Origin of the sequence: Streptomyces violaceus (assembly GCF_036014075.1) — a bacterium.
Lineage (GTDB): Bacteria > Actinomycetota > Actinomycetes > Streptomycetales > Streptomycetaceae > Streptomyces > Streptomyces violaceus.
On sequence record NZ_CP107911.1, the window covers coordinates 904090 to 1019432 of the forward strand.

The 115343-nt window shown below is 71.1% G+C and carries 96 protein-coding genes, 4 pseudogenes and 1 riboswitch (2 of these 101 only partly in view); of the genes and pseudogenes, 42 read left to right on the forward strand and 58 right to left on the reverse strand.

All coding sequences use genetic code 11. The annotated features are described in order from the left end of the window. The 3 genes from OG542_RS04205 to OG542_RS04215 all read right to left on the reverse strand — a co-directional run. On the reverse strand, positions 1 to 125 hold the 5' portion of the coding sequence (locus OG542_RS04205; protein WP_328408310.1) for an inositol monophosphatase family protein. Its footprint begins 673 nt before the window's first position; the window shows 125 of its 798 coding nt (coding positions 1-125); it begins with the start codon at positions 123 to 125; its stop codon lies off the left edge, out of view. 144 nt (positions 126 to 269) lie between these two features. Continuing rightward, positions 270 to 800 (reverse strand): hypothetical protein, encoded by a 531-nt coding sequence (locus OG542_RS04210; protein ID WP_328408312.1) that lies wholly within the window; start codon positions 798 to 800, stop codon positions 270 to 272. A 201-nt stretch (positions 801 to 1001) separates the two neighbouring features. After that, entirely contained in the window at positions 1002 to 2390 is a 1389-nt protein-coding gene (locus OG542_RS04215) for a glycoside hydrolase family 43 protein (RefSeq protein WP_328408314.1), read from the reverse strand. Between the two features lie 215 nt (positions 2391 to 2605). Between OG542_RS04215 and OG542_RS04220 the strand changes: the two genes are divergently transcribed. From OG542_RS04220 to OG542_RS04230, 3 genes are read left to right on the forward strand one after another with little or no spacing between them, the layout of a single operon-like run. Continuing rightward, positions 2606 to 4030 (forward strand): amidase, encoded by a 1425-nt coding sequence (locus tag OG542_RS04220; RefSeq protein ID WP_328408316.1) that lies wholly within the window; start codon positions 2606 to 2608, stop codon positions 4028 to 4030. Between the two features lie 20 nt (positions 4031 to 4050). Next, positions 4051 to 4206, forward strand: coding sequence for a hypothetical protein (locus tag OG542_RS04225; RefSeq protein ID WP_328408318.1), 156 nt, complete (start codon positions 4051 to 4053; stop codon positions 4204 to 4206). A gap of 42 nt (positions 4207 to 4248) precedes the next feature. After that, on the forward strand, positions 4249 to 4695 hold the full coding sequence (locus OG542_RS04230) for a type II toxin-antitoxin system PemK/MazF family toxin (protein WP_328408320.1): 447 nt from the start codon (positions 4249 to 4251) through the stop codon (positions 4693 to 4695). Here OG542_RS04230 and OG542_RS04235 read toward each other — a convergent pair. Then, positions 4680 to 5525: a TIGR02452 family protein gene (locus tag OG542_RS04235; protein WP_328408322.1), complete on the reverse strand. Its 846-nt coding sequence runs from the start codon at positions 5523 to 5525 to the stop codon at positions 4680 to 4682. The two genes, OG542_RS04230 and OG542_RS04235, sit on opposite strands and share 16 nt — an antisense overlap. Positions 5526 to 5816: 291 nt before the next feature. On the opposite strand from OG542_RS04235, the gene egtA reads away from it, so the two are divergent. The 5 genes from egtA (at position 5817) to OG542_RS04260 (ending at position 10546) form a co-directional block, all read left to right on the forward strand. Further along, on the forward strand, positions 5817 to 7118 hold the full coding sequence (egtA, locus tag OG542_RS04240; RefSeq protein ID WP_328408324.1) for an ergothioneine biosynthesis glutamate--cysteine ligase EgtA: 1302 nt from the start codon (positions 5817 to 5819) through the stop codon (positions 7116 to 7118). Continuing rightward, the gene (gene egtB, locus OG542_RS04245; protein ID WP_328408326.1) at positions 7115 to 8452 is read left to right on the forward strand and encodes an ergothioneine biosynthesis protein EgtB; all 1338 of its coding nucleotides are present in this window, start codon (positions 7115 to 7117) and stop codon (positions 8450 to 8452) included. Before egtA ends, egtB begins: the two co-directional genes overlap by 4 nt. Further along, entirely contained in the window at positions 8452 to 9243 is a 792-nt protein-coding gene (gene egtC, locus OG542_RS04250; RefSeq protein WP_328408328.1) for an ergothioneine biosynthesis protein EgtC, read from the forward strand. The genes egtB and egtC overlap by 1 nt, the downstream gene beginning before the upstream one ends. Further along, positions 9240 to 10202, forward strand: coding sequence for an L-histidine N(alpha)-methyltransferase (egtD, locus tag OG542_RS04255; protein ID WP_193477461.1), 963 nt, complete (start codon positions 9240 to 9242; stop codon positions 10200 to 10202). Before egtC ends, egtD begins: the two co-directional genes overlap by 4 nt. A 128-nt stretch (positions 10203 to 10330) precedes the next feature. Then, positions 10331 to 10546 carry a dodecin gene (locus OG542_RS04260; RefSeq protein WP_193477460.1) on the forward strand — a complete coding sequence of 72 codons (216 nt, stop codon included), beginning with the start codon at positions 10331 to 10333 and terminating at the stop codon, positions 10544 to 10546. Between the two features lie 41 nt (positions 10547 to 10587). Here the strand turns inward: OG542_RS04260 and OG542_RS04265 are convergent, their stop codons facing one another. After that, positions 10588 to 11082 carry a phosphatase domain-containing protein gene (locus OG542_RS04265; RefSeq protein WP_328408334.1) on the reverse strand — a complete coding sequence of 165 codons (495 nt, stop codon included), beginning with the start codon at positions 11080 to 11082 and terminating at the stop codon, positions 10588 to 10590. Positions 11083 to 11193: 111 nt separating this feature from the next. Between OG542_RS04265 and OG542_RS04270 the strand changes: the two genes are divergently transcribed. The 7 genes from OG542_RS04270 (at position 11194) to OG542_RS04300 (ending at position 19729) form a co-directional block, all read left to right on the forward strand. Next, positions 11194 to 12402 (forward strand): right-handed parallel beta-helix repeat-containing protein, encoded by a 1209-nt coding sequence (locus tag OG542_RS04270; protein ID WP_328408336.1) that lies wholly within the window; start codon positions 11194 to 11196, stop codon positions 12400 to 12402. Between the two features lie 431 nt (positions 12403 to 12833). Next, on the forward strand, positions 12834 to 13280 hold the full coding sequence (locus OG542_RS04275; protein ID WP_328408338.1) for a DUF485 domain-containing protein: 447 nt from the start codon (positions 12834 to 12836) through the stop codon (positions 13278 to 13280). Further along, entirely contained in the window at positions 13277 to 14872 is a 1596-nt protein-coding gene (locus tag OG542_RS04280; RefSeq protein ID WP_328417756.1) for a sodium/solute symporter, read from the forward strand. Before OG542_RS04275 ends, OG542_RS04280 begins: the two co-directional genes overlap by 4 nt. A 103-nt stretch (positions 14873 to 14975) precedes the next feature. Then, a complete protein-coding gene (rpmF, locus tag OG542_RS04285; protein WP_328408340.1) occupies positions 14976 to 15146 on the forward strand; it encodes a 50S ribosomal protein L32 in 171 nt (56 codons plus the stop codon). A 4-nt stretch (positions 15147 to 15150) separates the two neighbouring features. Further along, positions 15151 to 16308 carry a GTP-binding protein gene (locus tag OG542_RS04290; RefSeq protein WP_328408342.1) on the forward strand — a complete coding sequence of 386 codons (1158 nt, stop codon included), beginning with the start codon at positions 15151 to 15153 and terminating at the stop codon, positions 16306 to 16308. Between the two features lie 51 nt (positions 16309 to 16359). Then, positions 16360 to 17358 (forward strand): LLM class flavin-dependent oxidoreductase, encoded by a 999-nt coding sequence (locus OG542_RS04295; protein ID WP_328408344.1) that lies wholly within the window; start codon positions 16360 to 16362, stop codon positions 17356 to 17358. A gap of 10 nt (positions 17359 to 17368) precedes the next feature. Continuing rightward, a complete protein-coding gene (locus OG542_RS04300; RefSeq protein ID WP_328408345.1) occupies positions 17369 to 19729 on the forward strand; it encodes an excinuclease ABC subunit UvrA in 2361 nt (786 codons plus the stop codon). Positions 19730 to 19733: 4 nt separating this feature from the next. Here OG542_RS04300 and OG542_RS04305 read toward each other — a convergent pair whose 3' ends face one another. The 6 genes from OG542_RS04305 to OG542_RS04330 all read right to left on the reverse strand — a co-directional run bounded on the left by OG542_RS04305 (position 19734) and on the right by OG542_RS04330 (position 26200). Continuing rightward, entirely contained in the window at positions 19734 to 20909 is a 1176-nt protein-coding gene (locus tag OG542_RS04305) for an alanine--tRNA ligase-related protein (RefSeq protein WP_328408347.1), read from the reverse strand. Between the two features lie 106 nt (positions 20910 to 21015). Next, positions 21016 to 21948, reverse strand: coding sequence for a lysophospholipid acyltransferase family protein (locus OG542_RS04310; protein WP_328417758.1), 933 nt, complete (start codon positions 21946 to 21948; stop codon positions 21016 to 21018). Then, on the reverse strand, positions 21948 to 22715 hold the full coding sequence (locus tag OG542_RS04315) for a GNAT family N-acetyltransferase (RefSeq protein WP_311129043.1): 768 nt from the start codon (positions 22713 to 22715) through the stop codon (positions 21948 to 21950). The genes OG542_RS04310 and OG542_RS04315 overlap by 1 nt, the downstream gene beginning before the upstream one ends. Positions 22716 to 22830: 115 nt before the next feature. Beyond that, the gene (locus OG542_RS04320; protein ID WP_328408349.1) at positions 22831 to 23580 is read right to left on the reverse strand and encodes a succinate dehydrogenase/fumarate reductase iron-sulfur subunit; all 750 of its coding nucleotides are present in this window, start codon (positions 23578 to 23580) and stop codon (positions 22831 to 22833) included. Continuing rightward, a complete protein-coding gene (locus tag OG542_RS04325) occupies positions 23577 to 25526 on the reverse strand; it encodes a fumarate reductase/succinate dehydrogenase flavoprotein subunit (RefSeq protein ID WP_328408351.1) in 1950 nt (649 codons plus the stop codon). Before OG542_RS04325 ends, OG542_RS04320 begins: the two co-directional genes overlap by 4 nt. 2 nt (positions 25527 to 25528) lie before the next feature. After that, positions 25529 to 26200, reverse strand: a complete 672-nt coding sequence (locus tag OG542_RS04330; RefSeq protein ID WP_328417760.1) for a succinate dehydrogenase — start codon at positions 26198 to 26200, stop codon at positions 25529 to 25531. A 118-nt stretch (positions 26201 to 26318) separates the two neighbouring features. On the opposite strand from OG542_RS04330, the gene OG542_RS04335 reads away from it, so the two are divergent. Then, the gene (locus OG542_RS04335; protein ID WP_328408353.1) at positions 26319 to 27203 is read left to right on the forward strand and encodes a LysR family transcriptional regulator; all 885 of its coding nucleotides are present in this window, start codon (positions 26319 to 26321) and stop codon (positions 27201 to 27203) included. Between the two features lie 104 nt (positions 27204 to 27307). On the opposite strand, the gene OG542_RS04340 is transcribed toward OG542_RS04335, so the two are convergent. The 3 genes from OG542_RS04340 to OG542_RS04350 form a co-directional block, all read right to left on the reverse strand. Beyond that, entirely contained in the window at positions 27308 to 29452 is a 2145-nt protein-coding gene (locus tag OG542_RS04340; protein ID WP_328408355.1) for a putative bifunctional diguanylate cyclase/phosphodiesterase, read from the reverse strand. Further along, entirely contained in the window at positions 29449 to 30261 is an 813-nt protein-coding gene (locus OG542_RS04345) for an SAM-dependent methyltransferase (protein ID WP_328408357.1), read from the reverse strand. Before OG542_RS04345 ends, OG542_RS04340 begins: the two co-directional genes overlap by 4 nt. A 333-nt stretch (positions 30262 to 30594) precedes the next feature. Then, positions 30595 to 31578, reverse strand: coding sequence for an SCO0930 family lipoprotein (locus OG542_RS04350; protein WP_328408359.1), 984 nt, complete (start codon positions 31576 to 31578; stop codon positions 30595 to 30597). Positions 31579 to 32339: 761 nt separating this feature from the next. On the opposite strand from OG542_RS04350, the gene OG542_RS04355 reads away from it, so the two are divergent. The 3 genes from OG542_RS04355 to OG542_RS04365 all read left to right on the forward strand — a co-directional run bounded on the left by OG542_RS04355 (position 32340) and on the right by OG542_RS04365 (position 34040). Then, positions 32340 to 32471 (forward strand): hypothetical protein, encoded by a 132-nt coding sequence (locus OG542_RS04355; protein WP_267913587.1) that lies wholly within the window; start codon positions 32340 to 32342, stop codon positions 32469 to 32471. Between the two features lie 24 nt (positions 32472 to 32495). After that, a complete protein-coding gene (locus OG542_RS04360) occupies positions 32496 to 33260 on the forward strand; it encodes a bestrophin-like domain (protein WP_328408361.1) in 765 nt (254 codons plus the stop codon). Between the two features lie 222 nt (positions 33261 to 33482). Continuing rightward, entirely contained in the window at positions 33483 to 34040 is a 558-nt protein-coding gene (locus OG542_RS04365) for a hypothetical protein (protein WP_328417762.1), read from the forward strand. Positions 34041 to 34156: 116 nt separating this feature from the next. Here OG542_RS04365 and OG542_RS04370 read toward each other — a convergent pair whose 3' ends face one another. Then, a complete protein-coding gene (locus OG542_RS04370) occupies positions 34157 to 34645 on the reverse strand; it encodes a hypothetical protein (RefSeq protein WP_328408363.1) in 489 nt (162 codons plus the stop codon). Between the two features lie 351 nt (positions 34646 to 34996). On the opposite strand from OG542_RS04370, the gene OG542_RS04375 reads away from it, so the two are divergent. Then, positions 34997 to 35665 (forward strand): class F sortase, encoded by a 669-nt coding sequence (locus OG542_RS04375; RefSeq protein ID WP_328408364.1) that lies wholly within the window; start codon positions 34997 to 34999, stop codon positions 35663 to 35665. A gap of 39 nt (positions 35666 to 35704) precedes the next feature. On the opposite strand, the gene OG542_RS04380 is transcribed toward OG542_RS04375, so the two are convergent. Together OG542_RS04380 and OG542_RS04385 are read right to left on the reverse strand one after the other, a co-directional pair. Then, a complete protein-coding gene (locus OG542_RS04380; RefSeq protein ID WP_328408365.1) occupies positions 35705 to 36541 on the reverse strand; it encodes a polysaccharide deacetylase family protein in 837 nt (278 codons plus the stop codon). A 102-nt stretch (positions 36542 to 36643) separates the two neighbouring features. Further along, positions 36644 to 37356: pseudogene (locus OG542_RS04385) on the reverse strand (phosphatidylglycerol lysyltransferase domain-containing protein); the annotation flags it as partial. 29 nt (positions 37357 to 37385) lie between these two features. Between OG542_RS04385 and OG542_RS04390 the strand changes: the two are divergent. Both OG542_RS04390 and OG542_RS04395 read left to right on the forward strand, forming a co-directional pair. Continuing rightward, entirely contained in the window at positions 37386 to 37847 is a 462-nt protein-coding gene (locus OG542_RS04390) for a universal stress protein (protein ID WP_328408366.1), read from the forward strand. 80 nt (positions 37848 to 37927) lie between these two features. Continuing rightward, positions 37928 to 38365 carry a pyridoxamine 5'-phosphate oxidase family protein gene (locus tag OG542_RS04395; RefSeq protein ID WP_328408367.1) on the forward strand — a complete coding sequence of 146 codons (438 nt, stop codon included), beginning with the start codon at positions 37928 to 37930 and terminating at the stop codon, positions 38363 to 38365. 37 nt (positions 38366 to 38402) lie between these two features. Here the strand turns inward: OG542_RS04395 and OG542_RS04400 are convergent, their stop codons facing one another. Then, positions 38403 to 39560: a CapA family protein gene (locus OG542_RS04400; RefSeq protein ID WP_311129033.1), complete on the reverse strand. Its 1158-nt coding sequence runs from the start codon at positions 39558 to 39560 to the stop codon at positions 38403 to 38405. Between the two features lie 223 nt (positions 39561 to 39783). Between OG542_RS04400 and OG542_RS04405 the strand changes: the two genes are divergently transcribed. From OG542_RS04405 to OG542_RS04420, 4 genes are all read left to right on the forward strand, one after another. Further along, positions 39784 to 40329 (forward strand): sigma-70 family RNA polymerase sigma factor, encoded by a 546-nt coding sequence (locus tag OG542_RS04405; RefSeq protein ID WP_274821317.1) that lies wholly within the window; start codon positions 39784 to 39786, stop codon positions 40327 to 40329. A gap of 152 nt (positions 40330 to 40481) precedes the next feature. Continuing rightward, positions 40482 to 40994 (forward strand): hypothetical protein, encoded by a 513-nt coding sequence (locus OG542_RS04410; protein WP_328408372.1) that lies wholly within the window; start codon positions 40482 to 40484, stop codon positions 40992 to 40994. Between the two features lie 151 nt (positions 40995 to 41145). Beyond that, on the forward strand, positions 41146 to 41805 hold the full coding sequence (locus OG542_RS04415) for a zf-HC2 domain-containing protein (protein WP_328408373.1): 660 nt from the start codon (positions 41146 to 41148) through the stop codon (positions 41803 to 41805). Positions 41806 to 41943: 138 nt separating this feature from the next. After that, positions 41944 to 43125, forward strand: coding sequence for a PP2C family protein-serine/threonine phosphatase (locus tag OG542_RS04420; RefSeq protein WP_328408374.1), 1182 nt, complete (start codon positions 41944 to 41946; stop codon positions 43123 to 43125). A 7-nt stretch (positions 43126 to 43132) separates the two neighbouring features. Here OG542_RS04420 and OG542_RS04425 read toward each other — a convergent pair whose 3' ends face one another. The 3 genes from OG542_RS04425 to OG542_RS04435 form a co-directional block, all read right to left on the reverse strand. Then, complete coding sequence (locus OG542_RS04425) at positions 43133 to 43996, reverse strand: Fpg/Nei family DNA glycosylase (RefSeq protein WP_328408375.1); 864 nt, start codon at positions 43994 to 43996, stop codon at positions 43133 to 43135. Positions 43997 to 44018: 22 nt separating this feature from the next. Then, entirely contained in the window at positions 44019 to 46106 is a 2088-nt protein-coding gene (locus tag OG542_RS04430; protein WP_328408376.1) for a SpoIIE family protein phosphatase, read from the reverse strand. 76 nt (positions 46107 to 46182) lie between these two features. Then, a complete protein-coding gene (locus OG542_RS04435; protein WP_328408378.1) occupies positions 46183 to 47286 on the reverse strand; it encodes a DUF6777 domain-containing protein in 1104 nt (367 codons plus the stop codon). A gap of 132 nt (positions 47287 to 47418) precedes the next feature. Between OG542_RS04435 and OG542_RS04440 the strand changes: the two genes are divergently transcribed. Further along, positions 47419 to 48840, forward strand: a complete 1422-nt coding sequence (locus OG542_RS04440) for a lipase maturation factor family protein (RefSeq protein ID WP_328408380.1) — start codon at positions 47419 to 47421, stop codon at positions 48838 to 48840. Here the strand turns inward: OG542_RS04440 and OG542_RS04445 are convergent. Genes OG542_RS04445 through OG542_RS04480 form a run of 8 tightly spaced genes read right to left on the reverse strand, consistent with a single transcriptional unit; the run spans position 48828 to position 56664 of the window. Continuing rightward, positions 48828 to 49661 carry an amidohydrolase family protein gene (locus tag OG542_RS04445; RefSeq protein WP_328408382.1) on the reverse strand — a complete coding sequence of 278 codons (834 nt, stop codon included), beginning with the start codon at positions 49659 to 49661 and terminating at the stop codon, positions 48828 to 48830. The genes OG542_RS04440 and OG542_RS04445 overlap by 13 nt on opposite strands. Beyond that, a complete protein-coding gene (locus OG542_RS04450; RefSeq protein ID WP_193477428.1) occupies positions 49658 to 49975 on the reverse strand; it encodes an L-rhamnose mutarotase in 318 nt (105 codons plus the stop codon). Before OG542_RS04450 ends, OG542_RS04445 begins: the two co-directional genes overlap by 4 nt. Beyond that, positions 49972 to 50958, reverse strand: coding sequence for an aldo/keto reductase (locus OG542_RS04455; RefSeq protein ID WP_328408384.1), 987 nt, complete (start codon positions 50956 to 50958; stop codon positions 49972 to 49974). The genes OG542_RS04450 and OG542_RS04455 overlap by 4 nt, the downstream gene beginning before the upstream one ends. Then, positions 50955 to 51710, reverse strand: coding sequence for an SDR family NAD(P)-dependent oxidoreductase (locus OG542_RS04460; RefSeq protein ID WP_328408386.1), 756 nt, complete (start codon positions 51708 to 51710; stop codon positions 50955 to 50957). Before OG542_RS04460 ends, OG542_RS04455 begins: the two co-directional genes overlap by 4 nt. Further along, a complete protein-coding gene (locus tag OG542_RS04465; RefSeq protein WP_328408388.1) occupies positions 51707 to 53050 on the reverse strand; it encodes an L-fuconate dehydratase in 1344 nt (447 codons plus the stop codon). Before OG542_RS04465 ends, OG542_RS04460 begins: the two co-directional genes overlap by 4 nt. 32 nt (positions 53051 to 53082) lie before the next feature. Next, positions 53083 to 54111, reverse strand: a complete 1029-nt coding sequence (locus tag OG542_RS04470; protein ID WP_328408390.1) for an ABC transporter permease — start codon at positions 54109 to 54111, stop codon at positions 53083 to 53085. Then, the gene (locus OG542_RS04475; protein ID WP_328408392.1) at positions 54104 to 55594 is read right to left on the reverse strand and encodes a sugar ABC transporter ATP-binding protein; all 1491 of its coding nucleotides are present in this window, start codon (positions 55592 to 55594) and stop codon (positions 54104 to 54106) included. Before OG542_RS04475 ends, OG542_RS04470 begins: the two co-directional genes overlap by 8 nt. Then, complete coding sequence (locus OG542_RS04480; protein ID WP_328408394.1) at positions 55591 to 56664, reverse strand: sugar ABC transporter substrate-binding protein; 1074 nt, start codon at positions 56662 to 56664, stop codon at positions 55591 to 55593. The genes OG542_RS04475 and OG542_RS04480 overlap by 4 nt, the downstream gene beginning before the upstream one ends. 166 nt (positions 56665 to 56830) lie before the next feature. Here OG542_RS04480 and OG542_RS04485 point away from each other — a divergent pair, with 166 nt between their 5' ends. Next, the gene (locus OG542_RS04485) at positions 56831 to 57571 is read left to right on the forward strand and encodes a FadR/GntR family transcriptional regulator (RefSeq protein ID WP_328408396.1); all 741 of its coding nucleotides are present in this window, start codon (positions 56831 to 56833) and stop codon (positions 57569 to 57571) included. On the opposite strand, the gene OG542_RS04490 is transcribed toward OG542_RS04485, so the two are convergent. The 3 genes from OG542_RS04490 to OG542_RS04500 all read right to left on the reverse strand — a co-directional run bounded on the left by OG542_RS04490 (position 57559) and on the right by OG542_RS04500 (position 61552). Next, positions 57559 to 58032 carry a carboxymuconolactone decarboxylase family protein gene (locus OG542_RS04490; RefSeq protein WP_311129018.1) on the reverse strand — a complete coding sequence of 158 codons (474 nt, stop codon included), beginning with the start codon at positions 58030 to 58032 and terminating at the stop codon, positions 57559 to 57561. The two genes, OG542_RS04485 and OG542_RS04490, sit on opposite strands and share 13 nt — an antisense overlap. A 115-nt stretch (positions 58033 to 58147) precedes the next feature. Continuing rightward, the gene (locus OG542_RS04495; RefSeq protein WP_328408399.1) at positions 58148 to 59686 is read right to left on the reverse strand and encodes an alpha-L-fucosidase; all 1539 of its coding nucleotides are present in this window, start codon (positions 59684 to 59686) and stop codon (positions 58148 to 58150) included. 12 nt (positions 59687 to 59698) lie between these two features. After that, on the reverse strand, positions 59699 to 61552 hold the full coding sequence (locus OG542_RS04500) for a family 20 glycosylhydrolase (RefSeq protein ID WP_328408401.1): 1854 nt from the start codon (positions 61550 to 61552) through the stop codon (positions 59699 to 59701). Positions 61553 to 61797: 245 nt separating this feature from the next. Between OG542_RS04500 and OG542_RS04505 the strand changes: the two genes are divergently transcribed. Both OG542_RS04505 and OG542_RS04510 read left to right on the forward strand, forming a co-directional pair. After that, entirely contained in the window at positions 61798 to 63141 is a 1344-nt protein-coding gene (locus OG542_RS04505) for an amidase (protein WP_328408403.1), read from the forward strand. A 205-nt stretch (positions 63142 to 63346) separates the two neighbouring features. After that, positions 63347 to 63766, forward strand: coding sequence for a VOC family protein (locus OG542_RS04510; RefSeq protein WP_328408405.1), 420 nt, complete (start codon positions 63347 to 63349; stop codon positions 63764 to 63766). Between the two features lie 36 nt (positions 63767 to 63802). On the opposite strand, the gene OG542_RS04515 is transcribed toward OG542_RS04510, so the two are convergent. Together OG542_RS04515 and OG542_RS04520 are read right to left on the reverse strand one after the other, a co-directional pair. Then, a complete protein-coding gene (locus OG542_RS04515; protein WP_328408407.1) occupies positions 63803 to 64285 on the reverse strand; it encodes a GNAT family N-acetyltransferase in 483 nt (160 codons plus the stop codon). Between the two features lie 57 nt (positions 64286 to 64342). Then, a complete protein-coding gene (locus OG542_RS04520; protein ID WP_184587767.1) occupies positions 64343 to 64516 on the reverse strand; it encodes a hypothetical protein in 174 nt (57 codons plus the stop codon). 456 nt (positions 64517 to 64972) lie between these two features. On the opposite strand from OG542_RS04520, the gene OG542_RS04525 reads away from it, so the two are divergent. Beyond that, positions 64973 to 65422: a hypothetical protein gene (locus tag OG542_RS04525; protein ID WP_328408409.1), complete on the forward strand. Its 450-nt coding sequence runs from the start codon at positions 64973 to 64975 to the stop codon at positions 65420 to 65422. 28 nt (positions 65423 to 65450) lie between these two features. Beyond that, entirely contained in the window at positions 65451 to 66251 is an 801-nt protein-coding gene (locus OG542_RS04530; protein WP_328417764.1) for an SDR family oxidoreductase, read from the forward strand. Positions 66252 to 66310: 59 nt separating this feature from the next. Here the strand turns inward: OG542_RS04530 and OG542_RS04535 are convergent, their stop codons facing one another. From OG542_RS04535 to OG542_RS04560, 6 genes are all read right to left on the reverse strand, one after another. Then, positions 66311 to 67813, reverse strand: coding sequence for an SDR family NAD(P)-dependent oxidoreductase (locus OG542_RS04535; RefSeq protein WP_193477413.1), 1503 nt, complete (start codon positions 67811 to 67813; stop codon positions 66311 to 66313). Positions 67814 to 67915: 102 nt separating this feature from the next. Continuing rightward, entirely contained in the window at positions 67916 to 69259 is a 1344-nt protein-coding gene (locus tag OG542_RS04540; RefSeq protein WP_328408412.1) for a wax ester/triacylglycerol synthase family O-acyltransferase, read from the reverse strand. Positions 69260 to 69403: 144 nt separating this feature from the next. Continuing rightward, positions 69404 to 72022, reverse strand: coding sequence for a PA14 domain-containing protein (locus OG542_RS04545; protein WP_328408414.1), 2619 nt, complete (start codon positions 72020 to 72022; stop codon positions 69404 to 69406). A gap of 102 nt (positions 72023 to 72124) precedes the next feature. Continuing rightward, positions 72125 to 73345 carry a glucose-1-phosphate adenylyltransferase gene (glgC, locus tag OG542_RS04550; RefSeq protein WP_311129009.1) on the reverse strand — a complete coding sequence of 407 codons (1221 nt, stop codon included), beginning with the start codon at positions 73343 to 73345 and terminating at the stop codon, positions 72125 to 72127. A gap of 51 nt (positions 73346 to 73396) precedes the next feature. Further along, positions 73397 to 74548 carry a glycogen synthase gene (gene glgA, locus OG542_RS04555; RefSeq protein WP_328408417.1) on the reverse strand — a complete coding sequence of 384 codons (1152 nt, stop codon included), beginning with the start codon at positions 74546 to 74548 and terminating at the stop codon, positions 73397 to 73399. Between the two features lie 39 nt (positions 74549 to 74587). Next, positions 74588 to 75343, reverse strand: coding sequence for a (2Fe-2S)-binding protein (locus OG542_RS04560; RefSeq protein ID WP_328408419.1), 756 nt, complete (start codon positions 75341 to 75343; stop codon positions 74588 to 74590). 209 nt (positions 75344 to 75552) lie between these two features. On the opposite strand from OG542_RS04560, the pseudogene OG542_RS04565 reads away from it, so the two are divergent. Then, positions 75553 to 76393 (forward strand): annotated as a pseudogene (locus OG542_RS04565) (DMT family transporter); the annotation flags it as partial. A gap of 966 nt (positions 76394 to 77359) precedes the next feature. Here OG542_RS04565 and OG542_RS04570 read toward each other — a convergent pair. Then, a complete protein-coding gene (locus OG542_RS04570) occupies positions 77360 to 78607 on the reverse strand; it encodes a transglycosylase family protein (protein ID WP_328408421.1) in 1248 nt (415 codons plus the stop codon). A 347-nt stretch (positions 78608 to 78954) separates the two neighbouring features. Between OG542_RS04570 and gndA the strand changes: the two genes are divergently transcribed. Beyond that, on the forward strand, positions 78955 to 80394 hold the full coding sequence (gene gndA, locus OG542_RS04575) for an NADP-dependent phosphogluconate dehydrogenase (protein ID WP_328408423.1): 1440 nt from the start codon (positions 78955 to 78957) through the stop codon (positions 80392 to 80394). 450 nt (positions 80395 to 80844) lie between these two features. Here gndA and OG542_RS04580 read toward each other — a convergent pair whose 3' ends face one another. Together OG542_RS04580 and panD are read right to left on the reverse strand one after the other, a co-directional pair. After that, positions 80845 to 81189 (reverse strand): GNAT family N-acetyltransferase, encoded by a 345-nt coding sequence (locus OG542_RS04580; protein ID WP_328346460.1) that lies wholly within the window; start codon positions 81187 to 81189, stop codon positions 80845 to 80847. Between the two features lie 31 nt (positions 81190 to 81220). After that, positions 81221 to 81640 (reverse strand): aspartate 1-decarboxylase, encoded by a 420-nt coding sequence (gene panD, locus OG542_RS04585; protein WP_328408425.1) that lies wholly within the window; start codon positions 81638 to 81640, stop codon positions 81221 to 81223. 550 nt (positions 81641 to 82190) lie between these two features. Here panD and OG542_RS04590 point away from each other — a divergent pair. The 3 genes and pseudogenes from OG542_RS04590 to OG542_RS04600 all read left to right on the forward strand — a co-directional run bounded on the left by OG542_RS04590 (position 82191) and on the right by OG542_RS04600 (position 85462). Continuing rightward, positions 82191 to 84647, forward strand: a complete 2457-nt coding sequence (locus OG542_RS04590) for a SpoIIE family protein phosphatase (protein ID WP_328408427.1) — start codon at positions 82191 to 82193, stop codon at positions 84645 to 84647. 125 nt (positions 84648 to 84772) lie between these two features. Further along, a pseudogene (locus OG542_RS04595) lies at positions 84773 to 85090 on the forward strand (SDR family oxidoreductase); the annotation flags it as partial. 33 nt (positions 85091 to 85123) lie between these two features. After that, positions 85124 to 85462 carry a hypothetical protein gene (locus tag OG542_RS04600; RefSeq protein WP_328408429.1) on the forward strand — a complete coding sequence of 113 codons (339 nt, stop codon included), beginning with the start codon at positions 85124 to 85126 and terminating at the stop codon, positions 85460 to 85462. Positions 85463 to 85609: 147 nt separating this feature from the next. Here the strand turns inward: OG542_RS04600 and OG542_RS04605 are convergent, their stop codons facing one another. Both OG542_RS04605 and OG542_RS04610 read right to left on the reverse strand, forming a co-directional pair. After that, positions 85610 to 85804 carry a hypothetical protein gene (locus tag OG542_RS04605; protein ID WP_328408431.1) on the reverse strand — a complete coding sequence of 65 codons (195 nt, stop codon included), beginning with the start codon at positions 85802 to 85804 and terminating at the stop codon, positions 85610 to 85612. 461 nt (positions 85805 to 86265) lie between these two features. Then, positions 86266 to 88164: a CASTOR/POLLUX-related putative ion channel gene (locus OG542_RS04610; RefSeq protein ID WP_328417766.1), complete on the reverse strand. Its 1899-nt coding sequence runs from the start codon at positions 88162 to 88164 to the stop codon at positions 86266 to 86268. 288 nt (positions 88165 to 88452) lie between these two features. On the opposite strand from OG542_RS04610, the gene OG542_RS04615 reads away from it, so the two are divergent. Beyond that, positions 88453 to 90447: a flavin monoamine oxidase family protein gene (locus OG542_RS04615; protein WP_328408433.1), complete on the forward strand. Its 1995-nt coding sequence runs from the start codon at positions 88453 to 88455 to the stop codon at positions 90445 to 90447. A gap of 1915 nt (positions 90448 to 92362) precedes the next feature. On the opposite strand, the gene OG542_RS04620 is transcribed toward OG542_RS04615, so the two are convergent. From OG542_RS04620 to kdpF, 8 genes are all read right to left on the reverse strand, one after another. Beyond that, a complete protein-coding gene (locus tag OG542_RS04620) occupies positions 92363 to 92524 on the reverse strand; it encodes a hypothetical protein (RefSeq protein WP_328408435.1) in 162 nt (53 codons plus the stop codon). A 593-nt stretch (positions 92525 to 93117) separates the two neighbouring features. Next, positions 93118 to 96678 (reverse strand): SpoIIE family protein phosphatase, encoded by a 3561-nt coding sequence (locus tag OG542_RS04625; protein WP_328408437.1) that lies wholly within the window; start codon positions 96676 to 96678, stop codon positions 93118 to 93120. Positions 96679 to 97334: 656 nt separating this feature from the next. Continuing rightward, positions 97335 to 99878 carry a sensor histidine kinase KdpD gene (locus OG542_RS04630; protein WP_328408439.1) on the reverse strand — a complete coding sequence of 848 codons (2544 nt, stop codon included), beginning with the start codon at positions 99876 to 99878 and terminating at the stop codon, positions 97335 to 97337. Between the two features lie 12 nt (positions 99879 to 99890). After that, positions 99891 to 100574 carry a response regulator transcription factor gene (locus tag OG542_RS04635; protein WP_328408441.1) on the reverse strand — a complete coding sequence of 228 codons (684 nt, stop codon included), beginning with the start codon at positions 100572 to 100574 and terminating at the stop codon, positions 99891 to 99893. 134 nt (positions 100575 to 100708) lie between these two features. Next, positions 100709 to 101374, reverse strand: a complete 666-nt coding sequence (locus tag OG542_RS04640) for a potassium-transporting ATPase subunit C (protein ID WP_328408443.1) — start codon at positions 101372 to 101374, stop codon at positions 100709 to 100711. Positions 101375 to 101379: 5 nt separating this feature from the next. Beyond that, entirely contained in the window at positions 101380 to 103497 is a 2118-nt protein-coding gene (gene kdpB, locus OG542_RS04645; protein ID WP_328408445.1) for a potassium-transporting ATPase subunit KdpB, read from the reverse strand. After that, positions 103497 to 105158, reverse strand: coding sequence for a potassium-transporting ATPase subunit KdpA (gene kdpA, locus OG542_RS04650; RefSeq protein WP_328408447.1), 1662 nt, complete (start codon positions 105156 to 105158; stop codon positions 103497 to 103499). The genes kdpB and kdpA overlap by 1 nt, the downstream gene beginning before the upstream one ends. Before the next feature lie 8 nt (positions 105159 to 105166). After that, positions 105167 to 105256, reverse strand: coding sequence for a K(+)-transporting ATPase subunit F (gene kdpF, locus OG542_RS04655; RefSeq protein ID WP_037672136.1), 90 nt, complete (start codon positions 105254 to 105256; stop codon positions 105167 to 105169). 449 nt (positions 105257 to 105705) lie between these two features. Next, positions 105706 to 105880, forward strand: a riboswitch (cobalamin riboswitch). Positions 105881 to 105943: 63 nt separating this feature from the next. Between kdpF and OG542_RS04660 the strand changes: the two genes are divergently transcribed. Continuing rightward, positions 105944 to 106399, forward strand: a complete 456-nt coding sequence (locus tag OG542_RS04660) for an acyl-CoA thioesterase (RefSeq protein WP_328408453.1) — start codon at positions 105944 to 105946, stop codon at positions 106397 to 106399. 9 nt (positions 106400 to 106408) lie between these two features. Here the strand turns inward: OG542_RS04660 and OG542_RS04665 are convergent. Then, positions 106409 to 107214, reverse strand: a pseudogene (locus tag OG542_RS04665) (short-chain fatty acyl-CoA regulator family protein); the annotation flags it as partial. A 345-nt stretch (positions 107215 to 107559) separates the two neighbouring features. Continuing rightward, a complete protein-coding gene (locus OG542_RS04670) occupies positions 107560 to 108402 on the reverse strand; it encodes a class II fructose-bisphosphate aldolase (RefSeq protein ID WP_328408455.1) in 843 nt (280 codons plus the stop codon). A 200-nt stretch (positions 108403 to 108602) separates the two neighbouring features. On the opposite strand from OG542_RS04670, the gene OG542_RS04675 reads away from it, so the two are divergent. After that, positions 108603 to 109391: a DeoR/GlpR family DNA-binding transcription regulator gene (locus tag OG542_RS04675; RefSeq protein ID WP_328408457.1), complete on the forward strand. Its 789-nt coding sequence runs from the start codon at positions 108603 to 108605 to the stop codon at positions 109389 to 109391. A gap of 62 nt (positions 109392 to 109453) precedes the next feature. Here the strand turns inward: OG542_RS04675 and OG542_RS04680 are convergent, their stop codons facing one another. Genes OG542_RS04680 through OG542_RS04690 form a run of 3 tightly spaced genes read right to left on the reverse strand, consistent with a single transcriptional unit; the run spans position 109454 to position 112622 of the window. Continuing rightward, positions 109454 to 110371, reverse strand: a complete 918-nt coding sequence (locus OG542_RS04680; RefSeq protein ID WP_328408459.1) for a carbohydrate ABC transporter permease — start codon at positions 110369 to 110371, stop codon at positions 109454 to 109456. Further along, a complete protein-coding gene (locus tag OG542_RS04685; protein ID WP_328408461.1) occupies positions 110368 to 111315 on the reverse strand; it encodes a carbohydrate ABC transporter permease in 948 nt (315 codons plus the stop codon). The genes OG542_RS04680 and OG542_RS04685 overlap by 4 nt, the downstream gene beginning before the upstream one ends. Positions 111316 to 111341: 26 nt before the next feature. After that, the gene (locus tag OG542_RS04690) at positions 111342 to 112622 is read right to left on the reverse strand and encodes an extracellular solute-binding protein (protein WP_328408463.1); all 1281 of its coding nucleotides are present in this window, start codon (positions 112620 to 112622) and stop codon (positions 111342 to 111344) included. A 171-nt stretch (positions 112623 to 112793) separates the two neighbouring features. Here OG542_RS04690 and OG542_RS04695 point away from each other — a divergent pair, with 171 nt between their 5' ends. After that, positions 112794 to 113690 (forward strand): SIS domain-containing protein, encoded by an 897-nt coding sequence (locus OG542_RS04695; protein ID WP_328408465.1) that lies wholly within the window; start codon positions 112794 to 112796, stop codon positions 113688 to 113690. A gap of 354 nt (positions 113691 to 114044) precedes the next feature. After that, positions 114045 to 115343 carry the start of a TIM-barrel domain-containing protein gene (locus tag OG542_RS04700; protein WP_328408467.1) on the forward strand. The gene runs 1722 nt beyond the window's last position, so 1299 of the gene's 3021 nt are visible here — the first part of the coding sequence; it begins with the start codon at positions 114045 to 114047; its stop codon lies beyond the right edge, outside the window.

Here is a 115343-nt window from a genome sequence, read left to right on the forward strand (position 1 = left end):
AAATCCCCGGCAGCTTTGTCGATGCGGGGGAGCCACTGGCCGTACATGTCGCGGACCACGTCCGCGCCGGCACGCGCTGCGGCTATCGCGACTTCAGCATCGGAACTCAGGTATGAGTTGATCACGTCGTGCAGACTATCGAGGCGTAGCTACCGTCCCCGGCGAACCTTCCCTCGGCCCGGGCCAGGGCCTGCGCCCGCTGCGTGACCCGGACGCCCCCCGAGGACGTTGGTGACGAAGCCTGACGGCCGGCGCGTCGGCGTTACCGGTTACGCGACGACTTCGGCCTCACTGGCCGCAGGCATCGACGGGAACACCGCGCCCGCGGCGCTGAGGGCGGCATCTAGGGCCGAGCCCTGCCCGGTGTCGGTGCCGAAATCAACCCGGTACGCGCAGGCATCGGGCGCATGGATGATCAGGGCCGGGGTGCTGAAACGGTTGGCGGTCAGGCAGAGGATCTCCTCGCCCTCGCAGGGAAGCATCGACTCGGCCTTGCCTTGGTAGCCGGTCGCCCAGGTTGCCATGCCCCAGTCCTCCAGCACGTACGTCCACTCACCGCACGTGCCGTACATGGCGCGGTTGAGGTGAGGGGAGGGCCGGCCCGGCTGCCCGGCCGGCGCGCGCAGCTCCCTGCACGGGGTGCGCGCGGCCAGCTCGTCGAGGTCGGCGCCCAGGTTGATGAGGAACTCGTCCGTCTCCACGCCTCGGGCCAGGGTCAGCGAGATGCCACCGAGCATGCCGGCCACGGCCGATGAAGGGGTGGGGTGGTGTGCGCCTATCCACGCGATGCCGTCACTCATGCTGGTCAGGCTATCGGCCGGTACTGGCGGCGGTCTTGGTGGTGGCCATGGGCCCGGATGGCGCGCCCGCGCACGCCTTCATGGCCAGCAGGAACGTCCTCGCGCGCCCGGTCGGCCCTTGATGACGCTCGCGCTGACCAGATGCGGACGGAGGTATTCCGTTACCCCCAGGACAACCGCCCAGGTCATCCGTGATGCAGCTCAGGCCCAAGCAGCCACCGGCACGAACGAACTGTCCTGCCGGAACAGGTCCGTTCCGTTCGAGCGTTCCACGCGGAGCTGGTAGGCGTAGTGGCGCAGGTAGTGCCCCGGGTAGTTGTACGACTCGAAGCGGACGGAGCCCGACGCCGTGCCGGTCCGGAGGACGAACGTGGCGTCCTTGGCGAACGTGCTCGTGCCGTCGTTCGGGTCGAAGCGGGCGCGGAAGTCCCAGTGGCGCAGGTAGTTGCCGGCCGCGTCGCGGAAGGAGCAGCCGTTCGCGTCGGCGAGGCCCGCGACGACCGTGAAGGTGGCGGCCTGCTTCTCGGCGGTGGTGCTGGAGCCGCTGACCACGGGCAGGTTGAGGAGCGCGGACTGCTGCTGCCAGTAGCGGGTCGAGTAGTTGGCCGACCGGAAGGAGCGGGTGGTGTTCCGGGGCAGACTCGGGCCGCCTGAGACCGTTTCCCTGACGACCGTGAAGTGCCGGGCCGTGCCGGAGATCGCGGGCAGTGCGGCCGGTGCCGACCAGGTGGCGAAGGTGTCGTGGCTGTCGCTGTAGTAGTAGTTCCCGTCGCCGTAGCCGTCGAAGAAGATCCGCCAGCCGCCGTTGTCGAGCTGCACCAGCGCGGGTCCCTCGCGGTAGCTGCCCCAGCCCGCCCAGTCGCCGGTCCTGCGGATCGTGTACGGGCCGGTGAGGTTCGAGGCGGTGGCGTACTCGATGTACTTCGTCGTCTCGTTCTTCGGGAAGGCGTGGTACGTCGAACCGATCCTCACGATGAACGTGTCGATGTGGTTGGCGCCGATGCCGGAGAGCGCCACCGGTGAACTCCACGCTGTGAGAGCCGAGTTCGTGGCTCTCAGCCGGTACGGCGTGAAGATCCACTCGGCGTTCGTGGTGGAGCAGGACACGATGACGTTGACGCTGCCGTCGCTGTCGACGAACCATTCGGGCGCCCAGGCGCGGGAGAGGTTCGCTAGGGGGACGGTGTAGTCGTACAGGAACGTCCAGTTGACGCGGTCTGAGCTGCGGGCGAAGCCGATGGTCCTGCTGGTGTCCTGCCACGTGCGCGTGGTGTAGGTGACGTAGTAGAAGCCGTCGGTGTGTCTGAGGACGCTCGCGTCGCGGATCCGGTTCGCCGGTGGCGTGTACGCGGAGGAGCGCAGCAGCCGGAAGTCGGTGGCGTCGTCCGACTGGTAGACGTTGACCGTGCCGTCGTCGCTGTTGAGGAACGGCACGATCGTGTAGCGGGTGGCCGAGCCGTTCGGGGGTGCGGCGGCCATGGCGCTGCCGAGCAGTCCGGGTGCTTCGCCGAGCAGCAGCGCCGAGGCGGGCAGGGCCGCCAGGGCGCGCAGCAGGGTACGGCGGGAGGGGGCGACGGGTCGGGGGATCATGTGCGGCTCGCTCTCGACTCAGAGGGTCGAAATACCGAACAAGGTTCGGAAAGTCGGTCAGAAGGTAGAGCTGAGGCAGAAGTGCGTCAATGGTTTTGTACGAGAGCCGCAGAGCCCAGAAGGGATCGGTGAACATCCACCCCGTCGCCGCCGTTCCGCCACCGGGCCACCGGACGTTACCGTTCGGTAGACCACACGCTTCCGGAGGTGTCCGCATGACGCTCGACCGCGCCGCAGGCCTGTCGGAGACCGCCCGTGCGCTGGCCGCCGGGGAGGTGACGTCCCGCGCCCTGGTAGAGCTCACGCTGGCGCGGATCGAGGCGACGCAGGGCAGCCTCAACGCCTTCCGGATCGTCCGGGCCGAGGCCGCGCTCGCCGAGGCCGAAGCGGCTGACCGGGAGCTGGCCACGGGCGTGCGCAAGCCGCTGCTCGGCGTCCCCGTAGCGGTGAAGGACGACATGGACGTGGCCGGCGAGCCGACCGCCTTCGGCTGCTGCGGGGAGTTCCCGCCGGTCACCGAGGACGGCGAGGCGGTGCGGCGGCTGCGCGCGGCCGGGGCCGTGATCGTCGGCAAGACCAACACCTGCGAGTTCGGGCAGTGGCCCTTCACCGAGGGGCCCGCCTTCGGCGCGACCCGCAATCCGTGGAGCACGGACCACACGCCCGGTGGCTCGTCCGGCGGCTCGGCCGCCGCGGTCGCCGCCGGACTCGTACCCGCAGCGCTCGGCTCGGACGGCGCCGGTTCGGTGCGGATCCCGGCCGCGTGGACCCATCTGGTCGGCATCAAACCGCAGCGCGGCCGGGTCTCCACCTGGCCGCGCGGCGAGTCCTTCCAGGGCATCACCGTCAACGGCACCCTCGCCCGTACGGTCGCCGACGCGGCCCTGCTGCTGGACGCGGCGAGCGGCAACCACGCGCAGGACCCGCACCGGCCCCCGGCCGTCGACGCTTCGGCGGCGGTCGGCCGCGATCCCGGGCGCCTGCGGATCGCGCTCTCCCTCAAGCCGCCGTTCACGGCGGTGCCCGCCCGTCTGCGTCCCGAAGTCCGGACCCGGATCGTCGAACTCGCCGAGCGGCTCGCCGCGTTGGGGCACACGGTCGAGGAGGCGGACCCGCCGTACGGGCAGATCGGGCTGACCTTCGTGCCGCGCGCGACGGCCGGGATCGCCGAGCGGGTGGGCGAGGCGCCCTTCCCGGCGCTGCTGGACCGGCGCACCAGGGACGCGGCCCGGCTGGGCCGGCTGCTCGGCGGGGCCCCGCTGCGGGCGGCCCGGCGCGCGGAGGCCGTCCTGCACCGCCGTATCGGAGGGTTCTTCACCTCGTACGACGTCGTCCTCGCGCCCACGACCGCCGCTCCCCCGCCCCGCATCGGCGCCCTGCTCGAACTCAGCGGTTTCGCCACCGACCGCGCGATGATCGCCGCCTGTCCGTACGCCTGGCCGTGGAACGTGCTGGGCTGGCCGGGGGTCAACGTGCCCGCCGGGTTCACGGCGGACGGCCTGCCCGTCGGGGCGCAGTTGCTGGGGCCGGCCGACAGCGAGCCGCTTCTGGTGCAGGTGGCGGCCCAACTGGAGGCGGAGCTGCGCTGGTTCGAGAAGTGGCCGTCGCCGCCGGTCACGGCACCTTCCGCCGCCGTCTGAGCGACCGTACGCCGTCTGTCATGGCGGACATGTTCGCCAAGGCGCTCACCATGGGCGGCACCGGGCTGGGCCTGGCCCGCCGGTTGCTCGCGTCGATGAACCAGAGCTGGGAGGTACCGAAGGAGACCTCGCCGCTCAACGGGCCGGCCCGGAAGGTGCCGATGGACGACGAGTGACCCGTCGGGCGCGGTCACGGGGGCAGCCTCTAGGGTGCCCCCGTGAGCACGTTTACCGACCGGAACGCCCCGGGCCGCAACGGCCCCACCGCCACCACCGAAGCCGACCCTCGCGCGGTCGGCAGGGTACGCACGGAGTACTCACCCGCATACGACGGCGACCCCGACCCCGGCGAGATCGTCTGGACCTGGGTGCCCTTCGAGGAGAACGACGGGCGCGGCAAGGACCGCCCGCTGCTCGTGGTCGCCCGCGAGCCCTCGGGGACGTTCCTCGCTGTGCAGTTGTCCAGCAAGCCGCATGTCGGCGATCGGGAGTGGGTGCCGATCGGCAGCGGGCCGTGGGACCGGTCCGGCCGGGAGTCGTGGGTCGGCGTGGACCGGGTGCTGCGCCTGCACGAGGACGGCATGCGCCGGGAGGCCTGCGCGCTGGACCGTATGCGGTTCAACCTGGTCAGACGCCGGTTGCAGGAACGCTACGGCTGGACCTGAAAGGTCTTCTCGAAGGCACCCCGCACCGCTTGGTCCCGCGTCCGGTCCAGGATCCCGAACACCACGTGCTCGAAGGTCTCCGCGAACCGGCCGCCCGGCTCCAGCAGCGCCCGGAACGCCCCCGCCACCTGGGCCGGGTCGTTGCGGAACACCCCGCAGCCCCAGGCGCCCAGTACGAGCCTGCGGTAGCCGTGGGCGGCGGCCGTCTCCAGGACCCGTTCGGCCCGGACGGCCAGGGCCCTCGGCAGCTCGGGAACCCGTTCGGGTGCCGTGCGCAGCACCACGCCCGCGTTGGGCGCGGGCGAGGTCAGGAAGCCGGCGGTGTACGGCTCGTCCAGCAGCCCGCCGCGGTCGTCGCGGAAGACGGGGACGGCGGGTGAGTGGATGACACGGTCCGTGTAGAACGGGTCGCGGTGGGCGCGGTGGTGGTCGTAGTACGCGCGGGCCTGGAGCAGGCAGGTGTACAGCGCGGAGGCCCGGCACAGGGCCTCCTCCTGGGCCTGGGCGCCGTTCAGGTAGCCGCCGCCGGGATTGCGGGCCGAGGCGAAGTTCAGCACGGCCACGTCCCCGCCGAGCCGGCGGGCGGCCTCCAGGCTGCTCTCGCCCGTGACTTCGATCCGCGTCTGTGCGTGTGCCTGTGCCTGTGCCTGTGCCTGTGTCACCCGAACGGAGGGCACCGGTACCGGTTCCGGCCCGTACAGGCGCGTGCCCTCGCGCGCCGCCCGGAGTTCCCCGGCGATGGAGACCTCGCGGCCGTTCGGCGCCCGGTAGGTCCCCGCCGCCACGATCTGCTCGGTCTGCCGCGCGATATCGCGCAGGCGCGCGCTCACGGCGCCACCCCCGTACGCGCCGTGACCGCGCGCCCCGCGGTCTTGCTTGTCGTGCTCACGCAGGCATCGTGGGTGATGCCGGATCCGCGGCGCAACGGAGTTTTCGCCGTCGGAGAACGCCGGGGAAAGCGCCGGGAAACTCCCGGGCGGCCCGGATGACCGGCCCGGAACGCCCTGGTTCGCCCCCTTGTGCCGAGCGGCGCGAGGGTCTTGGGTGGAACGAATGATCCCGGCCCGGGCAGCCGAAGTGCCCGGACCGGTGGCATGGTGGAATCTCAGGAGGATCCCGACATGTCCGATACGGTAAGTGGCTGTACCGAGCCACACACCGCTCTGTCCGCAGCAGACGTCGAGGCCCTGGTCCGCGGCATCTGCTTCAAGACCGGCCCGCCACGCCGCCTCGGGGTCGAGGTGGAATGGCTCGTCCACGAGCTGCGCGCACCGCAGCTCCCCGTCACACCCGAACGACTCGAAGCGGCCTACGCCGCAGTGCGGAACCTGCCTCTGAGGTCGGCGCTCACCGTGGAGCCCGGCGGCCAGCTGGAGCTGAGTTCGCCCCCCGCCGCCTCGCTGACGGAAGTCATCGGTACCGTCTCCGCCGACCTGGACGCCGTCCGCGCGGTCCTGCGCGAGGACGGCCTCGCGCTGGTGGGCCTCGGCCAGGATCCCTGGCACGAACCCCGCCGGTTCCTGCGCGAACCGCGCTACGACGCCATGGAGCGCTGCCTGGACCGCACAGGCCCCTCCGGCCGCGCCATGATGTGCTCCTCCGCCTCCGTGCAGGTGTGCCTGGACGCCGGCCACGAGGAGCCCGGGCCCCTCGGCCTGGTACGGCGCTGGTGGCTGGCCCATCATCTGGGCCCGGTCCTGGTGGCCGCGTTCGCCAGCTCCCCGCTCGCCGGTCACCGGCCGACCGGCTGGATGTCCAGCCGGCAGCTGCTGTGGACGCGTATCGGCGCGGGCCGGGCGGGCGGTCCAGCGCTGGACACCGACCCGCGCGGCGCCTGGGCGCGGCACGTGCTGGACTCCCCCGTGATGTGCGTACGGCGGGACGGCGGGCCCTGGGACGTCCCGGAGGGGCTTACCTTCCGGGAGTGGATCCGGACGGGGGTGCCGAGGCCGCCCACGCGGGAGGACCTCGACTACCACGTCACTACGCTGTTCCCGCCGGTCAGGCCGCGCGGCCACCTGGAACTGCGCATGATCGACGCGCAGCCCGGCGACGACGGCTGGATCGTGCCGCTGGCCGTGACGGCGGCGCTGTTCGACGACCCGGAGGCCGCCGAAACCGCGTACCGGGCCGTGAAGCGGCTGGCCGAGCGGACGCTGGGGCTGCCCGCGCCGCACAACCCGCTGTGGCTCGACGCGGCACGCAGCGGCCTGGCCGACGCCGAACTGCGCGAGGTGGCCGTCACGTGCTTCACGACCGCGCTGGACGCCCTGCCCCGGCTCGGCGCCGCGCCCGAGGTCATGGAAGCCGTCGCGGCCCATCTGGACCGCTATGTCGTCCGGGGCCGCTGCCCCGCCGACGACCTGCTCGACCGACAGCGCGGCACGGACGGCCGCGCCCACGGGAAGGACATCCGCCCATGACCGACACCGATCCCGCCGTCGACACCGATACCGTCGACCCCGAGATTCTGCGCGAGCGCGCCGTCGCCTCGCTGGTCGTCGCCCGCGACCGCACCACCCTGCTGACGAGCTGTGTCGAGGAACCCGACCTGACCGCGCAGCACTCGCCGCTGATGTCGCCGCTGGTGTGGGACCTGGCGCACATCGGCAACCAGGAGGAGCAGTGGCTGCTGCGGGCCGTCGCCGGGCACGAGGCGATACGGCCCGAGATCGACAGCCTCTACGACGCCTTCGAGCACCCGCGGGCCGAGCGGCCGAAGCTGCCCCTGCTGTCGCCCGAGGAGGCACGCACCTACGCGGCCGACGTCCGCGGCCGGGCACTGGACGTGCTGGAGCGGACCGCGTTCCACGGGACGCGGCTGACGGAGGCCGGGTTCGCCTTCGGGATGATCGCGCAGCACGAACAGCAGCACGACGAGACCATGCTGATCACGCATCAGCTGCGCAGGGGCCCGCAGGCCCTGACCGCGCCCGACCCGGAGCCGGCGCCGCTGTTCACCGGCCCCTCCGAAGTCCTGGTCCCGGGCGGCCCGTTCACGATGGGCACCTCCGGCGAGCCGTGGGCCCTGGACAACGAGCGTCCCGCGCACCGGCGCGAGGTCGCGCCGTTCCACATCGACACCACGCCGGTGACGAACGGCGCGTACCAGGCGTTCATCGAGGACGGCGGCTACGACGACCCGCGCTGGTGGGCCGCGGACGGCTGGGCCCACATCCGCCGGAACTCCATCGCGCACCCGCTGTACTGGCGGCGGGACGGCAGGCAGTGGCTGCGCCGGCGCTTCGGCCTCACCGAGGTCGTACCGCCCGACGAGCCGGTGCTGCACGTGTGCTGGTACGAGGCCGACGCCTACGCCCGCTGGGCCGAACGCCGGCTGCCCACCGAGGCGGAGTGGGAGAAGGCGGCCCGGTACGACCCGGCCGGTGACCGTTCCATGCGCTACCCGTGGGGCGACGCCGACCCGGGGCCCGAGCACGCCAACCTCGGCCAGCGGCACCTGCGTCCGGCACCGGCCGGGAGCTATCCGGCCGGCGAGTCCCCGCTCGGTGTACGGCAGTTGATCGGCGACGTGTGGGAGTGGACCGCGAGCGACTTCCTGCCGTACCCCGGGTTCCGCGCGTTCCCGTACAAGGAGTACTCGGAGGTCTTCTTCGGGCCCGACTACAAGGTGCTGCGCGGCGGTGCCTTCGCCGTGGACGCGGTGGCGTGCCGGGGCACGTTCCGCAACTGGGACCATCCGATCCGGCGGCAGATCTTCTCCGGGTTCCGCACGGCCCGCTCGGAGGATGTCTGATGTGCCGTCATGTGGCGTACGTGGGGCCGGAGGAGTCGCTCGGGCGGCTCCTGGTGGAACCCCCGCACGGCCTGTACCGGCAGTCGTGGGCGCCCCGGCGGCAGCGGTACGGGACGGTCAACGCCGACGGTTTCGGCGTCGGCTGGTACGCCGAGGGCGACCCGGTGCCGGCCCGCTACCGCCGGGCCGGGCCGATCTGGGCGGACCTGTCGTTCGCCGATCTCGCCCGGGTCGTACGGACGAACGCGCTGCTCGCGGCGGTGCGGGACGCGACCCTGTCGGGCGCGGACGCGGAGGCCGCGGCGGCGCCGTTCGCCGCTGGGACCTGGCTGTTCAGCCACAACGGCGCGGTCAAGGGCTGGCCCGGCTCGCTCGCACCGGTGTCCCGGAGCCTGCCGGCGGAGGACCTGCTGTCGCTGGAGGCCCGCAACGACTCGGCGCTGGTGTGGGCGCTGGTGCTGGCCCGGCTGCGCGGCGGTGACGAGGAGGGCCAGGCCATGGCCGACACCGTTCTGGAGGTCGCCGCCGCGGCCCCCGGCTCCCGGCTCAACCTCCTGCTCACCAACGGCGACACCATCACCGCGACCGCCTGGGGCGACACCCTCTGGTACCTCACCCGACCGGGCGGCGGCACGGTCGTGGCCTCCGAGCCCTACGACGACGATCCGCACTGGCAGGAGGTCCCGGACCGCACCCTCCTCGCGGCGAGCCGCACCGACGTGCTGCTCACACCGCTGAAGGAACCGGCCGGCCCCCTCGTCCCCGCATCGCTGAAGGAGCCCCGTACGTGAGCCCGTTCCGCCTCACCCGCAATCTGCCCGAGGACGCCACGGACGCCGCGCTGCGCGCCGATGTCCACCGGGGTCTCACCGGCACCCCCAAGACGCTGCCGCCGAAGTGGTTCTACGACGCGCACGGCAGCGACCTGTTCGAGAAGATCACCGAACTGCCCGAGTACTACCCGACGCGCGCCGAACGGGAGATCCTGCTCGCGCGCTCCGGCGACATCGCGGCGGCGACCCGGGCCCGCACCCTGGTCGAACTCGGTTCCGGTTCCTCCGAGAAGACACGGCACCTGCTCGACGCCCTCACGGACCTGCACACCTACGTCCCCGTCGACGTCAGCGAGAGCGCCCTCACCCAGGCCGGGCAGGCGCTCGCCGCCGAGCGGCCGGGGCTCGACGTGCACGCGCTGATCGCCGACTTCACCGCGGAACTGACGCTGCCGGACACACCGGGGCCCCGGCTGGTGGCGTTCCTCGGCGGCACGATCGGCAATCTGCTGCCCGCCGAGCGCGCAGCGTTCCTGGCGTCCGTGCGGGGCATGCTCGCCCCGGGCGACGCCCTGCTGATGGGCACGGACCTGGTCAAGGACGAGGAGGTGCTGGTCCGGGCGTACGACGACGCGGCCGGGGTGACGGCCGCGTTCAACAAGAACGTGCTCACCGTGATCAACCGTGAGCTCGGCGCCGATTTCGAGCCCGCCGCGTTCGACCACGTGGCGCGGTGGGACGCCGAGCACGAGTGGATCGAGATGCGGCTGCGGTCCCGTACGGCGCAGACGGTCAAGGTGCCGGCGCTCGGCTTCGGCGTCGACTTCGTGGCGGGCGAGGAACTGCGCACCGAGGTGTCGGCGAAGTTCCGGCAGGAGGGTGTGCGCACCGAGCTGTCGGCCGCGGGGCTGGACCTGGCCCACTGGTGGACGGACGGCGCGGGCCGGTTCGCGCTGTCGCTGAGCATGGCGCGCTGACACCCGGCGAGCCCTTGGACGGCGGCGGAGCGGGAGGCGACGTCTCGCGCTTCGCCGCCGTGTGGGGCACGGTGGAGTGACGCGTGGCAGATCCGTCAATGGAACGTCACTGGAAGAGGAGCAGCGGCATGTCGAACCACACCTACCGGGTCACGGAGATCGTCGGGACCTCGCCCGAGGGCGTCGACGCGGCCATCCGCAACGGCATCGGCCGGGCCTCGCAGACCCTGCGCAACCTGGACTGGTTCGAGGTGACCCAGGTGCGCGGCCAGCTCGAGGACGGGCAGATCGCGCACTGGCAGGTGGGGCTCAAGGTGGGCTTCCGGCTGGAAGAGGGCGAGTAGGCCGTTCCCGGCGGAGGTGAACGCTCCGCCCACGCCTGCCCTCAGGTCCGGCCTTCCCGCTCCTGCGCCACCTTCAGTTCGGCGGACCGGGCGGCCCAGTCCGCCCGGACGACGGTGAAGCCCGCGCGCCGGGCGTCCTCGCAGACCAGTTCGTCGTCGTCCACGAGGACGCGGACCTCACGCGTGCGGGCGAGGCGTCGCAGGATCTCCAGCTTGGTGAGCCGTGCGGGCCTGCGGTCGGCGTCCCGCCGCATGTACACCCGCCCTTCGGGCAACTCCTGGGCGGCCAGCCAGTCGAGCGTGTCGCGCCGGCAGCGCTCGGGCCGCCCGGTGAGGTAGATGATCTCGCACTCCTGCGCGCTCTGCCGGACCATCGCGATGCCCTCGGAGAGCGGCGGGTCCTGCGGCGCCGCCGCGAAGAACCCGTCCCAGTCCCGCGGCCTGCGCTCCAGGAACCGCTGCCGGTGCGCGGTGTCGGCAAGGGTGTTGTCCAGGTCGAACACGGCCAGCGGGGTCTTGCTGCGATCGTCACTCACACAGCCCAGCCTAGGCCGTGTCCGCCCGGCACTTCCCGTCGTCGCCCGGCAACCTTCACCCCCCGGGCGGCCACTGCTCTGCGACATCAGCAGGCAGAGGCGGGAGGCCGTATGCGCAACACAAGGATCTGGTCGGTGGCGGTGACGGGGGCGGCGCTGGTCATGGCGCTGGGCGGTCCGGCGAGGCCGGCGGTCGCCGCGGGCACGACCCTGGTCGTGGCGCCGAACGGGGACGACTCCGCCCCCGGTACGCTCACCCGGCCGCTGAACACCATTCAGCGGGCGGTGGACCTGGCGAAGCCCGGCGACACCATCAGCGTGCGCGGCGGGACGTACGCCCTCACGGACAACATCACCATCACCACCTCGGGGGCCGCGTCCCAGCCCATCACCCTCGCCGCGCACCCGGGCGAGCGTGTGGTCGTCGACGGCGAGAGACTGCCCGCGAGCCACACCCCGGTCGGCGGCAGCATCCCGCGTGCCGAACGCGGGGCGATCCACATGGAGGCGTCGCACTGGCGGATCTCGGATCTGGAGATCGTCAACGGCCCGTACGGGGTCTACTGCGACGGCTGCAACGGCAACGTCTTCTCGCGCCTGAGCACGCACGGCAACTACGAGTCCGGCTTCCAGCTCCAGGGCGCCTCCAGCGGCAACCAGATCCTGAACCTGGACAGTTACGGCAACCGCGACCCGCGCAAGAACGGGGAGAGCGCCGACGGCCTGGCCGTCAAGGAGGGCACCGGCACGGGCAACGTGGTGCGCGGCGCCCGGCTGTGGAACAACGTCGACGACGGCTTCGACGCCTGGGAGTTCGCCTCCCCGGTGACGATCGAGAACACGGTGGCGTACGGCAACGGATTCAACCGCTGGAACTTCCCCGACTTCGCGGGCGACGGCAACGGTTTCAAGCTCGGCGGCGGCAGCCCGGCCCCGGCGACGGCCCACACCGTGCGCAACAGCGTCTCGTTCAAGAACGCCAAACACGGCTTCACCGACAACGGCAACCCCGGCTCCCTCAACCTGAGCCGCAACTCCACGTACGGCAACGCCGGTACGGGTTTCGACGCCGACGTCTCGGGCGGGACCGCCCGGCTCACCGGCAACCTCTCCATCGCGGACCAGCGGGCGGCGGCCGTCGGGTCCAAGACGGTCGCCAGCGGCAACTCCTGGAATCTCGGCGGCACATGGAACGCCTCTTCGGTGCTGAGCACCGACCCGGGTCCGCTCACCGGCCCCCGGGCGGCGGACGGTTCGCTGCCGAAGGCGCCGGCGTTCCTCGTCCCGCGGTCCGGCACCGCCGTCGGCGCCCGTTTCTGATCCGGCCGGCCGGGCTGTCCGAAGGTACGGCATGTTTTGAGACAGCCTGGCCGGAGAAATGGTCCGGACTATTCGCCGGCGGATCCTTTCACGCAGGTCGTCGCAGTACCGTCACCCCCTCAACGGGGACGTGAACGAGCCATGGACACACGTCAATTGACCATCACAGTTGATGGCTCAAGCACAGCACTGCCATACTCCGCATTCAGCCTCGCCACCACCCGCGGCCGGGGCTGGTCGGGGATCTCCACACAGAACCCCGAGGCCGTCCGCGTGATTCCGAACAGCGAGTTTTTCGATTTCACGAGCCCCCCACAGAGCCCGCACCCCCTCACCATGTCCGGCATCCCTCCACCCTGCTCGAAAGCCGGACGCGGCACTTCCCCGACGGGGTCGAGTGCGGGGCACAAAGCAGCGAAGAAGGTGCGCCTGTGCCCGAATTCCCACCCCGGCGGGAAGACACTCCCACATTCCCGCTTCCGCACATCGAACACACACCGCCGTCTCGTATATCCGACCATCCCGAATTCCACTCCCTGCGTCGCGCGCAGCGCCGGTTCGGCACCCGGGCGACGCTCCTGTCCGCCGGCGGATTCCTGCTGTATGTACTCCTGTCGAGTTTCGTTCCCGCTGTGATGAATCAGCCGCTGTTCGGCCACCTCACGATCGGACTCACCCTCGGCCTCGGGCAGTTCGTCATCATGGGTGTGACCGCCTGGTGCTATGTCCGGCACATGCGCAACCGGGTCGATCCGCTCGCCCGCGGCCTCAGGACCCGCCGGCACGAGAACGACAACCGCCACGCCCGTTCGGCCACGGCGCCCCAGAGCGCCGGGCAGCCCCTCCAGCACGGCGCGAGGGGGTTCCGCACGTGGTGACGACCGCCGCCGCCATCGACGACAGCAGCCTGCAGCTGACGTTCGTCCTGTTCCTGACCGTGGTCGTGATCACCCTGTTCACGGCACTGCTGACGGCCCCTCAGCGCGACGAGATCAGCGAGTTCTACCTCGGCAACCGCACCATGTCGCCGTTGCGCAACGGCCTGGCCATGTGCGGCGACTACCTGTCCGCGGCCACCCTGCTGGGCAGCACCGGACTGGTCGCCCTGACCGGGTACGACGGACTGATGTACCTCGGCGGCACCACCGTCGCCTGGATGATGGTGCTGCTGCTGATCGCCGAACCCCTGCACCGCACGGGGAAGTTCACGCTGGGCGACACGGTGGCGCTGCGCCTGCCCCGGCAGCAGCGGCCGGTCCGGGTCGCCCTCGCGGTCTGCATCCTGGCCATCGCGACGCTCTATCTGGTGGCCCAACTCGTCGGCAGTGTGGCGCTGTTGACGCAGTTCACCGGAGCGCCGAGCGCCACCACCCGCACCCTGTGCGTGGCCGTGATCGGTACGTTCGTGATTCTGTACGCCTCCCTCGGCGGTATGCCCGGTGCCACGGTCATCCAGATCATCAAGGCCGTGATGCTGGTGGTGGGCGTGCTGTTCACCGCGGGCTGGGTGCTGTACCACTTCGACTGGAACCCCAACGCGCTGCTCGAGAGGGCCGCCGAACGCAGCGGCACCGGACTGCAGTTCCTCGAACCCGGGCAGCGCTACGGCGGGACCGTCAGCAACAAGCTGGACTTCTTCAGCCTCGAACTGGCCATCGTCCTCGGCCTCGCCGCACTCCCGCACGTGCTGATGCGGCTGCTCGCCCCGCGCAAGAGCGGCGTGCTGCGCTCCTCCGTCCTGTGGGCCGTCGGTCTGGTGGGCGCGGTCTGCTTCGGGGCCGGCATCCTCGGCCTCGGCGCCACCGCGCTCCTCGGCCGGGACACCATCGAGAACACGGACCGCACGGGCAACGCCTCCGTCCTGCTGCTCGCCCACGAGCTGGGCGGCAGTGTGCTCACCGCGCTGCTGACCTGCCTGGCCTATCTGACCCTGCTCGCCGTGGCGGTGGGCCTCACCCTGGCCGCGGCCTCGTCCCTCGCGCACGACCTGTACAGCGAGGTGATCCGCAAGGGCCAGGCCAGTGAGACGGAGGAACTGACCGTGGCCCGGCTGTCCGGAGCGGTCATCGGCATCCTCGGCATCCTGCTGGCCCTCGTCGCCTGGGGGGCGAACACCGCGACGCTCGCCTTCCTCGCCTTCGCCATCGCGGCGTCCGCGATCCTGCCGACGATCATCTACACCCTCTTCTGGCGGCGCTTCACGGCGAAGGGGGCGCTGCTCAGCCTCTACGGCGGCCTGGCCTGCTCCGTCCTGCTCGCCGTGTTCTCCCCCGTCGTCTCCTCCGCCCCGGCCTCCTTCTACCCCGACGTCGACTTCGCCTGGTTCCCGCTCCAGAACCCGGGCATCGTCTCCATCCCCGCGGGCTTCCTGCTGGGCTGGCTCGGGACGGTGCTGGACAAGGGCCCGGCCGAGGAGAGCACCGCGCACGAGGAGTTCGAGGTGCGGATGCTCGTGGGCGCCGACGACTGACGCACACCAGGGACAGCGGCGGCCGGGCACCGGGGACGCACATTGTTAATGGGATCCATTTTCATGTAGCGTCCTCGGTGCCCGTCCACCGAGGAGGAGTCCCATGGCTGTCCCGAAGCGGAAGATGTCCCGCAGCAACACCCGTCACCGCCGCGCCCAGTGGAAGGCGGCCACCCCGACGCTGGCCCCGGTCACCGTCGACGGCGTCCGCCATCTCGTACCGCAGAACCTGGTCAAGGCCTACGAGCGCGGGCTGCTGCGCCCCGAGGACTAGTGCCATGCCGTACGAACGGCTGCCCGTCACCGTGCTCTCCGGGTTTCTCGGGGCGGGCAAGACCACCCTGCTCAACCATGTCCTGGCGAACCGCGAAGGGCTGCGCGTCGCCGTCATCGTCAACGACATGAGCGCGGTCAACATCGACGCGGCCCTGGTGCGCGGCGGCGAGGCCGCCCTGTCACGGACCGAGGAACGCCTGGTCGAGATGACCAACGGCTGCATCTGCTGCACCCTGCGGGACGACCTGCTGGAGGAGGTGGACCGGCTGGCCCGCGAGGGCCGGTTCGACCATCTCCTCATCGAAAGCTCCGGCATCTCGGAACCAATGCCCGTCGCGGCCACCTTCTCCTTCGCCCGCGACGACGGCGCCACCCTCGACGACCTGGCCCTGCTGGACACCATGGTCACGGTCGTCGACGCGGCCCACTTCCTCACGGAACTGGAGAACGGCGACGACCTGGCCGAGCGGGGTCTCGCCCCGTACGAGGACGACGAACGCACGGTCAGCGATCTGCTCGTCGACCAGGTCGAGTTCGCCGACGTACTGGTGCTCAACAAGATCGACCTGGTCGACGCGGAGACGGCGGCCCGGCTGCGCGCGGCCCTGACCCGCCTGAACCCGGTCGCCCGCCTCGTCCCCGCGACCCACGGCCGGGTGAACCTCCACCAGGTGCTCGGCACCGGCCTGTTCGACCTGGAGCGCGCCCAGCAGGCGCCGGGCTGGGTCCGCGAGCTCAACGGCGACCACGTGCCCGAGACCGAGGAGTACGGCATCTCCTCCACCGTGTTCCGCTCCGAACTGCCTTTTCACGCCGAGCGGTTGTGGACGTTCGTGACGGAGGACCTGGACGGGGGAACGTGCGGGCGGATCCTGCGCTCCAAGGGTTTCTTCACCCTGGCGAGCCGCCCGCACATCACGGGTCTGTGGTCGCAGGCCGGTTCCGTCGCCCGCTTCGAACCCTCCGCGGCCCGTGACACCGATTCCCCGCACGCTCAGGAGCTGGTGTTCATCGGGACAGGACTGGACACGAAGGCCCTGCACGCCGCACTGACCGACTGCCTGGCGGGGCCGGGCGAGAGCCGCCCAGGCGACGACCCCTTCCCCGCCTGGGACACGTTCGGCATCGACGAGGCGTGCGACCACGAGCACGCGGCGTAGCGGCCGGGCGCGGGCCGGGAATGCCGCGGCTTCTCAGGCGTTGAACCCCGTGTGAGTTCCCTGATCGCGTCCACCCGCTTCTCCGTCCTCGACCGCTCCCGCACCCGCGAGGGGCACACCCACCCCGAGGCGCTGCGGGACACCGTGCGGCTGGCGGGGGAGCTGGAGCGGCTCGGTTACCACCGGCTCTGGGTCTCGGAGCATCACGGCGTCCCCGGGGTCGCCGGGTCCGCGCCGACCGTGCTGGCCGCCGCCGTCGCCGCCGCGACCCGGACGATCCGGGTCGGCACCGGCGGGGTGATGCTGCCCAACCACCGGCCGCTGGTCGTGGCCGAGCAGTTCGGGGTGCTGGAATCGCTGTTCCCCGGGCGGATCGACATGGGTCTGGGCCGGTCCGTCGGCTTCACGGACGGGGTGCGCAGAGCCCTGGGCCGTGACAAGGACGACGCCGAGGACTTCGAGGCCCAGCTGCGGGAGCTGCTCGGCTGGTTCCGGGGCACCTCCCCCACCGGGGTCCACGCCCGCCCCGCCGAGGGGCTGACCGTGCCGCCGTTCGTCCTGGCCATGGGCGAGGGTGCCGAGATCGCGGCCCGTGCGGGCCTGCCCATGGTCATCGGCGACCTCAGGAACCGGGAGAAGATGCGGCGCGGCATCGACCACTACCGCGACCACTTCCGCCCCTCCGCCTGGGCGCCGGAGCCGTACGTCGTCATCTCGGGCACCATCGCCGTGGCCGCCACCCCCGAGGAGGCCCGGCGGCTGCTCGTCCCGGAAGCCTGGGCGATGGCGTACTCCCGCACCCACGGCACCTTCCCTCCCCTGCCGCCCGCCGAGCGCGTCGAGGCGCTCACCATGACGGCCAAGGAGCAGGGCTTCTGCGCGTCCGGGCTCAGCGGCCAGCTCGCCGGCACCGAGGAGCAGGTCGCCGACGAGCTGGAGACGGTACTGAAGGAGACCGGGGCGCAGGAGGTCCTGGTCACCACCAGCACGTACGACCGCGAGGCCCTGCTGGACTCCTACCGGCGGCTGGCCGCGATCACCTCCGGTTAGAGTCCTGCTCATGCACGACCCCCACACCCCCCACGACCCTTACGTCCGCGTCCGCGGCGCCCGCGAGCACAATCTCCAGGGCATCGACGTCGACATCCCCCGGGACGTGCTGGCCGTGTTCACCGGCGTGTCCGGCTCGGGCAAGTCGTCACTGGCGTTCGGCACGATCTACGCGGAGGCCCAGCGGCGCTACTTCGAGTCGGTGGCGCCGTACGCCCGCCGGCTGATCCACCAGGTCGGCGCGCCGAAGGTCGGGGAGATCACCGGTCTGCCGCCGGCCGTCTCGCTCCAGCAGCGCCGCGCCGCCCCCACCTCGCGCTCCTCCGTCGGCACCGTCACCAACCTCTCGAACTCCCTGCGCATGCTGTTCTCCCGGGCCGGCACCTACCCACCCGGCGCCGAGCGTCTCGACTCCGACGCCTTCTCGCCCAACACCGCGGCCGGGGCCTGCCCGGAGTGCCACGGGCTCGGGCAGGTGCACCGTACGAGCGAGGAGTTGCTGGTCCCCGACCCGTCGCTGTCGATCCGCGAAGGCGCCATCGCCGCGTGGCCGGGCGCCTGGCAGGGCAAGAACCTGCGGGACATCCTGGGCGCGCTCGGCCACGACGTGGACCGGCCGTGGCGGGAGCTGCCCGCCGCGGCCCGGGAGTGGATCCTGTTCACGGACGAGCAGCCGGTGGTCACCGTGCACCCGGTGCGGGACGCGGACCGCATCCAACGGCCGTACCAGGGCACGTACATGAGCGCGCGGCGGTACGTGATGAAGACCTTCTCGGACTCCAAGAGCCCGACCCTGCGGACGAAGGCCGAACGGTTCCTGACCAGTGCGCCCTGCCCGGCGTGCGGCGGGAGCCGGCTGCGCCCCGAGGCACTCGCCGTGACGTTCGGCGGCCGGACCATCGCCGAGCTGGCCGCGGTGCCGCTGGTGGAGCTGGCCGCCGGTCTCGACGCGACCTCGGAGACCGCCCGGGTCCTCACCGCCGACCTCACGTCCCGGATCGCACCGGTCCTCGAGCTGGGCCTCGGCTACCTCAGCCTCGACCGACCCACCCCCACCCTCTCCGCCGGCGAACTGCAACGCCTGCGCCTCGCCACCCAACTGCGCTCCGGCCTGTTCGGTGTCGTCTACGTCCTCGACGAGCCGTCGGCCGGGCTGCACCCGGCGGACACCGAGGCGCTGCTCACGGTGCTGGAGCGGCTGAAGACGGCCGGGAACTCGGTGTTCGTGGTGGAACACCACCTCGACGTCGTACGCGGCGCCGACTGGCTGGTGGACGTGGGCCCGCACGCGGGTGAGCACGGCGGGCGGGTGCTGCACAGCGGCCCCGTGGCGGAGCTGGCCGCCGTCGAGGAGTCGGCGACGGCCCGCTACCTGTTCGACCGCTCCCCCGCCCCGGCCCGGCAGGTCCGCGAACCGAGCGGATGGCTGAGGACCGGCCCGGTCACCCGGCACAACCTGCGCGGCGTGACCGCCGACTTCCCGCTCGGCGTGTTCACCGCGGTCACGGGGGTGTCCGGCTCGGGCAAGTCCACGCTCATCGGCGAAATCACCGAGGACAGGGCGGAGACGGCGGGGGTGGGCCGGCTGGTCTCGGTCGACCAGAAGCCGATCGGGCGCACCCCGCGCTCGAACCTCGCGACCTACACCGGCCTCTTCGACGTGGTGCGCAAGGTGTTCGCCGCCACCGACGGGGCGCGCGAACGGGGCTTCGGTGTCGGCCGGTTCTCCTTCAACGTGGCGGGAGGGCGCTGTGAGACCTGCCAGGGCGAGGGGTTCGTCAGCGTGGAGCTGCTGTTCCTGCCGAGCACGTACGCGCCCTGCCCGGACTGCGGCGGGGCCCGGTACAACCCGGAGACGCTGGAAGTGACGTACCGGGGGCGGAACGTCGCGCAGGTGCTGGACCTGACGGTTCAGAGCGCGGCGGAGTTCTTCGCGGACACCCCGGCCGTGGCCCGCAGCCTCGGCACTCTGCTCGACGTCGGCCTGGGCTACCTCCGCCTCGGTCAGCCCGCGACCGAGCTGTCCGGCGGCGAGGCGCAGCGCATCAAGCTGGCGAGCGAGTTGCAGCGCGGCAGGCGCGGCCACACGCTCTACCTCCTCGACGAGCCGACGACCGGCCTCCACCCGGCCGACGTCGACGTCCTGATGCGCCAGTTACACGGCCTGGTCGACGCCGGGCACACCGTGATCGTCGTCGAGCACGACATGTCCGTCGTGGCACGCGCCGACTGGGTGATCGACCTCGGCCCGGGCGGCGGCGACGCGGGCGGCCGGATCGTGGCGGCGGGGCCGCCCGCGGAGGTTGCCCGGGCGGAACCGAGCGCCACGGCACGGTATCTGGGCCGGGCGCTCGGCCGGGAGCGGCCGTAGCCCGTCAGCGGGTGGCGAGCAGGCCGGCGACGAGGTCCCGGGGCAGGCCGTGGGTGTCGTGGAGGTAGGCGTAGTCCTCCTCGCTGAGCGGTCCCTGGTACTCGGGCCGGGACAGCAGACGGCTTCCCCGTTCGAGGAGCTTGCCGAACCGCTGTTCCTCGTCGAGGAGGACCTCCCGGACGAGGTCCCGGCCGACGGACTGGCGGAAGTGGTCGAGGGTGTGCTCGATCAGCTCCGGGGGCAGGTCGGCGAGGGTGCGGGAGGAGTCGCCGCGCCCGAGCGTGGTGAGGAGACGGCGGATCAGCCGGCGCAGGACGTAGCCGCGGCCGGTGTTCGACGGCCGTACGCCGTCACCGAGTACGACGACGCCGGCGCGCAGGTGGTCGCTGACCAGGCGGGTCGACGGGCCGTCGAGGCCCCACAGCGAGGGCACGGTCCGCATCCACGGTTCGAAGACGTCCGTGTCGTAGACCGACCGGCGCCCCTGCAGGACGGCGACCAGGCGTTCCAGCCCCATGCCCGTGTCTACGCCGGGCTGCCGCAGGGGGACGAGAGTGCCGTCGGCCCGGCGCTCGTAGCGCATGTGGACGTGGTTCCAGAGTTCCGTCCAGCGAGGGTCGGTGCCTGGGCTGCCCTGGGGCGGGGTGCCGGTCTCGCCGGTCCAGACGAAGATCTCCGAGTCGGGGCCGCACGGGCCGTCCGGGCCGTTGAACCACCAGTTCTCGTCCCCGGCCTTCTCCACCGGCAGCCCCAGCTCCTCCCAGACGCGCAGTGATTCCGTGTCGGGGCCGACCTCGTCCGATCCGCCGAAGACCGTGACGTGCAGCCGTTCTTGCGGGATGCCGAAGCCGTCGCGCAGCAGTTCGTACCCCCAGCGGAGGGACTGGGCGTGGTCGTAGTCGCCCAGTGACCAGGAACCGAGCATCTCGAACACCGTCAGGTGCGTGGTGTCGCCGATCTCGTCCAGGTCGGTGGTGCGCAGGCAGCGCTGGAGGTTGACCAGCCGCCGCCCCTGCGGATGCGGGCGGCCCAGCAGATACGGCGTGAGGGGCTGCATGCCGGCCGTGGTGAACAGCACCGGGTCCGAGGGCGGGGGCAGCAGCGTGCTGCCGGTGACGAGCCGGTGCCCGCGCTCACGGAAGAAGTCGTTGAACGTCCGTACGGTCCGGGCGGTGTCCATGGCGGTCTCCTTGAGGTCGGGGGACCGGAACGAACCGCGTCGGGGAAGCCGGAGAGTACGGGGGTCCTGGCGGTCCGTTTCCGGCCGCCGGGAAGTGGTGACGAGGTCAGGCGTCGGCAGCCGGTGAGCTGGTCGCTCGCGCGGCTGCGGCGTCGGTGCGCTTGATGACCTCCATGGATGCGACGGTAACAGCGGGCGCGGGGACCGTCGCGGGAATTTTCGTGCCGCCCTGCGGCCGGGTCACCGGCGCGGCGTGTGTCCAGGCCGGCTGTGCGGGCCGCGCCGGCTGTGCGGCCCGGGCGAGCGAACGCCGGTCGGTGTGGGCGCCCGGGGGTATGACGTCCTGTACGTCCACCTCAGCGACCAGTCCGCGTGCCGACACCACACGCCAGACCGAGGCAGGCAGTGTGTCTTCGCCGACGAAGGCGGGCGCGGTGCTCGGGGGCCCGCCGGCGAGCCGGTACCGCAGGTGCACCGGCTGGACGGCGGCCCCCGCGTCCAGCGCGGCTTGGAAGACGGCCCGGCGGAAGACTCCCTGGGAGCGCCCGCACCAGGTGCTGCCCTCGGGGAAGACCCCGACGGCCCGGCCCTCGCGCAGCACCTCGGCGATCCGGGCGACGGTGCCCGGCAGGGCCCGCAGCCGGTCCCGGTCGATGAACAGGACGCCGCCGCGCGCGGCCAGCGGCCCGGCGACGGGCCACCGCCGCACCTCGGTCTTGGCCAGCATCCGGGCGGGACGTACGGCGGCGAGCAGTGGGATGTCCAGCCAGGAGATGTGGTTGGCGACCAGCAGCAGTGGGCCGGTGGGGGCGGCGGCGCCGGTGATGCGGACCTGGACCCCTGCGGCCCGCACGATCCACCGGCACCACCGCCGGACCAGGGACGCCGGTATCTGTGCGCCGAACAGCGACAGCACGATCCCGGCAAAGAGGAGCAGGACGACCGCGGTGAGCCGCAGCACGGCCCACGGCACGGCCCTCGCCACCGGCTCGACACAGGCCCTGGGCGTACAGGGCGCGGTGGGCAGCCAGGCGCTCATCACGCCGGCACGAGGGAGAGGAAGTGCCGCAGGTAGCGGGAGTTGACCCGGCTCATCGGCAGCAGCACGTACAGGTCGGCGACGCCGAAGTCCGGGTCGTGGGCCGGCTCGCCGCACACCCAGGCACCGAGGCGCAGGTAGCCGCGGAGCAGGGCGGGCAGTTCGACGCGGGCGGCGGGTGCGGGGCCCGGGACCCACGGCAGCAGCGGCTGGACGCGGTACTCCTGCGGCGACAGGTGCTTGGCGCTCACCCGGTCCCAGGTGGCGGAGGCGAGAGCGCCACCGTCGGCCAGCGGGATGGAGCAGCAGCCGGCGAGCCACTCGTGGCCGCGGTCGACCATGTAGCGGGCGATACCGGCCCAGATGAGGCTGATGACCGCGCCGTCGCGGTGGTCGGGGTGCACGCAGGAGCGGCCGACCTCGACGAGTTCCGGCCGGATCCCGCCGAGGGAGGTCAGATCGAACTCGCTCTCGGAGTACAGCCGCCCGGCGACCGCCGCGCGCTCCGGCGGCAGCAGCCGGTAGGTGCCGACGACCTGGCCGGTCGTCTCCTCACGGACGAGCAGGTGGTCGCAGTACGCGTCGAACGAGTCGACGTCGAGGCCCGGCTGCGGGCCGGCCAGCAGGGCGCCCAGCTCCCCGGCGAAGACGTCGTGCCGCAGCCGCTGCGCGGCACGCACGTCCTCCTCGTTCCGGGCGAGGGCGACGGTGTAGCGGGTGGGGGCCGTGGGCTGCGCGGGGCGGTCGACGGTCAGTACGCCGGTCATGGCATCTCCTGGTCACGGGCCGGAGGCGGCGAACGGTGCCGCCGCCCACTGTTGTGCCCATGCCGCCTGTCCTGCGCGTGACGAGTGCCAGGAGTGCGGGTGTGCGCCTGCTGAACTACTGCTTGGCGACCCTTCGCGTGGCCCGCAGCCACTCCTTGTTCATGCTGGTGATGGACATGAGGGGAATTCCCTTGGGACAGGCGGTGGCGCACTCCCCGGTGAGGGTGCAGCCGCCGAAGCCCTCCTCGTCCATCTGCTCCACCATGTCCAGCACCCGCGTCTCCCGTTCGGGCGCCCCCTGCGGCAGCACGTTCAGGTGGTTGATCTTGGCGGAGGTGAACAGCATCGCCGCCCCGTTGGGACAAGCCGCCACACAGGCCCCGCATCCGATGCACTCCGCGTGCTCGAACGCGAAGTCCGCATCCGGCTTCGGCACCGGCGTCGCGTGGGCCTCCGGCGCGGCCCCCGTGGGCGCCGTGATGTAACCACCGGCCTGGATGATCCGGTCGAACGCAGACCGATCGACGACCAGATCCTTGATCACCGGGAAGGCCGACGCCCGCCACGGCTCCACGTCGATCGTGTCGCCGTCCTTGAAGGACCGCATGTGCAGCTGACAGGTGGTCGTCCGTTCAGGCCCGTGCGCATCCCCGTTGATCACGAGCGAACACGCACCGCAGATGCCCTCGCGGCAGTCGTGGTCGAAGGCCACCGGGTCCTCACCCCGCAGGGTGAGCTCCTCGTTGAGCGTGTCGAGCATCTCCAGGAAGGACATGTCGGGCGAGATCCCGTCCACGTCGTACGTGGACATCGTGCCGTCGGCGTCGGCGTTCTTCTGCCGCCAGACGCGCAGGGTGAGCTTCATGCGTAGCTCCGCTGAGTGGGGTGGACGTACTCGAAGGCCAGGTTTTCCCTGTGCAGGGTCGGAGCCTCGCCGGTGCCGGTGAACTCCCAGGCGGCCGCGTACCCGAACTCCTCGTCCTTGCGAGCGGCCTCGCCGTCGGGGGTCTGGGACTCCTCGCGGAAGTGGCCGCCGCAGGACTCGTCGCGGTGCAGCGCGTCGAGGCACATCAGCTCGGCCAGCTCCAGGTAGTCGACGACGCGGTTGGCCTTCTCCAGCGACTGGTTGAACTCCTCGCCGGTGCCGGGCACCTTGATGCGCCTCCAGAACTCCTCGCGGATCTGCGGGATGCGCTCCAGTGCCTTGCGCAGCCCCGATTCGGTGCGGGCCATGCCGCAGAACTCCCACATGAGTTCGCCGACCTCGCGGTGGAAGGAGTCCGGGGTGCGGTCGCCGTCGACGGAGAGCAGCAGGTTGAGCCGGTCCTGCGTCTCGGCCAGCACATCCTGGACGACGGGGTGTTCGCCGGTGACCGCGTCGTGGTGCGGGTTGCGGGCCAGGTAGTCGTTGATGGTCGCCGGGAGCACGAAGTAGCCGTCGGCCAGGCCCTGCATCAGCGCGGACGCGCCGAGCCGGTTGGCGCCGTGGTCTGAGAAGTTGGCCTCGCCGATCGCGAACAGCCCGGGGACGGTGGTCTGGAGGTCGTAGTCGACCCACAGGCCGCCCATCGTGTAGTGCACGGCGGGGTAGATCCGCATCGGCACGCGGTACGGATCCTCGTCGGTGATCCGCTGGTACATGTCGAAGAGGTTGCCGTACTTGGCCTCGACGGCCTTCACGCCCATCCGCTCGATCGCGTCGGCGAAGTCCAGGTACACGCCCTGACCGCCGGGACCGACGCCCCTCCCCTCGTCGCACACGTTCTTCGCGGCACGGGAGGCGATGTCACGCGGCACGAGGTTGCCGAAGGACGGATAGATGCGCTCCAGGTAGTAGTCGCGCTCGTCCTCGGGGATCTCGTTGGGCGGCCGCCGGTCACCCTTCGCCTTGGGCACCCAGATACGCCCGTCGTTGCGCAGCGACTCGCTCATCAGCGTCAGTTTGGACTGGTGGTCGCCGGTGCGCGGGATGCAGGTGGGGTGGATCTGGGTGAAGCAGGGGTTGGCGAACAGGGCGCCGCGCCGGTGGGCCCGCCAGATGGCGGTGGCGTTGGAGTTCATGGCGTTCGTCGACAGGTAGAAGACGTTGCCGTAGCCGCCGGAGGCGAGCACGACGGCGTCCGCGAAGTACGTGTCGATACGGCCGGTGACGAGATCCCGGGCCACGATGCCGCGCGCCCTCCCGTCCACGACGATCAGGTCGAGCATCTCGGTGCGCGGATGCATCTCGATGTTCCCGGCCGCGATCTGCCTGCTGAGGGCCTGGTAGGCGCCGAGGAGGAGCTGCTGGCCCGTCTGGCCGCGGGCGTAGAACGTGCGCGACACCTGCACCCCGCCGAACGACCGGGTGTCGAGCAGCCCGCCGTACTCGCGGGCGAACGGCACGCCCTGCGCCACGCACTGGTCGATGATCTCGACGGAGATCTGCGCGAGCCGGTGGACGTTGGACTCGCGGGCCCGGAAGTCGCCGCCCTTGACGGTGTCGTAGAACAGCCGGTGGATGGAGTCGCCGTCGTTGCGGTAGTTCTTCGCGGCGTTGATTCCGCCCTGTGCGGCGATGGAGTGGGCGCGGCGTGGGGAGTCCTGGTAGCAGAACTGGACGACGTGGTAGCCCTGTTCGGCGAGGGTGGCCCCGGCGGAGCCGCCGGCGAGGCCGGTGCCGACGACGATGACGGTGTGCTTGCGCCGGTTGGCGGGGTTGACCAGTTTGGCCTCGAAGCGGCGCTTGTCCCAGCGCTCGTTGACCGGCCCGGACGGGGCCTTGGTGTCGACGACCGGCTCACCGGTCGCGTAGTCGGCGTAGGAAGTCATCTTCAGCTCACCACTCCGGTCATGACGCCCACGGGTACGGCGATGAAACCGGCCGTGAGCAGCAGCGCGAGAACGTTGGCGACGGTCTTCAGGGCGCGGTCGCGGCTGCGGCTGCCGACGCCGAGGGTCTGGGCGGCGCTCCAGAGGCCGTGCCTGATGTGCAGGCCGAGCGCGAGCATCGCGACGATGTAGACGACGTTGCCGTACCAGGTGGAGAACGTGTCCACGACGTTCTGGTACGGACGGCCCTCCTGGAAGCCGCCGGGGTGCGCGGTGCCGGTCGTCAGGTCCAGGATGTGCCAGACGATGAACAGCCCGAGGATGATGCCGCCCCAGCGCATGGTGCGCGTGGCGTAGGAGGCCCGCGGCTTCTTGTGCACGTACTTGCTGGGGCGCGCCTTGATGTCGCGGCGGCTGAGCTGGTACGCCGAGGTCGCGTGGGCGACGACGGCGACGACCAGCACGATCCGGACGAGCCAGAGCGTCCACTCGTAGTGCATGAACGGCTCGCCGACGACCCGCAGCCAGTGTGCGTAGTCGTTGAACTCGCCGGCCCCGAAGAAGATCTTCAGGTTTCCGATCATGTGGACGACCAGGTACAGCAGCATGATCAGCCCGCTGACCGCCATCACGGTCTTCTTGCCGAGGGTGGAGTCCCACACGGTGCGTGCCATGGACGGCCGTCGGTCCGTCCGCGTTGCCAGAGCCATGGCCAGCACGCTACGGACGCGCGGCCGATCGGTCCAAGACATGGTCCGGCTTGATTCCATAGGCTGGGACTATCGTACGAGTATGCAGTTCCAGCAGCTCCAGTACTTCGTGGCCGTCGCCGAGACCCGGCACTTCACCCGGGCCGCCGATCTGGTCCATGTCGCGCAGCCGTCGCTGTCGCAGCAGATCAAGGCGCTGGAGCGGGAACTGGGCGCGGACCTGTTCCTGCGCGCCCGCGGCAACATCACGCTCACGGACGCCGGGGAGGCGCTCCTGCCCCTGGCCCGGCGGATCCTGGCCGACGCGGACACGGCCCGGCACGAGGTACAGGAACTGGCGCAGCTGCGGCGAGGGCGGGTGCGGCTGGGCGCGACGCCGAGTGTGTGCACGGGTCTGCTGCCGGATGTGCTGCGCGCCTTCCATGATCGGTACCCGGGGATCCGGCTGCTGATCGAAGAGGGCGGCTCTCATGACCTGGTGCGGGGGCTGGCGCGTGGCGCGCTGGATCTGGCGCTGGTCGTGCTGCCCCTGCCGACACCGTCGCCGGCGCTGACCACGGTGGAGCTGCTGCGGGAGGATCTCGTGGTGGTCTCCTCACCCGACGCGCCGAGACCCGGCGAGGGCCGGCGTACCGTGCGCGTCGCCGATCTGGAGGGCGAGCGGCTGGTGATGTTCCGGCACGGCTATGACCTGCGGGAGCTGACCGTGGCGGCGTGCCGTGCCGAGGGGTTCGAGCCGGACTTCGCTGTGGAGGGTGGGGAGATGGATGCGGTGCTGGGGTTTGTGCGGGCGGGGCTCGGTGTCGCTGTCGTGCCTCGGATGGTGGCGGCCAGGGCCGGGCGCGGGCTGCGGGTGACTCCGCTGGCCCGGCCCGGACTTCATCGGACGATTGCGCTGGCGCATCGCAGCGATGTGGCTCCGCCTCGGGCCGCTCGGGAGTTGCAGCGGATGTTGCTTGAGCGGTGAGGCGGTTTGTGTCCGGGAGCGCCGTTGGGGGTGAGCATCGTTCGGGGGCGCGGGTGCGTTGTGGTTGTTCGCGCAGTTCCCCGCGCCCCTGAGGGCGTTACCCCCTAGCCCGTTGCGTCGACCAGGGCCAGTTCGTGCAGGCGCTCCGGGGGGCCCGGCCTTGCGTAGTACCAGCCCTGGGCCGTGTCGCAGCCCAGTATGCGCAACTGTTCGGCCTGGGCGCCGGTTTCCACGCCCTCGACCGTGACCGCGAGGTCCAGGCTGTGGGCCAGGGAGACGATTCCCTCGACGATCTTGAGGTCGACGGGGTCGGCCGGGAACTGTTGCATGCTCTGGGTGAAGGAGCGGTCCAGTTTCAGGATGCTGACCGGCAGCCGGCGCAGGTTGGCGAGGTTGGAGTAGCCCGTGCCGAAGTCGTCCAGGGCGATGTCGACGCCCATCTCCGCCAGCCGGCGCAACGGCTTCAGCAGGTCGTCGTCCGCGCCGATCAGCGCCGACTCGGTGACCTCCAGGCAGAGCGCGTCCGGTTCGATGCCGGTGCGTTCCAGGATGTCGACGGTGTCCTGGACCAGGCCGGGGTGGGTCAGCTGGCAGGGCGAGAGGTTGACGTTGATCCGCAGCGGGCCCACGGCCTCCGCGCCGCCGTGCAGTTCCCGCCACTCGCGGGCCTGCCGTACGGACTGTTCCAGGACCCAGCGGCCCAGCGGCACGATCAGCCCGGTGTGCTCGGCGAGCGGGATGAAGCGGTCCGGGCCGAGCACGCCGTGCTGCGGGTGCAGCCAGCGCACCAGGGCCTCGGCTCCGCGGACGCTGCCGTCGCCGAGGTGGACCAGCGGCTGGTACTCGATGAAGAACTCCCCCCGCTCCAGCGCGGTGGGCAGGGCCGTGGTCAGTCCGTGCCGGGTGATGGCGCGGGCGTCGGCCTCGGGGTCGGCGAGTTCGAAGCGGTTGCCGCCCGCCGACTTGGCCCGGTACATGGTGATGTCGGCGCTGCGCAGCACCTCCGCCGGGCTGCGCTCCCCGGCCGGGCCCTCGACGATGCCGATGCTGCCGCGCACGGTCAGCTCCCGGCCGTCGACGCTGATCGGCGCGAGCAGCGCGTTCATGATGCGGCCGGCGAGCTCGTCGACCTCGCGCTGGGTGTCGGGGCCGGTGGTCAGGGCCACGAACTCGTCGCCGCCGAGCCGGGCGACCATCTCGCCGGGCGCGGTGGCGCAGGACTGCAGCCGGTCGGCGACCTCCACCAGCATCCGGTCCCCTGCCGCGTGGCCGAGGCTGTCGTTGATGGTCTTGAAGCCGTCGAGGTCGAGGTAGCACAGCCCGAACCGCTGGCCTTCCCCGGCGCCCAGTGCCTTCTCCAGGCGCTCGAAGAAGAAGGTGCGGTTCGGCAGGCCGGTCAGCGCGTCGTGCGTGGCCTCGTAGCGCAGCCTCAGGTTGAGCAGCCGCCGCTCGGTGGTGTCCTCCATGAGGGCGAGCTGGTACTGCGGTTCACCGTCGGCGTCCCGCAGCAGGGAGACCGTCAGGTTGGTCCACAGGACCGTTCCGTCAGGGCGGTAGAACGCCTTCTCCAGGTGGTAGTGCTCACGCTCGCCGCGTACGAGCTCGTCGTAGAGCCGCCAGGTCTGCGGCGCGTCGTCGGGGTGGGTCCACTCCCTGACGTTGCGGCTGCGCAAGGTCGGCTCGGAGATCCCGAACATGCGCAGCAGCGCGCCGTTGACCTGCAGGATGTTGCCCTCGAGGTCGGCCATGCCGATGCCTATGGCCGCGCCCTCGAAGACCGCCCGGAACCGGGCCTCGCTCGCGTGCAGGGCCTGCGCCACCACGCCCTGCGCCTGCAGGGCGGCCTGGGCGATGGCCTCCTGCTCGGCCAGTGTCCGCTCGCGCAGCGCCTGCGCGAAGCCGGCGGCCATCGCGTGCTGGAGGCGTGCGGAACGCGCCCGCAGGCCCTCCTGGTCGCCGTCACCGCCGCAGTACAGGACGAGGTACGCGTCCACGCAGTCCAGCGTGCGGCTGAGCGCCTCCGGGTCGGTGCAGTGCGCGTCCACGAGGGCGGCGCCCACGGCCTTGCCCTCGTCGGAGTCGAAAGCCCGGGCCAGCAGCGCCTCGCTCAGCCGCCGGGCCAGCGGCAGCAGTTGCTCCTCGAACTCCGGGCGGGTCGACGACGTCGAGGTCACCGGGAAGACCGCCCGGCTCCAGATCGTCGCGAATCTGCGCAGTCTGTCCTCCGGCCCGTCCGGTTCCGCGATCACGCCGTACGCCCCACGCCCGCGAAACCGGAGAACGCATACGGATCGTCGTCCTCCGGTGTGGTGTCGGGCCGCCAGCGTGGCATCGCCACCAGTCCGGGTTCCACCATGTCGTACCCCTCGAAGAACCGCGCGATCTCCTCGCGCGAGCGCATGATCAGCGGGTTGCGGATCTCCTCGTACACGTCCACCGCGCCCCCGGCCCGCTCCGGCGGCAGCGGGATCCCCTCGTAGGAGGCGTGGGTGAGCACGAGCAGGCTGCCGGGCGCCAGCGCCTCGCCCAGCTCGGCCACCGCCCCGTACGGGTCGTCCTCGTCTTCCACGAAGTGCAGTATGGCAACGAGGAGCAGCGCCACTGGCTGATTCAGGTCGATCAGCCGCTCCACCTCGGGGCTGCGCAGGATGTCCTGGGGCTTGCGGAGATCCGCGGCGACGACGCCCGCGCCGTCGTTGTCCCGCAGGACCGTCTGGCTGTGTGCCACGGCCACCGGGTCGTGGTCGACGTAGACCACGCGCGCGCCGGGGCGAGCGGCCTGGGCCACCTCGTGCACATTGCCGAAGGTGGGGATGCCGGAGCCGATGTCCAGGAACTGGGTGATGCCCTGGTCGGCCGCGTAGCGCACGGCGCGGCGCATGAACGCGCGGTTCGCCTGCATGATCTTGGGGAGTCCCGGCAGGAACTCCATGGCCCGGCGGGCCGCTTCCCGGTCGACCTCGAAGTTGTGCGATCCGCCCAGATAGAAGTCGTACATCCGGGAAACGCTGGGCACCGAGATGTCGATGCTCCGTGGGGCCCAGGCGGGACGCTCCATCTATCTCTCCAAGGCGTAGGCGATCCGGTGTTCGAGCAGAGGCTACTGATCGCCCGCCAATGGAGCGACCCGAAACGGAAATTGACCATCCGTTCCCGGTCACTGCCTGCGGCACGTGCCGAATTGATACCCGCCCGCCTGCCCTTCGAACATATGACGAACAGCGTTCGAGGCATTCCGGAGAGTTCCGGTCCGGAAGGGGAAGAGTGCTGAGAATTCGCTGAGTTCAGGTGAAGCATGGCAAAACGGTCCGCCCCTCCGTGAGCCACGGAGGGGCGGACCGGGTCGGCTCCGTCGGGTGACGCGAGGGTCAACCCTGGGGAGGTCTCTCTGCTATTCCGACGCGCCGACCAGCTTTCCGTCGGGCCGCACGGCGTACCAAGTGCCGCCGACACCCTGGCCGTTGGTGTCGCCCGGAGCCTTGTCGCCGGCGAAGGTGTAGATCGGCGAGCAGTTGATCGTCTGCTGCTTGCCCTTGCCGTCGGTCCGGTCGAAGATCATGTAGCCCTTCTCCTGGATGCCCTTGGTGTCGGCGAAGTCGACGGGCTCCACGAGCGGCCACTTCTCCAGGCACTCACCGGTGCAGTTGGAGACGGGCTTCGGCCAGGCCTTGTCCTTCTTGAACCGGTAGACGGTCATGCCGTTCTTGTCGACGACGATCTCGCCGAGCTTGGGGTCCTCACGGGTGGACAGCCCGGCCTCCGCCTCGGCCCCGCCGCCGCCGGCGGCGCCTGCCCCGCCTTCCTGCGCCTTCTTGCCGTCGGGGGCCAGCGCGTACCACTTGCCGCCCACACCCTGGCCCTTGACGTCACCGGCGTTGACGTCCTTGGCGTAGCGGTAGGCCGGCCAGCCGCCGACGGTCAGCTGCTTGGTGCCGTCGGCCCGGGTGACCGAGCCGAGCAGCGCCTTGTCGATGCCCTCGCCGGCCTCGGCGTCGTCCGCGGGGACCGGCGGCCAGGTCTTGGCGCAGTCGCCGTCGCAGTTCGACTTGGGCGGCTGCTCGGTGTCCTGGTCGAACCGGTACAGGGTGAGGCCGAGGCTGTCGGTCACCACCTTGCCGACCTCATCGGCGGTGGAGACGGACAGCTTGCCCGCGGGGTTGGACGGGCTGGACGCGCTCGGCGCGGCCGGGCTGCTCGCGGTGCCGCCCACACCGTTCCCGGTGCCGGCGCCGATGCTTCCGTAATCCCCGGGCGCCGCCGTGGCACCCACGTTCTGGCTGGCCGCCGGTGGGCTGTCCTGACCGCACGCCGTCGTCAGCGCCAGGACCGCCGCGGCGCTCGCCACGAGTGAGGCGCTCCGCCAGGAGGTCTTCATCGTCAACTCCCCATAATCGCAAGGGTGTTGCAGCGCCCTGCTGCGCCGCCGCACGGACATGAGTACGCACGGGAGCGGCGATTGTGTTCAACGACCGGCCAAATTTCTTTCCGGAACCTGTGACGAGTGCCGCACGCCGTCGCACACAGGTGCGTGCCGAGTGCCCTGCGGGCGACCGCTGATCAAACCGACGGCACCCGGAAATCCCTCTTTCGGGGCAATCCCCTTGCGCTCCGGCACATCCCGGCGGAACAAGGCTCATGATCTTCGTCGTGTATGGACCCCTCTCGATCCAACCCGCCGTCGCCCTACGGGCCTTGACGGTGGCGGCGCTGACCTGGGCACTCGTCGGCGCACCGGGTTCAGTGGCGGTGGCCACCGCCTGCGCGTACGCCTCGACGGGGCCGGACGGCACGAAGGCGGTGGCGTACGCCGGGAGCAAGACCTGGCCGACCAAGCCGCCGTGCCCGACACCCACACCGACGCCCACGCCCACTCCCACTCCCACACCGCCCCCGGCACCCCCGCCGCCGAAGCCGACGCCGACTCCGAGTCCGTCGCCGGACCCGACGCCACCGCCGCCGAAGCCGAAGCCGACGCCCACGGCCAGACCCGAGCCGCCTCCGCCGCCTCCGCCCGCTCCTCGCCCGGCGGCGCCCCCGCCCGAGCCGACCCTCAGGCCCGTGCCACCGCCGCCGCCTCCCCCGGCTCCGGCACCAAAACCGTCGGCCACACCCACGCCGCGTCCGTCCGCTTCGCCCGTGCACTACCCGCGGTATCGCGCCGCGCCGCCGCGGCCACGGCGGACGGGCAACGCGATGTCGCCGCTCACCTTCGTCCTGCTCGTCACGGTGCCCGCGGTGGTCGCCGTCGCCGCGCTGCGCGCGCGCTGATCCCTGAAGCCCTGGAGGTACCTCTTGCCGGAATGGCTTGTTCTCACCCTCGCAATGCTGGCCGCCTGCGCCGTGGTGGTCATCATCACCCTCGTACGCCATCGCACGGCGTCCGACGACGAGGACCCCAGTGAGACCCCGGACGTCATCGAGTACATGACGATGTGGATCGGCGTGGTGTACGCCATCGTCCTGGGGCTGGCGATCGCCGGTGTCTGGGAGGGGCGCAGCGCCGCCCAGGACCACGTCCAGGCCGAGGCCACGGCGCTGCACGAGATCTCGGAGCGGGTCCGGGTCTACCCGCCCGGCGCACGCGACCGGATCCGGGACGACATCGAGGCCTACGTGGGATACGTCGTCACCACCGAGTGGGACACCATGGCCGACGAGGGCCGTGTCACCGAGCGCGGCCACCGGCTCTTCGAGCGCGTCCGCCAGGACGTCACCGACTACGAGCCGAAGACGGACTTCCAGGCCCAGGCCTACCAGCCGCTCCTCGACCAGGTGACCGCGGCCAACCAGGCCCGGATCGCCCGGGCGGAGTCGACCGGGGAGACCATGCCGGGCGTGGTGTGGTTCGGGCTGATCGCCGGAGCCGTCGTCACCATCGGGATGATCTTCGCCCTGCAGATCCGCAGAACGACACGTGAAATGGTCCTCGCCGGGCTGTTCTCGGCGCTGATCGCCTTCCTGCTGTTCCTGATCTGGGACTTCGACTCGCCGTACAGCAGGGGCGTGACCGCGTCGGCGGACCCGTTCCTCAACCTCTTCCCGGGCGCCGGGGACTGACGGCACCCGCATCACGGATCCGGGCCGGGGGCCACGCGACACGCCGTCGCCGTCCCCCGGCCGCGGTAGCGGGATTCCCCCGGGCGGCCCACACGCATGCCCCATTCGCGCTACTGCGATCGCGCTACGGGGCACCCCTTCCTAGCGTTTCGGTCATCGAGGTGCATGTCTGACGTGAGCGGAACAGGTCCGCGGCTGCTCCTCGGGGACCCGGAGGTCACCATGCGCGCGATACGCGTCGCTTCGGCCGTACTGCTGGGCGCGGGCGCCCTCGCCTCCTGCGTGCCGACCGCCTACGCGGCGGTCCGGACCGATTTCGGCTTCGCCGTCGAGCCCTCCACCGTCGCGGCGGGCGAAAGGGTCACGCTGCGGGTGGTCCGCAACGCGGCGTGCCGGGGAGAGGCGGTGGTCTCCTCACCGGTCTTCGACCTGGTCGCCATCCCGCCCACGGAGTCGTCGGCGCGGGCCGTGGTCGACTGGGACGCCAAGCCCGGCGCCGTGTACGACGTGGAGTTCGTCTGTGACGAGTCGAGCGGCACCGCGCGCCTGACCATCGCCGGCCGTCCGGCCCAGCACCCCGCACACCAGCCGACGCACCACTCACCGCACCACGCCTCGGACCACCACCGCCACCCGTCGAAGGGCGCGCACGCGGGAGAGGGCGGCACCCTCGCGGGCTTCGACCTCAAGGAGATCGGCCTCGGCGCCGCGCTGATCGCCGGCGCGCTGGGCACGACGTACCACTTCGCGCGCCGCCGCACCGACGAGGACGCCGGCTGACCGGCCCGGCGCGGATGCCGCCCCCGGGTCCTGTCCTCGCCCCGGGCCCGCGAGGGATCCGGGGCGAAGACCGTTCACGTGCGATGCGGCCCGCCGAAGGAGCCGGGAGCGCGGCGTCAGACGCGCCGCTCGGCCCGGCGGCGCATCCAGAACACGCCGCCGCCGACGGCCGCCGCCGTCACGAGGCCGCCGCCGATGGCCACGTCGGTCGGCGTCGCCCCGGTGGTGCTGCTGCCGCCGATACCGCCGCGGACACCGCCGATGACGGTGAAGGCGTGCGGCTTTGTCAGGGTCCTGCCGTCGCACCTGACCGTGATGTCGTACGGACCCGGGCGGGCGTTGTTCCTGATCGTGGCGGTGCCCCTTGCCGTCTCGTTGGCGCCGTGGATGGGCGAGAGCCTCGCCGGCATCGTGAACGCACTGGAGGTCGCCGTGCCGCCGTGGCGGCAGCCGTCGACCGTGATGGTCAGCTGACCGCCGCGGGCGATCACGCTGGGCAAAGCGACGATGTTGCTCGGTCTGTCCCACGCGACGGCCGCGGGGGCGGAGAGCCCGAGGGCTGCGACCGCCGCGCCGGCGACCGCCAGAGCACGAGTGTTACGCATGTGAACCTCCGCGGAAGACGCCCCGGGACCCGTCCCCGGTCGATCGGCGAGAAAGCGCCTCCCAGAAAGACAGTCAGTTGCCTTGCCCGGACCCGCATTTCGGGAATGGTCCGTCCTGGTGAGAGCCGATACCGCGGGAAATCCACGCAATCGGATATCGCCGCAGGTCACGGACCGTCAGAAATTTCCTCGCCGCGGCAACTCGGATGGCGCACCTGAAATGGCCGGGCCACCCTTCACAGGCCATGGCCACCCGTTCGCCCCCGCCCCGTCGCCGGTTTCGTGCGCGGCACTTAGCGTTCTGGTATGCGCGAAAGACACGGCGACGGCCGCGTCGAGAGGGGATGGCGAATGTCTGCGTCCGAGCTGGCCGAGGCGGAAGAGGAGGCGCGGCCGAAGAAGCGCGCCCCGTGGGGCGTGATAGCGCTGGTTCTGCTGACCGGCCTCGCCCTCATCCGGAATGGTTCGGGGGAGTTCGACGAGGGTCCGCCGCAACCGGCGACAGCGGCCGCGACGGACAGCCGGGTGCCCAACGCCGCCTTCGCCGGGACCGTACAGCCCCTGCCCTACTCCCTCCCGGACCGGGTCAGGATCCCGGCGATCCAGGTCGACACGCCGATCATTCCCGTGGGCCTGGACGCGGACGGCTGGGTCGGAGCGCCCCCGCCGGAGGACCCGAACCTGGCGGGCTGGTTCACCGGGGCGGTCACCCCCGGCGAGAAGGGCACCGCGGTCGTCGTCGGCCATGTCGACAACCAGCTGGGCCCTGCCGTGTTCTACGCACTCGGCGCCCTGAAGAAGGGAAACCGTGTCGAGATCGCCCGGCAGGACGGGAAGACCGTCGTGTTCGAGATCTACGGCGTCGAGGTGTTCGAGAAGAACAACTTCCCGGGCGACCGTGTGTACGCGTCCAAGGGCGCGGCGGAACTGCGGGTCATCACCTGCGGCGGCGGTTTCTCCCAGCAGAACGGCTACGCGGGCAATGTCGTGGCCTTCGCCCGCGCGGTCGAGGTGCGCTAAACGTTCCCGGCCGGGCGGGCTGAAGCCTGACGGCGCCTGTCACGCGTAATGCCGCCTGGGGACGGAGATGTGGTAGCCGGCGTCCAGCAGTTCGGGCAGATAGCTCCGCAGGGCCCGCACGCTCTGCGATCGGTCGCCCCCGGCGTCGTGGGAGAGCACCACGACGCCGGGGGCTGCGCCGTTCTCCACCCGGCGGACGATGGACCGGGTGCCGGGGCTGGTCCAGTCGAGGGTGTCGACCGTCCAGGCGAGGGGTTCCATGCCGAGTTCGGCGCCGAGCCGGAACGCGGTCCGGTTCCAGGCGCCATAGGGGGCCCGGAACCACTCGGGGCGCTCCCCGTAGGCATCCTCGATGACGTCGCAGGTACGTTCCATCTCGGCACGGATCTCCCCGCGGGTGAGGCGGGTGAGCAGCGGGTGGGACCAGGTGTGGTTCCCGACGGCGTGGCCCTCTTCGGCCATCCGGGCCAGCAGTTCCCTGTTGCCGGCGGCCATCCCTCCGCACACGAAGAACATCGCGCGCACGTCGTACTTGGCGAGGGTGTCCAGGACGGCCGGGGTGTAGCGGGGGTCGGGGCCGTCGTCGAAGGTCAGCACCATGTGGCGGCCGCGTCCGGAGAAGCGCAGCAGCGGTGCGCGGCGGACCAGGGTCCGGCGGGGCGCGGCATGCGGCGGGCCGTACCCGGTCAGGGGCTGGAGCCGGTACGCGGAGGAGCTGAGCGGGCGGCGGGCCTGGGGCCCCGCGGCCGAGACGGTCCCGGCGGGGCCGCCGCCCCCGGTGACCCCCGCGTACACACCGGCCGTGGCGGCGACGCCCACGGCGCCGGTGCCGGCGAGCAACACCCGGCGACGGGTGAGCAACTGATCCTTCTTCATGACTCATGAGTCGCCCGGCGGGAGACCGACGCACCTGAGCAACACCGGTGCGGCGGTGCCGTTTCACCCGGACGGCCCACGCAGACGGGTCAGCGGCGGCGCACCAGGGGGAACGGCAGGGTCTCCCGGATGGTCAGGGCCGGTGAGGAACATGACCAGCCGGTCGACGCCGCTGCCGAGGCCGCCGGTGGGCGGCATGGCGTATTCGAGGGCGTCCAGGGCGCTGCTCGACGGTCTCGGTCGGTCGAGCTTGCGGTGCCAGACACGGACCTGGTCGGACAGGCCGGAGAGAGGACCGGCGGGCTCGGTCCCGTCCCCTCCGGCGAGGCCGAGCGCCGCCAGTGACGGCAGCCCCTCGGTGGTGACGGGCCGCTGTCCGCCCTTCGGGTGCCCTCTTCCCCACAACTTGCGCATCGACGGTACGGAGACGAAGCCCTCGGCGATGCCGGAGGCGAGACCGACCCGGGCGAGGGAGGCGGCCTCCGCGTAGCACAGGAAGCGGGGGTACCACTCGGGGCGGTACTTGGCGTTGGACCGGTACAGGGCCTCCAGTTGCCACCACTTGGAGAAGAAAGCAGCAGGCGGCGCCAGAGGCGGAGCACCGGTCCGGCGCCGATGCGGGCGCCCTCCTCGAACACGGAGCGGAACACGGCGAAGTTCAGCGAGACCTTGCGCACGCCGAGTTTCGGGGCGGCGTGGCACAGTTCGGCGACCATGAACTCCATGACGCCGCTGGGGGCGGTGCGGTCATGGCGCATCAGGTCCAGGGAGACGCCGTCCTTGCCCCAGGGCACGAAGGACTGCAGGGCGAGCGCGCCGAACAGGCCTCCGATAGCCTCGCGGCGTGACGGAACAGCACTCCCATGAGTTCGAGCGGGGCACGGACGGGCCGAAGGTGATCATGGCCGGAGTGGACGGCTCCGACTCCTCCCTGCGGGCCGCGGCCTACGCCGGTGGCCTGGCCCGGCGGCAGCACGCGCTGCTCGCCGTGGTGTACGTGCAGCCGGTGCTGGCGGCGGGGGCGGCGCTGGGGGCGCCGGTGGCCGGGACGACCGACGAGATAGCCGAGGACCTGGTGGCGCAGATCCGGGACGCTGCCGAGCGGCTCAAGGGGATATTCGAGGTCCGCTGGGAGTTCCACACGTTCCCCGGCGACCCGTACAACGGCCTGGTGCAGGCGGCCGACGAACTCAAGGCGGACGCCGTGGTCGTGGGCGCGTCCGAGCAGGCGGGCCACCGGATCGTCGGGTCGGTGGCGGTGCGGCTGGTGAAGGCCGGGCGGTGGCCGGTGACCGTGGTGCCGTAAGGGGACCTAGGTCCCTGGTCGGTTGGCACGAGGGCCCCTGGTCGGTAGGCACGAGGTCGCGAGCGCCCGAGGATGCTGCCGTGACTTCCTACGCCTTCGACGTGGACGCCTTCCTGCGCCGTCCCCTCACCGCACGCCTCGCCACCAACGGGCCGACGGTCCGCCCCGTCTGGTTCCTCTGGGAGGAGGACGCGTTCTGGGTCCTGACCGGGCCCTGGGCCCGCCTCTTCGACCGGGTGCGGGCCGATCCCGGGGTCGCTCTGGTGGTCGACGAGTGCGATACGGCGACCGGTCTGGTCCGGCAGGTGATCGCCCGGGGCCGGGCCGAACTCATGCCCTTCGACGTCGAGCGGGGGCGGCGCAAGCTCGTCCGCTATCTGGGCGCGGACGAGGAACGGTGGGACGAGCGGTTCGTGCACTACCTCCACGACGATCCCGCGCGGCGCGGGACGGTGTGGCTGCGGCTGCGTCCCGCGTCCCTCGTCGCGCACGACCTGAGTTACGCCGTGGCCCCCTGAGGCGGCCACGGGCGCACGGCCGGACGGTGCTCCCGGCCTACTCCCCCATCACCAGTCCGTCCCCGGCCGCGCCCCTGCCGAGTACGACATCCCGGATGCGGTCGCGGACGGCCTGTCCGTCGGCGCCCTGGGCGATCGCCCGGTTGAGGTTCACGACCCGGCCGGCGTCGACGTCGAACAGTTGCGGGATGAACTCGGCCTTCGTCACCTCCCAGCGGCCGCCCGGCCGTGCCGGCGGGGCGAAGGTGAAGCGGCCGAGGGTGGACTGGTTGCCGCGCGGGTCCTTGGCGCCCTGGTGGTTGGTCATCTCGCCGGCGATCTGGTCGCCCATGCCGTAGATCACCCAGGTGCCGTTGACCTTCTCGTACGCCTGCGGGACGTGCGCGTGGGTGCCGAGGATCAGGTCGATGTCGGGGCGCCCTCCGCTGCGCGCCGCGGTGAGGTTACGGGACAGGGTCAGCTGCTGGTCGTCGGGCGCGTCCTGCCACTCGGTGCCCCAGTGCAGGGAGACGACGACCACGTCGGCGCCCGCCCGGCGCGCGGCCCGGGCGTCCGCGAGGACCGTGCCCTCGTCGATGAGGTTCACGGCCCAGGGCTGTCCGGCCGGCAGCGGGATGCCGTTGGTGTCGTAGGTGTAGGCGAGATGGGCGATCTTCGCCGAGCCCGCCTGGAGAACCGTCACCGTGCGGGCCTCCTCCTCGGCGCGTGCCGAGCCGGCGTGCCGTACGCCCGCGCGGTCGAGGGCGTCGAGGGTGCGCCGGATGCCGTCGGCACCGTCGTCCAGGGTGTGGTTGGAGGCGGTGGAACAGCCGTCGTAGCCGGTGACGGCGAGGGCCTGGGCCACCTCGGGCGGGGACTTGAAGGTGGGGTAGCCGGTGTAGGCGCCGTTCTCGCCGTAGACGGTCTCCATGTGGCACAGGGCCACGTCCGCGCGGGAGACGACGGAGCGGATCCCCGCGAGCATCGGCCGGAAGTCGTAGCCGGTGCCGCCGGCGTCGAAGCGGGCCCGGTCGATGATCGTGCTGTGCGGGAGGACGTCGCCGGAGGCGACCAGTGTGAAGCCCCGGGGCACGGCGGCGGACGATGCCGGGCGTCCCGGGCCGCGCGGTTCGTGGCTGCCGCGGGCCTGGCAGGCCGCTCCCGCGGCGAGGACGACGGTCAGGGCCAGGGCCATCTGTCGACTGCGTGCGATCATGCCATTCACCCCACTGTGGGCGCTGTGGTCGTATTTACGCACCATCAGGAAAGAAGGCTCACGCCGCCCCACGCGGCTCCGACACGCTCATTAGCCCGTCCGGAACGCACCGGTCCGGGCGCGATGACCGTTCGTCGAACCGTTCATCGACGCGATCGACCGTCCGCCGCACGGGCGGGTACGTGGCCTGTCCCCCGGCTGCGCCCTGCTGTGGCATACGGCCATGACGGCCGGATCCACTCTTACGAACGGGACGACCGCCGAGCACGAGCTCGCCGCACTGCAGCGGGAGCACGGCCGGCCCCTCTTCGCGCTCCTGCTCCGGCTCTGCGACGGCGACCGGCAGCGCGCGGAGGACCTGGTGCAGGAGACGCTCGTACGCGCCTGGCAGCACCCCGAGGCCCTGCGCGCCGACGACTTCGAGTCCGTACGGCCCTGGCTGATGACCGTCGGGCGGCGGCTCGCGATCGATGCCCGGCGGGCCCGGCAGGCGCGGCCGGCCGAGGTCGGCGACGCGGTGCTGGAGAACGCGCGGGTCATCTCCGACCACGCCGAGCGGGCCGCGGCGATGCTCGACGTCCGCCAGGCTGTGAAGACACTCACTCCGGAGCACCGTGAAGTCCTGGTGCTCGTGTACTTCCAGGGGGCGAGTGTGGCGGAAGCCGCGGCGACCCTCGGGATCCCGCCCGGTACCGTGAAGTCCCGCGCGTACTACGCGCTGCGCGCCCTGCGCCGGGTGCTTCCCGGATACGCCACCGACCTGCGCTGAAACCAATGGGCGGGTCAAGCCTCCGTAAAGCGCCTTGCTGAACACCCCGGTTGAGTAATCGGCTGTTCTCATCCGTGTTCCGGAGAGGGCCGACAGCGCCCCCGGGGCCCGGTGTCGGGCGACGCGCACGTACCGGAGGAAGGCAGGAAGGGATGCTGCACAGAGGTGAAGAGAGCACGGACGGTGCCGACGGTGAACTGACCGTCCCCATGGCTTGGTTGTACGCCGAGTACATCGCCGACGAGCTGCTGCGGACCGGCGATCTGATGCCGCCGACGTCCTTCGAGTTCCGGGCGGGGCGGGACGCCCTGGCGCTGACCATCTTCCTCTCCGACACCGACGGGGAGCTGTCCGGCATCCGGGTCGTCACCCAGCTGGAGACGTGGCTCTCACTGACCGCGTACGACCAGCCGTGGCAGGAGTGGGTGCGCGAGCGACTGGGCGAGCTGGCCGTCGCGGCCGTGGAGTCGGGGCGGGCCGCGCCGGACCTGGACCTGGCGGACGAGGCCTGGCGCTGGCTGCAGGAGACGGAGCTGCTCGCACCCGATCTGAACGCGGTGCCGGGCGGTGCTCCGGTGGTCGGGGAGGACGAGGGGCCGAAGGTCTGGACGCCCGCCTGGCAGCTCGGACTGCCGCTGGGACACCTCGCGATCCATCTTTTTTAGATTTCTGCGCCCTCGGACCAATCCACCGGCCGGAGGGCTCCGAATCCTTAGGTTGCGATTGTGTCACCGGCTTGAGTGATTCCGCTGCCTGGTCCGTACCGGTGGGAGCAAGGAGTAACCCCACCCGCACCCAACGGCACGAGGATTCGGCATGAGGTCCCTGGAACGGCATCGCGACGTCGGCGCCTACGCGCTCGGCGTGCTGGACGAGGCGGAAGCCTTCCGCTTCGAGGACCACCTCATGGAGTGCCCTCGGTGCGCTGCAGAGGTGACGGAATTCGGCGTGACGACACGGCAGTTGATGCTGTACCGGCGGGCGACACCACGGTTCGTGCACCCGATGGCGCAGCCCGGGCCGCGCATGCTGGACCGGCTGCTGGCCGAGGTGGCGACCCGGCGCCGGGCCGGACGCAGACGACTGCTGTTCGCCCTGGCCGCCTCGGTGGTGTTCGCCGTGTCCGTACCCGCGGTCGCGATGATGGCCAAGGGCAGCAGCGCGGACGAGGGGCCCGTGACGGTCGCGGCGACCGACGCGCGGTCGGGCGTCTGGGCCCAGGTCACCGTCGAGGACAAGGCCTCGGGCAGCCAGGTCGAGCTGAAGGTCAAGGACGCGTCCGGTCCCCGCGCCTGCCACCTGGTGATCGTCGGCCGCGACGGCACGGAGGAGACGGCGACCAGCTGGCACGGGCCCGGGCACGACACCCACCCCAACACGATGATGGCCAGCTCGTCCAAGCATCCGGCCGAGACCGCCCGCTACGAGGTCCGCTCGGCGTCCGGTGAGGTCCTCGTGAAGCTTCAGCCGCGCTAGGCCGTGACCGCAAGGTCCCGCCTGGATGTCGTCCGTCCGCCCCGGTCGCCGGGCACCCCGCGTGCCCCGGTGTGAGACTGCTGGTTGGCGCACCCGGGACGCAGCCGGGTGTCCGGGGTCCCGGCGAGGGGAGACGAGGTGGCGGCGGCAGAGGACGGCGACGGCCGCCTGGAGGAGTACCTCGCCGATCCGGCGAACAGGGCGCTGGACCTGACCACCGCCGTGGCCCGCTGCACCGAGGCCCTGGGGCTCCAGCACGCCGCGGTGTACCTCGCCGACATCCAGCAGCGCCGGCTCGTGCCGCTCACCGACGTGGCCTCACCCCTGCTCGTCGACGACTCACTCGCCGGCTGGACCTACCGCACCCAGTCCCTGCGCGTGGAGGAGTCCGAGTCGGGCGGCATGACGGCCTGGGTCCCCCTCGTGGACGGCGCGGAACGCCTCGGCGTCCTCGCCGTGCACTCCGCCTCGCTGACCCCGGCCGTGCTGCGCCGCGGCAAGACCCTCGCCGCGCTCCTCGCCATGATGATCACGTCCACCCGGGCGTACCAGGACTCCTTCGTCCGGCTCACGCGCACCAAACCGATGCGTCTGCCCGCCGAGATGCTGCGGGCCTTCCTGCCGCCCCGCACGATCGGCACCGCGCAAGTCGTGTCCACGGCCGTGCTGGAACCGGCCTACGAGCTCGGCGGCGACGCCTTCGACCACTCCCTCACCGAGACGACCCTGCACGCCACGGTCCTCGACGCCATGGGACACAACCTGGCCTCCGGGCTCACCACGGCCGTCTCCCTGGCCGCGAGCCGCAATGCCCGGCGGGCCGGGGCCGACCTGCCGGACCTGGTGCAGAGTGTGGACGACGCGCTGGCGCAGTGGCTCCCCGACCAGTTCTGCACGGGGGTCCTGGCCCAGCTGGACCTGGCCTCCGGGGTGCTGCGGTGGTGCAACTGCGGGCATCCCACCCCGCTGCTCATCCGGGACATGCGGCCGGACGCCGACGCCATGCGGCGCGAGCCGGAACCGCCGATGGGTCTGCCGTCCCGGCTGGCCGGGCTGAAGCGGCGGACGCACGAGATCGCTCTGAAGCCCGGCGACCGGGTCCTGATGTACAGCGACGGGGTCACCGAGGCCAGGGCCGTCGACGGCGCGGAGTTCGGTCTTGCGCAGTTCGCCGACTACATCATCCGGGCGACGGCCGCGGGCGAGCTGGCGCCCGAGACGCTGCGGCGGCTCATCCACTCCATCCTCGACTCGTCCGGCAGCCGGCTGCGGGACGACGCGACGATCCTCATGTTCGAGTGGTCGTCCCCGGCCCGGTGACGGCGCGTCACTTCAGCAGCCGGGACATCCTGCGGTCCGCCAGCGGTTTGCCTCCCGTCTGGCAGGTCGGGCAGTACTGCAGCGAGGAGTCGCTGAAGGACACCTCCCGCACGGTGTCGCCGCACACCGGGCAGGGCTCGCCGGTCCGGCCGTGGACGCGCAGGCCGCTCTTCTTCTCGGCCTTCAGCCTCCCGGCCGCCACGCCCCGGGAGCGTTCGACCGCCTCGGTGAGCGTGTCGCGCAGGGCCTCGTACAGCCTATGGGTCTCCTCCGCGCTCAGGGACGCGGCCAGTTTGAAGGGCGACATCTTCGCCACGTGCAGGATCTCGTCGCTGTAGGCGTTGCCCACACCCGCGATCAGGCTCTGGTCGCGCAACGCGCCCTTGAGCTGCCGCCGTTCACCGGCCAGGAGTTCCGCGAAACGCTGCTCGTCGAAGTCGTCGGCGAGGGGGTCCGGGCCGAGCCGGGCGACGCCCGGGACCTCCTGCGGGTCCCCCACGACGTACACGGCGAGCCGCTTCTGGGTGCCTGCCTCGGTCAGGTCGAAGCCGGCGCCGGTCTCCAGGGCCACGCGCAGCGCGAGAGGGCCCTTGCCGGGCCGGGGCGGGCCGTCGGGCAGGCGGTCCTTCCAGTGCAGCCAGCCCGCGCGGGCCAGGTGCGTCACGAAGTGCGGGCCGTCCGCGGTCGTGACGTCGAGGAACTTGCCGTACCGGCGTACGGCGGTGACCTCGCGTCCCTCCAGCGCGGACAGGGGCGGGTCGTACGTCTTCAGGACGCTGATCGCGACGGGCAGCACCCGGACGATCTCGTGGCCGACGAGTTGCTCGGTCAGGAAGTCCTTGAGCGCCTCGACCTCGGGGAGTTCCGGCATGAGTCCAGAGTGCCACGCGGGGTCAATGCTGGTCGGGCACCATGAACTCGCACCACACGGCCTTGCCGCCGCCGCGCGCCTCCACGCCCCACACGTCGGTGAGCAGCTCCACCAGCAGCAGGCCCCGCCCGGAGACGCCCGACTCGCCGGCCTCGCGGCGGCGCGGCAGGGCGCTGGAGGAGTCCTCGACCTCGACGCGCAGCCGCCGCCCGGAGCCGGTGAGGGCCCGCAGGGTGACGATCGCGGAGCCCTCGGTGTGCATCAGGGCGTTGGTGATCAGCTCGTCGGCGACCAGTTCGATCTCGTCGGCGCGGTCCCGGGCTCCCCAGACGCCGACCGCGGTGCGGATCATGTGCCGGGCCTCGGCCAGGGCCGCCGGGTCGCCGGGGGCCACGTGCCGCTGGAGCCGGCGGCCGGACTGCGGGCCGTCGGGGCCGCGCCGGCGCAGCAGGAGCAGCGCCACGTCGTCGTCACCGCAGCGCTCGGCGGCCACGTCGATGAGCCGGTCGGCGAGGTCGCGTACGTCGTCGGGGCCGGTGGCGACGAGCGCGGTGAGGGTGCGCATGCCGTCGTCGAGGTCGGCGCCGGGCTGCTCCACCAGGCCGTCGGTGCACAGCAGCAGGGTGTCGCCGGGGTCGAGCTCCACGGTGCCCACCGGGTAGTCGAGGCGGCCGAACTCGGCGGACAGGCCGAGCGGCAGACCGCCCGGGACGGCGACGCGGCGGCAGGAGCCGTCGGTGTGGCGCACGAGCGGGTCGAGGTGGCCGGCCCGGACCACCTGGAGCACGCCGGTCGACAGATCGGCCTCGGCGTAGAGACAGGTCGCGGAGCGGTCGGTGTCGAGTTCGTGCAGGAAGACGGAGGCGCGGGCCATCACGGTGGCCGGGGTGTGCCCCTCGGCTGCGTAGGCGCGCAGCACGATGCGGAGCTGGCCCATGACGGCGGCCGCGTGCGGGTCGTGGCCCTGGACGTCGCCGATGACGGCGCCGACCCGGCCGCCGGGCAGCGGGATCAGGTCGTACCAGTCGCCGCCGATGTCACGGCCGAGGGAACCGCCGATGGTGGCCGCTCGGTAGCGGACGGCGATGTCGGCACCGGGCACGCTCGGGATGGTCCGGGGCAGCATGGCCTGCTGGAGGCCCTGCGCGAGGTCCATCTCCTGCTCGTAGAACATGGCCCGCTGGAGGCTCTGCGCGATGCTGCTGCCGAGGGCGACGAGGATGTTGCGCTCCTCGGGGGTGAAACCGTGCCGGTCGCTGTAGAGCAGGCCCATCGCGCCGATGGGCCGGGCCTGGACGATGAGCGGCAGATAGGCGGCCGACGTGATGTTCAGGTCGGTGATCTGCGGCCACAGGATCGGGTAGCGCTCGGCGAACTCCTCCGGCGATTCGATGAAGCAGGGGCCGAGGGTCCGCACGGCCTCGCTCATCGGATAGGGCTCGTCGATCCGGGTGACGCGGGTGCCGGGCACGAAGCTCTCCGAGGGCCCCTCGGCGACCAGGCGGATGCGCCCGGCCTCGACCAGGCCCATGACCAGGCTGGTGGCGCCCAGGTGGGTGAGGCCGTGGGTGTCCTTGAGGACGTCGATGACGTCCTGGACGGTGCGGGCGTGGGCGAGGGCGGCCGTGGTGAGTTCGACGACGCTGGTCTGCTCCCGGCGGGCCTCGTCCCGGGCGGCCTGGTCGAGGCGGGCCTCGCTCTCGCCGAGTTCCTGGGTGGCGTCCCGGACGATGCCGATGATGCGGCGGGGCCGTCCGGTGTCGTCGCGCCTGATGTAGCCCTGGGTGTGGGTCCAGCGCAGGGTGCCGTCACGGCGGCGCATGCGGAAGTAGGCGCCGTAGTTCTCGCTGCCGTCCTTCAGGGCCTGGGAGACCGCGGTGTCCAGGCGCCGGGCCTCGCCGGGCGGGACCCGCTTGGCGAGCGTCTCGGGGTGGTCGTCGTACTCGTCCGGGTGCACGTCGAAGACGTCGTGGGCCTGGGCGTCCATCTGCATCAGGCCGCTGTCCAGATCCCAGTCGAAACTGCCCATCCGGTTGAGCGCGAGGATCGCGTCCGGGTGGGCGGGCCAGTCGTCCGGGAGTGACAGGGAGCTCCCTCCCCGATCAGCCATGGGCCTACCTTGCCAGGAATCAGCCAATTCTTCGACCGAAGTGCCGAGCGTACGGGCCGCCCGGCCGGACCGGTGCTCAGTCGCCATCGGGGATCAGACCGGCTCCGTCGGGCAGGTCGGGGCTGTCCGGCACGGTGTCGGGGCCGACCTCGTCGGAGCCGCCCGCAATCTCCGGGGCGGGCTCATCGGGAAACGGCCCGGTCTCGTCGGGCGGTGGCACGTCCGTGACGGTGTCCGGGTCCGGCAGTACGCCGGACTCGCGTGAAGTGACGCCGGACTCGCGCGGGACTAGGGGCTCGCGCGGGACGAGGGGCTCGCGGGGAACGAGCGACTCGTGCGGGACGGTGGGCGGTGGCTCGGACGGCGCCGGGGGCCGCTGCGCCCAGAGCGGTGGCGGCAGGGCCCGATCGTGGCGTACGTCGTGGCCGGTCGGCCGTTCGATCCAGGTGCGGGCGGCGACGTCGATGATCGTGAAGTCGGTGATCACCTGCGGGGACGGGGTCACGACGATCACCTCGCCGGGCCGGTAGCCGGGCCAGGGGCTGCCCTGACCGCGCGGCGTGCCCCGCATCGCCACCGGCGGACGCAGCGGGTTGCCGCAGGCGCAGCGGACACGCGGCACACCCCGGTCGTCGACCAGGACGGCGGTGCCCGCCTGGAGGACGGACTGGTAGGCGCCCGCCCGTCCGGACCGGAAGCCGTGGTTGGTGACGCGGGTGTCGGCACGCAGCACGAGGGGGGTCAGTCGGCGTACGTAGTCCGGTACGGCCGCCGGGGAGACGCCCGCGACCCGGGCGAAGGCGCGGATCCTGGCACGGTCGCGGGTGAGGTGGCCGATCTGCCGCCCGATGTCGCAGCTGCCGGTCCGCTCGACGCCGCCGTACAGGCCGGGTGTCCCGCCGGAGAGCGAGCGCAGTCCGCTCAGGCCGGCGGAGACCTGGGCGGCGCCGCCCGGCCCGGCCGTCCCCGGCGTTCGCGGGGCGGGGGACGGGGTAGCCGTCGTGGTGGCCGTGGAGTCCGTGAAGGGGTCCGGCCCCCGGTCCGCGGCCGGCTGGAGGAAAAGCTCCTCGGCGGCGTCCGCGTCCGCGTCGTCACCGTCGCCGCCGGTGCCGCAGCCCGAGAGGAGGAGCACCGTCGAGAGCACACAGGCCATGACGAAGGTCCCGGTGTGTATCCGCACCCAGTCCTCCTGCCTCGTTTCTGGCCCTTCGTCACTATTGTTTGCTTCACTCACTTGGGTTACGCAACCGGAGCGGCGCCGCACGGAGCGTGACACTGAGGTCCGGCGCGGCATCGGGAGGAGCGCACGGCCGTGGACTGGTTCACCGCATCCGACTACTGGTTGAGCCGGCTGGTCTTCCAGCGGACGCTGGCGGCCGTGTATCTGGTCGCGTTCCTGACGGCGACGTCGCAGTTCCGCGCGCTGATCGGGCAGCGCGGCATGCTGCCGGTGCCGGGGTTCGTCGAGCGGGTGCCGTTCAAGCGGGCGCCGAGCCTGTTCCAGCTGTACTACTCGGACCGCTTCTTCGCGCTCTGTGCCTGGGCGGGCTGCGCGGTGTCGGCGGCGCTGCTGGCCGGGCTCGACTCGCTGCTGCCGCTGTGGGGCGGCATGCTGCTGTGGCTGGTGCCGTGGGTCCTGTACCTGTCGATCGTGAATGTCGGGCAGACCTGGTACTCGTTCGGCTGGGAGTCGCTGCTGCTGGAGGTCGGCTTCCTCGCCGTGTTCCTCGGCAACGACGAGGTGGCGCCGCCGGTTGTCGTGCTGTTCCTGCTGCGGTGGATCCTATTCCGTGTGGAGTTCGGCGCGGGGCTCATCAAGATGCGCGGCGACGAGTGCTGGCGGAAGCTGACGTGCCTGGACCACCATCACGAGACCCAGCCGATGCCGGGCCCGCTGAGCTGGTTCTTCCACCATCTGCCCAGGCCCGTGCACCGGGTCGAGGTCGCCGCGAACCATGTCACCCAACTCGTGGTGCCGTTCCTGCTGTTCACCCCGCAGCCGGTCGCGACGGCCGCCGCCGCGCTGATGATCGTCACCCAGCTGTGGCTGGTGCTGTCGGGCAACTTCTCCTGGCTGAACTGGATCACGATCGTGCTGGCCCTGTCGGCGGTACGGTTCCCGGCCGACCCACCGGACGTGCCCGAGGCCCCGCTCTGGTACGTGGTCGTGGTGCTGGCGGTGGCCGCGCTGCTCGTGGGCCTCAGCTACCAGCCGGTCCGCAACATGCTCTCCCGCCGACAGGTGATGAACCGCTCCTTCGACCCGGTCCATCTGGTGAACACCTACGGGGCGTTCGGCAGCGTGAGCCGGGTCCGCTACGAGGTGGTGGTCGAGGGCACCGCGGACGACGTGCCGCGTACGGACTCGGACTGGCGGGAGTACGAGTTCAAGGGCAAGCCGGGCGATCCGCGGCGCTGGCCGCGCCAGTTCGCGCCGTACCATCTGCGGCTGGACTGGATGATGTGGTTCGCGGCCCTCTCCCCCTCCTACGCCGGATCCTGGTTCGGCACGCTGGTGGAGCGGCTGCTGGAGAACGACCGGGCCACGCTGAGGCTGCTGCGCCGCTCGCCGTTCCCGCCGGACGCGCCTCCGCGGTACGTGCGCGCCCGCCTGTTCCGCTACCGCTACACGACGTGGCGCGAGCTGCGGGAGACGGGCGCGTGCTGGGAGCGGACGTACGTACGGGAGTACCTGCCGCCGACGCGGCTGGCGGAGAGGACTCAGAGGCCGTAGACGCGGGTGGCGGTGGTCGCGAGGATCCGCTTGTGGTCGTACGGGTCGATCAGTCGGCGGGTGATGTCCAGGGTCTCGCCGTACGTCGCCGCCAGGGTGGAGACCGGCCAGTCCGAGCCGTACATCAGACGCTCCGGCCCGAAGGCCTCCAGGGCCATGTCGGCATACGGGCGCAGGTCCTCGACGGTCCAGGAGGCGAGGTCGGCCTCGGTGACCAGGCCGGACAGCTTGCCGACCGTGTTGGGCAGGGCGGCGAGGGCACGTAGGTGGGAGGCCCAGGGGTCGAGGGCGCCGGAGGCGATCGGCGGTTTGCCCAGATGGTCGAGGACGAAGGTGAGGCCTGGCAGGTCCGCGGCGGCCCGCGTGCACGCCGGGAGTTGGCGGGGCAGGACCACGAGGTCGTAGACCAGTCCGGCGTCGGCGACGGCGGCCAGTCCCCGGCGTACGTCCGGGCGCAACAGCCATTCCGGGTCGGGTTCGCCCTGTACCTGGTGGCGGATGCCCTTGAGGTGGCGGCCGCCGGGAAGTTCCCGCAGCCGGGCCAGTTCCTCGGCGACGTCGGGGCGGGTGAGGTCGGTCCAGCCGACGACGCCCGCGATCAGGTCGTGCTCGTCGGCCAGGGCCAGGAACTCCGGGGTCTCCTCGGGCACGGTGACCGTCTGGACGAGCACCGTGCGGTCCACTCCGGCCGCCCTCGCCTCGGATTCGAGGTCCTTCATGGTGAAGTCGCGGCGCAGGGGCGCGAGTTCGGGGCCGGTGATCCAGTCCTGGTCCCGTACGGACAGGTCCCACACATGGTGGTGGGCGTCGATCACGGTCATGACGGCAGCTCCCAGACGACCGGCAGGCCGGCGTCGGCGCCCTCGCCGGAGTAGTCGTGCACGACGTCCAGCAGCTCGGCCATGCGGGCCTGCCAGGCGACGTTGACCGGGAGTTTCTCCAGTTCGGCGAGGAGACGGGCGTAGTCCTCGCACTCCAGGACGTGGAACAGGTCGGTGCCGCTGCGCCAGATCGTCCAGGAGGTGGTGCCGGCGGCCCGGATGGCGTCGGTGAGTTCCTCCGGGACCTCGCGGTGGGCGGCCTCGTACGCGGGGATGCGGTCGGCGCGGACCTTGGTGTGCAGGGCGACTCTCATGACGGCTCCTCGGCGGGGACGGGGGCCTCGGCGGGCAGCAGGCCCTTGGCGCGCAGTTCCTGCCAGAACCCGGCGGGCACGCGGGCGGCGAACTGGTGGGCGCAGTCGCGGACCTCGTGCGCCGAGCGGGCCCCGACGAGAACGCTGGCGACGGCCGGATGGGCGGCGCAGAAGGCCAGGGCGGCGGCGCGCAGCGTGGTGCCGTGGCGGTCGGCGACGGACTTCAGCCTTAGGGCACGTTCGACCAGCTCGGAGGGGGCGACGGTGTAGTTGTACGTCGCGCCCGGCTGCGGGTTCGCCAGCAGGCCGGAGTTGAAGGCGCCGCCGATGACGACGGACGTGCCGCGTTCGTGGGCCGCGGGGAGGAGGTCGGTCAGGGCGCTCTGGTCGAGCAGGGTGTAGCGGCCGGCGCACAGCACCACGTCGACGTCGGTGTCGCGGACGAAGCGGGTGAGCATCTCCGCCTGGTTCATACCGGCGCCGATCGCGCCGATCACGCCCTCGCCGCGGAGCTTCTCCAATGCCGGATAGCCCTCCCGGAACGCCTCTTCGGCGTGCTCGTCGGGGTCGTGGAGGTAGACGACGTCGACGCGGTCGAGGCCGAGCCGTTCCAGGCTGGCCTCCAGGGTGCGTCGTACGCCGTCGGCGCTGAAGTCCCACACGCGGCGGTGGGTGGCGGGCACGGCGAACCCGTGGGCCAGGTCGTCGCCGGTGCCGTCCGAGGGCTCCAGGCGGCGTCCCACCTTGGTGGAGATCGTGTACTGGCCTCGGGGGCGGTCGCGCAGGGCGGCGCCGAGGCGGCGTTCGGAGAGGCCGAGGCCGTAGTGGGGGGCGGTGTCGAAGTAGCGGATGCCCCGCTGCCAGGCGGCCTCCACGGCGTCGTGCGCCTGCGCCTCGCCGACTTCGGAGTACAGGTTGGCGATCGCGGCGGCGCCGAAGGACAGGGCGCTGACCTCGACGCCGCTGCCGCCGAGCCGGTTCACCGAGCCACCGGACGCAGCCGCAGGCCCTGCATGCCGCCGTCGACGGCGAGGGCGGTGCCCGTGGTGGCGCCGGAGAGGGGGCCGGCGAGGTAGGCGATGGCGCCCGCGACCTCGGCCGCGGAGACCAGGCGGCCGGTGGGCTGGCGGGCCTCCAGAGCGGCGCGTTCGGCGGCCGGTTCGGGCGCGGCGTCGAGGAGGCGGCCCACCCATGGGGTGTCGACCGTGCCCGGGTTGACGCAGTTGACGCGAATGCCCTCACGGACGTGGTCGGCGGCCATGGCGAGGGTGAGGGAGTACACGGCGCCCTTGGTGGCGCTGTACAGGGCGCGCTGCGGCAGGCCCGCGGTGGCCGCGATGGAGCAGGTGTTGACGATCGCGGCGTGCGCGGAGGCCCGCAGGTGGGGGAGGCAGGCGCGGGCGGTGCGGACCATGCCGACGACGTTGACGTCCAGGACGCGGTGCCATTCGTCGTCGGGGTTGTCCTCGACGGTGCCCTGGGCGCCGATGCCCGCGTTGTTGATCAGTACGTCGAGCCCGCCGAGGTCGGCGACGGCGGCCGCCACGGCCTCGCGCACGGACGCGTCGTCGGTGACGTCCGCCCGGTAGCCGAGCAGCGGCTTGTCGACCGGCGACGGATCCAGGTCGAGGACGGCGACCTGGGCGCCGCGCTCGGCCAGGAGGTCGGCGGTGGCCCGGCCGATGCCGGAGGCGCCGCCCGTCACCAGGGCTTTGCTGCCCTCGAAGTCGCTCATACGGCCTGACCCTTCTTCCGCTCGTCGAGGTCGGCGGCCCAGAACTCGCCGCCCGGGTAGGTGAATCGCGCCAGCGACTCGGGCCGCATGGCGGCCGAGAAGCCCGGCGCGGTGGGTGCCGTGTAGTGAGCCTGGCGGATCACCACCGGGTCGAGGAAGTGGTCGTGCAGATGGTCGACGTATTCGATGACGCGGTCCTCGGTGGTGCCGGACAGGGCCACGTAGTCGAACATCGACAGGTGCTGGACGAGTTCGCACAGGCCGACGCCACCCGCGTGCGGGCAGACCGGTACGCCGAACTTGGCCGCGAGCAGCAGGATCGCGAGGTTCTCGGGGACGCCGCCGACGCGGGCCGCGTCGATCTGGACGACGTCGAGCGAGCCTGCCTGGAGGAGTTGCTTGAAGACGATCCGGTTGTGCACGTGCTCGCCGGTGGCGACCTTCACGGGGGCGACGGCCCGGCGGACCGCCGCGTGGCCGAGGATGTCGTCGGGGCTGGTGGGCTCCTCGATCCAGTACGGGTCGAACTCGGCGAGCGCCTTGGTCCAGCGGATCGCCTCGTCGACGTCCCAGCGCTGGTTGGCGTCGACGGCCATGCGGACGTCCGGGCCGATGACGGACCGGGCGACGCGGCAGCGGCGGATGTCGTCGTCGAGGTCGGCGCCGACCTTGAGCTTGATCTGCCGGAAGCCGTCGGCGACGGCCCGGGCCGCGAGCCGGGTGAGTTTCTCGTCGTCGTAGCCGAGCCAGCCGGGTGAGGTGGTGTAGGCGGGGTAGCCGCGCTCCAGCAGCCGGGCCGTGCGCTCCTCGGCGCCCTGCCGGCCCCGGCGCAGCAGGGTCAGGGCCTCCTCGGGGGTGAGGGCGTCGGTGAGGTAGCGGAAGTCGATCTGGCGCACCAGCCATGCGGGCTCGGCCTCGGCGAGCAGCCGCCACAGCGGCAGGCCGGCGCGTTTGGCGGCCAGGTCCCACAGGGCGTTGACGACCGCGCCGATCGCCATGTGCATCACGCCCTTCTCGGGGCCGAGCCAGCGCAACTGGCTGTCGCCGATCAGGTCGCGGTTCAGGGTGGACGGGTCGGCGCACAGGTCGTCGGCCGACCGGCCGATCAGGTGCCCGCGCAGCGCGTCGATCGCGGCGACCTGCACCTCGTTGCCCCGCCCGATGGTGAAGGCGAATCCGTGCCCCGCGTGCCCGTCGGCCGCGTCCGTGCGCAGGACGACGTAGGCCGCCGAGTAGTCGGGGTCCGGGTTCATCGCGTCGGAGCCGTCGAGCTCGCGCGAGGTGGGGAAGCGGATGTCGTGGGTGTCGACCGCGATGATGCGGGCGGGCGTCGGGGACACGGAGGGCCTTTCGGTTGCAGGGGGCGGGGGCGTCAGTCCTGGGCCCGGCCGGTGGTGACCCGGGCGATCATGAGGGCGACCAGGATGATCCCGCCGTAGATGGCCTGGATCCAGAACGACGGCACCTGCGCGAGGGTGAGCAGGTTCTGCACGACGCCCAGAAGGAGTACGCCGGTCAGGGCGCCGAACATGGTGCCCTTGCCGCCGTCGAGGGCGATGCCGCCGATCACCGCGGCCGCGAACACCGTGAAGATCATGTTCTGGCCCTGGTTGGCGCTGATCGCGCCGACGTATCCGGTCTGCATGATGCCGCCGACCGCGGCGAGGACGCCCGCGACGACGAACACGCCGAGCATGACGCGCTCCACCCGGATGCCCGCCGCCCGGGCCGCGTCCGCGTTGCCGCCGATGGCGTACAGAGCCCGCCCGACCCGGTGGTACTTCAGGACCAGCCCGGCGACCGCGAAGGCGATCGCGGCGAGCCACACCGACAGCGGGACGGTGAGGAAGGTGGTCGTCGCCAGCGCGTAGAAGCTGTCGGGCATCCCGAACAGCGTCTTGCCCTTGGTCGCGCCGACCAGCAGGCCGCGCAGCACGATCAGCATCGCCAGCGTCACGATGAACGCGTTGAGCTTGAACTTCACGACCAGGACGCCGTTGAAGGCGCCGACGGCCGCACCCGCTACGAGGATCGCCACCAGGGCGAGGGCGGCGGGGAGTTCGGTGCCCCAGCCGGACTGGGCCGCGGGCAGGACGAGCAGCGCGCCCACTGCGGGCGCGATACCGACGACCGATTCCAGGGACAGGTCGAACTTGCCGGTGATCAGGACGAGCGACTCGGCGAGCACGACCATCGCGAGGGCGGCGGAGGCACCGAGGATGGAGACGATGTTGCGCTCGGTGAGGAACGAGTCGTTGACGACGGCACCGAGGACCAGGAGCAGCAACAGGGCGGGGACGAGGGCGAGTTCGCGGGCCCGGCGGAGGAGGACGGCCTTGGCGGCGCGCGGGTCGGTGGCTCGCGCGGGCGCGAGCGGCGGGGCCGCCTTGGTGTCAGCCATGGTCCACTCCTTCGATGGAGGCGATGAGCTCGTGGTCGCGCCAGCCCGCCGGGTGCTCGGCGACGACACGGCCGTGGAAGAGGACGAGGACCCGGTCGCAGCGCCTGAGGTCGTCGAGTTCGTCGGAGACGACGAGTACGGCGGTGCCGTCCTCGCGGGCGGTGTCGACACGGGCGAGCAGGGACTCCTTGGACTTCACGTCGACGCCCGCGGTCGGGTTGACGAGGACCAGGAGCCGCGGCTCTGAGGCGAGGGCCCGGGCCATGACGACCTTCTGCGCGTTGCCGCCGGACAGGTCGGAGACGGGCTGCTCGGGGCCCGCCGCGTGGATGTCGAGGCGTTCGATCAGCGCGGTGGCGACACCGCGTCTGCGGTCGGTGCCGACGAAGCCGTGGCGGCCGAGCCGGTCCAGGACGCTGAGGGTGGCGTTGTCGCCGATGGACATGCCGAAGACCAGGCCCTGCTCGTGCCGGTCCCGGGGCACGAAGCCGACGCCGGCCTCCAGAGCCTTGCGGACATCGCCGAACGGCAGCGGCTCTCCGTCCAGCCGGGCCGTCCCGCTCGTGGGGGTGTGCAGGCCCGTGAAGGACTCGGCGAGCTCGATCTTGCCGCTGGCGCTCGATCCGGCGAGTCCGACGACCTCGCCGCGCCGGACGGTGAGGCCGACGTCCTCGTACGCGGCCGAGGTGAGGCCGCGGACGTCGAGCAGGACGGGGCCCGATGCCCCGAGGGTCCGTTGCCGCTCGGTCTGTTCGGCGATCGTCTCCCCCGCCATGGCCTCCACCAGGGCCTGGCGGGGAAGGTCGGCGACCGGCGCCGTGGTGATCCAGCGGGCGTCGCGCAGGACCGTGACGGTCTGGCAGACCTCGTAGACCTCTTGAAGGTGGTGCGAGATGAACAGGAAGGTGACGCCCGAGTCCTGCAGGGCGCGCATGCGTGTGAACAGCCGCTCGATCTCCCGGTTGTCGAGCTGTGCGGTGGGTTCGTCGAGGATGATGAAGCGGGCGCCGAAGCTCAGCGCCCGGGCGATCTCCACCATCTGCCGGTCCTCGACCTTGAGATCGGCCGTGCGCGCATCCGGGTCGACGCGCACGTCCCAGGTGCCGAGGAGCCGTGCCGCCTCGGCCTTCAGGCGGCGCCAGCTGATGAACCCGCGCCGCAGCGGCTGCCGGTTGATGAACAGGTTCTCGGCGACGGTCAGTTCGGGGACGACCGTCGGGTGCTGGTAGACGCAGGCGACCTTGCGGCGCCAGGCGTCCCGGTCGGTGAGTGGGGGCGCGGGGTCGCCGTCGAAGCGGACGGTGCCCTCGTCGGGGGCTTCCAGGCCGGTGAGGATCCTGACCAGGGTCGACTTGCCGGCGCCGTTGCGTCCGACGAGGGCGTGGGACTCGCCCGGCAGGACGGAGAGCCGGCCGTCGGCGAGGGCGGTGGTGGGGCCGTACCGCTTGACGACGCCCCGCGCTTCAACCAGTGGGCTGCTCATTTGACCGTGTTGCCCCAGAGCTTGGGGTCGTCGACGTTGTCCTTCGTGACCAGCGGCGCGGGCAGCTGGTCCTCCAGGATGCCGCTGGGCAGCTTGACGATGGTCGAGTCGTGGTCGGTCGGGCCGGGCTTGAACGTCTTCCCCTGCATCGCCGCCTTGATGTAGTACATGCCGTACTTGGCGTAGGCGTCGGCGGGCTGGGAGACGGTCGCGTCGATCTCGCCCTTGCGGATCGCGTCGAACTCCTGCGGGATGCCGTCGTTCGAGACGATGGTGATGTGGCCCGACTGCCCGGCCTTCTTCAGCATGCCCTTGGACTTGAGGGTCTGGAGGGTGGGCGCGAGGTAGACGCCGCCCGCCTGCATGTAGATGCCCTTGATGTCGGGGTTGGCGTTGAGGAGGGTGTCGAGTTTGGAGGCCGCCGCGTCGGACTCCCACTTGGCGGGGATCTCCAGGACCTTGAGCTTCGGGAAGTTCTTCTTCACGCAGGCGCGGAACGCCTCGGAGCGGTCACGGCCGTTGACCGAGGCGAGGTCGCCCATGATCTGCACGACCTTGCCGGAGGTGATGTGCTCGCCGAGGTACTGGCAGGCCTTCTCGCCGTACGCCACGTTGTTCGCGCGGACCACCATCGCGACCTTGCCCTTGTCGGGCGCCACGTCCACGGCGACGACGGGCACGCCCTTGCGCTCGGCCTGGTCGAGGCCCGCCTCGATGGCGGCGCTGTCCAGCGGGGCGACGACCAGGCCCTCGACGCCCTGGTTGAGCTGGTTGTTGATGTCGGTGATCTGCTGCGAGGGGTCGCTGTTGGAGTTGACGGTCTTCATCGCGTCCACGCCCTCGGACTTCGCCATCCTGGGCACGTAGTCGTTGTACGACTGCCAGAACGGCGAGGTCAGCAGGGGCAGGACGACCCCGACCTTGCCGCTGCCGTCGCCGCCGCCGGCACCGGAGGCGCCGGTGTCCTTGGTGCTGCCGCACGCGGCGAGCACCAGTGAGGCACCGGCGGCCAGAGCCACCGCACCGACTATCCGGGATCTGTTCCGCTTCCGCACTGTGCTTCCGGGCATCTCAGGGGGCTCCCATCGACCGGTGTTCGAGCAGATGCCCGCATACTTATCAGACCACTCCCCCGCCGGAACACCCTGCGACGGCACATTTTCCCGCCCCGGGCTCATAGTGGTCCGACCACCTCGCTGGTTAGACTGCGCCGGAGCCTGTGATCGGAGGAACGGCGTGGACGACGAGACCGCCCCGCAGAAGGGCACCGTGACGCAGCGCGCCATCGAGCGGATCAAGGCGATGATCGGCGAGGGCCGGCTGGAGCCGGGCCAGCGGCTGCCGACCGAGCGTGACCTGGCCGCCCAGCTCGGCATGTCCCGCAGCTCGATGCGGGAGGCGATCCGCGCGCTCACGGTGCTGGGCGTGCTGGAGGCCCGGCACGGGTCGGGCATCTACGTCACGCAGCTGGAGGCCGGGGACCTGCTGGAGACTTTCGGCGTCGTGGCGGACCTGTCGCGCGGCCCGCGTCTGGTCGAGCTGCTGGAGATCCGGCGGATCCTGGAGTCGACGGCGACCGCACTGGCCGCCGCCCGGATCAGCGACGACCAGCTGGCCGAGGTCGAGAAGCATCTGGCGGCGATGAACGCCACGGACGATCCGGAGGAGATCCTCGCCCACGACCTGGCCTTCCACCGGGAGATCGCGGCGGCGGCGGGCAACGAGACCATGGCCGCGATCCTGGAGGGCCTGTCCTCGCGGACTTTCCGCGCCCGCGTCTGGCGCGGCTACCAGGAAGAGGGAGCCTTCGAACGCACCCGCCGCGAGCACGCCGCGATCCACCGTGCCCTGGCCGCCCACGACCCGGAGGCGGCCCGCGCGGCGGCGGCCGCGCACGTGGGCGAGGTGGAGGAGTGGCTGCGGGCACAGGCCCTAGGACAGTCCCAGGGCCCGGCGCTCCGCCGCTACTTGAACTGACCGGCCTGATAGTCGCCCGCCGGCTGCTCGAGCATGACGTTCAGCCGGTTGGCGGTGTTCATGAAGCCGATCAGGGTCACGAGGGCGGCGAGCTGCTCCTCGTCATAGTGCTTGGCGGCCCGCTCCCAGACCTCGTCCGGGACACCGCCGGCCCCGTCCGCGATACGGGTCCCCTGCTCCGCCACTTCCAGCGCGGCCCGCTCGGCCTCGGTGAACACCGTGGCCTCCCGCCAGGCCGCGACCAGATGGAGTCGGACGGAGCTCTCGCCCGCGGCGGTCGCCTCCTTGGTGTGCATGTCGATGCAGACCGCGCACCCGTTGATCTGGCTCACGCGGAGCGAGACCAGTTCCCGGGTGACAGCCGGCAGCGGTGACTCCACGACCGCCCGCCCCAGGGCGCTGAACTGCTTGATGACCTTGCCGGCGCCGGGGAGGGCGAAGACGTCCAGACGTGCGCTCATGGTGAGCTCCTCTGTCGTTGTCGATGCGTACACCCCTATGAGTCAGCGGCCCGGCAGCTATGTGACATGGATGAATGTGACGTACGTCTCCCGCCGCCCCGACCGCCCTGATCCGTCAGACCCGGGACCGGTACAGTCCGAACTCCGCGATCCGCACGGCCCCTCGCGCCCCGGTCACCCGCACCCGCCACCGCCGGGCCCGCACGGCGCCGGCCAGCAGCAGGATCCGGCTCGCTCCGATGCCCCCCGCCCGGGCCACCTCCCTCCAGCCGCCGTCGCGGTACGCCTCCACCACGAAACTCTCCACCTGCTGGCCATACCGGATGTCCTCCGCCAGCCGGACCCGGTCCACCTCCCGCTCCCGGCCGAGGTCGACGGTGACCCGGCCCGGTGAGGTGCTGGCCCGGGCACCGTGGGCCAAGTCCTCGGGCAGTTCGCGGTCGATCCGCTCGCGGAACTCCCGCAGGCGTGTGACATCGGCGGCGGGCAGCAACCCGTCGGTGTCCGGCGGGATGTTGAGGAGCAGCACCGAGTTCCGGCCGACGGACCGGAAGTAGATGTCCGTCAACCGCTCGACGCTCTTGGGCTGCTGGTCGGCGTGGTAGAACCAGCCGTCCCGGATCGACACGTCGCACTCGGCGGGCCACCACTGAAGGTAGTCGGCGACCGGCCCGGCCGCGGCCAGCGCGTCCCGGCTGCCCATGTCGGGGGCGTCGTAGGAGAGGGCGTAGTCGGTCCGCCCGTAGTCCTTCTCCTGGACGGGTACGACGCTCCACTCGTCCTCGCGGGCCAGTCCGCCCTCGTTGCCGACCCAGCGGACGTCCGGCCCGGTCACGGCGATGGCGGCGTCCGGGGCGAGGGACCGTACGAGGGTGTACCAGCTGTCCCAGTCGTACTTCTCGACCTTGTCCCCCGGGATGTGCCCCTGGGCTCCGTCGAACCACACCTCGTCGACCGGGCCGTACTCGGTGAGCACCTCGTAGAGCTGGTTGAGCATGTGGGCACCGTAGTCGGTGGCGGGGAGCGTGTAGGAGCGGGGCGGGGTGCGGTCGTCGCCGTCGGCGAGGGTGGGGATGGTGCGGTCGGCTCGGGCGCTGCCGTTGGCGTACGCGCCGTGCAGGTACTGGTTCTCGTCGGCGGGCGAGATGTACACGCCGACCTTGAGGCCGTGCCGCCGCATGGAGTCGGCGAAGTCGCGCAGGACGTCGCCCCGGCCGTCGCGCCAGCTGCTCGACGCCACCGTGTGGGCGGTGTAGCGGGAGGGGTAGAGGACGAGGCCGTCGTGGTGCTTGACGGTGAGGATGGCCAGCTCGAAGCCGCCGTCGCGCAGGGCGCGGGCCCACTGGTCGGTGTCGAGGCCGGCCGGCTGGAAGAGGTCCGGGTCCTCGTCGCCGGTGCCCCATTCGAGGCCGGTGAAGGTGTTCACGCCGAAGTGCAGAAAGGCGGTGCGCTCCAGGCGCTGCCAGGCGATCTGCCCTGCGGTGGGGCGTACCTGGGAGGCCTTGCGGACCAGGTCCTCCGGGGTGTCGTCGGGACCGACGGGGATGCGGCTGCGACCGGGGTCCGGCGGGGCTGCCAGTGCGGGTGCCGTCACGCCGGCGGTCGCGGCGAGGACGGCGGCTGAAGCGACGAACACGCGTCGGGACACGGCCATGGCGACGACTCCTCAGGTCAGATGCCAGACGGCGGGGGTGCGCTGATCGGGCGGGTACTGCGCGAGCCGGCTGCCGTCCGTCACGCTCACCGTCATCCGGGTGATGGCGTTGACGAGCCGGTAGCCGCCTCCACCGGCCGGCTCCAGCGCCCAGCGCTGGAGGGTGCCGGCGGGGTCGCAAGCCTGCGGCGTCACCTCGACGCCCGGCTGGAGGGGCACGTTGAGGGTGAGCTTCCCGCCCCGCACCTCCAGGCAGCCGTCCTGGGTCCGCAGGGTGACGTAGCCGTCAGCCGTGCGCCGGACGGCGGCGGCGAACGACCGGCCGGACGTCCGGAACGTGTACGTCCCGTTCGCGACCGGCACCCGGGTCAGGTCCCGCCACCCGGGCGCGTGGCCCACGGCCGTACCGCGCGCGGTGAACCCGTCGTACGTGGCGTCGGGATGCGGGTCGCCCCAGGTGGCCTGTGCGATGTGCCGCAGGGCGGGCCACAGGGCGACGGCGACCTCGTTCTCGGTCTCCCCGCGGCCGTTGTCGGGCCAGAGGCTGATCTTCGCGCCGGTGACGCCGTCGCTGGAGGCGAGTTTCTCGCCCTCGAAGCCGCGCGGGTCCCAGCTCTGGTCGTACAGCGCCCCGGTGTCGGTGTGGAAGCCGCCGCGGACGAGGTAGAGCGCGTACGCCGCGTTCATCAAGGGGTAGCCCTGGGCGATGAGCTGGCTCGGCTTGACCGCCACGTTCAGCCAGTGCTCGACCGTCGTACCGGCGGCGACCGGCACGGTGTTGGCTCCGGTGAGCCCGTCGTTCCAGATGCGCAGCCGCTTGCCCTTGGACACCACGTGGGCGTGGACGCGGTTGACGAAGTCCACGAACGCGTCCTGGGGTGTGGCGTTCGGGCCGTATCTCTCCCGCGCGTACTCCAGGACGTGCGGGTACTTGGCGAAGTCGGAGCCGAGCATGTACTCGTCGGCGCCCATGTGCCAGTCCCGGCCGGGGAAGACCTCGGCGTACTCGTCCATCAGGCTCGTGTAGTAGGCGAAGGACTCGGGCCGCGTGATGTCCAGCCGGGACGGCTGCTTGTCGCCGTCCGTGTCGGTGAGCTGGAGGTCGGGGCGGTTCTCGATCCACGGGTCCATGTGACCCGGGGAGTTGATCTCGGGAATGATCTCGACGTGGTACTTCTCGCCGAGCGCGACCAGCCGTCGGATCTCGTCCTTGGTGTAGTAGCCCCAGGTGTTGGCCTCGGGGTGGGCGTCGCTCTTCACCTTCAGCTCGAGGAGCAGCTGGTTGAGCTTGTGGTACGCCATCTCGCGCACCAGGTTCTCCAGCCAGGGCAGCGAGACATGGACGTAGCAGGCGCAGACGCCGACGCCCCGTTCCTCGTAGCGCGGCACGTCGACGGTGCGTCCGGCGGGGACCCGGTCGCCCTGGGCGAGGAGCTGAAGGAGGGTCCGGGTGCCGTAGAAGGCGCCGGTCTCGGTCGCGCCGGTCACCGACAGCCTCCGGCCCGCGTGGAGTCCGTATCCCTCCGGTCCGAGCGAGGATCTGCCGGGCTCGATGTCGATGACGATGTCACCGGCCCGGGCTCCGCCGCCCACGACGGGGACCGTGCCGTGACCCGCCGCCCGGAGGTCGGCGGCGAGGGTGCCGGCGACCCGGCGCTCGGCTCCGGTGCGGGCCACCAGCCTGGTGTCCCGGCCGTAGGCGTAACTCCCGGATTCCGGGGACCAGTCGGTGAGTGCGGGCACGGTGACCGGTGTCCGCTGCTCTTCGCGCGCGACCGCGGGTGTCCCCGGTGCCGCCGTGACGAGCAGCGCCAGTGCCGTCAGGACTCCGGGCCACCAGTGCCGACGTCTTCTGCGCTCCGTCATACGGCTCCCCATTCATCGGAGGTCTGATCATTGAGCTGGCGCCGACGGCTGTCAATGGGGCGTGCAGGCGTGAAAGTTGAGCTATTGATCGGATGTCCGGGGGTGCATGGGGCGTACCGATGGGCGTTGTCCGGCCGGTGACCTCGACGTGCGCCCCCCGCCGGTGCACAGTTCTCCCTACGTACTCGCCAGTAAGCCCGTCCGTCTCCCTTCCGATCCCCTCCGATCCCTTCCGAGGAGTTTTTGTGACCAGTTGGGCCGGCCGCACCGCCGCCGAGATATCCGCCGCCGTCCGCGAGAAGCGGGTCACCCCTCGCGAGGTGGTCGCCGAGCATCTCCGCCGGATCGAGCGGTTCGACGGCCGTGTCGGGGCCTTCCGCACGGTGCGTGCCGAGGCGGCGCTGGCCGAGGCCGAGGAGGTGGCCGCGCGCGGCGACCTCGCCGATCTGCCCCTGGCCGGGGTGCCCGTGGCCGTCAAGGACAACCTCACGGTGCGCGGCGAGCCCCGGCGCGTCGGCTCGGCCGCGACATCCGACACCCCCGCGGACGAGGACCATGTGACGGTGGCCCGGCTGCGGGCGGCGGGCGCGGTGGTGGTCGGGCTGACGAACGTCCCCGAACTGTGTGTCTTCGGCACGACGGACGGCGTGCTGGGCACCTCCCGCAACCCCTGGGATCCGGCGCGATCGGCGGGCGGTTCTTCGGGCGGCAGTGCCGCCGCGGTCGCCGCCGGGATGGTGCCGATCGCCCTCGGCAACGACGGCATGGGCTCACTGCGCATACCGGCCGCCAACTGCGGCCTCGTCACCATCAAGCCGGGACACGGGGTGGTCCCGACGGGCGACGGGGACAGCGACTGGTTCGGCATGTCGGAGAACGGGCCGCTCGCCACGACCGTCGAGGACGCCCGTCTGATGCTCTCGGTCCTCGCCGGCACCGGGCCTGAACCCCGGTCCGAGCCGAGCGCCCTCCGGGTCGCCGTGTCGCTGCGCAGCCCGCTGGCCGGGGTCACCGTCAGCCGGCCGTACACGACAGCCGCCCGGGAGGCGGCCGAGGCGCTGATGAAGGCGGGCCATCAGGTCCGGCGCGCCGACCCGCCCTACCCGATGTCGCTCGCCCTGACCTCACTGGTCCACTGGACCGCGGGCACGGCCGCGGACGCCCAGCACCTCGACCGGCGCCTGCTCACACGCCGCACCCGGGTCCACGCCGCCCTCGGCCGGCCCTTCGTGGGCACGGCACGCTCCGGGGCGAGCCGGGAACAACTGCGCCGGCGGCTGGAGCCCTTCTTCGCCGAGTACGACGTGCTGCTCACCCCCGCTCTCGCCCGCCGCTCCCCGAAGGCCGCGCCATGGCACGAGCGGGGCTGGCTGCGCAACGTGCTGGCGAACACGAACTACTCGCCGCTGACGCCCGCATGGAACCTGACCGGCTGGCCCGCCATGTCCGTCCCCTGCGGAAGCCTCCCCTCCGGCGCCCCCTGTGCCGTGCAGCTGGTGGGACGACCCGGCATGGAGTCCCGACTCCTTTCCCTGGCCGAGCAGTTGGAGGAGAGAATCCCGTGGCGGCGTACGGCGCCGGTGAACTAGAGTCGGCCGGGTGACTGCCGGGTCGGCCGTAGGCCATGCACGAGTGAGGCGCCCGGCCTCGGCGTGAGCGCGGCGGGGGTGACCCCGCCCGGGCCAGTCCGAGAGCCGGAGAGAGCACGAGCCCCGCCTCTCGCCTCCGTTTTCCCGTACCCCGCGCCCCTGCGGCGCTTCACCACGGATTCCGAAACCGGAGACGAACCCACTCATGTCCCACGCACAGCACACGCCCGACCTGCCGACCACCGGCGCCCACCTCAACCACACCGTCGTCTTCGCCTCGGACCGCCGACTGTCGGCGGATTTCCTGGCGGCCGTCCTGGGCCTGGAGGTCGGAGCGCCCTTCGGGCCGTTCCTGCCGGTCGACCTGGGCAACGGCGTGACCCTCGACTACTACGAGAAGCGCGACGAGCCGATCCAGGCCCAGCACTACGCCTTCCTCGTGCCGGAGGAGCGGTTCGACGCCATGATCGGCCGGCTTGAGGCGCTCGGGGTCACCTACTACGCCGACCCCCGCCACACCGAACCCGGCCGCGTCAATGACCTCTTCGGCGGACGCGGCGCCTACTTCGGTGACCCGGACGGCCACAACATGGAGATCATGACCCGGCCGTACGTCCGTCCCTGACGGCCGACCGGGGGTGCCGACGCCTGCTCGGGATCTCTAGAGCGCCCGGTACATGATGTGCAGCCCCACCCGGCCGTCGCGGGGATGGTCGAACGCCTCCGGCACCGTGCCGAGGATCGTGAAGCCGAGGGAGCTCCACAGCTTCACGGCCGGGTTGGTCTCGACGACGGCGTTGAACACCATGCCCCGGTAACCGGCGGCCCTGGCTTCGGTCAGGAGGTGTTCGGCGAGGGCACGGCCGTAGCCACGGCCGCCCTGGCCGGGGTCGACCATGAAGCCGGCATTGGCGATACGGGCGGCGGGTCCACCGTAGTTGGGGGTGAGATAGGCGGAGGCGACGACACTGCCGCTGTCGTCCTCGACGACATAGACCCGTTTCGCCGGATTCATCCACAGGACCCGGGCCTCCTCCTCGGAGGTACCCGGGTCCCATGCGTAGGTCTCGCCCGCGGCGACGATGTGGTGCCAGAACGGCCAGATACGTGGCCAGTCGTCAGCCGTTGCTTCCCTGATCAGCATGGCCGTGAGTCTGGCACAGCCATGCGCTCGGCGAACGTGGAGGGGGTGCGCCCGTGGTCAGTCGACGCTGGGCAGGATGTGGGGCTCTGCGAGGTCCTCCTCGTAGCCCGCGAGGCGGATCGGGGCCGACCGGGCCCACACGTCAAGGCTGCCGAGCTCGTCGGCCCGCCGGCCGGCGCGCTCGCTGCGTTCCTTGGGGCGCTGATCTCGATTCGTCTTCTCCGGTGTCACCGCGCACTCCTTATGTGTCGGTCACCCTCGGGACGCACGCGCTGGTCCTGCTGCGCCTGACGCCCGCTCGGGTCTGATGTCAAAAGCAGTTCGGACGCGGTGGCGCCGGTCGACTCACGGGAGAGCAGGCGGTGGTGAACCGGCGTGTCCCATGACGGACCGTGGGTGTGGGTAGGACCCCGTACTGCTGTCCGTCCGGACCAGATTAACCAAATGAGCGGGCCCCCGCTCGATGGGGCTGAAAACGAGCGGTAACAATCGCGCGTCATCTGGTGTTCAACTCAGGTTTAGACGCCGATTTATGCACTTACAGGCGTTTTGAGTACCACCCGAACGGCGTACAAGGGCGTAGACGCTTTCGACACGGTTGCGCAGTTCAAGTGCCGTTGGCTGAGTCGAAAGCTCGCCATGATCTGCTGCCGCACGGCAACGGCTGTCTCGCAGGAGGACTGACGCATGGAGCTGCGCAGCGTCGAGGAGCTGATGGATCTGCTGTACACCTGCCGGGGCACCAGGGACGCCCCGGACCGCGACCGCCCGCCGGTCGACCTCCACGACCACGCGCTGCGGACCGCCGCACTGCTGCGCCGCGGCCGCCCGGCCGACAAGGAGCTCCAAGTGGCGGGGCTAGTGCAGCCCGTCGGCGGGCTGCTGTGGCCCGGCGATCCGGCCGCCCGCGCCGACCACGCGGCCTACGCGGTGCGCGCCCTGCTCGGCGAGCGGGTCTCCCGCCTCGTACGCCGGTGCCCCCGCCGGGACGCCGCCGTCGACGACGACCTCGTCACCCTGCGCCAGGCGACCGAGGAGGGGCGCACGGCCGGGTTCGACGCCGGGGTCCTGGAGGACTGGCGCACGGTGCTGGACCTCCTGGCGGCGCGCAACTCCCGCCTCGGGGCTGTTGACTGACGGCGCGTCATGAGACTGTACGCCGATGGTGTCGTCGTCGTACGGGCTGACAGGCAGAGCCGCCGTGATCACGGGGGCGACGCGCGGGATCGGGCTGGCCGTCGCCCGGCATCTGGTGAACGCCGGAGCACTGGTGTGCGTGACCGCGCGGGACGCCGATGAGGTACGGCGCACCGCCGAGGAGCTGGGTGGCATCGGACTCGCTGGCAGTGTCGCCGATCCCGGCCATCCCCGGCGCCTGACCGAGCTGGCCCTGCGCGAGTTCGGCCGCCTCGACATCCTGGTCAACAACGCGGCGACCAACCAGCCGTACGGGCCGCTCATGGACGTCGCCCCCGAAGCCTGGGGCGAGGCTTTCGCCGCCAACGTCGAGGCACCGCTACGGCTGGTGCAGTGCGCGTGGCGGGCGTGGATGTCGGAACACGGCGGCACGGTGGTCAACGTGTGCACGGAGGGCGCGGGACACGTCGGCCCGAATGTGGGCGCGTACGGCACGAGCAAGGCGGCATTGCTGCATCTGACCCAGCAGCTGGCGGGTGAGCTGGGGCCCCGAGTGCGGGTGAACTCCGTCTCCCCCGGCCTGGTTCGCACCGAGATGGCCCGGTTCGTGTGGGAACCGGGCGAGCGTGAGGTGGCAGCCGGGCTGCCCCTGGGGCGGATCGGGGAGCCGGAGGACGTCGCACGGGCGGTGGTGTGGCTGGCGTCGGACGCGGCGGAGTGGGTGACCGGGGCGGACCTGCTGGTGGACGGGGGAACGCGGGTACGGTCAGCGCAACCGGCAACGACGTACCCGGTCCACGAACACTTGCGGCTACACAGACCTACCTAGGGGCGCGGGGAACTGCGCGACCAGCCACCCACAACCCGCAGACGCCTCACCGGCTCCGCCTACCACTTACCCGGCGCGTAGTCCTTGAGAAAGACCCCGTACAGATCCTCCCCCGCCTCACCCCGCACGATCGGGTCGTACACCCGAGCCGCGCCGTCGACCAGATCCAGCGGCGCATGGAAGCCGGCCTCGGCAAGCCGCAGCTTGTCGTAGTGCGGCCGCTCATCCGTGATCCAGCCCGTGTCGACCGAGGTCATCAGAATCCCGTCGGCCTGGAACATCTCCTGCCCACTGGTCCGCGTGACCATGTTCATCGCGGCCTTGGCGGCGTTCGTGTTGGGATGCCCCGCCCCCTTGTACCCGCGCCCGAAGACCCCTTCCATCGCCGAGACGTTCACGACGTACGCCCGCCCGCTCGCCGCCTTCTTCGCGGCCTCGGCCATCGCCGGCCGCAGCTTGCTGATCAGGATGAACGGCGCGGTGTAGTTGCACAGCTGGGTCTCCAGCAGCTCCACCGGGGAGATCTGCTCGATGGTCTGCACCCAGGTGTTGGAGTCGACGACGTCGGGGACCAGACCGCCCGCGTCGATCGCGGTGCCGTCGAGGTGCCGCGCCACGCTGGCGTTGCCCGCGACCAGGGCGAGGTCGGCGACCTTCTGCGCGTCGAGGCCGCTGGTGCCGAGGGGCAGCGCGGCCAGGCCGTCGACCGCGCCGGAGTTGAACGCGCCGATGACATGGTGGGCAGGGAGTTCCCCGGCGGGCAGCGGGGCGCTCTCGCCGTCGACCAGGGCGGCGTAGGCGGAGGGCAGCCGGCGCACGGTCTGCGTCGCGTTGTTGACGAGGATGTCGAGGGGGCCGGCGTCGGCGACCTGGTCGGCGAGGGCCACGGCCTGCGCCGGGTCGCGCAGGTCGATGCCGACGACCTCCAGGCGGTGCATCCAGTCCGCCGAGTCGTCCATCGCCTTGAAACGGCGGATGGCGTCCTTCGGGAAGCGCGTGGTGATCGTGGTGTGCGCGCCGTCGCGCAGCAGCCGGAGGGCGATGTACATGCCGATCTTGGCGCGGCCGCCGGTGAGCAGGGCGCGCTTGCCGGTCAGGTCGGCGCGGACATCGCGCTTGGTGCGGTTCACGGCGGCGCAGTCGGGACAGAGCTGGTGGTAGAAGTAGTCGACTTCCACGTACCGGGCCTTGCAGGTGTAGCAGGAGCGCGGGCGCTGGAGTATCCCCGCGATCTTGCCCGCCTCGGTGGCCGACGACGGCAGGATGCCCTCGGTCTCGTCGTCGATGCGCTGGGCCGAGCCGGTCGCCGTTGCCTCCGTGACCGCCTTGTCGTGGGCGGTCTTGGCGGCCCGGCGCTCCTGGCGGCGGCGCTGCTTGACCGTGCGGTAGACGCCCGCGGTGGCCCGGCGCACGGCGATGGCGTCCGGGTGGTCGACCTCCAGCTTGTCGAGTTCCTCGAGCACGCTGAGGCAGACGGCCAAGCGCTCCGGGTCGATGCCGGGTCCGTACGAGAGCCCGCTCGCCTCGTCCATGGCCTGCGGGCCGTCCTCTGTCACCGTCATCGCCGCTGTCGTTCCCTGCTCTGCTCGCGGCGCGCCGGTCGCGCCCGCATTCGAAGGGCGAATTTTACGGAGCGCCGGGCCGGACCGCCAAACCCGCGCCTCTCAGGACTCGCAGGCCGTGATCAGCGTCTGCACTTCCTCCTCGATGGCGGCGGCGAATCGGTCGAGGTCGGGGACGGCCTCGGCGTCGGCGACGAGCCCGTAGTGGACGCTGCCCCGGTACGTCGAGACCGCCACCGCCAGGGAGTGGCCAGGGGCCAGCGGGGCGAAGGGGAACACAGCGGTGAGCGGGTGGCCGCCGAGTTTCAGGCCGAGGCTGGGCAGGGGCACGCTGGTCACCAGGATGTCGAACCAGAGCCGGGCCGCCTGGCCGACCAGGGGTCCGCCGAGCCGGTGGGCGAGGGCGGGGACGTGGTCGGCGAGCAGGGCGACGGCGCCCGCGCCCCGGTTGGGGCCGGCGTCCTTGTTGCGGTCCATGGCGGTGCGGACCGAGGCGAGGCGCGCCAGCGGGTCCGGGTCGTCCGCCGGAAGCCTTATCAGGTAACCGGAGAGCCGGTTGCCCTGCGGGTAGGCAGTGCGCGGGCGGCGCTTGGAGACGGGGATCAGGGCACGGGGCGCCACGCCCTCGCTGCCGTCGCCGCGCTCGTCGAGCCAGCGGCGCAGGGCGCCCGCGACGACAGCGATCAGCACGTCGTTGACGGTTCCGCCGACGGTCTTGCGGACGCGGTGCACGTCGTCGAGGTCGAGAACCACTCCGGCGGTGCGGCGCGTACCGCTCGGCTCGCAGGTGAGCGCGGGGGTGGAGCGCACGTCGAGGGAGGAGCGGGCGACGGAGGCGCCGATGTCCAGGGCCCGGGACACGTCGGACAGGGCGCCGCGCACCAGCCCGGGCAGATCGCGCACGTCCGGCACCAGCGGGCGCGGGGGCGCGGCGGGGCGGGGCCGTGGCGCCGGCATGTCCATCGGGTCCATGAGGCCCGCGGCGAGGGTCAGTGCCCGCAGCCCGTCGGCCAGGGCGTGGTGGAACTTGAACAGCACCGCGAAGGAGCCCCCGTCCTCGCCCGGCAGCACATGGGCCTCCCAGGGCGGCCGGCCGCGCTCCAGCGGGCGCCCCATGAGCCGGCCCGCCGCCGCGTGGAAGTCGGCGGTCGGGGCATGCAGCCGCACATGGTGCTGGGAGTCGAAGTCCGGGTCGGGTTCCCGGGCCGCGCCACCGAAGGCGAGCGGCCGGCGCAGCGCCGAGGGCAGCGGCTGCCACACGTCGCGGATGCGCATCCGCAGTCCGGGGACGCCGGCGGCGCGGGCCGCGAGCAGGTCGGCCGCGTGGGCGCCCGCGGCCGGCGAGTGGGCCGGGAAGATCCCGAGCGCCCCGAGGTGCATCGGGTGCTCGACGGACTCGAGGTTCCAGAACGCCAGGTCGAGAGGAGCGAGCAGGTCAGCAGTCAAGGGCTTGCCTCGCGTCGACGACGGGTGGGTCAGCAGTCAATCGCCCCCAGCCGATTACGGTCAAGTACGATCAGGCTACGTACAGTTAACAGCAGATTAAGTCCCGCCCCGGTGAGAGGGGCGGGACTTATGGTGCATGTGTGGTCAGTCCAGCACAGGTTGCGCCGCCGGGCACCCGGTGGGAGTCACCCGGGAGGCGTCACGGATCAACGCCTGGTGCGCGGTCTTCAGCCGGTCGGTGTCCGGTTTCAGCACGGCCCGGTCGTACGTGAGGAAGCCGTTCAGCTCACCCTCGACGTCCGCGATCTGCGTGTACACGGCACCGTTGCTGCCCCGGCAGACCAGGGACCGGACCTCGTCGAGCTTGGCCAGATAGTCCTCGGTGTAGGTGGCCGGGTCGACGTCGACGTACGACTGCTGCACCGACCAGGCGTGGCCGGGCACCGCCAGTCCCAAGCCGCCGTACTCGCCGCTGACCAGGGCACGCTCGCCGTCCGGGCGCGGTGGCAGCTCCGGGCTGGGATAGCCGTGCTCGTCCATGAGGTCGCCGGTGCCGCCGTCGGCGCCGAGGTTCAGCCCGGACTGGCCGTTGACCAGCCGTGTGGGGTCCCACGCCTTGGCCTGCTCGGCGACGCGGCCCACGTCGTACTGGCCCCAGCCCTCGTTGAAGGTCACCCACATGACGACCGACGGGCTGCTGATGTGCTCGTCGATCATCTCCTTCATCTCGCGCTCGTACCGCGCGCGGGAGGACGCGCTCGGGTTCACCCCGGCCGTCATCGCGGGCATGTCCTGCCACACCAGCAGCCCGAGCCGGTCGGCCCAGTAGAACCAGCGGTCCGGCTCGACCTTGATGTGCTTGCGGACCGAGTTGAAGCCGAGCCGCTTGTGCGCCTTCAGGTCGTAGGCGAGGGCCTCGTCGGTGGGCGCGGTGTGCAGGCCGTCCGGCCAGAAGCCCTGGTCGAGGGTGGCCATCATGAAGACCGGCTCGCCGTTGAGGACCGTGCGCGGGACGCCGTTCACCTTCTCGACGGCGATGGAGCGCATCCCGAAGTAGCTGCCGACCCGGTCGGCGCCGACCTTCACCTTCAGGCCGTAGAGGAACGGGTCGTCGGGTGACCACAGGTGCGGGTCGTGGACGGTGAGGGTCAGCGGCCGGCCGGTGCGGCCGCTCGCCGTGGCCACCTTGCGCTTGCCGTCGTACGCCGTCGCGGTGATCGGCACGCCGTCCCGGACACCCCGGGCCTCCACGGTCAGCTTCTCGCCGGCCACGTCGGGGGTGAGCTTGAGGGAGTCCACGTGGTCGCGGGCCACCGGCTCCATCCAGACCGTCTGCCAGATGCCGGAGGACGGGGTGTACCAGATGCCGCTGGGGACCAGGCGCTGCTTGCCGAGCGGCGGGTTCTCGCCGGATGCCGCGTCGGTGGGGTCGTAGACGCCGACGATCAGTTCCTGGGTGCGGCCGGGCTTCAGCGCGTCGGTGATGTCGGCCCCGAACTTGTCGTAGCCGCCCTCGTGCGTGGCGGCCTTGATGCCGTTGACGTACACCTCCGAGCGCCAGTCGACGGCGCCGAAGTTGAGCTTGAGCCGCTTGCCGGAGCCGATGTCCCAGTCACGCGGGACCGTGAAGGTGCGGCGGTACCACATGCGGTCCTCGTGCCGTTCGATGCCGGAGAGCTGGGACTCCACCGGGTACGGGACGAGGATGCGCTCCTTCAGGTTCTTGCCGATGGGCGGCTGCTCGCCGGGCTCGGCGGCGGCGAACTGCCAGCGGCCGTTGAGGTTGCGCCAGGCGTCCCGGGTCAGCTGCGGGCGCGGGTACTCCCGGTGGGCGTTGCCCGGCCCGACCTCGTCGGCCCAGCGGGTGCTCAGCTGGTGCGTCGAGTGGTTGGGGCCGCTGCTCCAGAACTCCTTGACAACGTTGCCTTCGGTGTCGGAGAGACCGCCCTGACCGTCGTAGCGGACGTCGGCGGTGCCGCGGGCGGTGCCCGTCTTGTTGCCGACGACCGGCTCGTCGAGGGCGACCAGGAGGGACGTGGGGTCGGACGGGTCCGGTCGCGCCGCGCCCAGGGGCCACTCGGCGCCGCCGATCACCGCCTTGAGATGGTCGGTGAAGCCCGCCGGGGGTGCGGCCAGGGGCTGCGCGAAGTCCAGCTTGAGCGTGCGGCCGGTGGCCTGGACGGTGGCCGCGAGGGCTCCGTCGTAGTCGAAGCCCTCGGGGAGGCGGAACGCCGACTGCGGGACTGGCTCCTTGCCGACGCCGGGCTGGGCCCAGCGGAGGTGGAGGTTGGAGCCGCCGTAGTGCTCGAAGTACTCGACCTTGATGTCGTAGGCCCTGCCCGCGGTCAGGTCGACGGGCTGGGCGGTCTGTTCGCGGTCCCAGTCGTCCACCCAGTGGTCGATGACGGGCTTTCCGTCGATCCAGAGGCGGAAGCCGTTGTCGCCGATGACCGAGAACGTGTGGGGGCCGGTCTTCTCCGGGACGATCTTTCCGGTCCAGCGGACGCTGACGTCGTCCGACCGGCCGGTGGTGAAGTTCAGGCGCGGCTCCAGGTTGTCGAAGTCGAGGTCCTGGTCGAAGGTCGTCGCCTTGAGGGTGTGGAAGTCGAAGGCGCCGGGGGCGGAGTGCGTGTAGTACTCGCCCTTGAGGCCGTGGATCTCGGCGGGGTCGTCCGCCAGGGCGGGGGCCGCGGTCAGGCCGGTGAGGGCGAGGACCGCGGCGAGCAGTAACGCGAGCCGGTTTCTGAGGGGTCCGGTACGCACGGAACCTCCGTTTACAACGATGTCATATCCGGGCGCAGGCATGACAACACGGATTCCGCTCTTCGTCCAGAGGCAGGACAAAGCCCCCGGGCCGTGCCCCCGTCAGGTGACCAACTGCCCCTTCCCCAGGGCGATGACGCCACCCTGGGACACCGTGTACAGCTCGGCGTCCCGCTCCGGGTTGACGCCGATCGTCGCACCCGGCGGCACCTCGACGTTCTTGTCGAGGACGGCGCCGCGCACCACCGCACCCCGGCCGATGTGCACGTTGTCGTGCAGCACGGAGCCCTGCACCACGGCCCCCGGGTCCACCACGACACCCGGCGACAGCACGGACCGCGTGACCTGGCCGCGCACGAGGCAGCCCGCGCTGATGATGGACTCGCTGGCGATGCCGCCGGCGTTGAAGCGGGCCGGCGAGAGCTGGTACGAGTGCGTGTAGATGGGCCAGCTGCGGTTGTACAGGTTGAAGGCCGGGCGCTCGGCGATCAGGTCCATGTGGGCCTCGTAGTAGGCGTCCAGCGTGCCGACGTCCCGCCAGTAGCCCTGGTCGCGGGTGGTCTCGCCGGGCACGTGGTTGGCGCTGAAGTCGTACAGCGCGGCCTCGCCCCGCTCGGTGAGCTGGGGAAGGATCGAGCCGCCCATGTCGTGCACGGAGGTCACGTCCTCCGCGTCCCGCCGGAGCGCCTCGATGAGGGCCTTGGTGGTGAAGATGTAGTTGCCCATGGAGGCGAAGACCATGCCCGGGTCGTCCTGCAGACCGGGCGGATCCGTCGGCTTCTCCAGGAAGCGCTCCACCGTCTGGCCGTCCGAGCCCGGCGTGATCACGCCGAACGACGAGGACTCGGTGCGCGGCACCCGGATCCCTGCCACCGTCACGCCCGCGCCGCTTTCGATGTGCTGGGCGAGCATCTGGCGGGGGTCCATGCGGTAGACGTGGTCGGCGCCGAAGACGGCGACGTACTCGGGGCGCTCGTCGTAGATCAGGTTCAGCGACTGCAGGATCGCGTCGGCACTGCCCAGGTACCAGCGCGGGCCCAGGCGCTGCTGGGCGGGCACGGGTGTGACGTAGTTGCCCAGCAGGTTGGACATCCGCCAGGTGGTGGTGATGTGCCGGTCCAGCGAGTGCGACTTGTACTGCGTCAGGACGCAGATGCGCAGGACGTCGGCGTTCACGAGGTTGGACAGCACGAAGTCGACCAGGCGGTAGGTGCCGCCGAAGGTGACCGCGGGTTTCGCGCGGTCCGCGGTCAGGGGCATCAGACGCTTCCCCTCGCCGCCGGCCAGCACGATTCCCAGGACCGAAGGACCTCCACGACGCATGGCCGCTCCCCTCACGCCGATTGCCACATGCCTGCCCCTGAGCTGGGCGGACTAAGCCTGTTTGAGGATCTCCTCGTAGAGCCGGACCGTACGGCGGGCCACCGCGTCCCAGCCGAACTCGCCGACCGCGCGCTCCCGCCCGGCCTCACCCATCCGCCCGGCGGCCTCCGGGTCGCCCAGGACGGAGTCCATGGCCCGGGCGAGACCCGCCTCGAAGTCGTCGCCCGCCGGGACGAGCAGGCCGGTCCTGCCGTCGTCCACCACCTCGGGGATGCCGCCGACCGCCGAGGCCACCACGGGCGTGCCACAGGCCATCGCCTCCAGGTTCACGATGCCGAGCGGCTCGTACACCGAGGGGCAGACGAACAGGGCGGCGTGCGTGAGGAGCTGGATCACCTCCGGGCGCGGCAGCATCCTCGGAATCCAGAACACGCCGTCGCGGACCCGGCTCAGCTCCCCGAACAGCTCGCGGAACTCCTGGTCGATCTCCGGCGTGTCCGGTGCTCCCGCGCACAGCACGACCTGCGCGGCCGGGTCGATGTCCCGTACCGCGCGCAGCAGGTGGGGCACGCCCTTCTGCCGGGTGATACGGCCGACGAACAGCACGTACGGACGGGAGCGGTCGAGCCCGATCCGGTCCAGGGCGTCCGTGCCGTGGTCGGGCCGGTACAGGCTGGTGTCGATGCCGTTGTGCACGACATGGACCTTCTCCGGGTCCAGGGCCGGGTAACAGCCGAGGATGTCCTCGCGCATGGCTCCGGACACGGCGATCACCGCGTCCGCGGCCTCGACCGCGGTGCGCTCGCCCCAGCTGGACAGCTCGTAGCCGCCGCCGAGCTGCTCGGCCTTCCAGGGGCGCAGCGGCTCCAGGGAGTGGGCGGTCATCACGTGCGGGATGCCGTACAGCAGCTTGGCGAGGTGGCCGCCGAGGTTGGCGTACCAGGTGTGGGAGTGGACCAGCTCGCGGCCCTCCAGGGCGGCGGCCATGGCGAGGTCCACGGAGAAGGTGCGCAGCGCGTCGTTGGCGCCGTCGAGCGTGGACCAGGGCCGATGCCTCAGCACACCGTCGGTGCGGCCCTCGCCCCAGCAGTGCACGTCCAGGTCGACCAGGGATCTGAGCTCCCGGGCGAGGAACTCCACATGGACGCCCGCACCGCCGTACACATCCGGCGGGTACTCCCGGGTCAGCAGTCCCACTCGCACCCGCAACTCCCTGCTCTCAGCGGCCGTTCCCTTTCATGGTCACCCAGATGGGGCGTGTGGGGAAGAGCGAGGCGGCCGTGTGAAGCAACAGTCACCGCAGACGCCCCCGCCGGGCACCCGGTAGTACAGACAGCAGCTGCGGCGCCGGAAGGCGGTGCCCGTGAGGGTTCCGGTGCCGGTGAGCAGGGGACGCGTGAGGATTTCCGCGGCCAGGGAGCGGGCCCGGGCGGCGGTGTCCGTACGACCGTGCCGCCGGGCCCAGCGGTCGAGTTCGCGGGCGGCGCCCGCCAGCGCGGAGGCGGCGTTGCCCCACAGCAGGCCGGGGGCGAGACGGTAGTGGGTGCGCAGGGCGGTCGCCAGGGGTTCGAGGTGGCCGTGCAGGACGGTGTCCGCGACGGTCGCCGCGTCCCCGGGGAGCGGCCGTACGTCCGAGAGCCACAGGTCGTCGGGGGCGCTGCCGTCGGCGTCCCAGTGCAGCAGCCCGGCGTCGAGGGCGGGGACGCTGCCGTAGAGCGCGGCGCAGCCGAGCGCGACCGACCAGAGCCGGGCCGCGAGCCCCTGGTGGGTCACGGACGCCGCGACGCGCAGCTCCGGGGCGTGCAGGGCGTTCGCCACCTTCCGGACCCGAAAAATCAGGGGATTTACGTACACATCCGGTGACGTTTCGCCGTAGGCCTGTGCGAGAGTGGGAAGAGCCCCGGCCGCCGCTCCTTCCGTGCGCAGCACGAAGAAGCCGCCGAGCGGGCGGAGCGCGGCAAGGTCGGGGTCGAGGTCCACGAAGAGCAGTAGTACCAAGGCCCCTAAGGGACGGGACCCGGTGCCCCTGACCAAGGTCGCCCACCTTGGGGATGACGGGGATCCCCTCGTACTCCATCGGCAGTAGGACCCAATGAGTGCTCAGGGACGACGACGGGAAGTCCTGGACACGGCAGGGTGTTGGTCATGAAAGCCCACCTTTCGCCGCGCCGGGCCGATCGCCCCCGCCTGACGCAGAGGAGCAGCCGATGAGCGCCCTCGCGTTGTCCGTCCTGCTGTCCCTCGTCTCCGCCGTCGCGTACGCGGGCGGGGCGATCGTGCAGGAGCGGGTGGCGGAGTCGTCGCCGGGCGAGCAGTACGCGCCGCTGCGTCGGCCGGGCTGGTGGGCGGCGGTCGGGCTCAACGGTCTCGGCGGCGTACTGCACGTGGTGGCGCTGGCGTTCGGTCCGCTGAGCCTGGTGCAGCCGCTGGGCGCGCTGACCATCGTGGTGGCCCTGCCGATGGCGGCGCTGTTCGTCGGCCGCAAGGCGGGTGCCACGGCCTGGCGGGGCGCGATCATGGCGACGGTGGGGCTCGCCGGTCTGCTGTCCTTGGTCGCCGCGTCCGACGCGCGGTCGCTGGACACCGCTCAGCGGGTGGCCGTGGCCGTCGTAACCGCCGGTGCGGTCGTGAGCCTGATGATCGCGGCCCGGGCCGCGCACCGGCACCCGGCGGTCCGCAGCATGCTGCTGGCGACGGCCTCCGGCATCGCCTTCGGCATGTCCTCGGTGTTCACCAAGACCGTCGCGGTCGACTGGACCGGCGGTGTGTCGGCGGCCGACGTGCCCTCGCTCGCCGTGATCGGCGTCCTCGCCACGGCCGGCATGCTGCTGTCGCAGGCCGCGTACCGGGGCGCCGGCCTCACGGCCCCGCTGGCCACGCTGACGGTCGTGAACCCGGTGGTGGCGGCCGCGGTCGGCATCACGATGTTCGGAGAAACCTTCCGCTACGGCACGACGGGCACGGCGCTCGCCCTGAGCTGTGGTGTGGTGGCCGCGGGTGGTCTGATCCTGCTGACGACGGAGCGGCTCGCGCAGGCCCAGCCGGAGCGCACGGGGACGGGGCTGGAGGTCGCCGGTACGGGGCTGGCCCCCGTCGACACGGGCCTCGGGGCGGGAGCGGTGCGCGAGCCCGCCGCCGACGCCGGACGGGGCCGGCCGGAGCCGGTGGGTGCCGAGTCCGTGGGCACAGGCCCGGGCGAACTGGCCGGGGCCGTGAGCAGCCTGCCCGGAGGCAGGAGCGAGCTGCCCCAGACGGCGGGCGCATCGCACGCCGCCGCGGGCAGCCCGGCCAGGACAATGAGCACCCTGCCCGGAGGCAGGAGCGAACTGCCCCAGACGGTCAGCGTGTCGCCCGCCATCGTGGGTGGTCTGGCCGGGGTCGTGAGCGCCTCGCCGGAGCTTCGGTGTGCGCCGACCGAGATCGGCGCACTGCCCGAGACCGTGGGCGGGCCGCCCATGGCCGTAGGCGCACTGCCCCAGACCGTGGGCGAACTGCCCGAGACCGTCGGCGCGCCGCCCATGGCCGTAGGCGCACTGCCCCAGACCGTCGGCGCGCCACCCATGGCCGTAGGCGTACTGCCCCAGACCGTGGGCGAACTGCCCGAGACCGTCGGCGCGCCGCCCATGGCCGTAGGCGCACTGCCCCAGACCGTCGGCGCGCCACCCATGGCCGTAGGCGTACTGCCCCAGACCGTGGGCGAACTGCCCGAGACCGTCGGCGCGCCACCCATGGCCGTGGGTGTGCTGCCCAAGACGCTCGGCGTCGGAGCGGCGAGCGCGGAGGCGAGTGACCGTGGCGGGACCGGTCGCGGCCGGTCCGTGGACGAACCGGTGCTCACGCCCACGCCCCGGCCCCTGGACACCGACGCGCCCGAGACCGCTCCGGCGGACATCCCGTACGAGAGCGGGGAACCGCCGGTGCCCTCCGGCTTCGGCGAACGCCCGCTCTCCTACGTGCCCTTCCACGGCGTCCCGTACGTCCCGCTGCCCACGATCGACCGGCACCGCACGCGCGTCAGATCGTGACGCCGCCGGCCCTGAGATAGGCCACCGGGTCGACGTCCGTACCGAAACCGGGCCCCGTCCGCACCTCGAAGTGCAGATGCGGGCCCGAGCTGTTGCCGGTGGAGCCGGAGCGGCCGATGCGCTGGCCGGCGGTCACCGTCTGCCCGTCCCGCACGGAGATCGCCGACAGGTGGGCGTACTGGCTGTAGCGGCCGTCGCCGTGCCGGACCACGACCTGGTAACCGAACGAGCCGCCCCACCCCGCGCTGACGACGCTGCCCGCCGCGACCGACCTGATGGACGTGCCCGTGGGCACGGGGAAGTCGACGCCGGTGTGGTAGCCCTTCGACCAGGACGAGCCCGCCTTGCGGTAGGGCGTTCCCAGGGAGCCGCTGACGGGGGCGACGAGGCCCTGCCGGGCGGTCGACCGTCCGGCGCGGTCCTTGCTCTCGTCCTTGGAGCGCTCCTTGGCGTGTTCCTTCGCGCGGTCCGGCTTCTTGGGTGACGGCTTGGCCGCAGGGGCCGGCTTTGCGGAAGGGGCCGGCTTGGGCGCGGGGCGTGTCTTCGTGGCGCCCTCACCCTGCAGCGCGAGCCGCTGACCGGGCACGATCAGGTCGGGGTCGGCTCCTATGGCCGAGCGGTTGGCGGCGTACAGACCCCGCCAGCCGCCCCGGGCCTCCTGGTCGGACGCGATACCGGAGAGGGTGTCGCCGCGGACCACGGTGTACATCTCGGCGCTGCCCGCCCGGGACTGCGGCGTGGACTGAGGCCGCACATCCTCGATGGACGTCCTCGGCTTCTTCCGCGCGTCCTTCTTGCCGGCCTTCTTCCCGTCCTTCTTCGTGCTCTCGGAGGCCGGCCGGATGTCGGGCTCGCCTCCGCCCCGGGTCAGTCCGGCCCGTACCGAGCAGACCGGCCAGGCGCCCGGTCCCTGCCCGTCGAGCACCTTCTCGGCGACGGCGATCTGCTGGTCCTTGGTGGCCAGGTCCGCGCGTACCGCGTAAGTCCGGCCGCCGTACGCCTCCCAGGTGGACTGGGTGAACTGCAGACCACCGTAGAACCCGTTGCCGGTGTTGATGCTCCAGTTGCTGGTGGACTCGCAGGCGGCGACCTTGTTCCAGGTGTCCACGTCCGCCGCGTGGGCGGCGCCGGTGCCCATGAACGGCAGTGCCATGCCCGCGCCACCCGCCGTGACGGTGAGTGAGGCGCGGTTGATCCTGTTCGGCTGATACCGGCGGTGCCGGCCGCGTACGGCCATCGAAAGCCCCCTAGACATGCGTCAGGAGGGGCAAAAGTAAGCGCAGCGAACCGGCCAGAACAAGACTGCTATCAGCCGCCCGGGTGCCCAAATGGCCGGTATGAGGCCCCTGTTGCGCGACGTGCGCCACGGCGGTGCACCGCGTACGCCACCCGGTGCGCGTGTGCGACGTGCGCGGGGACGCGTACATCGGCTGAGCGCGAGGGGGCTTTCGTGCGTATCACGCTGCGCGACGTCGTACGACCCGCGCGTGCGGACGGAGTAGCGGCACGTCAGGATGGTCGACGGGGGCATGCTGGTGGGCACCACCCGCAGCACCGATACCGAGGTCTTTAGGAGCCAACCGAATGAGCAGTACAGCGCAGATCGGCGTCACGGGTCTCGCGGTCATGGGCCGCAACCTCGCCCGCAACTTCGCCCGCAACGGCTACGCGGTGGCGGTGCACAACCGGACGCCCGCGCGCACGCGCGCCCTGGTCGAGGAGTTCGGCGGCGAGGGGGAGTTCGTCGCGTGCGAGAGTGCGAAGGAGTTCGTCGCGGCGCTGGAGCGGCCGCGGCGCCTGGTCGTGATGGTGAAGGCCGGTGACCCGACGGACGCGGTGATCCAGGAGTTCGCCCCGCTGCTGGAGCCCGGCGACATGATCATCGACGGCGGCAACGCGCACTTCGCGGACACCCGGCGCCGGGAGCGCGAGCTGCGCGAGCAGGGCATCCACTTCGTCGGTATGGGCGTCTCCGGCGGCGAGGAGGGCGCGCTCAACGGGCCGAGCATCATGCCGGGCGGCCCGAAGGAGTCGTACGACTCGCTGGGCCCGATGCTGGAGAAGATCTCGGCGAAGGCGGCCGACGGTTCGCCGTGCGTCTCCCACGTCGGTCCGGACGGTGCCGGGCACTTCGTGAAGATGGTGCACAACGGCATCGAGTACGCCGACATGCAGCTCATCGGCGAGGCGTACCAGCTGCTGCGCGATGTCGCCGGTTACTCCCCCGCGCAGATCGCGGAGATCTTCCGCACCTGGAACCAGGGCCGCCTCGACTCCTACCTGATCGAGATCACGGCGGAGGTGCTGTCGCACGTCGACGCGGAGACGGGCAAGCCGTTCGTGGACGTCGTGGTGGACCAGGCCGAGCAGAAGGGCACCGGCCGCTGGACGGTCCAGATCGCCCTCGACCTGGGCGTTCCGGTGTCCGGTATCGCGGAGGCCGTCTTCGCCCGCTCCCTCTCCGGCCACGCGGCGCTGCGGGAGGCCTCGCGCGGGCTGGCCGGCCCGACGGCGCGGCCGCTGAGCGAGTCGGAGGCACAGGCCTTCGCCGACCGGGTGGAGCAGGCGCTGTACGCGTCGAAGATCGTGTCGTACACGCAGGGCTTCCACGAGATCGACGCGGCCCGCGACGAGTACGGCTGGGACATCGACCTCGGTGCGGTCTCCGCGCTGTGGCGTGGCGGCTGCATCATCCGCGCGGCCTTCCTGGACCGGATCCGCTCCGCCTACGACACCCGGCCGGACCTGCCGAGCCTGCTGTCGGACGCGACGTTCGCGCAGGAGATCGGGGACGCCCAGGACGACTGGCGCGAGGTGCTGATCGCCGCGACCCGCGAGGGCGTGCCGACCCCCGGCTTCGCCGCGGCCCTCGCCTACTACGACGCCCTGCGCGCGGAGCGGCTGCCGGCGGCGCTGACGCAGGGGCAGCGGGACTACTTCGGTGCGCACACCTATCGCAGGGTGGACCGGGACGGGTCGTTCCACACGCTGTGGGGCGGGGACCGGTCTGAGGTCTCGGCGTAGGCGCTCGCCGCTGAGGCAGAGGTGAGGGCCGGTGGACGGCCGAGTCGGCCGTCCACCGGCCCCTTTGTGTTGCCGTCTGTTCAGGACATCAGGACATCAGGACAGCGGCGGGCCCGGCTCGGGGTTGGGTACGGGTTCCGGGCCCGGGGGGATCGGCGACGGGTCGGGACCCGGCACGGGGTCCGGCCCCGGGGGCGGGGTCGGGGACGGTGGCGGCGGGGTCGGCTCCGGACCAGGCGGTGGCGGCGGATCCGGCACCGGGTCGGGGCGCGGCTCCGGGTGCTGGGGATCCGGGCCCGGCGTCGGCCCCGGATGCACGGGGTCGGGAAACGGGTTCGTCATGAGGCCCTCCAGCCAGTCGATCGACTCCGGCTCTGGACTACTCCCCCGCCTACCCGACACCTGCTTCCCCAGTCACTCCGGCGCGGGACGGTGAGGGGGCCAGGTGGGTCAGAAGCGGCCGGGGTGGGCGGACAGCCAATCCTTTGCCGCCGTCAGCAGGTCCTGATCCGCCGGGCGGGCCTCGTCGGGGTGGCGTTCGGCCCATTTGGTGACGTACGGGCACAGCGAGACGACCGGGCTCTGCTCGCGTGCGGCGATGGCGTAGAGCTCGCGTGCCAGCGCCCCCGCGATGCCCTGGCCCTCGTGGGCCGGCTCGACGATCGTGTGCACGGGCACGAGCGCTCGCTCGGGGCTCTCGAGCACGAAGTACTCGATGCGGCCGACGACTTCACCGCCGGTCAGCGCCTCCAGGCGGCCCGCCGCCCGGTCGTCGCGGATCTCCAGGTCCTTCATACGGACATGCTCCTGTCCCGTCTGCGTCCGGTCAGGCCCTGACGGCCTGCGGACTGCGCTGCTGGTCCGAGCCCGGCACCGGCTCGGACGGGTCTCCACCCAGGGCCACGATCCGGTTGTCGCGGTCCACGTGCACGACCCTGGGGGTGAGTGCCCGCGCCTCGGCGTCCGTCACCTGTGCGTAGCTGATGATGATCACGAGATCGCCGGGATGCACGAGATGCGCGGCGGCCCCGTTGATCCCGATCACGCCGGACCCGCGCTCGCCCTCGATGGCGTACGTCTCCAGCCGGGCGCCGTTGGTGATGTCCACGATGTGCACGAGCTCGCCGGGCAGCAGGTCGGCGGCGTCGAGCAGGTCGGCGTCGATGGTCACCGATCCCACGTAGTGCAGGTCGGCCTGGGTGACGGTGGCGCGGTGGATCTTGGACTTGAATACTGTACGAAACATGAGGAAACTCCCGATTCGTCTGCTCCCTGCCGACCATGGCCGGTCAAGGGCGGTCTTCGGAGGCTACATCGATTCGCATGTTCGGTCAGCTGCCACCAGATGTTTCAGGCCTCACACTGACCAGTTACCGACTTTCCTGACGCCCCGTCAGGTGACTGGAGGAGGGCTTCGCCCACTCTCGCGGGCCCCACCGTGGCAACGGCCCAAGCCTACGCAGCACCCCCCGAAGGACGTCCGCGATCACCGCCACGCGGACGGTCTGGACGGCAGTCAGGGGGAGGTGCTCGACCGGACATGCGGCGCTCCTCGCACGGCCCACTTGGAAAGCGCTTGTACTCGGAAGGTGACCCGAGGCGCGAGAGAAAGTCTCGACCCCTGCAGCGACCTGCACACGGTCTGCCCGAGCATCCCCCAGCTTGGGAGGAGATTCCGATGGTTGGCAACGCCATGGAAACGACGTTCCCCGCGTTTCCGAAGGGGCTGACCCCGCGCCCGGAGCATGCGCATCAGGGCCCGGGCGGGAACATACTGGCGTGTAGAGGTGAGAGCCATGACGCCTGCGCGAGACGGATTCGACGCGCCTCCGCCCGTAGGACCGCACGACCTCCTCGATGCGTCCGCCGACGCGGTAGCGCTGGTGTCCGCGGCCGGCAAGGTGATCGGCTGGACGCGGGGGGCCGAAGCACTCCTCGGCTACTCCAGTACGCAGGTGGTCGGGCGTCCCGCCGCAGAGCTGCTGGCGATGCCCGGGGACCCGGTACGCGTCGCCCGTATCGCGGAACGATGCCGCGCGGGAATGGGCTGGAGCGGCCGGGTCGCCGTCTGGCGCGACAGTGCTCCCGTCGAGGTCAGCCTGCGCGTGTCCGGGTCCTTCCACATCGGCGAGGACGAGTGCTTTCTGATCTCGGCACGACCGGAGCGGCAGCAGTGGACCATGGGCGAGTCCGTCCTCGACGGCTTTCTGACCCGCTCTCCGGTCGGCATGGCGGTGATGGATCTGGAGATGCGCTACGTCTGGGTCAACGACACCCTGGAGCGTTTCGGCGGTGTGCCACGTGAACAACGGCTGGGGCGCCGGCTGAGCGACCTGCTGCCGGGCCTGCAGGGGGAGACCCTCGAGGGCGTGATGCGCAAGGTGCTCACGACCGGCGTGCCGGTCACCGACTACGAGTACATGGGATGGAGCTGGGCGGACCCGCACCGTCAGCACGCCTACTCCACCTCGTTCTTCCCGCTGGTGGATGCCAACGACTCCGTCACCGGGCTGTGCTACATGGTCATGGACGTCACCGAGCGCTGGAACGCCCGCCTACTGCTGTCGCTGGTCAGCGAGGCCGGGACCAGCATCGGCAGGACGCTGGACGTGATGCGCACGGCGCAGGAACTCGCCGACTTCGCTGTTCCGCGCTTCGCCGACTTCGTCATCGTCGACCTACTCGAGCCGGTCCTGAGCGGCGAGGGCCAGGGGACCTGGTTGCCCGACGCCGGGCCGGCGCCGGCCCGGCCGGTGATGCGCCGGGCCGGAATGAGCTCCGTACGACCGGGCTGCCCGGAGGCCGTCGCGCGGACAGGAGACAAGGTCGACTTCGTTCCCCCGCCGCACGACGCGAACCTGCTCGTCAACGGCGAACCGATCTTCATACCCGTGCTCGACCCGAGCGATCCCCTGTGGATCACCGAGCAGCCGGCCAGGACGGCCAGCATCCGCGAGTTCGGTCTGCACTCCCTCATCTCGGTGCCGATGCGGGCGCGCAATACCGTCCTCGGTCTCGCCACTTTCGCCCGGTCGGTGAACCCCACCTCGTTCCAGCAAGACGACGTGCTGCTGGCCCGGGAGCTGGTGGCGCGGGCGGCGCTGTGCGTCGACAACGCCCGCCGCTACACCAGGGAACACACCGCGGCGGTCACGCTGCAGCGCAGCCTGCTCCCCCACGCCCTGACCGGTGGAACAGCACTGGAGGTGGCCTCCCAGTATCTGCCGGCGGACGCGTCGGGCGGGGTCGGCGGCGACTGGTTCGATGTGATCCCGCTGTCCGGTGCCCGTGTGGGTCTGGTCGTCGGTGACGTGGTCGGCCACGGCATCACCGCGGCGGCGACGATGGGCCGGCTGCGCACCGCCGTACAGACCCTCGCCGACATGGACCTGCCCCCCGATGAGCTGCTGGCCCACCTCGACGACCTGGTGCTCCGGCTGAGCGAGGAATCGACCACCGACCCCGCCGACCAGACCGCCACCGCCTTCCTCGGAGCGACCTGCCTGTACGCCGTCTACGACCCGGTGACACAGCGGTGCACGCTGGCCCGGGCCGGCCATCCACCGCCGGTCGTCGTCACCCCGGACGGGCAGTTCTCCTTCCCGGAGCTTCCCGCCGGTCCTCCGCTCGGGCTGGGCAGCATGGCCTTCGAGGCCACCGAGATCGAACTCCCCGAGTACAGCATCTTCGGCCTCTACACCGACGGCCTGGTCGAGGGGACCGACCGCGACATCGAGGGCGGCATGTCCCGTCTCGGGGATCTGCTGTGCTCGACCGGCTCCGACCTGGAAACTCTGTGCGCGAACGCGGTGCGCCGGCTCGTTCCCGCGCCGCAGCCCGACGACGTCGCCCTGCTGCTCGCCCGCGCCCACGCCCTGGGTCCCGATCAGGTCGCCTCCTGGGACGTGCCGCTGGACCCGGCCGCCGTCAGTGACGTCCGCGCAGCCGCGACACGTCAGGTCGAGACCTGGAGCTGCCGGGAACTGGCCATGACGACGGAGCTCATCGTCAGCGAACTCGTCACCAACGCGATCCGCTACGCCTCGGGCCCCGTACGCCTGCGACTGCTCCGTGACGCTCGCCTGACCTGCGAGGTCGCCGACGGCAGCAGTACGGCTCCTCGCTTGAGGCACGCCCGCAGCATGGACGAGGGCGGCCGCGGCCTCTTCCTCGTCGCCCAGCTCTCCCATCGCTGGGGTGCCCGGTACACGCCCGGAGGGAAGATCATCTGGGCCGAGCAGGAGCTCCCATGACCGCACCGTTCTCATGCGGACCATGGGCGCTGGAGTGCGGGCAGAACCGGAGCGGCCGCGTCCCGCCGTCCGTCAGCCGCGTCCCCAACCTCACAGGGCAATACACCTAGACCGCCTCGAAGGCAGCGGTGAGCAACCTCCTGCACAACTGGGCCCGGCAGTCGCGGGAGCGCCGATTCCGGGTCAACGTTCTCAGCCCGGGACCCACGCGGCCCCCTGGCCTGCTGGGCGCCGCGGGGCCGGACGTCGACCAGTTCGCCGAGGCCGTCGTGCCACTGGGCGGCTGGCCGACGCCGAGGAAAATCGCCGTGGTCGCCCTCTTTGCGAGCCGGACGTCTCCGCGGACGTCCCCGCTCCCCGCCGAGGCGGCGCGCGGGCAACTTTTTCAGATCCAACCTCAGCACCGCCGCGACTCGATACCGTGTCGCTCCAGTCGGCTGTAGGGGGCTCACATGAAGTATGGAGATGCGGACTACATGGCCGCCCGGGACGCCATGGTAGCGATTCTGAAGGGGTGGGCCCGAGAGGGCCGGACCGACACCTACAAGGCGCTGAGCGAGGCCGTGGCACCGGAGCACCGGTTGCACTACCACGGCCGGATGATGTCGCTTCTGCTGGCAGACGTCTGCCGCCGGGACAGCACCGGTCCCGAGCCGATGCTGTCAGCACTGGTAGTCAATGGATCCAGCCGGAAGCCTTCCGACCAATTCTTCGAGCTGGCCGTTACCGAGTTCCACCGTCGGGACCCGGACTGGACCTGGGAGTGGGAGCGGGATGCAGTGTTTGACCGTTACCGCAGCCCGGTGTCGCCGTGAGTCCACTGCGGGGTATCGCTCGGTCGACCTGCACATCCGCCATGCAGGGCAGCCACCACCGTAAACGGCTCCGGGTTGGAACCTGCTGGCTACACCGCATCCTCTCGTTGCAGCGGCGGTAGAAGGGATGGACGCGATGACTGCCTCTCAGGCGTTCTCGTCATGGATCCGCGCACCCAGATCCTCCGCCCACTCCAGCGCCCACGCCTTGAGTTCTTCGATCTGCCGGGAGGTGAGCCCGTACGCGGTGTAGTCCTCATCCTCGTACCAGTCCGCGCCGACGAGCCGGTCCCGGAGGTCTTCGGGCTGAAGATGGCTCCCTGCCAGCTTCCTGCAGGTCAAGGGCGGTCTTCACTTTACAACCGGCGCGCGCTTGACTCGAAGATTGTGAGGAACGTCGCTTCACTCTGGCGAGAAGGCTTCCTGCCTGCGTCTCCGTGCGAACCAGGCTGCTGCGACGCCGTCGCCAAGGCACCTGTTCAGACAACCGTCTCGGAATGTGCAGGGACTGATGCTGATCAGATGCTGACTTAGCTGACGACGTATCAGGCACACGAAAGGCACAGAGCGAGTCGCTTCACGCGAGCACCTATGGCAAATAGGCGGTGTAACTCGCGCCTCGGGATGGCTCGGTGTGCGGATTCCCGGCTACTCCGAAGACAACGCAGGCATACCGGGCGCAGGAACGGCCCGGGCCCCTCGCCGCATGAACAGACGCGGCGTGTCCGTAGCGCGGGGCAGCACGCACGCCCTCCGACGTTCCGACGCCGGAGAGCGGCCCCGCGGCCTGCCGAAGCCTTCCGTCAGTCCTTGCCGACGACGACCACCTCGTCCTCGACCCTCCAGCGGCGCCGCTCGGCTTTGGGCGGGTTGATCCGCACGCCGTAGCCCGGACTCGTCGAAGAGTCGTCGTGACTTCGGTAGCCGATGGCGCATTCGCCGCGATGACGTGCCGCGGCCACGACTGTAGCGAAGGACGTCTCACACCCTGGCAGCACGTAGTCGGTGGCCGGCCGCAGGCGCACCCCGGTGCCGTCGGCGGAGAACAGTTCCTCGAACACCGCTGCCAAGTGCCGGTTCTGGGAAATCTGCGCCATGAGCAGGCCGATGAGCTTGCCACTGATGATCACGTCGGCTCCGGGGCTGATGGGGGCCAGCGCCCGGTTGCGGTCGTCGATCAGTTCGGTGACAACCGGCAGTTCGCGCCCGGTGGCTTCCTCCAGTTGACGCAGAAGCAGCAGGGTGACGAGCGTGCGGTTGTCGGGGTCGTCCTGCGGCTGCCCGGGAGCGGGGTCCTGGCCGAGCACGATCACGCTGTCGTAGGAGTGAACTTCCAGACGCCGCAGGGTCTCGGGACGGGTGATGTCCCCGTGGTGCAGTGTCAGGGTCAGGTCGGTGCCGCTGTGCGTGTCGGCCTCGCTCACCTGCCGGGCCGTCACTTCACGACCGTCCGCCACCACGTCGACGGCTGATCCGGGACGGGCGCGGCGGCGCAACTGGTCGACTATGAGCGGCGCTCGTCGATTCCAGCCCAGCAGGAGAACCCGCTCCGGTCGCGCGGGCGTCGAAGGGCCGGATGCCATCGCTGCCTTCTCGACCAACTCCGCGCAGTCGTCCAGCCAGGCCGTGTCGTCGTCACGGGAGATGACAATGAGCAGGTCGTCCGGAGCGATGGGCGTCTGCGGTGGTGGGTTGAGCAGGGGGGTCTCTCCTCGCACCATCCCGACGACGCTCGACGTCGGGTAGGACAGCAGCGCGTCGGCGAACGGGCGGCCGGCCAGGGCCGCCCCGCTGATCAGGTAGAACTCGTCGCCGGCGAAGTCGAGGAGTTCCTGGTGCACGAGGGAGAGCCCGGGGCGCCGGGCGGCCTGGACGATCAGTCGGGCGGTGACGGTGTCGCTCTCCAGGACGACGCCGCCCGGTCCGGCGGCGAGACAGGCGGCCAGGCGGTAGCGGTCGTCCCGGACCGCGGCGACGACGGGCGGACGGGTTCCCTCCCCGGCCAGGGCTGCCCTGAGCGCCAGCAGCGTCTTGACCACCTCGGCGTCGGCGTCTGGCTCGTCGTGGGGCAGGACCAGCACGACACCGGCCGTGGCCGGGCTGGTCAGGGTGAGCACGGCCGGGTCGGTGGTGGGGCCGCTGCGGCAGATCAGCCGCGTACGGCCGACGGGCCCCACCTTCGTGCTCAGGGCCTCCTCCATGGCGGTCTTGTCCCGGTCGGCCAGCACGGCCACCGCCGCCCGCCGCTGGTTGGCGTTGGCGGCCACCAGCTCGCTCACCACTGTGAAGACCTGCTCCGACCACCCCAGGACCACGGCGTGCCCTTGTTCGAGCACGGTGGAACGGCCCCGTCGCAACTCGGTGAGCCGCTCCGTGAGCGCCGTCGTGATCAGGCCGACGAGCGTCGAGACGTACAGCAGAGCGACCAGTGCGAGCAGCACCGACATCGTCACTCGCAGCGGCGCCCCCGTCGCACCGCCCAGCCGCAGTGTCGCCCCGGTGAGGCGCCATACCTCCGCCAGCCGGTCCGCGAGGGGCGCCGGCGCGTCGGGGTCGGTCCACACCAGCACCGCACTGGCCGGGACGACGATGGCCAGACACAACAGCGCCATCCAGCCGACGAGAGCGGGGGCACCGCGGGCCAGAGTGCTGTCGAACCAGTAACGGGCTCTGCCACCGAACGGAGTGCGCCGCTGCGCCACCCTTCCCCCTCCGCCGCCCGCACTCTCGTGGGGCCTGCGCAGCGCCGCGTACGCGATGCGGCGTGCAGGCCCGCCGAGAGCACGGATGTGAATACGCATGTGGCAGTGTCGGGGATCGATCAAGGCGGCAGACGGAGTTCGCTCAGCATTCATCCCTTCGGGTTTCCCGAGCCGTCCACGTCGGCGGACCTGCTGTGACGTCAGGGTTTGTCGCCGTCTTCGCTCCTTCGAGTCAACGCCGGAGCGAAGGGCGGACGCCTGGTCACTGCCGCCAGTACAAAGGCCGCCATGACTGAAGATCACGCGGTGGTGCACTCAGGCGGCGGCTTCTCCCGGCGGAGCTTCGCGGCGGCGGCCGGCACGGCCACGGTTGCGACGGCCCTGACCGGCGGTGTCTCCGCGGCCCGGCCCGCGCCGGCCGCCCCCAGCGCCGGCCGTGGCGCCGACTTCGACCGGTGCCTGGCCGTCGCTCGGGCGCTGCTCGTACTGGACTCCGACAACCGCCCCCTCGTCCCGCGCTACCAGCGCGTCCTCGAAAAGGGCCTGCCGGCTCAGCGGCGGACACCCCCGAAGAACGTCCTGGTCATCGGCGCCGGTCCCGCCGGGCTGGTGGCTGCCTGGCTGTTGAAGAGGGCGGGGCACCGGGTGACGGTGCTGGAGGCCAACGGCAACCGCGCGGGCGGACGCATCAAGACCTTTCGCAAGGACGGCCACGAACTCGCCAAGCAGCCCTTCGCCGATCCGCGTCAGTACGCCGAAGCGGGCGCGATGCGCATCCCCGGCAGCCATCCCCTGGTGATGGAGCTGATCGACCAGTTCGGCCTGAAGAAGCGGCGCTTCCACTATGTGGACGTCGACAACGAGGGACGTCCCGCCAACCGCACCTGGATCCACGTCAACGGTATCCGCATGCGGCGCGCTGAATACGCCCGCGCGCCCCGGCGCGTGAACCGGTCCTTCGGCGTCCCCAAGGCCCACTGGGACACCCCCGCCGCCGCCATCCTGCGCTCCGCGCTGGACCCGGTGCGCGACGAGTTCAGTTACGTCAACCGCGACGGCAAGCGGGTCGACAAGCCGCTCCCGGAGCGGCTGCGGGGCTGGGCCCGCGTGGTGCAGCGGTTCGGTGGCTGGTCGATGTTCCGCTTCCTGACCGAGCACGCCGGCCTAGACGAGCGGACCATCGATCTGATCGGCACCCTGGAGAACCTCACTTCACGCCTCCCTCTGTCCTTCATCCACAGCTTCATCGGCTCCTCCCTCATCAGCCCCGACACGCCCTTCTACGAGTTGGAGGGCGGCACCGCCGTACTGCCGGACGCCCTCCTCGAACGCGTGCGCAAGGACGTGCGGTTCGACCGCCGTGTCACGCGCATCGAGTACCACCACCCCGACCGCCCTTCGCCGGACGCCGAGCACGTCCGGGGCAAGGGCCCGCACGTATGGGTGGACACCGTGTCCGAGGGCCGCGACGGTCCCGTCGTGCGCGAGCAGTTCACCGCGGACGTCGCCGTGGTCACGGTGCCGTTCTCCGGACTGCGCCACGTACAGATCGACCCGCCCATGTCGTACGGCAAGCGCCGCGCGGTCTGCGAACTGCACTACGACAGCGCGACCAAGGTGCTGCTGGAGTTCAGCCGCCGCTGGTGGGAGTTCGACGAGGCCGACTGGAAGCGCGAGCTGAACGCCGTCGACCCGGGCCTGTACGACGCCTACCGCACAAGCCGCGCCGCCGCAGACGGCAGCCTGCTCGGCGCCCATCCCTCCGTGCCCGCCGGGCACATCACAGCGGGTCAGCGCACTCACTACGCGGCCAACCGCGCAATCGCGCGCGACCAGCCGGAGGCGGTCGACGTCGTGGGTGGCGGCTCGGTGTCGGACAACGCCAATCGGTTCATGTTCCACCCCTCCCATCCGGTTCCGGGCAGCGCAGGGGGTGTGGTCCTGGCCTCCTACAGCTGGGCGGACGACGCGCTGCGCTGGGACTCCCTGGACGACGAGGCACGGTACCCACACGCTCTGTGCGGCCTCCAGCAGGTCTACGGCCAGCGCATCGAGGTTTTCTACACCGGCGCGGGCCGCACGCAGAGCTGGCTGCGTGACCCTTATGCCTACGGGGAGGCGTCCGTGCTCCTGCCTGGGCAGCACACGGAGTTGCTGCCCGCCATCCCCGTGCGCGAAGGGCCGTTGCACTTCTCCGGCGACCACACGTCCGTCAAGCCGGCGTGGATCGAGGGAGCCGTGGAATCCGCCGTGCGTGCCGCCTTGGAGATCCACACCGCCTGAGCCGCGTGGTCCGCTGGGCCACGACGCAGGCGCAGGCCCCGGCGCACCGGCGCCGGGGCCATCGGTTCTCGCGGGGCGACTTCATTGCCGTCCGCTTCCGGCGTATCCGCGTCGGTGGCGATGTCGGTCGCCCAACCGCGATTGAACGCCCCCAACCAGCGTCTGCACACCCCAGCGTCAACAGGAACTGCCACAGGATGACGAACTGCTACTGCAGGACGACGAACTGCCGCAGGACGACGAGCTGCTGCCGGAGGAGCAGGAACCGCCGCAGGAACCGGACGGCGAGCCGTCGCAGGCGTCACGCGCGGCGTACCAGGACGAATCGCTGGATGCGGTGCCGGCGCCTCCTGACGCTGAGGCCGCACCCGTACCGCTGCTCGTCGGCCACGCCCCGTACCCCTGCCCACTCCCCCGGCCGTACCCGGACGCCTGCCAGCCCAGATCGTCCCAGGCGCGCCGCCAAGCCCGACGCACGAGCCAGGCACACAGCACAGCCATCGCCAGCACGGCAACGGCCACCACGACCAAAGCAGTCACGATCGCTTCCCCCTTCCACCGGGCCAGGCGGCACCGGGTGTCCGGACGATGCCCCCCGTCCTGGCGACTTCAATCTCCCCTTGAGCAAGCCAAGAGGTTCTCTCACCAGAGCAAGGTACACGCGGCTCGCACCCCGTACCGCACGCCGCCGACTGTGGGTGATCGCCCCTGGCTCTGAGTTCCGCTGCGTGCGGTGTGCACGCTGCTCAACGGCCGGGGCCGGTCGCGTTTCCCGGGCAGCCCGGGGGCCTGGCGCGGCAATCAGGAGGAGGCGGCCCCGTCTCAGGCGAGTCATACATCACCGGTGAATCGAGCGGCCGGCCTTTGGGCGGTCGGCGGCTTCCCCGTGGCAGGGCAAGTCATGGCCTCGCCAAGCTCGTCGGCATTGGCGGGATCGCCACTGAGGGGCCGACGGAGGCCCGCCCCTGACGGGTCGCGCGACATGCCCACGCTGTCGACGCCACTGCACCCGGCATTTGGCCGTGACGCGGTGATCGGCCTGCGCGCGCCCACGGCACGTAATCACCCCGGGGGGCGAATGCGAATTTACTCCGTCATCTGCCCTGCCGGGGCCCTCACTGATTTGCGTATTTCAGCGACCGTCTGCTGACCCGGATCGCGGCGGGCTTCTGCAGCGGGCGGCGCCGTCCGCTTCTTCTCCGCACAGATTTGCGTGAGGCGCTCGAGCGCCTCGTCCTGAGTGCCGTAACCGGGCCCCCTGCGCTGCTTACCGAGAGCGCCCCAGAAGCGGATGGTGGGGATGCGGACACCGAGTCCGCCTGCGCAACCGTAGTTCTGAAAAGAACTCCATGCCGCGGGCGAGCTGTCGAGCTACTTGGCGAGCCCTCCGACCGGGAGCCAGGCACCTCTGCCCAGGTCACCCCATCGTGGCGATCACCCGGTCGGCAAGCCGGGACGCCTTCGTGGCCCATATTGACCGTTTGCTGACCCGAGCGGCTCCACAATGCCTCTGACCTGCACAGATGACCAAACGTTAGATCTCGGACTTGAACAGAGTACGCAGCACTTTGGACTCCTAGAAGACGGCTCCCCGCCAGCTCTCTGCAGGTCAGGGGCGCGCTCACCGTACATCAGCATGCCTTCGACTCGAAGACCTTCCACAACATCGTGCGCCGTGGCGAGCAGGCTTCTCACCTGCGCGATCTACGCGAAACAAGCTGCCGCGAAGCCGCCGGCCACGAGCATGTAAGGAAGACTGCCTCGACCTCATGCAGATTGGATGCTGACTTGCCTGATGAGTCATCAGGTGCGTCGAGGGATCCAGAGCAAGTTGCTGACTGGGGTCAGCGGCGGTGAGGGAGAGGGCCAGGACTGACCAGCACGCTCCTCCACTACACGACCGTGCGCTTCCTTGTCATTTCACCTGTTCCCCATGCCCATGAAGCATGACAAAGTCTCGGATGACGACGGTTGCAGGCGCCCGTTCGGCCAAAACTTTTAGCAGATCGATCTGCCCGGTGAGCTGCTTGATGCGCTGGGCCAGCAGGCTCAGGGTGATGCGGGTGGCCTGGGCCACAGCGTCCTCCTGCCCTCGCCGTCGAGCGGGCTGAGGCGCGCGCAGGTGCCAAACAGCTCGCGGTTGCCCAGACGGGACAGCCGTCCCCGCAGGACCAGGTCGGCGATGACCAGAACTGCCTTGAGTTGCTTGATCCTCTGCGAGCCTTGACCGCGCAGTCCTTGGCGAGCTTGAACATCGGGGCGCTGCGCACCGGACCGTCACCGGACTTGGCCCGCGCACGACCGCTGAGCACCGGCCGCGCGGCAGCCTGCGCGTCGAGCGGATCCGACTTCCCAAGCAGACAGCGAGCCGAGCGCTCGGACCGGTTCACTTCGTAAACCTGGATACGCTGAGCCAGCAGGTAGCGTGACAGGCCCGCGCCGAAGGTCCCACGACGTGGACGGCGCAGCTGGTGGCCGCAGGCTGTCAGCGGTCTTGGGAGATTTCCCGGAACTCGGCGAGGGTTCCGCCCGCGCGGACGAGGTCGTCGTATCGGCTCTGTTCGGTGATCCGGCCGTGCTCCATCACGATGATGTGGTCTGGCTAGGATCCGCGACTCCGTCGGCATGAAGACAGTTCGGTAGCAGTGACTTGGCGTATCAGCAGCTTCCTCAGCGATGCCTACGAGCAGTAGCGGTCGGTTGTCCGGCACTTGCGTCGGTCTGAGGGTCGCCGGTTCGACGCGATGGTTCGGCGGTGGCGGTGAGCAGGGCGGCGTCGTCGTCGACCCTGGCGGGGGTGTTCAGCAGTTCCAGGGCCCGTTCGATGATCTGCTGGGGGTCGGTGCGGGCGGCGGCGGGCAGTGCCTCGCAGGTCTGGCGCAGGGCCGCCAGGCCGTCGTCCAGGGAGAGCGCCCGGTTCTCCACCAGGCCGTCGGTGTACAGCAGCAGGCTGGTGCCGGGTGGGAACGCCACCTCGCGGTCGCCCGGGGTGCTGCCAAGTCCCAGCGGCAGCTCCGGGGGCAGTTCCAGGTATGCGGTGTCGGCGGCTACCAGCAGGGGCGGCAGGTGCCCGCTCGCTGCGTAGCGCAGGCGGTGGCGGTGGGGGTCGTAGATTGCGTACAGGCAGGTGGCGAAGCGGTCGGTGGCGAGCGACTGCAGGTATGCGTCCAGCCTGGTCAGCACCTGGGCCGGGTCGGCGCCCTCCAGTGCGAGACTGTGCAGTGCGGAGCGGAGTTGGCCCATCGCTGTGGCGGCTTCCACGTCGTGGCCCATGACGTCGCCGATGGCCAGTCCCACTGCGCCGTCGGGCAGGGCGAGCACGTCGTACCAGTCGCCGCCGACCTCGGCGCCGCGGTTGCTGGCCCGGTAGTGGGTGGCCAGGCGCACCCCGGGCACCTGGGGCAGGTGGTGGGGCAGGAGGGCGCGTTGCAGGGTCAGGGCGAGGCGGCGCTCGTTGTGGTATCGGGCTGCGTTGTCGTAGGCCAAGGCCAGGCGGTGGGCGAGGTTCTCCAGATACTTGTGCTGGACCGCGGAGTACCCGCCGGTGTGCCGGACCAGCACCAGGGCGCCCAGCGTCTGGTCGTGGGCGTGCAGCGGCAGGGCCAGCACAGCGGCGGGCGCCGGGTGCTGGCCGGCTGGGGCTGGGGTGGTGCCGTTGATCGCGTGGGTGGCGGCGGTGTCCAGGGCCTCGCGGGTAAGAAGGGGGGTGCCGGTGATGTATGCCGGGGGCGCCTGCGCCGGGGCGGATGTCGCAGGGGTGAGGTGGATGCTGATCTGGTCGGCGAAGTCGGGCAGCAGGATCTGGCCGGCGGTCTGCAGTATCTGGTCCGGGTCGAGGGTGGCGGACAGCCGCAGGCCCGCGTCGGCCAGGGAAGCCAGCACGGCCAGCTGGTTGCGGGTTTCGGTCAGGACCTGTTCGCGCAACCGGGACAGTTCCAACCCGGTGCGAACGCGCGCCAGTAGCTGGCGCGCGGAGAAGGGTTTGGTCAGGTAGTCGTCGGCGCCGGCGTGCCGGCCCTGCACGGATTCCTCCTCGCCGGCGCGGGCAGTGAGCAAGACGATGGGCAGGCGGGCGGTGCGCGGGTCGGCGCGCAGCGCCCGGACCAGCTCGAAACCGTCCATGAGGGGCATCATCACGTCGCTGAGCACCAGTTCCACCGGCTGCGCCAGGGCCGTCTCCAGGGCGGCCCGGCCGTCGGCGGCGAGCAGCACGTCGTAGTCGGGCTGCAGGAGCTGGGTGAGGTAGGCGCGCATGTCGGCGTTGTCGTCGACGACCAGCAGGCGGGCCCGGTGGGGGCGGCCGGTTTCGTGCGAGCCGGGGCCGTGGCGGGCATCGTGGGTCGCGGGGGCGTGTGGGGTGCGTGCCGCGGCGGGGGCGGGGCCGGCCGCCAGCCAGCCCAGAGCCTCGTCCACATAAGCCGCGGCACGGCCGGGCCGGCCGCCTCCGCCTTCCCTGGGGGTTTCCCCGGGGGATCCGGCGTCCGCCGCAGGCGGGGCCGGGCGAGGCCGGTGGGCGGTGGCGAAAGGGAGATCCACGGTGACGGTGGTCCCCTGGCCGAGGCGGCTGGCTACGCCGACGGTGCCGCCGTGCGCTTCCACCAGGTCCTTCACCAGAACCATGCCGAGGCCGCTGCCCTCGTGAGAGCGGGAGCGGGCGCCACGGACCCGGTGGAATCGCTCGAACAGGCGCGGCAGCTCGTCCGCGGGGATGCCGGTGCCGGTGTCGGTCACGGTCAGCCTGGCCCGGTCGCCGGCCGCGGCCACCTGCACCCGGGCGCCGCCGGTGAAGGTGAACTTCAGGGCGTTGCTGAGCAGGTTGAGGATGGTCTTCTCCCACATCTCCCGGTCCACCGGCACCGGCTTGGGCAGCGGCGGGCAGTCCACCTCCAGCGTCAGCCCTGCCGCCTCGAAGGCGGAGCGGAACACCCCGGCCAGCTCGGCCGTGGCACCCGCGAGGTCCACCGGCTCGAGGGCCGGGCGCATCTGCCCGGCCTCGGCCCGGGCGACGTCCAGGAGGGTGTTGACCTGCTTCAGCAGGCGCAGGGCGCCGCGCTCGGCCAGCTCCAGCTGCTCGCGCCGCTCGGGTCGGTCCTCGTCGGCCAGGGCCTGCTGGAGCGGGCCCAGGAGAAGGGTGAGCGGGGTGCGGAACTCGTGGCTGACGTTGGCGAAGAAGGTGGTCTTGGCGCGGTCCAGCTCGGCCAGCGCCTCCGCTCGCCGGCGCTGCTCTTCGTGCGCGAGCGCGGCCGACAGCGCTCCGGCCACGGCGGAGGCGAGTACCTCCAGGAAGTCGTGGTAGGCCCCGGCCGGGGGGAAGCAGGGGTTGACGCCCACCACCAGGACGCCCTCCACCTGGCCCGCGCAGTGCAGCGGCAGGGCCAGTGCCTGCTCGACCGGGATCCGGGCGGCCGCGGCATGTTGCCCGGCCGTGCTGCCGCCGGTGAACGAGGCGGCAGGCAGTGTGGCCGGGGTGCCGTCGGCGACCACCTGCGCCAGCCCGGCCGCCACCTTCGACCCGTCGGCCGCACTAGGCGAGACGGTTTCTGGCGCCGACCGGAGCCCGACGGAGGCCGCCGGGCTCTGAAGGGGCTCGGGGGCCAGGTACAGGGCGAGAAACGGGGTCTCCTCGGGGTAGGAGCCCGCCACCTCGGCGACCACGCGGGCGACCTCGCCCGGGGTGGGCAGCCCGGCCGTGCGCGCGCCGGTCTCGCTCAGCAGGCGCAGCCGGCGCTCGCCCAGCACCCGGCCGGTGGTCTCGGTGAGGATCTGCAGCACGCCGCCGGCGGTGCCGTCGTCCAGCAGCACGGGCTGGAACGCGGAGTCGAAGTAGCACTGCTCCAAGAAGCCGTGGCGCTCCATGATGAGCAGCTCATCCGGGACCAGCAGGGGCTTGCGGGTGCCGGTCACGTAGTGGAAGTGGGAGCTCACGGGGTGGGCCCATACCTCGGGGAACACGTCTTTGTAGGGCCTGCCGAGCGCCCAGGGGTGTTTGGCGCCGACGATGGGTGTGGAGCCCAGGTTGTACAGCGTGGCGAATTCAGGCCCCCAGTACAGAGCCATCGCATGCTCGGAGGTGAGCATGAGGCGCAGGCTGTCCACCAGGGGCCCCGGCCAGGAGACGGGGGGCCCGAGCGGCGTCGCCGCCCAGTCGATCCCTGCCATGAGTTCGCCGAAGGCGCCGCCCTCGGCGAACACCCGGGCCGCCGCGGTGCGCGGATCATCGGGCCGGGTCATCGAGAGATCTTCCTCCTGCGCCCATGTGATCCGCGCGCCCTCCGAAGGCTGCCGACGGCCACTCGCTGCGGACCTCACGGGCAGATCGGACACCGGATCCGACGGTTCTGGCTACACTCCTGCCCGAATTATAAATCTTCAGCAGCTAAAAGGCCATTTACCCAGTAATGTACGCCTGTAGCCAAACGCCGACTGGCCCTCGAACTTTCACGCTGCTCCCCTGCCATCACCCCATCGGCGGCTCCCGGCGCTGTCGCACCGGGCGGCTGCTCACACGGTGCCCTGGTCCCCGACGTCGAGCGGCGGGAAGACAGCACCATCGATCCGGAACGACCAAGGAATCACCGGGTCGGACAGCCGCAGCGAGGTCAGCGGCAGCAGTCAGTGAGGTGCAGCGCCCCGCGCCGGGTTGCCCCGCCCGGCGAGCCGAGACTCTCAGCGGCGATCAAGGACGGTAGATCATTTCGAGAAGGCCGGCGGCGATGAGCAGCCACGCGCCGATGCCGATGAGCCACATCCAGTCAGCGAGAGCACCCCCGGTTATGAGGACAACGGAGCCGATCATGAGGCTGACGATCCGGGACCGCATCCCCCACTCCCGGGGTGGTTTCATGCTCGACCAGTCCTCTCAAACAGAGTGTTTGTTGCGCAGACCATCAGGACATGACCGCAGAGGACGCTTCGATCTGATCCGGCCTGCGCTGCGGTGCCGTCCGTACGGCGAGCACCATGGTCAGGCCCCCGCCCGGGGTGTCCTCGGCGTGCAGAGTTCCGCCGATGGCCTCGGCGAAGCCGCGGGCGACGGCGAGGCCGAGGCCGACGCCGTTGCCGCGAGGGGCGTCGCCGTAGCGCTGGAAGGGTTCGAAGATACGGTCCTTGGCCGTGTCCGGGACACCGGGGCCGCGGTCGACGACCCTGATCTCCACCCGGTCGGCTATGGCGCTCGCGGAGACCAGGACGCGCTCGCCCGGTGGGCTGTACTTCACGGCGTTCTCGACGATGTTGGCGACCGACCGTTCCAGCAGGCCGCGGTCGACGTCGACCATGGGCAGGCTCTCCGAGACGTCCAGGTCCACGCTGTCGTCGGGGACGCCTCCCAGTGCCATGGGGATCACCTCGTCCAGGTCGGTCTCGCGGATGATCGGGGTGACGGTGCCGGTCTGGAGGCGGGACATGTCGAGCAGGTTGCCGACGAGGTGGTCGAGGCGGTCGGCGCCGTCCTCGATGGCCTCCAGCAGTTCGGCCTGGTCCTCCTCGGACCACTCGACGTCCTCGGAGCGCAGGGAGGTGACCGCGGCCTTGATGCCGGCGAGAGGGGTGCGCAGGTCGTGGCTGACGGCGGCGAGGAGGGCGGTGCGGATGCGGTTGCCCTCGGCGAGTTCCTTGGCCCGGTCCGCCTCCTGCTGGAGGCGGCGGCGGTCCACGACCACCGCCGCCTGGGCGGCGAAGGCGGCCAGCACCCGGCGGTCCTCTGCCGGCAGTACCCGGCCGGACAGGGCCAGGGCCATGTGGTCGCCGACCGGTACGTCGACATCCGCCTCGTCGGGCGTGGCGCAGGGACGTGGACCGATGCTGCCGGCGCAGGTCCAGGGCGCCACGTCGCTCTCGCGCTCCAGCAGCGCCACCGACTCCATTGCGAAGGTCTCGCGGACCCGTTCCAGGAGGGCGTCGAGACTCGTCTCACCGCGCAGGACGTTGCCCGCGAGGAAGGAGAGGATCTCCGACTCTGCCCGCAGCCGCGCCGCCTGCTGGGTGCGGCGGGCCGCGAGGTCCACCACTGACGCGACGGCCACGGCGACCCCGATGAAGACCGTGATGGCGACGATGTTCTGCGGGTCGGCGATGGTCAGCGTGTGAACGGGCGGGGTGAAGTACCAGTTCAGCAGCATGGAGCCCACCACCGCGGACGCCAGCGCGGGGAAGAGCCCGCCGACCATGGCCGCCGCCACCGTGAGCGACAGGAACAGCAACATGTCGTTGGCGAGACCGATGTCCGAAATGACGCTCGTCAGCAGCCAGGCGAGCAGGACGGGCCCCAGCACACCCACGAGCCAGCCCGCGACGACCCGGGACCGCCCGAGGCGTGCCCCGCGCGCCATCGGCAGCCCGCGGCCCCTGCCGACCTCGGCGTGTGTGATGAGGTGAACGTCGAGGTCGGGACCGGACTCGCGGGCCACGGTGGCTCCGACTCCAGGGCCGAAGACGTACTGCCAGCTTCTGCGGCGGGAGACGCCCAGGACGATCTGCGTGGCGTTCACCCCGCGGGCGAAGTCGAGCAGAGCGGCCGGTACGTCGTCGCCGACGACGTGGTGGAAGGTACCGCCCAGATCCTCGACCAAGGTGCGCTGGACGGCCAGTTCCTTGGGCGAGGCGCCGGTCAGGCCGTCGCTGCGGGATATGTAGACGGCCAGCACCTCGCCGCCCGCACCCTTCTCCGCCAGCCGCGCCGCGCGCCGGAGGAGGGTGCGCCCCTCCGGGCCGCCGGTCAGGCCGACCACGATCCGCTCCCGCGAACCCCAGATCTTCGACACCCGGTGCTCGCTGCGGTACTCGTTCAGATACTCGTCGACCCGGTCGGCCACCCACAGCAGCGCCAGCTCGCGCAGGGCGGTCAGATTGCCGGGCCGGAAGTAGTTCGACAGGGCCGCGTCGACCTTGTCCGGCTTGTAGATGTTGCCGTGCGCCATACGGCGGCGCAGTGCCTCCGGTGACATGTCGACCAGCTCGATCTGGTCGGCCCGCCGTACGACCTCGTCGGGGACGGTCTCGCGCTGCCGGACCCCGGTGATCGACTCCACTACGTCGCCCAGCGATTCCAGGTGCTGGATGTTGACGGTCGAAACCACGTCGATGCCCGCGGCGAGCAGTTCCTCCACGTCCTGCCAGCGCTTGGTGTTGCGCGAGCCAGGCACGTTGGTATGGGCCAGCTCGTCGACCAGGGCGACGGCCGGGGCGCGCCGCAGGACGGCGTCCACGTCCATCTCCGTGAAGACCGCGTCCCGGTACTCGATCTCGTTGCGCGGCACCTGCTCCAGGCCGTGCAGCATCACCTCGGTGCGCGGCCGATCGTGGTGCTCGACGAAGGCGACCGCGCAGTCGGTGCCGCGTTCGACACGGCGGTGGGCCTCCGACAGCATCGCGTACGTCTTGCCGACGCCGGGGGCTGCGCCGAGGTAGATACGGAGCTTGCCGCGTGCCATGGGTTTCCTCGGTCAGGCTTCGAAGCGGTAGCCCATGCCGGGCTCGGTGATCAGATAGCAGGGGTGGGAGGGGTCCTTCTCCAGTTTCCGCCGCAGCTGGGCCATGTACACGCGCAGGTAGTTGGTCTTGCTGTTCTGCGAGATGCCCCAGACCTCCTGGAGAAGGTGCTTCTGGGTGACCAGCTGGCCCCGGCGGGTCACCAGGATCTCCAGCAGGTGCCACTCGGTCGGGGTGAGCCGCACGTCCCGCCCGTCCCTGACTAGCTTTTTGGCCAGCAGATCGACGGTGAAGTCGTCCGTCTCGACCAGCGTCGTCTCCGGGGTGAGCGGGATGTCGTCGGTGCGGCGCTCGGCGGCCCGCAGCCGGGCCAGCAGTTCGTCCATACTGAACGGCTTGGTGATGTAGTCGTCGGCGCCGGCGTCGAGCGCGGCCACCTTCTCGTCGGACGCCTGCCGGGCGGACAGCACCAGGATCGGCACCCTGCTCCAGCCGCGCAGGCCCTTGATGACGTCGACGCCGTCCATGTCGGGCAGGCCGAGATCGAGCAGGACCACGTCGGGTTGGCGAGCGGCGGCGAGTCGCAGGGCCGTGGCCCCGTCGGGTGCCGCGTCCACGCCGTAGTGACGTGCCTGCAAGTTGATCACGAGGGCCCGAACGAGCTGCGGGTTGTCCTCCACCACGAGCACCCGGGTCATGGGCGTGCTGCCTCTCCTGTCGTACGTTCGGCCGTGGGCGTCGGCAGCTGAGTGACCGGTGTCATGGCGTCGGGAGCCGACGGATCCGGGCACTGCTGCCGGCCGCCGGCTCCCGACGAGCATGTGTGCCGCCATCAGCTGTTCGCCACGAGTTCCTTGAGAGCGATGTTGAGCTCGAGCACGTTGACCCGGGGTTCGCCGATGAAGCCGAGGGTGCGGCCCTCGGTCTGCTCGTCGACCAGGGCCTGGACCCCGGCGACGGCCAGGCCGTTCTTCTCAGCAACCCGGTGGACCTGGATATCCGCGTACTCCGGTGTGATGTCCGGGTCGAGGCCGGAGCCGGAGGACGTGACCGCGTCGGCGGGCACTTCGGACGGCTTCACGCAGTAGCCAGGCACTGAGTTGTCCTTCACGACGGCGGCCTTGGCGTCCTTCACCCACTGGATCAGCTCCGCGTTGTCGCCGGACCGGTTGGTCGCGCCGGACAGGATGATCGAGTACTGCGTGTTGACGCTGTTGGTGCCCAGGCCGTTCTGCGGACGGCCCTGGAACCACTTCAGGTCGGGCGCCGGGGTCTCCTGGCCCTCCTTGAGCGGCAGGTTGTACCCCTGGCCGATCAGTGAGGAGCCGACAACGCGACCGCCGGACGTGATCTCCGAGCCGTTCGCCTTGTCATTGAACAGCCCCTGGGCGATGCCCGTGACGACGAGCGGGTAGATGACGCCCGTCACCAGGGTCAGCACCAAGAGGGCTCGCAGACCCGCACCGAGCAATCGGGCGGTGTTGGTCACTGTGTTCATGGCGATCAGCCGATTCCGGGGATGAGGGAGAGGATCATGTCGGTGATCTTGATTCCGATGAAGGGCGCGACCAGGCCGCCGAGGCCGTAGACGGCGAGGTTGCGGCGCAGCAGCTTGTCGGCACTGCCCGGCCGGTACCGCACCCCCTTCAGGGCCAGCGGGACCAGCGCGATGATGATCAGCGCGTTGAAGATCACCGCGGACAGGATCGCCGAGTCCGGCGAGGACAGGTTCATGATGTTGAGCTTGTCCAGGCCCGGGTAAACCGCCGCGAACAGCGCCGGGATGATCGCGAAGTACTTCGCTACGTCGTTGGCGATGGAGAACGTGGTGAGCGCGCCCCGGGTGATGAGGAGTTGCTTGCCGATCTCGACGACCTCGATGAGCTTGGTCGGGTTGGAGTCGAGGTCGACCATGTTGCCGGCCTCCTTCGCGGCCGACGTACCCGTGTTCATCGCCACACCGACGTCTGCCTGGGCCAGCGCGGGCGCGTCGTTGGTGCCGTCGCCGGTCATCGCGACCAGCTTGCCGCCGGCCTGCTCCCGCCTGATGAGGGCCATCTTGTCCTCGGGGGTGGCCTCGGCGAGGAAGTCGTCGACGCCCGCCTCCTCGGCGATCGCCTTGGCCGTCAGCGGGTTGTCACCCGTGATCATGACCGTCTTGATGCCCATGCGGCGCAGCTCCTCGAACCGCTCCCGCATACCGTCCTTGACCACGTCCTTCAGGTGGATGACACCCAGCACACGGGCGCCGTCGGTGTCCTCGACCGCGACCAGCAGTGGGGTGCCGCCTGCCTCGGAGATGCGGTTGGCGACGGTGTCGGCGTCCTCGGCGATCTGGCCGCAGCGTTCCTCGACCCAGGCGATGACCGAACCGGCCGCGCCCTTGCGGATCTTCCTGCCGCCGACGTCCACACCCGACATGCGGGTCTGCGCGGTGAACTCGATCCACTCGGCGCCCACCAGCTCGCCCTGGTGCCTCTCGCGCAGCCCGTACTTCTCCTTCGCGAGTACGACGACGGAGCGGCCCTCGGGCGTCTCGTCGGCCAACGAGGAGAGCTGGGCAGCGTCGGCGACGTCGTCCTCCGTCGTCCCACGCACCGGCACGAACTCGGACGCCTGCCGGTTGCCGAGCGTGATCGTGCCGGTCTTGTCCAGCAGCAGTGTGGAGACGTCGCCGGCGGCCTCGACCGCCCGGCCCGACATCGCCAGGACGTTGCGCTGGACCAGGCGGTCCATGCCCGCGATGCCGATGGCGGAGAGCAGGGCACCGATGGTGGTGGGGATCAGGCAGACCAGCAGGGCGACCAGTACGACCATGCCGAGCTCGGAGCCCGCGTAGTCCGCAAAGGGCGGCAGCGTGGCGCAGGCCAGCAGGAAGACGATCGTCAGAGAGGCTAGCAGGATGTTCAGCGCGATCTCGTTGGGCGTCTTCTGCCGTGCGGCACCCTCGACAAGGTTGATCATCCGGTCGATGAAGGTCTCGCCCGGCTTCGTCGTGATCTTGATGACGATGCGGTCGGACAGCACCTTCGTACCGCCGGTGACGGCGCTGCGGTCGCCGCCCGACTCACGGATGACCGGGGCCGATTCACCGGTGATGGCCGACTCGTCGACACTGGCGACGCCTTCGACGACGTCGCCGTCTCCGGGGATCACGTCACCGGCCTCACAGACGACCAGGTCGCCGATCTTCAGCTCGGTGCCGGGGACCACGGTCCCGTCGACCTTGCGCGCCACGGAGTCCGTCTTCGCCTTGCGCAAGGTGTCCGCCTGCGCTTTGCCGCGGCCTTCGGCGACAGCCTCCGCCAGATTCGCGAAGATCACGGTGAGCCAGAGCCAGGCGCTGACGGTCCAGCCGAACCAGTCGCCCGGGTCCTTGAAGGAGAAGACCGTCGTCAGGACGGAGCCCACGAGGACGACGAACATCACGGGTGACTTGATCATCATCCGCGGGTCGAGCTTGCGGAACGCGTCCGGCAGTGACTTCACCAGCTGCCCGGGGTCGAACAGGCCCGCGCCGACACGGCCCTCCGGGGTTTTGTGACCCGTCGGCGCGTCCTGGTGGGGTGCCAGGGTGGGAGTGGACATGGAGTCCTCAGACTTCTCTGTACGGGTGGTCATCACGCCAGCCCCTCGGCGAGCGGGCCCAGCGCGAGGGCGGGGAAGTACGTGAGACCGGTGATGATCAGGATCGCTCCTACCAGCAGGCCGGTGAACAGCGGCTTCTCTGTGCGCAGGGTGCCCGCGGTGGCCGGTACCGGCGTCTGCCGGGCCAGCGAGCCGGCCAGCGCCAGCACGAACACCATCGGCAGGAACCGGCCGAGCAGCATGGCGATGCCGAGCGTGGTGTTGAACCACTGGGTGTCCGCGTTCAGGCCGGCGAAGGCCGAGCCGTTGTTGTTCGAGGCGGAGGTGTAGGCGTACAGGATCTCGGAGAACCCGTGCGCACCGCTGTTGGTCATGGAGTTCGCCGGAGTCGGCAGGGCCATGGCGCACGCCGTGAAGATCAGCACAAGCGCCGGGGTGACCAGGATGTACAGGGCCGCCAGCTTGATCTCACGGGTGCCGATCTTCTTGCCGAGGTACTCGGGCGTGCGGCCGACCATCAGGCCGGCGATGAACACCGCGATGATCGCCATGATCAGCATGCCGTAGAGGCCGGAGCCGACACCGCCGGGCGCGATCTCGCCCAGCATCATGCCGAGCATGGTGATGCCGCCGCCGAGGCCGGTGAAGGAGGAGTGGAAGGAGTCGACCGCACCGGTGGAGGTGAGCGTGGTCGACACGGCGAAGATGGACGAGCCGCCGATGCCGAACCGGACCTCCTTGCCCTCCATCGCCCCGTTCGCCAGCTCGAAGGCCGGGCCGTGGTGGGAGAACTCGGTCCACATCATCAGGGCGACGAAGCCCAGCCAGATGGTGCCCATCGTGGCGAGGATCGCGTACCCCTGCTTCACGCTGCCGACCATCACACCGAACGTGCGGGTGAGGGAGAACGGGATGACCAGGATCAGGAAGATCTCGAACAGGTTGGTGAACGGAACGGGGTTCTCGAAGGGGTGGGAGGAGTTGGCGTTGAAGTAGCCGCCGCCGTTGGTGCCGATCTCCTTGATGGCCTCCTGGGAGGCGACCGCGCCGCCGTTCCACTCCTGCGAGCCACCCATGAACTGGCCGACCTCGTGGATGCCGGAGAAGTTCTGGATCACGCCGCAGGCGACCAGCACGATCGCGGCGACGAACGCCAGCGGCACCAGGATGCGGACGACACCGCGCACCAGGTCCGACCAGAAGTTGCCCAGCTCACCGGAGCGGGACCGCGCGAAGCCGCGCACCAGCGCGACCGCGACGGCCATGCCGACAGCAGCGGAGACGAAGTTCTGTACGGCCAGACCGGCGGTCTGTACGACGTGGCCCATGGCCTGCTCGCCGTAGTACGACTGCCAGTTGGTGTTGGTGACGAAGGAAACGGCGGTGTTGAACGCCTGGTCCGGATCGATCGACGCGAAGCCGAGCGAGCCGGGCAGGACGCCCTGGAGCCGCTGGAGGCCGTAGAGGAAGACGACGCCGACCGCCGAGAAGGCGAGGACGCCGCGCAGATACGCGGTCCAGGTCATCTCGGTGTCGGGGTCGGCACCGATGCCCTTGTAGATCCACTTCTCGACGCGCCAGTGCTTGTCGGAGGAGTACACCCTGGCCATGTAGGTGCCGAGGGGTTTGTAGGCGAGCGCCAGCGCGGCTATGAGCGCCAGCAGCTGGAGCACGCCGGCGAGGACGGGACCCATGTCGTGTCTCAGAACCTCTCCGGGAAGATCAGGGCGAGGACGAGATAGCCCAGCAGGGAGACGGCCACGACCAGGCCGACGACGTTCTCGGCGGTCACAGCTTCGTCACCCCCTTGGCGATGAAGGCCACCAGCGCGAAACCCGCGAGCGTGGTGATGACGAAGGCCAGATCGGCCATCGCGAACTCCTGGAGTCAGGCTCGGTTGAAACGGACGAGTACAGGTAAGCGCCTGTATGGCCGGATCGAGGCGTTCATTGACGACTCTCTTACGGCATTGCGCAGGGCTTTGACGGAACTCATACGCGGCTTGTCTCTACGCGCGAGTACGAGACCCCTGTGCAGGTGAGCCGCCTCACAGCAGCCGGAAGCGGAGCCGGCAGATCACCGCGTCCGTCTCCCGCCCTACGGCGTGTGCGACGACCCCACCCTCAGGGACCGTACGCGGCGATCGGACGGCCGAGCGAGCGGCGCTGCGGGCGGCCCTCGGGGCGGATGACCGCATGCGCCTCGTCCCCGGGGGAGGACGACGGGGCTCAGCGCCTCGGGGGTCAGGCGGGATGCGTCGCAAGAGGGAACCCGGTGGGAATCCGGGACTGCCCGCAGCGGTGAGCGGGAACGACCGCCGTAGGACGCACTGGGCCCGACGTACCGGGCCCGGGAAGCGACGGCCAGTAGGTGTCCTCCGGACAGGAGGGCGAGCCCGCGAGTCCGAAGACCTGCCACCTGCCCGCGCGCCGGTAGGTGCGCGCGGTACGCCCCTTGCCGCGACTCGCGAAGGAGCGACGTGGCCGACCGGAACGCCATCCTGCCCGCCCCCACGAAGCGCCCGGCCGACTCCCGGGTGACGCTGGCGCACATCATGAGCGAGCACGACACCAACCTGTACGGCACCATTCACGGCGGCGTGGTGATGAAGCTGATCGACGACGCGGCGGCGGCTGCCGCCGGACGGCACGCCGATGGGCCGGCGGTGACCGCCTCCGTCGGCCGGATGGCCTTCCTGGCCCCGATGCGTTCCGGCGATCTGCTCACGGTGCACGCCGAACTCGAACGTGCGGGGCGGACCTCGATGACGGTCGGGGTCCGGTCACCGCCGAAGGTGGAACGCGGCCGGGCCCGGTACCGAGGTCGCCACCGGGCGGCTCACGTTCGTCGCCATCGACGCCGACGGCAGGCCGAGTCCCATACCCGCCCTGGTGATGCCCGGAGTGGTCCAGACGCCAGGGCGCCGGGCCGTTGAGGCATCGGCCTACGCCCGGACCGCCCCTCGGTCGGGCCGTGAGTCGGGGTCGGCCACCGGGTAGGGGACGAAGGTGCTGCTGTTGGGGTCGATCCGCAGGGCACGGCCGAGCGGCGGTGCGGCGCGCTGGGGGCAGTCGAGGCGTTCGCAGACCCGGCAGCCCATGCCGATGGGCGTGGCGGCCGAGCCGTTGTCGAGGTCGAGGCCGTCGGAGTAGACGAGGCGACGAGCGTGGCGGATCTCGCAGCCCAGGCCGATGGCGCACGTCTTGCCGGGTTCGCCTCAGCCGCCGCTGTGCCGGGTGACAGCCCGGGCCGTCCACAGGTACCGCTGTCCGTCGGGCATCTCGGACAGCTGGACGTGGATGCGGCCGGGAGTGGCGAAGGACTCGTAGACGTTCCAGAGCGGGCAGGTGCCGCCGGCCCGGCTGAAGTAAACCCGGTCGCGGACTGGCGTTTGGACATGTTGCCGGCCCGGTCGACCCGGGCGAAGGAGAAGGGCACACCCCGCAGGCGGGGGCGCTGAAGGGTGCTCAGACGGTGGCACACGGTCTCGTAGCCCAGGCCGTAGTGGTCGGTGAGGCGCTCGATGTCGTAGCGGAACTCCTCGGCCGCAGTGTGGAAGGCCGTGTACGGCAGGATCAGCGCGGCCGCGAAGTAGTTGGCGATGCCGATGCGGGCCAGCGCGTGGGCCGGTGAACCGGGTTCGAAGTCCTCCGCGGCCAGCCGGCCCAGGTCCTCGTCGTGTTCCAGCGGCGCGATCTTCGTCGCCATGCGGAAGGCACGCCGGCCGGGCCGCAGCCGCGGGGACACGTTGGTACGAAACACGGAGAAACTGCTCCCGACATGTCTGCTCCCTGCCTGATTTTTGCAGGTCAAGGGCGGTCCTCGTAGGCTACATGGATTCGCGTGTCCGGTCAGCCGTCCCGGGCCGTTCCACGACTCACACCTCATCAGGCCGACGCTGAGATCCAGACTGCTTCCAGTCGCCGAAGGGCGTGGTGCTGTCACCTTTGCTGAAGGCGCTGACGGGGACCACGCCGGCCTGGACGCCGCGGTCCTGAGGGCCGCCGGCCTCCGGGCGGTGACGGTGCCCGGGCGAGGAGCGGTTCGGGACGCCGCCGGGCCCGGCGGCGGACCCCGGTCGGCTCGTCCCGTCCCCTACCCGCCGCCCGACAGGATCCGCAGCGCCGACGTCACGGCATCGGCCATCGCCCGGCGCGCCGCGGTGAGGGCGGGCCGGGGGTCGACGGTCGCGGGCGCCGCGGCGAGTGTGTCGCGGACCGCGCCGGTGAAGGCGGCATTCAGTGCCGTGCCGATGTTGACCTTGACCATGCCGGCCGCCACCGCCTGCCGGAGCTCCTCGTCGGGCACCCCCGTCGAGCCGTGCAGAACCAGCGGCACGGGGACCGCCTTTGCGAGGCGGGCGATGAGAGCGTGGTCGAGCCGGGCGGTGCGCGTGGTCATCGCGTGGGAGCTGCCGACCGCGACGGCCAGTGCGTCGACCCCGGTGGCGGACACGAAGTCGCGCGCCTGATCGGGGTCCGTACGTGCCGAGGGCGCGTGCACTCCGTCCTTGCCGCCGATCTCGCCGAGTTCCGCCTCCAGCCAGAGACCCTGGGCGTGCGCCCACCGCGCGGCGGCGCGCGTGGCGACCACGTTCTGGGCGTGCGGCAGCGCGGACGCGTCGAACATGACGGATCCGAAGCCGCAGTCCGCTGCGCGGCGCAGCAGCGCTTCGTCGGTGACGTGGTCGAGGTGCAGCGCCACGGGAACGGCGGCCGCCTCGGCGAGCGCGGCGGTGGCGCGGGCTATCGGGGCGAGCCGACTGGCGTGGAACCGCACGGCGTTCTCGCTGATCTGGCAGATGACCGGGCAGCCCACGGCTTCCGCCCCGGTGACCACGGCCTCGGCATGCTCGAGGGTGATCACGTTGAACGCGCCGACGGCCCGTCCGTCGCGGCACGCGGAGCTCACCACATCGGCGGTGGGAGTCAGTGGCACGGACGGCCTCCCGGTGCGGTATGCGAGGGCCGCGACAGCCGCAGCAGCAGAGGCAGGGACAGCGGCAGCGGCAGCGGCAAGGACCTGCGGGACGTGCAGGGTTTTGTTCGTTTGAGGACCATAAAACACCTAATCAAGCGCTGTGGTTTCATGGAGATGCGCACATCGCGGCGCACATCGCGGACAGGGAGTTGTGAGACATGGCGGCACCGCAGGCCCGGTGGAGCGCGCTGCTGGAGATGCTGACGCGCGACGGACGGATCGAAGTCGAACCGGCTGCCGAGGAGTTGAGGGTCTCCGCCGCGACGATCAGGCGCGACCTCGACGAGCTGGCCCGCCAGCAGATGGTCACCCGCACGCACGGCGGCGCCGTGATCAACGCGATCGCCTACGACCTGCCACTGCGTTACAAGGCCGCGCGCAAGGCTCCGGAGAAGGAGCGGATCGCGGACGCGGCCGCCGGGCTGGTCAAGGCCGGCGCCGTGGTCGGACTCAACGGCGGCACCACGACCACCGAGGTGGCGCGGGCACTGGCCACCCGGGCCGACCTGAGTTCCGGCGGCGCGGAGACGGCGGTCACCGTGGTCACCAACGCCCTGAACATCGCCAACGAACTGGTCGTACGGCGCCACGTGAAGCTCGTGGTGACCGGTGGAGTGGCCAGGCCGGCGTCCTACGAACTGATCGGGCCGCTGGCCACCGAACTGCTCGCGGAGATCGCACTGGACCAGGTCTTCATCGGGGTTGACGCCATCGACGTGGCCCACGGGGCGACCGCCCACCACGAGGGCGAGGCCAGCATCAACCGGGCGCTGGCCCGCCGCGCGCTGCAGGTCGTCGCGGTCGCCGACTCCTCCAAGCTGGACCGTCGGGCCTTCGCTCGCATCTGCCCGGTGGAGGACATCGACGTCCTGGTCACCGACAAGGGCGCCTCGGACGAGCTGACCGAGTCGTTCGAGGCGGCCGGTGTGGAGGTCATCCGCGCCTGACACCGCACGCCTCTTCAGCGGCGGCCCCGGCCACGGCCTTGGCTCCGATGCGCATCCCGGTGTCATCCCCGGACGCCGCCCGCGGTCAGGCCGGCGACGAGGTGGCGCTCCACGAAGACGAACAGCACCACCACCGGCACGATCGCGACGAGCGACGTGGCGAACAGGTACTGCCATTGCTCGTGGTACGAGGTGACGAAGCCGGGGATCGCCTTGGTCAGGGTCATCCGGTCGCCGGACGAGGTGACGGTGAGCGCCACCACGTACTCGTTCCACGCGCTGATGAAGGTGTAGACAAGCGCGGTCACCACACCGGGCATCGCGAGGGGCAGGACGACACGGGTGAGGGAGCCGAGCCGCCCGGTGCCGTCGAGCCAGGCCGCCTCCTCCAGTTCCCGGGGGATGCTCGCGAAGTACGCGTTGAGGATCCACACGCAGAACGGCAGGTTGAACGCCGCGTTCACCAGGATGAGGCCTTCGGCGGTGTCGGTCAGGTCGAGGCTGACCATTTCCCGGTAGATACCGACCAGCAGTGCGGTCGGAGCGAACATCTGGGTGACGAGGACGAGCAGCAGGAACGTGCCGCGCCCGCGGAAGCGGTGCCGGGCGGTGTAGTACGCGGCGGGCATCCCGACGGCCAGGGCGAGCAGCGTCGAGGCCCCGGCGACGTACAGCGAGAACATCAGCGCGTCCGCGACGCGCGGGTCGCTGAGCGACCAGATGTGGGTGAAGTTCGACCACTCCCACTCGGAGGGCAGATAGGACGGCGGGGACTTCATCAGTTCGGGCGTCGGTTTGAGCGCCGTCAGCAGCATGTGCGCGTAGGGCGCGAGAAACGCCAGCGCCACCAGCCATCCGACGGCGGTGAGCAGGACGGTGCGCAGCTTCATCGGTCCTCGCCGCGTTCTGCGCGGCGCGGCTTTGCGGGGCGCTGCTTTGCGGTGCGCGGCTTTGCGGGGGTTGACGGCGGTCCTGCTCACGGCGTGTCCTCCTGTCGGCGGACGACGCGCAGATAGACCAGCACCACCGCGAGGATCAGCCCGAAGTTGACGACGGCCATGGCGGCCGACTCCCCCACCGACTGGTTGTCGAAGGCGAGTTTGTAGAGGTAGGTGGTGGTCGTGTCGGTGGCGAAGCCGGGACCGCCGCGCGTCATGGCCCAGATGATGGGGAACGAGTTGAACACGTTGATGACGTTGATGATCGCGGCGACCACCAGTGCGGGCCGCAGCAGTGGCAGGGTGATCCCCAGGTAGCCGCGGAGCGGGCCGGCACCATCCACCCGCGCCGCCTCGTACACCTCGGCGGGGATGCTCTGCAGGCCGGCCAGCAGGACGAACGAGGTGAACGGCAGCGAGACGAACACCGCCACGCCCATCATCGCGACCAGGGCCTTCCCCGGATCGGCCAGCCAGTTGACGGGCGCGTCCAGCACGCCGAGGTCCATGAGCAGCCGGTTGATCACGCCGTAGAAGTTGTTGAGCATCCAGCGCCAGATGAGTGCCGTCATCAGCACGGACGAGGCCCAGGGCACGATCAGCGCCCACCGCACCAGCCGGCGCCCGGGGAACTTGGAGTTCAGCAGTTGGGCCAGGCCGAGCGAGACCACGATCGTGACGGTGACGACCCCGACGACCCACACGACGGTGCGCAGCAGCACTCCGGGCAGGTCGCCCTCGGCGAGCAGGTCCGTGTAGTTGCGGACTCCGGCGAACCCCTGGGACAGACCCGTGGAGCTCACCCGCGTCAGGGACGTACGGATCATCTCGACGACCGGCCAGACGACCATGGTCAGGATGAGGAGGGTGGCGGGACCGAGCCACAACAGGGGCTCCAGCACGCGCCATGTCCTGCGGCCGCGGCGCGGCGAGGGCGGCGTCGGTGGCGCCGCCGGGGCCGGGTGTTCGGCCCCGGCGGCGCTCACGGTGACATCGTGGACGGCCACCGGGGTCAGTCGCCCTTCTGTGCGGTCTTCTGGATCTCGCCCAGGACCTTCGCAGGGTCGCCGCCCGCCACCGCCGTGCCGATGCGCTGTTTCACGGCGCCGTCGACCGCGGCCCATGCGGGGTCGTCGGTGGGGGCGAACTCGGCGCTGGAGAGGGCGTCGACGAACGGCTTGTAGTAGGCGGCGTTCTTGCTGTCGGAACTGAGCACCTGACCGGCCGAGTCGGTGACCGACAGGAACCCCTCGGTGGAGACGAACCTGGCGGCGTTCTCCTTCTGGTAGAAGAAGTCGAGGAACTTCTTCACCGCAGCCTTGTTCGACCCGTCGCTCTTCTTGAACGCGACGAGATAGTCCTGCACGCCGAGCGTCTTGTGGGTGCTGCCGTCCTTGCTGGGCAGGGCCGCGACGCCGTAGTTCAGTTTCGCGTCGACCGGGTCGATGAAGCCCTTCCGCATGAAGACCGCCCCGTTCAGCATGCCGATCTTGCCCTGGGCGAACTGGTTGAAGACGTCCTTGCGGTTGGTGGCCTCCGGGTTGGGCTGGGTGACCTTGTCCTTCGTCAGTTTCCGCAGATAGGTGAGCGTGTCGACGTTGGCCTGCTGGTCGATGGCCCACTTGCCCGAGGCGTCGGTCCAGCCGCCGCCGTTGTTCATCGCCCAGATCTGGAACTCGGCCTGCGCCTCCTCGGGGCCAAGGGGCAGCCCGAGGCCGATGTATCCGGCCTTCTTGATCTTCTTGGCGTCGGCCTCGACCTCGGCCCAGGTGGACGGCGGCCGCGCGATGCCCGCCTTGGCGAAGATGTCCTTGTTGTAGAAGAACAGGCGCGCGCTGGAGATGAACGGCAGGCCGTACTGGGCTCCCTTGTACTGCGCCTTCTGCCGGAACAGCGGGAGGAAGTCGGCCAGCACCTTGGGCGAGACGACGTCCTGCGCCTTGTGGACCAGGCCGTCTCGGGCGAAGTCGGAGAACTTGTTGTAGTTGAGGACGTCGGGGACCTGCTTGGTCTGGACGTACGTCTTGACCTTGGAGTCCATCTGCTCCCAGTCGACGACTTCGAGATTCACCTTGTAGCCGGGGTTGGCGGCTTCGAAGTCCTTGATCAGCGCGGTCCAGTAGGCCTGGGTGTCGTCGTCGTACTTCGCGGCGACGAATTTGATCGTCCTGCCGTCGGATCCGCCGCTGTCCGAGGAGCTGCCCTTGCCGCATCCAGTGAGGGCCAGTGCCAGGGACAGTCCCGTGGCGAGGCCTGCGAGGTGCCGTTTCACGGAGTACCTCTCCGCACGCATGGCGTGCTTCGTCCAGCGCGTGCTCGCTTGATTGCGCGCTTGCTTGTTTATGCTCGATTCGGGGTGCTATCAATCACTGAACGACATGATGCTCCAGGAAACGCACACGGTGTCAAGAGCCGTCGCATCACGCATCGGTCACGCCGTGCGCCTGAGAGGGGAGACCTCCCGATGAGTCAGACCGAGATCGAGATCGCCACCCAGCCCGACTGCTGGCGGCAGGCCGTGGCACTGGCCCGGCAGCCCGACGGCCCCGCTGCCTCGCTGCCCCGGCCCGGCGAGCGGGTGGCCGTCGTGGGCTGCGGGACGTCGTGGTTCATCGCCCAGGCGTACGCGGCACTGCGGGAGTCGGGCCGCCACGGCGAGACCGACGCCTTCCCCGCCTCCGAGATGCCGGCGGGGCGCGCCTACGACCGGGTGGTCGCGCTGACCCGGTCCGGCACGACGACCGAGGTGCTGGAGCTGCTCCGCCGGCTCCAGGGGCGCACCCCGACGACCGCGGTGACCGCGGTACCGGAGTCGCCGGTGAGGGGGCCGGCGGACGCCGTCGTCCCGCTCGACTTCGCCGACGAGACGTCGGTCGTCCAGACCCGGTTCGCCAGCACGGAACTGGTCCTCCTGCGGGCGCACCTGGGCGAGGACCTGGGGCATCTGCCGCGGCAGGGGCGCTCGGCGCTGGACGAACCGCTGCCGGCCGGGGTGCTCGAGGCCGAGCAGTTCACCTTCCTGGGGCAGGGCTGGGGGTACGGGATCGCCCAGGAGGCGGCGCTGAAGATGCGCGAGGCCGCCTCCGCCTGGACGGAGGCCTATCCGGTGATGGAGTACCGGCACGGTCCGATCAGCGTCACCGGACCCGGCCGTGTGGCGTGGTGGTTCGGGGACCCGGCCGCCCTGCCGTCCGGTCTCGCCGACGACATCGCCCGCACCGGCGGGCAGTTGGTGGCACTCGGCCGGGACCCACTGGCGGACCTCGTCGTGGTGCACCGCCTGGCAGCCGCGCTCGCCTCCGCACGCGGTCTCGACCCGGACAATCCACGCCACCTGACCCGCTCGGTGATCCTGGCCTGACCAGGCACCCCCGGAAAGGATCTCGGGGGTCCGCAGAATTTACCTGCCTGTTACGAACGGTTTCCGGTCCCGCCGAGGCCTCTCGGCGGGACCCCGGAGCGACCGCCACCAGGGACAACAGCTGCTTCAGGAGAACGCTCCAAGCACCCCGGAAGCCACGTGCCCCACATGTTGACAGGTGGCGATTACCGCAAGAGCATGAGCGAAATCAGTTGGAATCTTGCATCGGCACGCAGTTTCAAGCAGATCGCAAGCCCCCGGCACCGCGCTTCCTCGTGACCGTGCACTGCGCACGCCACCGGCACCACGCACCGCCGCTCCTGAGTCACCGTCCTGTCCGACAGGAGGACACGAGTGCACCCCCGACTGAGCAGTCCCGGCGGCCCGTTGCTCGCAGCCGCGCTGACCGCCGCCCTGCTGACGGCGCCCGTCACCGGCTCCCCCGCCGCGGCCACGGCCGACGCCCGCCCCACCGCCACCACCGGCGGGCCGAAGGTGGCCCGCACCGCGGATGCCGTCACGGTCTCCGTGCCTGCCTCCGCCGGCGCCCCCGGCTACACCCTCGACGTGGCCACCGACGAACTCGCCCTGACCACGCGCCGCTCCGGGAAGACCGTGCTCGCCACCGCCTCCGGCGACACCGGCGCCCTGCGCTTCGCCGCGGCCGACGGCACGTGGCAGCACGCGACCGACGTCACGGACTGGACGTGGAAGGACGGCGTCCTGACCGTCACCGCCGACAGCACGCTCGACGGCGCCACGGTGGAGGCCCGGATCACCCCTGGCGCCGACCGCTACCAGCTCGACTGGGACGTCCGCGGCGGCGGACCGAAGCAGCTGGGCCTCGCCTACGACCTGTCATCGGCAGGCCACTGGTACGGCCACGGCGAGGCGGAGACCCCCCAAGGCGGCCCCGGCGTCAACCAGCCCTGGCCGCTCGACGCCGGCGAGGTCGACCACGAGACCTTCGGCCCGGCGTCGTACAACATGATCGACCCGTTCTGGTACACGTCCAAGTCGACCGGTCTGCGCGTCGACACCGGGGATGTCATGGACGTGCGGCTCAACAAGGGCAAGGACGGCCTCGGCGCCTTCACCGTCGAGTCGCCCGACACCTACAAGGCCACCGTGTTCGTCGAGTCGACCCCGCTGGAGGTCTACCGCGACTACATCGGCATCGTCGGCAAGCCGGCCAAGTCCGATGCCACGTACGAGCAGTACGCCAAGCCGCTGTGGAACTCGTGGGCGCAGTTCTACACCAAGATCGACCAGGAGAAGCTGCTCGACTACGCCACCGACCTCCACGACAACGGTCTGGACGGGCACACCATCCAGCTCGACGACAAGTGGGAGTCGAACTACGGCAATCTGACCTGGGATCCCAAGACCTTCCCCGATCCCAAGGGCCTCTCCCAGAAGATCCACGACATGGGGTTCGACTTCGGCATCTGGGTCACCCTGTGGATCAACCTGGACTCCGACAACTACCAGTACGCGGTCGACAACGGCTATCTGCTCATGGACGCCAAGGACACGAGCAAGCCGTGTGAAGTGACCTGGTGGAACGGCCAGGCCGGGATCATCGACCTGGCGAACCCGGACGCCAAGGCCTGGTACGAGGCCAACCTCAAGACCCTGATGGACACGTACGAC

Excerpts from the sequence above, each read along its gene's own strand:
- OG542_RS04210 (WP_328408312.1), bottom strand. The coding sequence starts at position 800 with ATGAGTGACGGCATCGCGTGGATAGGCGCACACCACCCCACCCCTTCA.
- OG542_RS04215 (WP_328408314.1), bottom strand. The coding sequence starts at position 2,390 with ATGATCCCCCGACCCGTCGCCCCCTCCCGCCGTACCCTGCTGCGCGCC.
- OG542_RS04220 (WP_328408316.1), top strand. The coding sequence starts at position 2,606 with ATGACGCTCGACCGCGCCGCAGGCCTGTCGGAGACCGCCCGTGCGCTG.
- OG542_RS04225 (WP_328408318.1), top strand. The coding sequence starts at position 4,051 with ATGGCGGACATGTTCGCCAAGGCGCTCACCATGGGCGGCACCGGGCTG.
- egtA (WP_328408324.1), top strand. The coding sequence starts at position 5,817 with ATGTCCGATACGGTAAGTGGCTGTACCGAGCCACACACCGCTCTGTCC.
- egtB (WP_328408326.1), top strand. The coding sequence starts at position 7,115 with ATGACCGACACCGATCCCGCCGTCGACACCGATACCGTCGACCCCGAG.
- egtC (WP_328408328.1), top strand. The coding sequence starts at position 8,452 with ATGTGCCGTCATGTGGCGTACGTGGGGCCGGAGGAGTCGCTCGGGCGG.
- OG542_RS04260 (WP_193477460.1), top strand. The coding sequence starts at position 10,331 with ATGTCGAACCACACCTACCGGGTCACGGAGATCGTCGGGACCTCGCCC.
- OG542_RS04270 (WP_328408336.1), top strand. The coding sequence starts at position 11,194 with ATGCGCAACACAAGGATCTGGTCGGTGGCGGTGACGGGGGCGGCGCTG.
- rpmF (WP_328408340.1), top strand. The coding sequence starts at position 14,976 with ATGGCTGTCCCGAAGCGGAAGATGTCCCGCAGCAACACCCGTCACCGC.
- OG542_RS04290 (WP_328408342.1), top strand. The coding sequence starts at position 15,151 with ATGCCGTACGAACGGCTGCCCGTCACCGTGCTCTCCGGGTTTCTCGGG.
- OG542_RS04300 (WP_328408345.1), top strand. The coding sequence starts at position 17,369 with ATGCACGACCCCCACACCCCCCACGACCCTTACGTCCGCGTCCGCGGC.
- OG542_RS04305 (WP_328408347.1), bottom strand. The coding sequence starts at position 20,909 with ATGGACACCGCCCGGACCGTACGGACGTTCAACGACTTCTTCCGTGAG.
- OG542_RS04310 (WP_328417758.1), bottom strand. The coding sequence starts at position 21,948 with ATGAGCGCCTGGCTGCCCACCGCGCCCTGTACGCCCAGGGCCTGTGTC.
- OG542_RS04315 (WP_311129043.1), bottom strand. The coding sequence starts at position 22,715 with ATGACCGGCGTACTGACCGTCGACCGCCCCGCGCAGCCCACGGCCCCC.
- OG542_RS04320 (WP_328408349.1), bottom strand. The coding sequence starts at position 23,580 with ATGAAGCTCACCCTGCGCGTCTGGCGGCAGAAGAACGCCGACGCCGAC.
- OG542_RS04325 (WP_328408351.1), bottom strand. The coding sequence starts at position 25,526 with ATGACTTCCTACGCCGACTACGCGACCGGTGAGCCGGTCGTCGACACC.
- OG542_RS04330 (WP_328417760.1), bottom strand. The coding sequence starts at position 26,200 with ATGGCACGCACCGTGTGGGACTCCACCCTCGGCAAGAAGACCGTGATG.
- OG542_RS04335 (WP_328408353.1), top strand. The coding sequence starts at position 26,319 with ATGCAGTTCCAGCAGCTCCAGTACTTCGTGGCCGTCGCCGAGACCCGG.
- OG542_RS04345 (WP_328408357.1), bottom strand. The coding sequence starts at position 30,261 with ATGGAGCGTCCCGCCTGGGCCCCACGGAGCATCGACATCTCGGTGCCC.
- OG542_RS04350 (WP_328408359.1), bottom strand. The coding sequence starts at position 31,578 with ATGAAGACCTCCTGGCGGAGCGCCTCACTCGTGGCGAGCGCCGCGGCG.
- OG542_RS04365 (WP_328417762.1), top strand. The coding sequence starts at position 33,483 with ATGCGCGCGATACGCGTCGCTTCGGCCGTACTGCTGGGCGCGGGCGCC.
- OG542_RS04370 (WP_328408363.1), bottom strand. The coding sequence starts at position 34,645 with ATGCGTAACACTCGTGCTCTGGCGGTCGCCGGCGCGGCGGTCGCAGCC.
- OG542_RS04375 (WP_328408364.1), top strand. The coding sequence starts at position 34,997 with ATGTCTGCGTCCGAGCTGGCCGAGGCGGAAGAGGAGGCGCGGCCGAAG.
- OG542_RS04380 (WP_328408365.1), bottom strand. The coding sequence starts at position 36,541 with ATGAAGAAGGATCAGTTGCTCACCCGTCGCCGGGTGTTGCTCGCCGGC.
- OG542_RS04400 (WP_311129033.1), bottom strand. The coding sequence starts at position 39,560 with ATGATCGCACGCAGTCGACAGATGGCCCTGGCCCTGACCGTCGTCCTC.
- OG542_RS04405 (WP_274821317.1), top strand. The coding sequence starts at position 39,784 with ATGACGGCCGGATCCACTCTTACGAACGGGACGACCGCCGAGCACGAG.
- OG542_RS04410 (WP_328408372.1), top strand. The coding sequence starts at position 40,482 with ATGCTGCACAGAGGTGAAGAGAGCACGGACGGTGCCGACGGTGAACTG.
- OG542_RS04415 (WP_328408373.1), top strand. The coding sequence starts at position 41,146 with ATGAGGTCCCTGGAACGGCATCGCGACGTCGGCGCCTACGCGCTCGGC.
- OG542_RS04425 (WP_328408375.1), bottom strand. The coding sequence starts at position 43,996 with ATGCCGGAACTCCCCGAGGTCGAGGCGCTCAAGGACTTCCTGACCGAG.
- OG542_RS04430 (WP_328408376.1), bottom strand. The coding sequence starts at position 46,106 with ATGGCTGATCGGGGAGGGAGCTCCCTGTCACTCCCGGACGACTGGCCC.
- OG542_RS04445 (WP_328408382.1), bottom strand. The coding sequence starts at position 49,661 with ATGACCGTGATCGACGCCCACCACCATGTGTGGGACCTGTCCGTACGG.
- OG542_RS04450 (WP_193477428.1), bottom strand. The coding sequence starts at position 49,975 with ATGAGAGTCGCCCTGCACACCAAGGTCCGCGCCGACCGCATCCCCGCG.
- OG542_RS04460 (WP_328408386.1), bottom strand. The coding sequence starts at position 51,710 with ATGAGCGACTTCGAGGGCAGCAAAGCCCTGGTGACGGGCGGCGCCTCC.
- OG542_RS04470 (WP_328408390.1), bottom strand. The coding sequence starts at position 54,111 with ATGGCTGACACCAAGGCGGCCCCGCCGCTCGCGCCCGCGCGAGCCACC.
- OG542_RS04475 (WP_328408392.1), bottom strand. The coding sequence starts at position 55,594 with ATGAGCAGCCCACTGGTTGAAGCGCGGGGCGTCGTCAAGCGGTACGGC.
- OG542_RS04480 (WP_328408394.1), bottom strand. The coding sequence starts at position 56,664 with ATGCCCGGAAGCACAGTGCGGAAGCGGAACAGATCCCGGATAGTCGGT.
- OG542_RS04490 (WP_311129018.1), bottom strand. The coding sequence starts at position 58,032 with ATGAGCGCACGTCTGGACGTCTTCGCCCTCCCCGGCGCCGGCAAGGTC.
- OG542_RS04495 (WP_328408399.1), bottom strand. The coding sequence starts at position 59,686 with ATGGCCGTGTCCCGACGCGTGTTCGTCGCTTCAGCCGCCGTCCTCGCC.
- OG542_RS04500 (WP_328408401.1), bottom strand. The coding sequence starts at position 61,552 with ATGACGGAGCGCAGAAGACGTCGGCACTGGTGGCCCGGAGTCCTGACG.
- OG542_RS04510 (WP_328408405.1), top strand. The coding sequence starts at position 63,347 with ATGTCCCACGCACAGCACACGCCCGACCTGCCGACCACCGGCGCCCAC.
- OG542_RS04515 (WP_328408407.1), bottom strand. The coding sequence starts at position 64,285 with ATGCTGATCAGGGAAGCAACGGCTGACGACTGGCCACGTATCTGGCCG.
- OG542_RS04525 (WP_328408409.1), top strand. The coding sequence starts at position 64,973 with ATGGAGCTGCGCAGCGTCGAGGAGCTGATGGATCTGCTGTACACCTGC.
- OG542_RS04535 (WP_193477413.1), bottom strand. The coding sequence starts at position 67,813 with ATGACGGTGACAGAGGACGGCCCGCAGGCCATGGACGAGGCGAGCGGG.
- glgC (WP_311129009.1), bottom strand. The coding sequence starts at position 73,345 with ATGCGTCGTGGAGGTCCTTCGGTCCTGGGAATCGTGCTGGCCGGCGGC.
- OG542_RS04570 (WP_328408421.1), bottom strand. The coding sequence starts at position 78,607 with ATGGCCGTACGCGGCCGGCACCGCCGGTATCAGCCGAACAGGATCAAC.
- gndA (WP_328408423.1), top strand. The coding sequence starts at position 78,955 with ATGAGCAGTACAGCGCAGATCGGCGTCACGGGTCTCGCGGTCATGGGC.
- OG542_RS04580 (WP_328346460.1), bottom strand. The coding sequence starts at position 81,189 with ATGAAGGACCTGGAGATCCGCGACGACCGGGCGGCGGGCCGCCTGGAG.
- panD (WP_328408425.1), bottom strand. The coding sequence starts at position 81,640 with ATGTTTCGTACAGTATTCAAGTCCAAGATCCACCGCGCCACCGTCACC.
- OG542_RS04590 (WP_328408427.1), top strand. The coding sequence starts at position 82,191 with ATGACGCCTGCGCGAGACGGATTCGACGCGCCTCCGCCCGTAGGACCG.
- OG542_RS04600 (WP_328408429.1), top strand. The coding sequence starts at position 85,124 with ATGGCCGCCCGGGACGCCATGGTAGCGATTCTGAAGGGGTGGGCCCGA.
- OG542_RS04615 (WP_328408433.1), top strand. The coding sequence starts at position 88,453 with ATGACTGAAGATCACGCGGTGGTGCACTCAGGCGGCGGCTTCTCCCGG.
- OG542_RS04625 (WP_328408437.1), bottom strand. The coding sequence starts at position 96,678 with ATGACCCGGCCCGATGATCCGCGCACCGCGGCGGCCCGGGTGTTCGCC.
- OG542_RS04630 (WP_328408439.1), bottom strand. The coding sequence starts at position 99,878 with ATGGCACGCGGCAAGCTCCGTATCTACCTCGGCGCAGCCCCCGGCGTC.
- OG542_RS04635 (WP_328408441.1), bottom strand. The coding sequence starts at position 100,574 with ATGACCCGGGTGCTCGTGGTGGAGGACAACCCGCAGCTCGTTCGGGCC.
- OG542_RS04640 (WP_328408443.1), bottom strand. The coding sequence starts at position 101,374 with ATGAACACAGTGACCAACACCGCCCGATTGCTCGGTGCGGGTCTGCGA.
- kdpB (WP_328408445.1), bottom strand. The coding sequence starts at position 103,497 with ATGACCACCCGTACAGAGAAGTCTGAGGACTCCATGTCCACTCCCACC.
- kdpA (WP_328408447.1), bottom strand. The coding sequence starts at position 105,158 with ATGGGTCCCGTCCTCGCCGGCGTGCTCCAGCTGCTGGCGCTCATAGCC.
- OG542_RS04675 (WP_328408457.1), top strand. The coding sequence starts at position 108,603 with ATGGCGGCACCGCAGGCCCGGTGGAGCGCGCTGCTGGAGATGCTGACG.
- OG542_RS04690 (WP_328408463.1), bottom strand. The coding sequence starts at position 112,622 with ATGCGTGCGGAGAGGTACTCCGTGAAACGGCACCTCGCAGGCCTCGCC.
- OG542_RS04695 (WP_328408465.1), top strand. The coding sequence starts at position 112,794 with ATGAGTCAGACCGAGATCGAGATCGCCACCCAGCCCGACTGCTGGCGG.